At 26.6% G+C, this 115,343-nt stretch carries 121 protein-coding genes, 1 tRNA gene and 1 riboswitch (2 of these 123 cut by a window edge); of the genes, 66 read left to right on the forward strand and 56 right to left on the reverse strand.

Annotation, left to right across the window (positions count from 1 at the left end):
- Positions 1-592, forward strand: the 3' portion of a protein-coding gene (locus X275_RS06680; protein ID WP_442914812.1) for a glycerate kinase type-2 family protein. 662 nt of this gene lie to the left of the window's left edge; the window shows 592 of its 1,254 coding nt (coding positions 663-1,254); the start codon falls outside the window, past its left edge; it ends in the stop codon at positions 590-592.
- 27 nt (positions 593-619) lie between these two features.
- Here X275_RS06680 and glgB read toward each other — a convergent pair whose 3' ends face one another.
- From glgB to trpS, 5 genes are all read right to left on the reverse strand, one after another.
- Entirely contained in the window at positions 620-2,818 is a 2,199-nt protein-coding gene (gene glgB / locus X275_RS06685; RefSeq protein WP_047268110.1) for a 1,4-alpha-glucan branching protein GlgB, read from the reverse strand.
- 269 nt (positions 2,819-3,087) lie between these two features.
- Complete coding sequence (locus X275_RS06690) at positions 3,088-3,846, reverse strand: pseudouridine synthase (protein WP_231588293.1); 759 nt, start codon at positions 3,844-3,846, stop codon at positions 3,088-3,090.
- Positions 3,800-4,330 carry an SMC-Scp complex subunit ScpB gene (gene scpB / locus X275_RS06695; RefSeq protein WP_047268112.1) on the reverse strand — a complete coding sequence of 177 codons (531 nt, stop codon included), beginning with the start codon at positions 4,328-4,330 and terminating at the stop codon, positions 3,800-3,802. The genes X275_RS06690 and scpB overlap by 47 nt, the downstream gene beginning before the upstream one ends.
- Positions 4,320-4,997, reverse strand: a complete 678-nt coding sequence (locus tag X275_RS06700) for a segregation and condensation protein A (protein ID WP_047268113.1) — start codon at positions 4,995-4,997, stop codon at positions 4,320-4,322. Before X275_RS06700 ends, scpB begins: the two co-directional genes overlap by 11 nt.
- Before the next feature lie 5 nt (positions 4,998-5,002).
- Positions 5,003-5,980: a tryptophan--tRNA ligase gene (trpS, locus tag X275_RS06705; protein ID WP_047268114.1), complete on the reverse strand. Its 978-nt coding sequence runs from the start codon at positions 5,978-5,980 to the stop codon at positions 5,003-5,005.
- 94 nt (positions 5,981-6,074) lie between these two features.
- On the opposite strand from trpS, the gene X275_RS06710 reads away from it, so the two are divergent.
- Complete coding sequence (locus tag X275_RS06710) at positions 6,075-6,680, forward strand: DUF4897 domain-containing protein (protein ID WP_047268115.1); 606 nt, start codon at positions 6,075-6,077, stop codon at positions 6,678-6,680.
- 2 nt (positions 6,681-6,682) lie between these two features.
- Positions 6,683-7,357: a DUF6115 domain-containing protein gene (locus tag X275_RS06715; RefSeq protein WP_047268116.1), complete on the forward strand. Its 675-nt coding sequence runs from the start codon at positions 6,683-6,685 to the stop codon at positions 7,355-7,357.
- A 746-nt stretch (positions 7,358-8,103) separates the two neighbouring features.
- Here the strand turns inward: X275_RS06715 and X275_RS06720 are convergent.
- From X275_RS06720 to X275_RS06745, 7 genes are all read right to left on the reverse strand, one after another.
- Complete coding sequence (locus X275_RS06720; RefSeq protein WP_156168713.1) at positions 8,104-9,249, reverse strand: hypothetical protein; 1,146 nt, start codon at positions 9,247-9,249, stop codon at positions 8,104-8,106.
- A 4-nt stretch (positions 9,250-9,253) separates the two neighbouring features.
- Positions 9,254-10,177: a hypothetical protein gene (locus X275_RS06725; RefSeq protein ID WP_047268118.1), complete on the reverse strand. Its 924-nt coding sequence runs from the start codon at positions 10,175-10,177 to the stop codon at positions 9,254-9,256.
- 51 nt (positions 10,178-10,228) lie between these two features.
- Positions 10,229-10,723: a hypothetical protein gene (locus X275_RS06730; protein WP_047268119.1), complete on the reverse strand. Its 495-nt coding sequence runs from the start codon at positions 10,721-10,723 to the stop codon at positions 10,229-10,231.
- 601 nt (positions 10,724-11,324) lie between these two features.
- Positions 11,325-12,497: an iron-containing alcohol dehydrogenase gene (locus X275_RS06735; protein WP_047268120.1), complete on the reverse strand. Its 1,173-nt coding sequence runs from the start codon at positions 12,495-12,497 to the stop codon at positions 11,325-11,327.
- 119 nt (positions 12,498-12,616) lie between these two features.
- A complete protein-coding gene (locus X275_RS06740) occupies positions 12,617-13,504 on the reverse strand; it encodes a hypothetical protein (RefSeq protein ID WP_047268121.1) in 888 nt (295 codons plus the stop codon).
- A gap of 50 nt (positions 13,505-13,554) precedes the next feature.
- A complete protein-coding gene (locus X275_RS11525) occupies positions 13,555-13,656 on the reverse strand; it encodes a MetS family NSS transporter small subunit (RefSeq protein ID WP_156166120.1) in 102 nt (33 codons plus the stop codon).
- 12 nt (positions 13,657-13,668) lie between these two features.
- Positions 13,669-15,183 (reverse strand): sodium-dependent transporter, encoded by a 1,515-nt coding sequence (locus X275_RS06745; RefSeq protein ID WP_047268122.1) that lies wholly within the window; start codon positions 15,181-15,183, stop codon positions 13,669-13,671.
- A gap of 281 nt (positions 15,184-15,464) precedes the next feature.
- Between X275_RS06745 and X275_RS06750 the strand changes: the two genes are divergently transcribed.
- Together X275_RS06750 and X275_RS06755 are read left to right on the forward strand one after the other, a co-directional pair.
- On the forward strand, positions 15,465-15,734 hold the full coding sequence (locus X275_RS06750; RefSeq protein WP_052913705.1) for a LysO family transporter: 270 nt from the start codon (positions 15,465-15,467) through the stop codon (positions 15,732-15,734).
- A complete protein-coding gene (locus X275_RS06755; RefSeq protein ID WP_047268124.1) occupies positions 15,731-16,303 on the forward strand; it encodes a lysine exporter LysO family protein in 573 nt (190 codons plus the stop codon). Before X275_RS06750 ends, X275_RS06755 begins: the two co-directional genes overlap by 4 nt.
- 10 nt (positions 16,304-16,313) lie before the next feature.
- Here the strand turns inward: X275_RS06755 and X275_RS06760 are convergent, their stop codons facing one another.
- Genes X275_RS06760 through X275_RS06790 form a run of 7 tightly spaced genes read right to left on the reverse strand, consistent with a single transcriptional unit; the run spans position 16,314 to position 24,038 of the window.
- Positions 16,314-17,363 (reverse strand): galactokinase, encoded by a 1,050-nt coding sequence (locus X275_RS06760; RefSeq protein ID WP_047268125.1) that lies wholly within the window; start codon positions 17,361-17,363, stop codon positions 16,314-16,316.
- On the reverse strand, positions 17,360-18,319 hold the full coding sequence (gene galT, locus X275_RS06765; protein WP_047268126.1) for a galactose-1-phosphate uridylyltransferase: 960 nt from the start codon (positions 18,317-18,319) through the stop codon (positions 17,360-17,362). Before galT ends, X275_RS06760 begins: the two co-directional genes overlap by 4 nt.
- On the reverse strand, positions 18,312-19,958 hold the full coding sequence (locus X275_RS06770; protein WP_052913707.1) for a glycoside hydrolase family 36 protein: 1,647 nt from the start codon (positions 19,956-19,958) through the stop codon (positions 18,312-18,314). Before X275_RS06770 ends, galT begins: the two co-directional genes overlap by 8 nt.
- Before the next feature lie 8 nt (positions 19,959-19,966).
- Positions 19,967-20,785, reverse strand: coding sequence for a carbohydrate ABC transporter permease (locus X275_RS06775; RefSeq protein ID WP_047268127.1), 819 nt, complete (start codon positions 20,783-20,785; stop codon positions 19,967-19,969).
- The gene (locus tag X275_RS06780) at positions 20,782-21,711 is read right to left on the reverse strand and encodes a carbohydrate ABC transporter permease (protein ID WP_175419572.1); all 930 of its coding nucleotides are present in this window, start codon (positions 21,709-21,711) and stop codon (positions 20,782-20,784) included. The genes X275_RS06775 and X275_RS06780 overlap by 4 nt, the downstream gene beginning before the upstream one ends.
- A gap of 54 nt (positions 21,712-21,765) precedes the next feature.
- The gene (locus X275_RS06785) at positions 21,766-23,016 is read right to left on the reverse strand and encodes an ABC transporter substrate-binding protein (protein ID WP_047265253.1); all 1,251 of its coding nucleotides are present in this window, start codon (positions 23,014-23,016) and stop codon (positions 21,766-21,768) included.
- A gap of 26 nt (positions 23,017-23,042) precedes the next feature.
- Positions 23,043-24,038, reverse strand: a complete 996-nt coding sequence (locus tag X275_RS06790) for a LacI family DNA-binding transcriptional regulator (RefSeq protein ID WP_047265254.1) — start codon at positions 24,036-24,038, stop codon at positions 23,043-23,045.
- 239 nt (positions 24,039-24,277) lie between these two features.
- Between X275_RS06790 and X275_RS06795 the strand changes: the two genes are divergently transcribed.
- The gene (locus X275_RS06795; protein ID WP_047265255.1) at positions 24,278-24,958 is read left to right on the forward strand and encodes an AzlC family ABC transporter permease; all 681 of its coding nucleotides are present in this window, start codon (positions 24,278-24,280) and stop codon (positions 24,956-24,958) included.
- A 22-nt stretch (positions 24,959-24,980) separates the two neighbouring features.
- Positions 24,981-25,244 (forward strand): AzlD domain-containing protein, encoded by a 264-nt coding sequence (locus tag X275_RS11910; RefSeq protein ID WP_442914799.1) that lies wholly within the window; start codon positions 24,981-24,983, stop codon positions 25,242-25,244.
- A gap of 123 nt (positions 25,245-25,367) precedes the next feature.
- Here X275_RS11910 and X275_RS06805 read toward each other — a convergent pair whose 3' ends face one another.
- From X275_RS06805 to aglA, 3 genes are read right to left on the reverse strand one after another with little or no spacing between them, the layout of a single operon-like run.
- A complete protein-coding gene (locus X275_RS06805; RefSeq protein ID WP_047268128.1) occupies positions 25,368-27,566 on the reverse strand; it encodes a hypothetical protein in 2,199 nt (732 codons plus the stop codon).
- A 39-nt stretch (positions 27,567-27,605) separates the two neighbouring features.
- The gene (locus tag X275_RS06810; RefSeq protein ID WP_047268129.1) at positions 27,606-28,955 is read right to left on the reverse strand and encodes a hypothetical protein; all 1,350 of its coding nucleotides are present in this window, start codon (positions 28,953-28,955) and stop codon (positions 27,606-27,608) included.
- Positions 28,956-28,967: 12 nt separating this feature from the next.
- Positions 28,968-30,404 carry an alpha-glucosidase AglA gene (gene aglA / locus X275_RS06815; RefSeq protein WP_047265276.1) on the reverse strand — a complete coding sequence of 479 codons (1,437 nt, stop codon included), beginning with the start codon at positions 30,402-30,404 and terminating at the stop codon, positions 28,968-28,970.
- A 348-nt stretch (positions 30,405-30,752) separates the two neighbouring features.
- Between aglA and X275_RS06820 the strand changes: the two genes are divergently transcribed.
- The 5 genes from X275_RS06820 to X275_RS06840 are packed head-to-tail and all read left to right on the forward strand — an operon-like array spanning position 30,753 to position 35,588.
- Positions 30,753-31,742 carry a LacI family DNA-binding transcriptional regulator gene (locus X275_RS06820; RefSeq protein ID WP_047265277.1) on the forward strand — a complete coding sequence of 330 codons (990 nt, stop codon included), beginning with the start codon at positions 30,753-30,755 and terminating at the stop codon, positions 31,740-31,742.
- 2 nt (positions 31,743-31,744) lie between these two features.
- Entirely contained in the window at positions 31,745-32,995 is a 1,251-nt protein-coding gene (locus X275_RS06825; RefSeq protein WP_047268130.1) for an ABC transporter substrate-binding protein, read from the forward strand.
- Positions 32,996-32,999: 4 nt separating this feature from the next.
- On the forward strand, positions 33,000-33,878 hold the full coding sequence (locus X275_RS06830) for a carbohydrate ABC transporter permease (protein WP_047268131.1): 879 nt from the start codon (positions 33,000-33,002) through the stop codon (positions 33,876-33,878).
- The gene (locus tag X275_RS06835; protein ID WP_047268132.1) at positions 33,875-34,693 is read left to right on the forward strand and encodes a carbohydrate ABC transporter permease; all 819 of its coding nucleotides are present in this window, start codon (positions 33,875-33,877) and stop codon (positions 34,691-34,693) included. Before X275_RS06830 ends, X275_RS06835 begins: the two co-directional genes overlap by 4 nt.
- 10 nt (positions 34,694-34,703) lie before the next feature.
- On the forward strand, positions 34,704-35,588 hold the full coding sequence (locus X275_RS06840) for a glycoside hydrolase family 130 protein (RefSeq protein ID WP_047265281.1): 885 nt from the start codon (positions 34,704-34,706) through the stop codon (positions 35,586-35,588).
- Between the two features lie 20 nt (positions 35,589-35,608).
- Here X275_RS06840 and X275_RS06845 read toward each other — a convergent pair whose 3' ends face one another.
- The 12 genes from X275_RS06845 to X275_RS06905 all read right to left on the reverse strand — a co-directional run bounded on the left by X275_RS06845 (position 35,609) and on the right by X275_RS06905 (position 47,704).
- A complete protein-coding gene (locus X275_RS06845; RefSeq protein WP_047265282.1) occupies positions 35,609-35,974 on the reverse strand; it encodes a NifB/NifX family molybdenum-iron cluster-binding protein in 366 nt (121 codons plus the stop codon).
- 92 nt (positions 35,975-36,066) lie between these two features.
- Complete coding sequence (locus X275_RS06850; protein WP_047265283.1) at positions 36,067-36,624, reverse strand: riboflavin synthase; 558 nt, start codon at positions 36,622-36,624, stop codon at positions 36,067-36,069.
- On the reverse strand, positions 36,609-37,670 hold the full coding sequence (gene ribD / locus X275_RS06855) for a bifunctional diaminohydroxyphosphoribosylaminopyrimidine deaminase/5-amino-6-(5-phosphoribosylamino)uracil reductase RibD (protein ID WP_047268133.1): 1,062 nt from the start codon (positions 37,668-37,670) through the stop codon (positions 36,609-36,611). The genes X275_RS06850 and ribD overlap by 16 nt, the downstream gene beginning before the upstream one ends.
- A 4-nt stretch (positions 37,671-37,674) precedes the next feature.
- The gene (gene ribH, locus X275_RS06860; protein ID WP_047268134.1) at positions 37,675-38,139 is read right to left on the reverse strand and encodes a 6,7-dimethyl-8-ribityllumazine synthase; all 465 of its coding nucleotides are present in this window, start codon (positions 38,137-38,139) and stop codon (positions 37,675-37,677) included.
- Entirely contained in the window at positions 38,140-39,324 is a 1,185-nt protein-coding gene (locus X275_RS06865; RefSeq protein WP_047265286.1) for a bifunctional 3,4-dihydroxy-2-butanone-4-phosphate synthase/GTP cyclohydrolase II, read from the reverse strand. It abuts the gene before it with no gap.
- Between the two features lie 124 nt (positions 39,325-39,448).
- Positions 39,449-39,577: riboswitch (FMN riboswitch) on the reverse strand.
- Between the two features lie 43 nt (positions 39,578-39,620).
- Positions 39,621-41,852 (reverse strand): glycoside hydrolase family 65 protein, encoded by a 2,232-nt coding sequence (locus X275_RS06875; protein WP_047265288.1) that lies wholly within the window; start codon positions 41,850-41,852, stop codon positions 39,621-39,623.
- Positions 41,849-42,508, reverse strand: a complete 660-nt coding sequence (locus X275_RS06880; protein ID WP_047265289.1) for an HAD family hydrolase — start codon at positions 42,506-42,508, stop codon at positions 41,849-41,851. Before X275_RS06880 ends, X275_RS06875 begins: the two co-directional genes overlap by 4 nt.
- Before the next feature lie 10 nt (positions 42,509-42,518).
- Positions 42,519-43,406, reverse strand: a complete 888-nt coding sequence (locus tag X275_RS06885; protein WP_047265290.1) for a carbohydrate ABC transporter permease — start codon at positions 43,404-43,406, stop codon at positions 42,519-42,521.
- Positions 43,407-43,415: 9 nt separating this feature from the next.
- A complete protein-coding gene (locus X275_RS06890; RefSeq protein ID WP_052913141.1) occupies positions 43,416-44,573 on the reverse strand; it encodes a carbohydrate ABC transporter permease in 1,158 nt (385 codons plus the stop codon).
- A gap of 49 nt (positions 44,574-44,622) precedes the next feature.
- Positions 44,623-45,837: an ABC transporter substrate-binding protein gene (locus X275_RS06895; protein ID WP_047265291.1), complete on the reverse strand. Its 1,215-nt coding sequence runs from the start codon at positions 45,835-45,837 to the stop codon at positions 44,623-44,625.
- A 56-nt stretch (positions 45,838-45,893) separates the two neighbouring features.
- Complete coding sequence (locus tag X275_RS06900) at positions 45,894-46,862, reverse strand: LacI family DNA-binding transcriptional regulator (protein ID WP_047265292.1); 969 nt, start codon at positions 46,860-46,862, stop codon at positions 45,894-45,896.
- Between the two features lie 176 nt (positions 46,863-47,038).
- Positions 47,039-47,704, reverse strand: a complete 666-nt coding sequence (locus X275_RS06905) for a hypothetical protein (RefSeq protein ID WP_047268135.1) — start codon at positions 47,702-47,704, stop codon at positions 47,039-47,041.
- A 159-nt stretch (positions 47,705-47,863) separates the two neighbouring features.
- Between X275_RS06905 and X275_RS06910 the strand changes: the two genes are divergently transcribed.
- A complete protein-coding gene (locus tag X275_RS06910; RefSeq protein ID WP_047268136.1) occupies positions 47,864-49,003 on the forward strand; it encodes an MFS transporter in 1,140 nt (379 codons plus the stop codon).
- Positions 49,004-49,056: 53 nt separating this feature from the next.
- Positions 49,057-49,713, forward strand: a complete 657-nt coding sequence (locus X275_RS06915; RefSeq protein ID WP_047268137.1) for a hypothetical protein — start codon at positions 49,057-49,059, stop codon at positions 49,711-49,713.
- 57 nt (positions 49,714-49,770) lie between these two features.
- Here the strand turns inward: X275_RS06915 and X275_RS06920 are convergent, their stop codons facing one another.
- From X275_RS06920 to X275_RS06930, 3 genes are all read right to left on the reverse strand, one after another.
- Positions 49,771-50,925, reverse strand: coding sequence for a hypothetical protein (locus X275_RS06920; protein WP_047268138.1), 1,155 nt, complete (start codon positions 50,923-50,925; stop codon positions 49,771-49,773).
- A gap of 163 nt (positions 50,926-51,088) precedes the next feature.
- A complete protein-coding gene (gene tgt, locus X275_RS06925; protein ID WP_047268139.1) occupies positions 51,089-52,213 on the reverse strand; it encodes a tRNA guanosine(34) transglycosylase Tgt in 1,125 nt (374 codons plus the stop codon).
- Positions 52,206-52,829, reverse strand: a complete 624-nt coding sequence (locus tag X275_RS06930; protein ID WP_047268140.1) for a cyclodeaminase/cyclohydrolase family protein — start codon at positions 52,827-52,829, stop codon at positions 52,206-52,208. The genes tgt and X275_RS06930 overlap by 8 nt, the downstream gene beginning before the upstream one ends.
- A 124-nt stretch (positions 52,830-52,953) precedes the next feature.
- On the opposite strand from X275_RS06930, the gene X275_RS06935 reads away from it, so the two are divergent.
- From X275_RS06935 to X275_RS06980, 10 genes are read left to right on the forward strand one after another with little or no spacing between them, the layout of a single operon-like run.
- Positions 52,954-53,766 carry a purine-nucleoside phosphorylase gene (locus tag X275_RS06935; RefSeq protein WP_047268141.1) on the forward strand — a complete coding sequence of 271 codons (813 nt, stop codon included), beginning with the start codon at positions 52,954-52,956 and terminating at the stop codon, positions 53,764-53,766.
- A gap of 9 nt (positions 53,767-53,775) precedes the next feature.
- Positions 53,776-54,753 carry a DHH family phosphoesterase gene (locus X275_RS06940; RefSeq protein WP_084825133.1) on the forward strand — a complete coding sequence of 326 codons (978 nt, stop codon included), beginning with the start codon at positions 53,776-53,778 and terminating at the stop codon, positions 54,751-54,753.
- The gene (locus tag X275_RS06945) at positions 54,750-55,172 is read left to right on the forward strand and encodes a Na+/H+ antiporter subunit E (protein ID WP_047268142.1); all 423 of its coding nucleotides are present in this window, start codon (positions 54,750-54,752) and stop codon (positions 55,170-55,172) included. The genes X275_RS06940 and X275_RS06945 overlap by 4 nt, the downstream gene beginning before the upstream one ends.
- Positions 55,169-55,423 carry a monovalent cation/H+ antiporter complex subunit F gene (locus tag X275_RS06950; protein ID WP_047265306.1) on the forward strand — a complete coding sequence of 85 codons (255 nt, stop codon included), beginning with the start codon at positions 55,169-55,171 and terminating at the stop codon, positions 55,421-55,423. Before X275_RS06945 ends, X275_RS06950 begins: the two co-directional genes overlap by 4 nt.
- Positions 55,423-55,704: a monovalent cation/H(+) antiporter subunit G gene (locus X275_RS06955; RefSeq protein WP_047268143.1), complete on the forward strand. Its 282-nt coding sequence runs from the start codon at positions 55,423-55,425 to the stop codon at positions 55,702-55,704. Before X275_RS06950 ends, X275_RS06955 begins: the two co-directional genes overlap by 1 nt.
- Positions 55,697-56,446, forward strand: coding sequence for a hydrogenase subunit MbhD domain-containing protein (locus X275_RS06960; protein ID WP_047268144.1), 750 nt, complete (start codon positions 55,697-55,699; stop codon positions 56,444-56,446). The genes X275_RS06955 and X275_RS06960 overlap by 8 nt, the downstream gene beginning before the upstream one ends.
- Positions 56,443-57,126, forward strand: a complete 684-nt coding sequence (mbhE, locus tag X275_RS06965) for a hydrogen gas-evolving membrane-bound hydrogenase subunit E (protein ID WP_047268145.1) — start codon at positions 56,443-56,445, stop codon at positions 57,124-57,126. Before X275_RS06960 ends, mbhE begins: the two co-directional genes overlap by 4 nt.
- Positions 57,126-57,461 (forward strand): cation:proton antiporter subunit C, encoded by a 336-nt coding sequence (locus X275_RS06970; protein ID WP_047268146.1) that lies wholly within the window; start codon positions 57,126-57,128, stop codon positions 57,459-57,461. Before mbhE ends, X275_RS06970 begins: the two co-directional genes overlap by 1 nt.
- Positions 57,461-58,888 carry a proton-conducting transporter transmembrane domain-containing protein gene (locus X275_RS06975; protein WP_047268147.1) on the forward strand — a complete coding sequence of 476 codons (1,428 nt, stop codon included), beginning with the start codon at positions 57,461-57,463 and terminating at the stop codon, positions 58,886-58,888. The genes X275_RS06970 and X275_RS06975 overlap by 1 nt, the downstream gene beginning before the upstream one ends.
- A 33-nt stretch (positions 58,889-58,921) precedes the next feature.
- The gene (locus X275_RS06980) at positions 58,922-60,778 is read left to right on the forward strand and encodes a hypothetical protein (RefSeq protein ID WP_047268148.1); all 1,857 of its coding nucleotides are present in this window, start codon (positions 58,922-58,924) and stop codon (positions 60,776-60,778) included.
- 67 nt (positions 60,779-60,845) lie between these two features.
- On the opposite strand, the gene X275_RS06985 is transcribed toward X275_RS06980, so the two are convergent.
- The 5 genes from X275_RS06985 to X275_RS07005 all read right to left on the reverse strand — a co-directional run bounded on the left by X275_RS06985 (position 60,846) and on the right by X275_RS07005 (position 64,346).
- On the reverse strand, positions 60,846-61,232 hold the full coding sequence (locus X275_RS06985) for a hypothetical protein (RefSeq protein ID WP_047265313.1): 387 nt from the start codon (positions 61,230-61,232) through the stop codon (positions 60,846-60,848).
- A complete protein-coding gene (gene feoB / locus X275_RS06990; protein WP_047268149.1) occupies positions 61,229-63,178 on the reverse strand; it encodes a ferrous iron transport protein B in 1,950 nt (649 codons plus the stop codon). The genes X275_RS06985 and feoB overlap by 4 nt, the downstream gene beginning before the upstream one ends.
- Before the next feature lie 3 nt (positions 63,179-63,181).
- Positions 63,182-63,400 carry a hypothetical protein gene (locus X275_RS06995; protein WP_047268150.1) on the reverse strand — a complete coding sequence of 73 codons (219 nt, stop codon included), beginning with the start codon at positions 63,398-63,400 and terminating at the stop codon, positions 63,182-63,184.
- Between the two features lie 15 nt (positions 63,401-63,415).
- Positions 63,416-63,868, reverse strand: coding sequence for a ferrous iron transport protein A (locus tag X275_RS07000; RefSeq protein ID WP_047268151.1), 453 nt, complete (start codon positions 63,866-63,868; stop codon positions 63,416-63,418).
- A 181-nt stretch (positions 63,869-64,049) separates the two neighbouring features.
- Positions 64,050-64,346 carry a metal-sensing transcriptional repressor gene (locus tag X275_RS07005; protein ID WP_231588295.1) on the reverse strand — a complete coding sequence of 99 codons (297 nt, stop codon included), beginning with the start codon at positions 64,344-64,346 and terminating at the stop codon, positions 64,050-64,052.
- Positions 64,347-64,477: 131 nt separating this feature from the next.
- Between X275_RS07005 and X275_RS07010 the strand changes: the two genes are divergently transcribed.
- The 6 genes from X275_RS07010 to X275_RS11115 are packed head-to-tail and all read left to right on the forward strand — an operon-like array spanning position 64,478 to position 71,500.
- Positions 64,478-67,108, forward strand: a complete 2,631-nt coding sequence (locus X275_RS07010; RefSeq protein WP_047268152.1) for an O-antigen ligase family protein — start codon at positions 64,478-64,480, stop codon at positions 67,106-67,108.
- Positions 67,105-67,353, forward strand: coding sequence for a hypothetical protein (locus X275_RS07015; RefSeq protein WP_047265317.1), 249 nt, complete (start codon positions 67,105-67,107; stop codon positions 67,351-67,353). Before X275_RS07010 ends, X275_RS07015 begins: the two co-directional genes overlap by 4 nt.
- 1 nt (position 67,354) lies before the next feature.
- Positions 67,355-68,233: a DegV family protein gene (locus tag X275_RS07020; RefSeq protein WP_047268153.1), complete on the forward strand. Its 879-nt coding sequence runs from the start codon at positions 67,355-67,357 to the stop codon at positions 68,231-68,233.
- Positions 68,233-70,575, forward strand: a complete 2,343-nt coding sequence (gene recG / locus X275_RS07025) for an ATP-dependent DNA helicase RecG (RefSeq protein WP_047268154.1) — start codon at positions 68,233-68,235, stop codon at positions 70,573-70,575. Before X275_RS07020 ends, recG begins: the two co-directional genes overlap by 1 nt.
- 6 nt (positions 70,576-70,581) lie before the next feature.
- Entirely contained in the window at positions 70,582-71,130 is a 549-nt protein-coding gene (gene rsmD, locus X275_RS07030) for a 16S rRNA (guanine(966)-N(2))-methyltransferase RsmD (RefSeq protein ID WP_047268155.1), read from the forward strand.
- Position 71,131: 1 nt separating this feature from the next.
- Entirely contained in the window at positions 71,132-71,500 is a 369-nt protein-coding gene (locus X275_RS11115; RefSeq protein ID WP_052913146.1) for a late competence development ComFB family protein, read from the forward strand.
- Positions 71,501-71,518: 18 nt separating this feature from the next.
- On the opposite strand, the gene X275_RS07040 is transcribed toward X275_RS11115, so the two are convergent.
- Positions 71,519-72,067: a hypothetical protein gene (locus tag X275_RS07040; protein WP_052913710.1), complete on the reverse strand. Its 549-nt coding sequence runs from the start codon at positions 72,065-72,067 to the stop codon at positions 71,519-71,521.
- A 156-nt stretch (positions 72,068-72,223) separates the two neighbouring features.
- Here X275_RS07040 and X275_RS07045 point away from each other — a divergent pair, with 156 nt between their 5' ends.
- The 7 genes from X275_RS07045 (at position 72,224) to wecB (ending at position 80,146) form a co-directional block, all read left to right on the forward strand.
- Positions 72,224-74,254 carry a CBS domain-containing protein gene (locus X275_RS07045; protein ID WP_052913712.1) on the forward strand — a complete coding sequence of 677 codons (2,031 nt, stop codon included), beginning with the start codon at positions 72,224-72,226 and terminating at the stop codon, positions 74,252-74,254.
- Complete coding sequence (locus X275_RS07050; RefSeq protein WP_047268156.1) at positions 74,241-74,573, forward strand: hypothetical protein; 333 nt, start codon at positions 74,241-74,243, stop codon at positions 74,571-74,573. Before X275_RS07045 ends, X275_RS07050 begins: the two co-directional genes overlap by 14 nt.
- Positions 74,560-75,123: a DUF4416 family protein gene (locus tag X275_RS07055; RefSeq protein WP_047268157.1), complete on the forward strand. Its 564-nt coding sequence runs from the start codon at positions 74,560-74,562 to the stop codon at positions 75,121-75,123. The genes X275_RS07050 and X275_RS07055 overlap by 14 nt, the downstream gene beginning before the upstream one ends.
- A 1-nt stretch (position 75,124) precedes the next feature.
- On the forward strand, positions 75,125-76,477 hold the full coding sequence (locus X275_RS07060; protein ID WP_047268158.1) for a hypothetical protein: 1,353 nt from the start codon (positions 75,125-75,127) through the stop codon (positions 76,475-76,477).
- A 32-nt stretch (positions 76,478-76,509) separates the two neighbouring features.
- Positions 76,510-77,832, forward strand: a complete 1,323-nt coding sequence (locus X275_RS07065) for a hypothetical protein (RefSeq protein ID WP_047268159.1) — start codon at positions 76,510-76,512, stop codon at positions 77,830-77,832.
- 116 nt (positions 77,833-77,948) lie between these two features.
- Positions 77,949-78,944: an ERCC4 domain-containing protein gene (locus tag X275_RS07070; RefSeq protein WP_197072618.1), complete on the forward strand. Its 996-nt coding sequence runs from the start codon at positions 77,949-77,951 to the stop codon at positions 78,942-78,944.
- 83 nt (positions 78,945-79,027) lie between these two features.
- Positions 79,028-80,146, forward strand: coding sequence for a non-hydrolyzing UDP-N-acetylglucosamine 2-epimerase (gene wecB, locus X275_RS07075; protein ID WP_047268160.1), 1,119 nt, complete (start codon positions 79,028-79,030; stop codon positions 80,144-80,146).
- Between the two features lie 38 nt (positions 80,147-80,184).
- On the opposite strand, the gene X275_RS07080 is transcribed toward wecB, so the two are convergent.
- From X275_RS07080 to X275_RS07095, 4 genes are all read right to left on the reverse strand, one after another.
- Positions 80,185-82,800: a M1 family aminopeptidase gene (locus X275_RS07080; RefSeq protein ID WP_047268161.1), complete on the reverse strand. Its 2,616-nt coding sequence runs from the start codon at positions 82,798-82,800 to the stop codon at positions 80,185-80,187.
- Positions 82,800-83,726, reverse strand: coding sequence for a DUF4097 family beta strand repeat-containing protein (locus X275_RS07085; RefSeq protein WP_047268162.1), 927 nt, complete (start codon positions 83,724-83,726; stop codon positions 82,800-82,802). The genes X275_RS07080 and X275_RS07085 overlap by 1 nt, the downstream gene beginning before the upstream one ends.
- Positions 83,723-84,100, reverse strand: a complete 378-nt coding sequence (locus X275_RS07090) for a DUF2089 domain-containing protein (RefSeq protein ID WP_047265329.1) — start codon at positions 84,098-84,100, stop codon at positions 83,723-83,725. Before X275_RS07090 ends, X275_RS07085 begins: the two co-directional genes overlap by 4 nt.
- A 125-nt stretch (positions 84,101-84,225) precedes the next feature.
- A complete protein-coding gene (locus X275_RS07095; RefSeq protein WP_047268163.1) occupies positions 84,226-84,816 on the reverse strand; it encodes an isochorismatase family protein in 591 nt (196 codons plus the stop codon).
- 216 nt (positions 84,817-85,032) lie between these two features.
- Here X275_RS07095 and X275_RS07100 point away from each other — a divergent pair, with 216 nt between their 5' ends.
- The 13 genes from X275_RS07100 (at position 85,033) to X275_RS07160 (ending at position 95,174) form a co-directional block, all read left to right on the forward strand.
- Entirely contained in the window at positions 85,033-86,181 is a 1,149-nt protein-coding gene (locus X275_RS07100) for a pyridoxal-phosphate-dependent aminotransferase family protein (protein ID WP_047268164.1), read from the forward strand.
- A 1-nt stretch (position 86,182) separates the two neighbouring features.
- Complete coding sequence (locus X275_RS07105) at positions 86,183-87,112, forward strand: D-2-hydroxyacid dehydrogenase (protein WP_047268165.1); 930 nt, start codon at positions 86,183-86,185, stop codon at positions 87,110-87,112.
- A gap of 81 nt (positions 87,113-87,193) precedes the next feature.
- A complete protein-coding gene (locus X275_RS07110; protein ID WP_047265333.1) occupies positions 87,194-87,376 on the forward strand; it encodes a ferredoxin in 183 nt (60 codons plus the stop codon).
- A 179-nt stretch (positions 87,377-87,555) separates the two neighbouring features.
- On the forward strand, positions 87,556-88,380 hold the full coding sequence (gene minD, locus X275_RS07115) for a septum site-determining protein MinD (RefSeq protein WP_047268166.1): 825 nt from the start codon (positions 87,556-87,558) through the stop codon (positions 88,378-88,380).
- A 5-nt stretch (positions 88,381-88,385) separates the two neighbouring features.
- Positions 88,386-88,676 (forward strand): hypothetical protein, encoded by a 291-nt coding sequence (locus X275_RS07120; RefSeq protein WP_047268167.1) that lies wholly within the window; start codon positions 88,386-88,388, stop codon positions 88,674-88,676.
- 11 nt (positions 88,677-88,687) lie between these two features.
- A complete protein-coding gene (locus tag X275_RS07125) occupies positions 88,688-89,086 on the forward strand; it encodes a secondary thiamine-phosphate synthase enzyme YjbQ (protein ID WP_047268168.1) in 399 nt (132 codons plus the stop codon).
- 75 nt (positions 89,087-89,161) lie between these two features.
- Complete coding sequence (locus X275_RS07130; RefSeq protein ID WP_047268169.1) at positions 89,162-89,434, forward strand: hypothetical protein; 273 nt, start codon at positions 89,162-89,164, stop codon at positions 89,432-89,434.
- A 20-nt stretch (positions 89,435-89,454) separates the two neighbouring features.
- The gene (locus X275_RS07135) at positions 89,455-90,723 is read left to right on the forward strand and encodes a cyclic nucleotide-binding domain-containing protein (RefSeq protein WP_047268170.1); all 1,269 of its coding nucleotides are present in this window, start codon (positions 89,455-89,457) and stop codon (positions 90,721-90,723) included.
- Between the two features lie 11 nt (positions 90,724-90,734).
- Positions 90,735-91,739, forward strand: coding sequence for a glycosyltransferase family 4 protein (locus X275_RS07140; protein ID WP_047268171.1), 1,005 nt, complete (start codon positions 90,735-90,737; stop codon positions 91,737-91,739).
- Complete coding sequence (locus X275_RS07145; RefSeq protein WP_047268172.1) at positions 91,723-92,727, forward strand: lysylphosphatidylglycerol synthase transmembrane domain-containing protein; 1,005 nt, start codon at positions 91,723-91,725, stop codon at positions 92,725-92,727. Before X275_RS07140 ends, X275_RS07145 begins: the two co-directional genes overlap by 17 nt.
- Positions 92,728-92,754: 27 nt before the next feature.
- Positions 92,755-93,900: a glycosyltransferase gene (locus X275_RS07150; RefSeq protein WP_047268173.1), complete on the forward strand. Its 1,146-nt coding sequence runs from the start codon at positions 92,755-92,757 to the stop codon at positions 93,898-93,900.
- A 43-nt stretch (positions 93,901-93,943) separates the two neighbouring features.
- Positions 93,944-94,018: transfer RNA gene (locus X275_RS07155), tRNA-Val, on the forward strand.
- Between the two features lie 22 nt (positions 94,019-94,040).
- Positions 94,041-95,174: a glycosyltransferase gene (locus tag X275_RS07160; RefSeq protein ID WP_047268174.1), complete on the forward strand. Its 1,134-nt coding sequence runs from the start codon at positions 94,041-94,043 to the stop codon at positions 95,172-95,174.
- Positions 95,175-95,200: 26 nt separating this feature from the next.
- Here X275_RS07160 and X275_RS07165 read toward each other — a convergent pair whose 3' ends face one another.
- The 8 genes from X275_RS07165 to rpsF form a co-directional block, all read right to left on the reverse strand.
- Positions 95,201-95,713 carry a hypothetical protein gene (locus X275_RS07165; RefSeq protein ID WP_047268175.1) on the reverse strand — a complete coding sequence of 171 codons (513 nt, stop codon included), beginning with the start codon at positions 95,711-95,713 and terminating at the stop codon, positions 95,201-95,203.
- Between the two features lie 4 nt (positions 95,714-95,717).
- Positions 95,718-96,647, reverse strand: coding sequence for an SPFH domain-containing protein (locus X275_RS07170; RefSeq protein ID WP_047268176.1), 930 nt, complete (start codon positions 96,645-96,647; stop codon positions 95,718-95,720).
- Between the two features lie 14 nt (positions 96,648-96,661).
- On the reverse strand, positions 96,662-97,090 hold the full coding sequence (locus X275_RS07175; RefSeq protein ID WP_047268177.1) for an NfeD family protein: 429 nt from the start codon (positions 97,088-97,090) through the stop codon (positions 96,662-96,664).
- 26 nt (positions 97,091-97,116) lie between these two features.
- Complete coding sequence (locus X275_RS07180) at positions 97,117-97,947, reverse strand: MBL fold metallo-hydrolase (RefSeq protein ID WP_084825136.1); 831 nt, start codon at positions 97,945-97,947, stop codon at positions 97,117-97,119.
- Positions 97,948-97,974: 27 nt separating this feature from the next.
- On the reverse strand, positions 97,975-98,424 hold the full coding sequence (gene rplI / locus X275_RS07185) for a 50S ribosomal protein L9 (RefSeq protein WP_047268178.1): 450 nt from the start codon (positions 98,422-98,424) through the stop codon (positions 97,975-97,977).
- A gap of 87 nt (positions 98,425-98,511) precedes the next feature.
- Positions 98,512-98,739, reverse strand: a complete 228-nt coding sequence (rpsR, locus tag X275_RS07190) for a 30S ribosomal protein S18 (protein ID WP_047265092.1) — start codon at positions 98,737-98,739, stop codon at positions 98,512-98,514.
- A gap of 12 nt (positions 98,740-98,751) precedes the next feature.
- The gene (locus X275_RS07195; protein WP_047268179.1) at positions 98,752-99,258 is read right to left on the reverse strand and encodes a single-stranded DNA-binding protein; all 507 of its coding nucleotides are present in this window, start codon (positions 99,256-99,258) and stop codon (positions 98,752-98,754) included.
- Positions 99,259-99,271: 13 nt separating this feature from the next.
- Positions 99,272-99,658 carry a 30S ribosomal protein S6 gene (gene rpsF, locus X275_RS07200; protein WP_047268180.1) on the reverse strand — a complete coding sequence of 129 codons (387 nt, stop codon included), beginning with the start codon at positions 99,656-99,658 and terminating at the stop codon, positions 99,272-99,274.
- Positions 99,659-99,842: 184 nt separating this feature from the next.
- Here rpsF and X275_RS07205 point away from each other — a divergent pair, with 184 nt between their 5' ends.
- From X275_RS07205 to X275_RS07230, 6 genes are all read left to right on the forward strand, one after another.
- Positions 99,843-100,409, forward strand: a complete 567-nt coding sequence (locus X275_RS07205) for a 3'-5' exonuclease (protein ID WP_047268181.1) — start codon at positions 99,843-99,845, stop codon at positions 100,407-100,409.
- A gap of 1 nt (position 100,410) precedes the next feature.
- Positions 100,411-101,691, forward strand: a complete 1,281-nt coding sequence (locus X275_RS07210; RefSeq protein ID WP_047268182.1) for a PhoH family protein — start codon at positions 100,411-100,413, stop codon at positions 101,689-101,691.
- A gap of 68 nt (positions 101,692-101,759) precedes the next feature.
- On the forward strand, positions 101,760-102,005 hold the full coding sequence (locus X275_RS07215) for a DUF4911 domain-containing protein (protein WP_231580366.1): 246 nt from the start codon (positions 101,760-101,762) through the stop codon (positions 102,003-102,005).
- Positions 101,980-103,041, forward strand: coding sequence for a YqeG family HAD IIIA-type phosphatase (locus tag X275_RS07220; protein WP_047268184.1), 1,062 nt, complete (start codon positions 101,980-101,982; stop codon positions 103,039-103,041). The genes X275_RS07215 and X275_RS07220 overlap by 26 nt, the downstream gene beginning before the upstream one ends.
- A 43-nt stretch (positions 103,042-103,084) precedes the next feature.
- Positions 103,085-103,507, forward strand: a complete 423-nt coding sequence (locus tag X275_RS07225; protein WP_047268215.1) for a secondary thiamine-phosphate synthase enzyme YjbQ — start codon at positions 103,085-103,087, stop codon at positions 103,505-103,507.
- A 14-nt stretch (positions 103,508-103,521) separates the two neighbouring features.
- Positions 103,522-104,661, forward strand: a complete 1,140-nt coding sequence (locus X275_RS07230; protein ID WP_047268185.1) for a family 1 glycosylhydrolase — start codon at positions 103,522-103,524, stop codon at positions 104,659-104,661.
- A gap of 50 nt (positions 104,662-104,711) precedes the next feature.
- Here the strand turns inward: X275_RS07230 and X275_RS07235 are convergent, their stop codons facing one another.
- Positions 104,712-105,221, reverse strand: coding sequence for a ferritin (locus X275_RS07235; protein WP_047268186.1), 510 nt, complete (start codon positions 105,219-105,221; stop codon positions 104,712-104,714).
- 363 nt (positions 105,222-105,584) lie between these two features.
- Here X275_RS07235 and X275_RS07240 point away from each other — a divergent pair, with 363 nt between their 5' ends.
- The 10 genes from X275_RS07240 to X275_RS07285 form a co-directional block, all read left to right on the forward strand.
- On the forward strand, positions 105,585-106,361 hold the full coding sequence (locus tag X275_RS07240) for a transporter substrate-binding domain-containing protein (RefSeq protein ID WP_047268187.1): 777 nt from the start codon (positions 105,585-105,587) through the stop codon (positions 106,359-106,361).
- Positions 106,345-107,103, forward strand: coding sequence for an amino acid ABC transporter permease (locus X275_RS07245; RefSeq protein ID WP_047268188.1), 759 nt, complete (start codon positions 106,345-106,347; stop codon positions 107,101-107,103). The genes X275_RS07240 and X275_RS07245 overlap by 17 nt, the downstream gene beginning before the upstream one ends.
- Complete coding sequence (locus tag X275_RS07250; protein ID WP_047268189.1) at positions 107,100-107,795, forward strand: amino acid ABC transporter ATP-binding protein; 696 nt, start codon at positions 107,100-107,102, stop codon at positions 107,793-107,795. Before X275_RS07245 ends, X275_RS07250 begins: the two co-directional genes overlap by 4 nt.
- 508 nt (positions 107,796-108,303) lie before the next feature.
- Positions 108,304-109,425 (forward strand): citrate synthase/methylcitrate synthase, encoded by a 1,122-nt coding sequence (locus X275_RS07255; RefSeq protein WP_047268190.1) that lies wholly within the window; start codon positions 108,304-108,306, stop codon positions 109,423-109,425.
- On the forward strand, positions 109,425-110,675 hold the full coding sequence (locus X275_RS07260) for a 3-isopropylmalate dehydratase large subunit (RefSeq protein ID WP_047268191.1): 1,251 nt from the start codon (positions 109,425-109,427) through the stop codon (positions 110,673-110,675). The genes X275_RS07255 and X275_RS07260 overlap by 1 nt, the downstream gene beginning before the upstream one ends.
- Positions 110,672-111,172 carry a 3-isopropylmalate dehydratase small subunit gene (locus X275_RS07265; RefSeq protein WP_047265078.1) on the forward strand — a complete coding sequence of 167 codons (501 nt, stop codon included), beginning with the start codon at positions 110,672-110,674 and terminating at the stop codon, positions 111,170-111,172. Before X275_RS07260 ends, X275_RS07265 begins: the two co-directional genes overlap by 4 nt.
- A 4-nt stretch (positions 111,173-111,176) precedes the next feature.
- Positions 111,177-111,956, forward strand: a complete 780-nt coding sequence (gene proC, locus X275_RS07270) for a pyrroline-5-carboxylate reductase (RefSeq protein ID WP_047268192.1) — start codon at positions 111,177-111,179, stop codon at positions 111,954-111,956.
- Between the two features lie 9 nt (positions 111,957-111,965).
- A complete protein-coding gene (locus X275_RS07275; RefSeq protein WP_047268193.1) occupies positions 111,966-113,210 on the forward strand; it encodes a glutamate-5-semialdehyde dehydrogenase in 1,245 nt (414 codons plus the stop codon).
- 1 nt (position 113,211) lies between these two features.
- Complete coding sequence (proB, locus tag X275_RS07280) at positions 113,212-114,273, forward strand: glutamate 5-kinase (RefSeq protein ID WP_047268194.1); 1,062 nt, start codon at positions 113,212-113,214, stop codon at positions 114,271-114,273.
- Between the two features lie 34 nt (positions 114,274-114,307).
- Positions 114,308-115,343, forward strand: partial view of an NADP-dependent isocitrate dehydrogenase gene (locus tag X275_RS07285; protein WP_047268195.1) — the 5' portion only. 80 nt of this gene lie beyond the right edge of the window; 1,036 of the gene's 1,116 nt are visible here — the first part of the coding sequence; it begins with the start codon at positions 114,308-114,310; its stop codon lies off the right edge, out of view.

Raw genomic sequence — 115,343 nt, forward strand, 5'->3', positions numbered from 1 at the left:
TATAGTAGTAAATGATAAAATAAAAAAAGCACTTATAAAAGAAACACCGAAGAAAATAGATAATACAGAACATATTATAATTGGTAGTGTGAATGTAGCCTGTAATTCAGCAATAAAAAAATCAAAAGATATGGGATACAATACTTTATTATTAACAACTACATTAAATTGCGAAGCTAAAGAAGCTGGAAAGTTTTTTGCATCAATAGCAAAGGAAATTATTGATTCAAATGAACCCATAAAACCACCATGTGCGATTATCGCTGGCGGGGAAACAGTTGTAACTGTAAAAGGAAATGGATTAGGAGGAAGAAATCAAGAATTGTCGTATTCATTTGCTCTGGAAATAGAAGGAAAAAGAAATATTATATTTGCCTCAATTGGAACAGATGGAACAGATGGTCCAACTGATGCCGCTGGCGGAATTGTTAACGGAAATACGATAAAGAAAATTAAAGAAAAAGGATTAGATCCTCTAATTTTTCTTGAAAATAATGATACATATAATGGGTTAAATGAAGCTAATTCATTGTTGAAACTTGGCCCAACAGGGACAAATGTAAATGATATAATGATTTTATTAATTAAATAAGCCTTGCTTTTGCAAGGCTTATTTAATCTATTTTTTCTCCCATTTAAAATATATTCCAGCTAAAGGAGGTAAGGTTAAATTTATAGAATATTCTCTATTATGAAAAGGGATTTTTTCAGCATAAACTCCACCTTGATTTCCTACATTGCTTCCCCAGTAGATTTCAGAATCTGTATTTAGTATTTCTTTATAAAAACCATCTCTTGGAACACCTATGCGATAATTATATCTTATAACTGGAGTGAAATTGAATATGGCAATTATCATTTCTTCATGATTTTTTCCTTTTCTTATAAAGGAAATAACACTATTTTCTTTGTCGTTATAATCTATCCATTCGAATCCATCTGGTGAATGGTCTAATTCATATAATGCTGGATTATCTTGATATAAGTTATTTAAATCGGTTACTAATTGAAGTAATTTTTTATGTGAATCAAATTCCAATAAATTCCAATCTAAAGATTTTTTGCAATTCCATTCGTTAAATTGTCCAATATCATTTCCCATAAATAATAATTTTTTCCCTGGATGGGCAAACATATAAGAATAAAACAGTCTTAAATTAGCAAATTTTTGCCAGTAATCGCCAGGCATTTTATTTATCATAGAACCTTTTTCATGGACTACCTCGTCATGTGATAATACAAGAATGTAATTTTCTGCATAAGCATATACCATGGAAAATGTAAGATCATTATGATGGTATTTTCTATATAAAGGATCCTTACTTATATATCTTAAAGAATCGTTCATCCATCCCATATTCCATTTCATTGAAAATCCAAGACCGTTAAAATCAACGGGTTTTGTTACTCCAGGCCATGCTGTGGATTCTTCGGCTATAGTTAAAATTCCCGGAAAATATTGATGTGTAATTGTATTGAAATATTTTATGAATTCTATTGCTTCAAGATTTTCTCTTCCACCATATCTGTTAGGTACCCATTCGCCATCTTTTCTGCTAAAATCTAAATATAGCATTGAAGCAACAGCATCAACTCTTAAACCATCAATATGAAATTTATCCAGCCAGTATAATGCATTTGAAATTAAAAAGTTTTTTACTTCATTTCTACCATAATTAAAAATATATGTTCCCCAATCAGGGTGTTCACCAAGTCTTGGATCCATATGTTCATAAAGTGCTGTTCCATCAAATTTTCCGAGTCCATGAATATCTTTTGGAAAATGCCCAGGAACCCAGTCAAGAATAACTCCTATATTATTTTGATGCATATAATCTACAAAATACATAAAATCTTCAGGTTTTCCATGCCTGCTAGTAGGAGAAAAATATCCAGTTACCTGATATCCCCACGATTCATCTAAAGGGTGTTCTAAAACAGGTAAAATTTCAATATGAGTATAATTATGCTTTTTAACATATTCTGCTAATTCATGTGCTAATTTTTTATAATTTAGAAAATCATCTTCATTTTTCTTTTTCCATGACCCAAGATGTACTTCATATATAGAAATAGGTTGTTCAAACCAATTTGTTCTTTTTCGTCTTTCCAACCAGGCTTTATCTTTCCATTCATGCTTTTTGTGAAAATCATAAACGATAGAAGCATTTTTTGGTCTCATTTCAGTATAAAAAGCATAAGGGTCAGATTTTAAAAGTATATTGTTGTCTTTTGTCTTTATTTCAAATTTATATATATCCCCTTCCTGGACTAAAGGAATAAATATTTCCCATACACCGGATGATCCCAGGACTCTCATTTGATGAACTCTACCATCCCAATTATTGAAATTGCCAACAACACTAACTCTTTTAGCATTTGGGGCCCATACGGCAAAATAAGTACCTTTTGTCCCGTCAATTTTCATAGGATGAGCACCCAGTTTTTCATAAATTTTGTGATTGTTACCTTCATTAAAAAGATATAAATCATAGTCTGAAATAATTGGTAAGAAACTGTAAGGATCTCTTGAACGCCATACATTATCATTATTATCCTTATATTCAAATTCATATTTGAAAAAAGTTTTTCTTTTTAAAACCTTTTCAAATAAGCCATCAGGATGAATCTTTTCCATTTTGTATCTTCTTTTAGTTTTTGTATTTAGGTTTATTATTTCAATCGATTTAGCAAAAGGATGAAAAGTTCTAATAACCATTTCTTTTTCATTTAATTTGTGTATTCCCAATATTGAAAATGGATCGTGATGTTCAGCATTTACTATTTTTAATATTTCTTCATTTAACATTGTTCCCATGTCGTAACCACCCCCGCCTTATTTTTGTATAAAAAAAGGAGATTTTTTAACTTTATCGATTTTATTTAATTATAACACAAAAATTTTATCTGTCAAGAGGAATAAAAAAGGTAGAAGTTTAAATTATTCTCAAATTAAAAATGGTTCTTTCTAAAAATACTTGAAAAATTTTATTGAAATATTTATTATAATTTTGGTTTGATTAAAATAATTTGTTATTAATTGGTTTTATCAAGTGAAATTAGACAGAATATTAAAAAGCAGAAGCATTAGCTTCTGCTTTTCAAGTAATCCTTTAATTTTTTAATATCTTCTGAATTTAATTTTTTTATATCTCCAGGATTTTTAACCTCGCTAATATTCCATGGACCAAATTTAATTCTTTTTAATTTAATTACATTATATCCCAGAGCTTTAAACATTAATCTAATTTGCCTTTTTTTACCTTCATGTATGCTTAAAGTTATTTCTGAATATTTACCTTTTTTTTGAACCTTCTCAATGGTTGCAGGTTGAGTTTTATAGCCACCTTCAATTAAAATTCCATTTTCTAGAATTTTTAAATCCTTTTCTTTTATGTGTTTGTTTATTAAAACTTTATATGTTTTATAAATTTTTCTTTTTGGATGAAGAAGTAAGTTAGCAAGGTCTCCATCATTTGTGAGTAACATTAATCCAGAGGTATTATAATCCAATCTTCCTACATGAAAAACCTTTTCTTTAATTTTATTTTTTATTAAATCGGTTATTGTTTTTCTTCCTCTATCATCCTTCAATGCTGATAAATATCCAACAGGTTTATGAATTAAATAATAAACATAATTTTCCGCTTCTTCAATTTTATCTTTGACATGAATTTTTTTGTTATTTATTTCAATAACATCCTCTTCTACAACTTTGAACCATGGTTCTCGTATTATTTCACCATTTACTTTAACTTTTCCAGATATAATTAAATTTCCAATTTCTCTTCTTGAGCCTTCACCTATTTTTTGAAGAAACGTTTGAAGTTTTATCAATTTTAGCACCTCTTAATTTATTTATAGTTTTTTCCGGTAATAATTCAAAAAACATTTCAGAAAGAGCGTATAAATATCTATTTTTCGCATTTTCTTTTCTTTTTTTTATAATTAATCCCATTTCTAAAAGCTTTTTTATTTGATGATACGATGATTTTCCTCTTGATTTTTCTATTTCTGTAGTTGAAGAAGGCCCATTTAACAATAATATTGCCAATATTTCAAATTGTGATTCAGTAAGAGAAAAAACTCTTGGTTTTGGATTCAATATACTTTTTATTTCATTTTTTATTGTAAATCTATATTTACTCTCAAAATTTTCTAATTCTATACCATGTATTTCGGAATTATAATGTTCCCATATATCAATAAGTATAGAATTAATTTTTTCTTCTGGTTCATTTAATTTTTCAGATATTTCCTTTGAACTAAATCCAGAAGGTTTTGAAAAAAGCATTGCTTCAATTATTGGTATAAGGTGTTTATTTTTCATTTCCAGACACCTCTTCTGTATTTTTTATAAATTCATAATTATCCGTTATATAATGTAACCCATTTCTAACCAGCATTAAAGAGGCAAGAAAATATACAATAAATCGTAAGCGTTCATGATTTGCGATTACATATAGTTCCTTTATTGTGAATCTATCTTTGTTTTTTAACTCTTCTACGGCTTCTTCAACAGTAAAACTCTCTTTTAATATTTCCAATTTTTGTTGTATTTGTAGATAATCATACATATATAATTCCAGTTGTTTATGGATTTTATCTTTATCAAAACGTGAAGTTTTGATTTTTACTGATTTTTTCGTTGTATTTTTTCCAAAATCTTTTTGTAAAATTTGCATAGTTTCTTTTATTTTTTCATAATCTTCAATTATATTGTATAAAGTATTTCTTTCTCGTGTGAATTCTTTGTTTTCATCAGAACGTGGAAGTAGTTCTTTTGATTTTAATAATGTAAGATAAGATGCTATTCTCAGAAATTCGCCGATATCATCAAGATTATCATAATTTTTTTCAATATATTCATTGAATATACTGGCTATTTTTGATACAGATAATAATCTTACAGGGATTTTTTTATCTTTAATCAGTTGAACAAGCGTTTCAAAAGGACCTGAAAATATATCTAATTCAATGTTTAAATCGGAAAACATTTAAATCACCACCTGAGATTCATAGCCTCCCGCACTTCGGCAAGCGTTTTTTGGGCAATATTTGAAGCTTTTTTATTTCCTTCATGTATAACGTTTAAAACATCTTTATCTGATATTTTACTATATTTTTCCCATATAGGTTTTAATCTTTCTTCCATATTTTTTAGTAGTAATTTTTTACATTGAACACAACCAATATCGGCGGTTTTACAACCATTTGCTACCCAATTTAATTCTTGATTTTTATGCGTAAAAGCTTTATGATAATCCCATACTGGACATTTTTCTGGATTTCCAGGATCAGTTCTTCTCATTCTCGCTGGATCTGTCATCATTGGCATAATTTTCTTTTTTAAACTTTCTGAATTTTCATCTATCATTATAATATTCCCATAACTTTTTGACATTTTCCTTCCATCTGTTCCAGGAAGTTTAGGAATCCTTGTAACAAGTGGTTTTGGTTCCGGGAATATTTCTTTGTATAGATTATTAAATCGTCTTGCAATTTCACGGCTTAATTCAATGTGATATACCTGATCTTCACCTACAGGGACACCAGTTGCTTTATAAATCAGAATATCTGCAGTTTGCAATACAGGATAAGTTAAAAATCCTGCAGTTGAAAGATCTCTGTTTTCTAAATTTTCTTTTAAATCTTTGTATGTTGGAATTCTTTCCAATCTACTTACAGAAACTAACATATTAAATAATAAATATAGTTCAGCATGTTCTTTAATTGCAGATTGAACAAAAATAACAGACTTTTTTGGGTCTATATCAGCAGCTAAATATCCTCTAACTATATCAAGTGTTGATTGATATATAATGTGACTCTCTTCTTTATGAGTAGTTAAAGCGTGCCAGTCAGCAACGAAAAAGAATGTTTCATTACCTTCATCCTGCAATTTTTTCCAATCTTCCAAAACTAACACATGTCCAAGATGCAATTTTCCAGTTGCACGCATACCACTTAATATTCTCATACAACTCCTCCTTTTTCATGAATACTCCTTTAATTTTACCACATTTTGTGGTATTATATAATAAGAAAATATAAAATTTCAAGGAGGAATTCAAATGGCGGAAGGACAACAAAAGAGGAACTCATCTAATTTTATTATTTTTGCTTTAATATTCATAGTTGGTATAGGTATTTTTAATTATTTTATGGCTAAAAATGCAAGGATAGATTTTGATATAATTAACAATGATAATTATTATTACATTCAGGATAATGGAAATGTTATTATGTTATCAAAAGTAACGGTTCAGGCTAAAGATGAAAAATCATATAATAAGTTATTAGAAAGTTATAAAAAACCAGATTCTGAAAAAAGAAAGGTATATGAAGATTTCATTTCTAATTTGACAAAAAAAACTGGAAGAATGTTTGAATTAATCAGTGTTCAATCAACAGTATCGGTTAGTGATGGTTATAAAATTAATGTTATAGAAAAATCTGAAATTAAAGGATTTATTCAAAAAAAAGATAATAATAAATATGAATTTTCTTTAGATGATCAGAAAATAAATTTAAATAGTGCAACATTATATATATATAAACCGGAAAATTGGGATTTTATCAAAGTTATACCAAATCCAACAGAAATTACGGAAAATTACTTATTATGGAAAAATACAGGTGAAATAGAATTTCCTGAAGTGACATTAGAAAGGAAGTAAATATGGTAACATTAATAATTTTTATTTGGTTAATAATTTTGTCAGTCGTTTCTTTGATAAATTTATCGTTAATAATATCGTTATGGAGAAAATTTAATAATTTTTCTATTTCGATTGATTCATCAATTGAAGATCAATCTAATACTTTATTGGCAAGGTTTCAAAAAATAACTTCTTCGAGGTTACGAGCACTTGATAATAAAATAGAAATATTGGATCAGTTGATAAAAGATGCAGATGAAGCTTATATGAAATCATTTTCCATGCTTACGGATCTGGAAAAGAAGAATGATGAATTGATGAGAATTAAAGCTGTAGAAAGAATAAAAAAGGGAAAATCACATTTTTCGAGTTTGGATTCTAAAAAAGTAGAAATGCCAGATATTGAAGATAAAAAAAGAGTCAACGATGAATATTATAATCTTCAAAATACATTTAGAGAACCTTATACAGCACAAACAGATCAAATAGAAGAAAATATTGGAAACCAACAAAATGAAGAAATGTTGATAAAACAATTAGCCAAGAATAAGGAATTGAAAGAAAACTCATTAAAAGATAAAATTATAGAATATTATAATAGAGGAATGAGTATAAATGAAATAGCAAAAATGCTGGATAAAGGTTCTGGAGAGGTAAAATTAATAATAGATTTATACAATAGAAATACGTTGTAATAAAAAGAAATAAAAACAAGTGACGCTTTGCGTCAGCACATAGTATTAATTATTTTAATAGGACGTCTAAAAAGTCTAAAATGAAATGAAGGCTCGAAGATTGTCCTTAACACACCTACGGTGGGTTATTGGATTAAAAATTGGATTTTGATAAAAAAACCTTTGAGCTATTGCTCTCTTACAGCGGGTAATTGGAAAAAATAATTTTTATTATATAATTATAAATCCTTTTCCCTTAGATTTTTTATACCTAAAAAATCTAAGCGTAAATGGAAGCCGTCAAAATTACATGGATGTAATGCCACGAAACAATACACGATGTATTGTTTGAGCGACGGCTGAGAATGAATAATTTTAAGGATTAGCAATCGAGCTGCCTCAGTGAATTTGACTTTTTAGACGTTGTATTGTAAAATTTAAATAATAGAGTTATAATTTTTTTGTGATTATATATTTTTCTTTTTTTTAAATTAATTTTGAAAATACTCTTAAAAATGAAATTCAAATACGTATAATTTTTATTTTTAATATTTTTATACCTTTAACTTGCTTTTCAAAGAAAAGCTACAAAAGGTCTTTAAAGTATCTTACGCCTGATTTCGTTTTTTATCTTTTTAATGATAATTTTTTGACAAAGTCAAAAATGACTTTTGTTTTCTTATTTTATATGATTATTTTTGTGAAAAAATGAGTTTTTCTTATTTTTTGTGTAATTTTCGGGGATCAAGCCGACTATATCTCTAATTCTATTTATGATATATCTCATCTAAAATACCAATCTCTTTTGCTAATTTCAATGTGTTTTGAACGTATATCCCTCTTATTTGTATAAAATTTTCATATTTTTGTAGATGCTCTATCAAATTTTCTGTCGTTGCTGTTTCAAAATTTAGACTTTCTAATAATTTTTTTATTTCATTATATTTTTCTTGATAAAAGAAATATTTTTTATACATAATATCTATATTTTTTTTATAATAATATTCTTCTCTTTTTTCATTAAATTTTGGAGAGTTTAAACGATTTATTTCTTCTATATTTCCAAAACTAATATATATCGAAAGATTATAATCATTACTTTTAAGTGAATAATCAAAAGATAAATTTATTCCTGATAATCTAAATAAACTTAGTCGAATACCATAATCATATGTTTCAAAATTTGTGTCTAAATAGAAATTTACAACATTTGAAAAATTATTAATATACAACCTTTCAGCATTTAATTTATATTCCAATCTAGATATTTCAAGATTAAGAGATTCATTACTTATATTTGTATTTAAATTTATCCCTTTTAATATCTCCAGAAACTCTGGATCTTCACATAAATTTAAATATTTTATAGAAGTATCTATTCCTATCATATTCTTTAAATCTAATTCCATTTCTTCTATTGTAATTTTTTTAAAATATATTCTATTTTCCAATTCATTTATTATTTGAACATACTCCTCAGAATTTTCTTTCTTTTTTAAAATATCATTAACTTTTAAATATAGCTCAAGTAATTCTTTCTCATTATAAATCATAGAATACAAATTTAAAATTCGATATATAATCTCATTTTCTTTTTGTCTTTTACTCAAAGAAATATATTCTTTTTCAAGATTATATTTAAACACTTTTGAATTTTCTATAATAATTGAAGAAAGGGAAATAGTTGTTGATAAATTAATAAAATTATTATTAAGAGTTAAAGATATTTTAGGTTGAATAACCTCTTTCAATAAATTAACTGTATTTAAATTATTTAATTTATTATCTACTATTTTTATTTCATCTGAGTTATTTATTCCAGGCAAGACAATATTACCAAATACATATTCTTTTTCAAATCCAAATACAAAAGAGGTCAAAAAAATCATTATCAAAAAAGTTACTTTTTTCATCATATTATTCTCCTTTATAATCATAAATATTTACTAAAATACTTCCATCATTCAAACCAGTTAATCCAACAATATTTTCTGGTATATCATATATAACATCCTTTATATTCCACTTTTCGATATCAAATATCACTAATTTTTCATTACTATATATTGCAATATCCTTTTCGTTCAAAAAAGTTACGAAATATGGTTCATTCATTATTATTTCTGGATATAATTTGTCAAACTCTATTTTTTTTATCGTTTTATCTTTGCTGTTATAATATTCAATGTATATACCTTCTGTAAAAATCACATCTCCTTTTGTATTTACATCTAGTTTGGGATTTCCAATCACATTTTTTATCAAAGTATCTTTTTTACTCTTTATATCTAAAATATGAAGTTCAACATTACTGGTATTTTTATTTTCCAAGACATATACTAAAAAATTGTTACTGCGGTTTATATTATACAAATTTGGAGACGAAAGGTTTAAATATGTTTTTATTAAATTTAATTTTTTATCTGATATCATGTAATTGAAAATTTTCAACTCTATTTTTTCTTTGTTTTCATAATTATTGTAAAAAACAATAATTGAATCATTATTTATTGCAAATGGAAAGTTAGGTATATAAGAAGGAATTGGTAAATCTTCAATTTCAAAAGCTTTCCATTTATTTAGATTATTTAAGTTTGCAATATAAAATTTTCTTTTTCCTGTATTATCAAAGGCTAAAATAGTACCATCTTTGCCAATTTTTAAATTATCAATTTTAAAATAATTTCCCAATTCGAATAAATAAATGTATTTTAATTTATAATTTTCTATTTTTATTGTTTTAACAATGTTATTTGCGCTAGGAATTAAAATATTATAATCAGCAAATACTGAAATAAATATCATAAGTACAATAGATACTAATACATTTTTCTTTTTCATTTTTTCCTCCTATCTTAATTCACCCTAAATATCCTTTAGGGTGAATATGTATTATAATCCTTTTAATTCAGTTTTAGTAGTTTCACTAATTATTGTTTTATAAAATAATTTATATTCAGTTCTATCTGTAACTTCTATTTTGCCATCATCATAAATATTTATTGTTTCAATCCAATACTTATAATAGTACCTCGTATATGTTGTTTTTTTGTATAAATACCAACCATAATATGGTGGAATTGAAATATTATATGTTCTAGTTATTTTTATTACATCAGATTTTTTGGTCCCTAACCCTAATTTTCCTAAAATGCTAATATCAATTGACCAACTCCATGAATTTGTCAAACTTACAGAATAGGAAAAATTTTCTGATATTGAACTTCTATTTTCTTCTCCAGTTACATACTCCCATGCTGTTTCTCCCAACTTTGAACTGTTCAAATAGGAATAATGATATTCATCTTCACTACCTATAATAGTAGCAGCACTTAAGCTTGTTACAAATAACACAATTAATATGATGAAAATATACCACCTTTTCACTACCATCCCTCCAATACTTTTTGATTAATAAAACTGGCGCCAGCAGAAAATACTAATTTATTTATCATTTTATCAAAAAAAAAAAAAAAAAGTAAATAAACTCGTGGTAAAATTTCCGCAAATTTTATATTTCTAAAATTCAATAAATTTACAGTATTAATATATCATTTGATATATTAATATAGTTAATTTTTTGTTTTATATAGTTTAATAAAAACATGGATAAAGATGGATATTGAACAAATTTTTTACCTTAAAGTGATTATTGGCAGAAAAATTTATAATACCTTTAAATGGTAAAATAAAAATGTATTTGTCAAGTAAACAGTTGTTCTTTCTAAAAATTACTTGAAAATTTTTATTAAACTCTTCATTATTACACTATTTAAAACAAAAAGATTTATTATTTCTAGATATTTATTATAATTCAGATGATATAAATGTTGTATTTGTTTTTTATCAAGTAAAATTATAAAGAACCAAAAAGAAATAAAAACAACAGACGCTTTGCGTCAGCACATAGTATTAATTATTTTAATAATAAAGTAAGAAATTATATATAAAAAGTATAAAAAGAAATAAAAACAAGTGACGCAAAGCGTCACTTGTTTTTTAAAGCTATAGTATAAATTTCTCTAATTTCTTTTTCTTCTAATTTTTTCAATTTTCCCATAGGACTACTTTGAATAGCATTTTCTACCAATCTTTCAATATCCTTTTCTGTCGCTCCAATTTCCTTTAAAGATATTGGTTGTCCTATTCTTTTATACCATTCTTTTAACGCTTGAATACCTAAATTAGCATCTATAGCAGCATTTCCTGTGTCAATATTGAATATTTCTTTTGCGAATCTATCAAACTTCTCAATATATTCATTTTTTACGTATTCTAGCCATGCTGGAAATATTATAGCTAAACCTTCCCCATGAGCTATATCAAATAATGCAGATACTGAATGTTCTAAAGTATGACTTGCCCAATCTCCACCATTAGAACCCGCTCGTAATAATCCATTTAATGCTAAAGTTGCACTCCAGGCAAGATTTGAACGAGCATTATAGTCTTTAGGATTTTCTAATAAAATTTCTGTGTTTTTTATTACAGTTCTAATAATTCCTTCTGCAATTTGATCTTGAATTTCAGTATCTTTAGTTCCATCAAAATAATATTCCATTACATGACTTATTGCATCTACCGCACCATTAATGGTTTGTTTTTCTGGCAAAGAATATTGTGCTGTTGGATCTATAATGGATACTTTTGGATATAATTCTTTCGATGAAGTTGCCCATTTTTGTTTGGTTTCTTCTTTTGTTATTACAGAATTACCATTCATTTCAGAACCAGTAGCTGATAATGTTAAAACGCTAAATAAAGGCAAAGCTTTTTTTATGATATATTTTTTTGAATATGCATCCCATATATCACCATCATAATAAAAGCCACCAGCTATAGCTTTTGCAGAATCTATTACACTACCACCACCAACTGCAAGTATTCCATCAACATTGTGTTCTTTTGCGAATTTTATACCCTCATATACCTTAGATAATCTTGGATTAGGCTTTACTCCAGAAACTTCAATCCATTCAATATTATATTCTTTTAAAGAATTTATAACCTGATCATAAACACCGTTTCTTTTTATTGAACCACTTCCATAATGCAATAAAATTTTATTGAGACCAAATTTTTTAATTTCCTCGCCAATTTTGCTTATAGTATTTTCTCCAAAAATTATTTTTGTAGGATTATAAAAAACAAAATTTTTCATACAATCACCTCCATGTTTTATTCGTATAACTAATTATATTATATCACAAAATTTTATAATTTCTACATTTTTTGTAAGAAATAAAACGTTGGAGTTTGTAGAAATATAGTTGATAGTATTTAACTTTTTTGAATAGTCCAATTATTTAATATTATTCTAAAATTCCATTTTTTTTCTTCAAAAGGCTGAAAAGTGAGAAATTTTTGGTATTTTTTTGCAATTTCTAGAGAATCATAAAAACCATTGGATGGTTCTAAAGCACAATTAAACTGATTTTTGAAACCACATTCATTTTTCCATATACCTAAATAGGGAACTTCGGGGAATTCTATAGTATATAATAATTTGTTGTTATTTAGAGTTAAACCAGCAGATGTAACTTTATCTATTAAATAGAATTTTTCAGTATTTTTAGAGCTTTTTGGTAAAAATTTATTTAATCTATAATTATTGTATTCAGGGTAAGAACATATGTTTTCCACGTTACCAAGAAATTTGCTTTTATGTACATTTATAACTTTTTTAACGTTTAATATTATTTCGCTATTTTCATCGATAGCGATTAAACCGTGAAATGTCCAAAATCCTCTAAATATATTATTAGATAAATTTTTTACAGAATAAGCCAAAAAAATTTTATTTTTTTCTAAGTGGATTGTTCGTTTGAAAATATAATTAAATTTGGGGCTTATTACTTCACAATGAATATTATTATTTTTTTTATAACAGTTCCATGGAATAGACCATAATTCTCCATGATCTGGTAAAATTTCGCCGAAATATTCTTCAAATGGATATTTCCCTTTATCTACGTTTGGAAACATTTCATCGATTCCTGAAGTATCATAATTTTCAAAAGGATCTCCGTATTTAGGTAATTTATATTCAGTAGTTCTAAATAAAACTTCAAAACTCTGTGGTTTATAAAAAATAGAAGCAATTTTAGCTCCTAAATCAGGAAATAGTTTCAAACTAATAAAATTGTTTTCTAAACAGATAATCCTCACGATATCATCTCCGAAATTGAATAAAAGCGATGCGTAAAGCATCGCTTTTATTATTTTTTATTTGCTTTTGCTGCAATATTTAAAGACCATGCTAAACCACCAAATAATACAACTCCAGCAAAAATCATAAAGAATATAGCGCTTCCAGACATATTTTAGCCCCCTTATTCTTCTTCAATAGTAATTTTCGTCACTTTTTCACTATATTTATCATCTTTTGAAGGTAATTTTGAGAATATAAATGCTATTATTGGTACAATTAGGAAAATAATAAAGCCAACAGTTAGTGCCCATGATTCATAACCACCATATGGATTTTTAATTTCATCTGCTATATTTAACCCTAATATAGCAATTAATACAATAGGGATAATGTATTTTAAAGAAATATCAAACCATTTGCCAATTTTTATTTCAGATACTGAATTTATATATTCTCTCAGATTTTCTGCTCCTAATACCCAACCAATAATGATGGATTCTAAAATACCAACAACCAATAATGCGTATGTACCCATGAAATGATCTATAATATCTAACCAATACAAACCACCCTGAGTTGCAAATAAAAGACCAAAAATAAAGCCTAATATTGAGAATCCGATTAAAAATGATTTTTTATTAACTTTGAATTTATCTCCAGCAGCAGCTTCTATAGCTTCTACTAAAGAGAAGGCAGAATCAATTCCTAATGTTAATAACATTATGAAGAAAGCTAAACCTATAATCGATTGAACTATAACTCCACCGGGAATCAATGATATTGCCTGTGGATAAACAACAAATGCCAACCCAACTCCACCACTAACAACTTTGTCTACAGGTACGCTCATTTGTTGAGCCATATAACCTAAAACAGAGAATACAGCGATACCGGCTAAAAATGATGTAGCAGAATTACCAAGGGCAGTAATAATAGCATTATTTGCAACATCATTCTTTTTATCATTGTAACTTCCGTATGCTATCATAATACCAAATGCAACACTTAATGAGAAGAAAATTTGCCCAAAAGCATTAGCCCAAACTCTTGGATCGCCTAATTTTGAAAAGTTTGGTTCAAATAAGAAATTTAAACCTGTAGCTGCTCCTGGTAATGTAACGCCTCTAATTCCTAAAAGTAATAATAAAATTACTGGTAATGGAACTGTCCACATAACTGTTTTTCCAACAGATTCTGTACCTTTTCTTAATATTAAATATATCCATAACCATGAAATAAGAAGTCCGATAACAATAGGCCATCTCAATCCGCCGAGTTGCCCTGGGCCATCGGTTAATTTTAAGAAATCACCGAAAAAAAATCCCTTTGGATCATCTTTCCACGCAGTTCCTAATGAAAAATATAAATAGTTAAATATCCATGCCATAATTACATTATAATAAAAAGTAATTATAGCTCCAGTAATTACTGCCCACCAACCAATTGCTTCAGCACTTTTATTTATTTTCCCTAAAGCCTTTGGAGCACTACTTTGAAGGCCCTGACCTATTCCGAATTCAGCCATCAAAATTGGAATACCGGCTAAAAATAAAGCAACGAAATATGGAATATAAAAAGCTCCGCCACCATTTGAATAAGCCATGTAAGGGAATCTCCATGCATTACCTAATCCAGCAGCTGACCCGATGGCAGCTAAAACAAACGCCCACCTTGAACCCCACTTTTGTCTTGCCACAAAACCACTCCTTCCATATTAAAATAAAAAAAATAATATTGCATTTATATATATTTTATTACTATTTATAGTTTTAAATAACAAAAAGCATGAAAAATATTTCATATATGTTAATCAATTATATAATACCATAATTTGACTGTAAAGTCAATATCTGGCATAAAAAAAAGTGTTTTTATAGCAAGAAAAATTAACTTGACATAATATGAATTTTATGATATAATTATCATTGGCAACCTTGAAATTGGGTTGCCGTTTTTTCAATTTAAGGAGATGATATGATGCTATGGATAATATTAATATCTTTTTTGGTTGGTATGTTTTTAGGGATGAAAGGAAAGTTATTGTTTATAAAAAGATATAAACCAGTTACCTATATTACAGTTCTATTGTTATTTTTTATGGGGTTTGAAATAGGTTCAGATCAAGATTTAATATCAAAATTATCAGAAATAGGATATTTATCATTATATATAGCTTTATTTTCAATTGCTGGAAGTATGATTTTAACAACAATATATGAAAAATTTTTTAGGGGGAATAGTAAATGATTTTATTACTTAGTTCTGTTATTATGGGTATTTTAAGTGGATACTTTTTTAAATTTAGTATTCCAGGAAATTTAATAACTGTGTTATTAATGTTGCTTGTTTTTACTGTTGGTGTTGATATTGGATCTGAAGAAAATATTTTATTTAAAATAAAAAAGAGTTTGAAAACTATATTTATTCAATCATTTTTAATAATTGTTGGTAGCCTTTTTTTTGGAGGTTTAGTTTCTTTGTTTACTAATTTAACATTTAAAGAAGCAGCAGGTGCTTCAGCTGGTTTGGGATGGTATTCTTTATCTGGAATAATGATAAGTTCCTTACACTCCCCATTTTTGGGAGCCGTATCTTTTACTACAAATGTTATAAGAGAAGTGTTAGGGATTATTTTAATTCCGATTTATTCAAAATTTTCACAATTAGGAGCTATTTCTATAGGTGGTGCAACAACTATGGATACGTTACTGGGGGTAGTTTCTAAAAGTACCAATAAAGAAAATACATTAATAGGATTCGGACAAGGAGTAGTTTTATCAGTTGCGATACCTATACTTATCTCTTTAATTTTTTAGAATATATTATTTATTCAATTTTATCAACACCATTTGAACTTTCTACCTTAAAATAATGGAGTTTTATGTTAAATTTTTTTTCATATTGATAGGATAAATCATTAATATAGTATTCGATTTTATTCTTTTTAGAAAGAATCAAAACAGAACCGCCAAACCCCCCGCCAACAATTCGAGCTCCGCATATTTTATTTTTTAAATATTCAACGATAAAATCTATTTCTTCACAGGAGACTTCGTATAAATTTTTTAAACTTTCATGGGATTCAAATAAATATTCTCCTATAATTTCAATATTCCCCATTTTTAGAGCATCTACAGTTTTTAATACTCTATTATTTTCGTCAAGAATATGTTTTGCTCTTTTATATAAAATATTATCCAGAAAATATAGATCATCATATGACACATCTTTAAAAGTTTTTTTGTTTAATTTTTCAAGTACCAGATTACATTGCTTTTTTCTAATATTGTATTCTGTGTTTCCTAATTCATGTTTCACCCCGGAATTTATAATATAAAAATTATAATCTTTTAAATTTAAGGGGATATATTCATATTTTTTTGTGAATGTATCTATTAGTAAAGCATTTTTTTCTTTTGAGAGAGCAGAAGCATATTGATCCATAATACCGCAATTTAAACCAATATATTGATTTTCAACTTTCCATGAAATTTTTGCTATCTCTTCTTTTGTTAAATTTAAATTAAATATGTCATTAATGGCATATGCAGAAACAATTTCCAGAGCAGCAGAACTGGAAAGCCCTGCACCAATTGGTAATGTTGAATCAATATGAAATTTCATAGGAGGTATATCAGAATACTTTTTTTTGATTTCTAGTATAATACCAATAATATAATCTGCCCAAGTATTAGTTTTTCTTAATTCGTTTATGGATATTTCTTGATTTAAATTTTTTGAATGAAATAAAAATTTATCTGATTTTTTTATATCTAAAAAAATATATTTATTTATTGCAAAAGGTAATACATATCCATCATTATAATCAGTATGTTCTCCTATTATATTAATTCTTCCTGGAGCTTTATATTTCATTTTATCTCCACCTTTATATTTTTCAATTGTTCTGCCGCCTTTTCAGGATCAACAGGGTTTATAAAAGCCCATGTTCCACTTTCTACACTGGCAATCCATTTTATTAAATTCGGACCTCTCATTGGAGAGATAAATTCTACATGGAAATGAAAGAAATGTGTACTCTTGTTTATATTAAAAGGTTTTTGAAAAAACATCATCATATAAGGAAATGGAGTATCAAATAATTTATTATATTTATTTGTAATAACTTTTAGAACAAGGGCGAATTCTTTCTTTTCTTTGTTTGATAATTCATAAATTGTTTCAATATGTCTTTTTGGATAAATGTGTACTTCATATGGATAACGAGCGTAAAAAGGAACTAAGGCAATAAAATTTTCTGTGTCATATATGATTCTTTCATTTATTTTAATTTCTTCTTTGATAATTTCACATATAGTACAGGTTTTCTTTTCAACATACCATTTTTCCATGGATTGCATTTTTGCTTTTATTCTTGGAGGCAAAAAAGGAAATGCATATAATTGTCCGTGAGGGTGTGGCAAAGTAGCTCCAACTTCTTTCCCTTTGTTTTCAAAAATAAATATATATTTTATAAAGTCATATTTTGAAAGTGTTAAAGTTCTATCAGCCCACATATTTATTAATTTTTCAATTTGTTTTATTGACATTTTGGATAACTCAGAATTATGTTCTTTGGTATATACAATAACTTCACAAAAACCTTGAGATTTCTCTTTAATTAAAACTTTACTTTTATTTTCAATTTCCGGTGCATCTTTTTTTAATGCCGGAAATCTATTTTCAAAACTTACTAAATCATATTCAGCAGGTAACTCTAATACCCCAGGACAAATTGGGCAGCTATTTTCAGGAAGATTTGGCCTTTTTTGCCGTGAGGAGGATATCATTACCCATTCATCAGTAATGGGATTATATCTTCTTTCAAACATTATTATCACTCTTTTCGCTGTAATAATAGAATAATCTTTTATCATTTTTTAATTCTATAGTTTTTTCCAATTCTGGATATTCTATATCTGAAAAAATTTTATATTCAATATTGTTTAAATTTATCTTTATATTTATTCTTCCATAAAATGGTAAGTAAGATATTATTTCGTATTCGTTATTAATATTCATTAATCCTTTAACACTATATGTTCCATTTCTAAACTTTAAGGTTTTGAAATATATATCTTTTTTTAATTCTTTTGATAAATTATCACATTGTATAGTCATATTATTTAAAAAACTTGATACATAAGCATGCATTTCAACTATTTTACTATTTAATCCGGAGTTTTTTGTGTTTAATAATAAACAACCTGGATTATTCCACCACCATTTTTCATTCATGAAAAATTTAGAAATTGTATTTTTTAACGAATAAACATAGGGGGATACAAAGTCATAATCATCAATATTACAATGTGGCGATGTTCCTATTTCCATTCCATCTACATAATTAAATGAAGGCAATAAGGGAGCTTTACAGCCTAAAATAAAATTATCTTTTAAACTTTCTTTTATAATTTTCATACCAATATGATAGGCTTCAATAGGAGTAACATTTAAATATCTTTTTCCTGGAGTAGCTCCAGAGAATAAAAAATCAATTTTAAAATATTGTATTCCATTATTTTTTAAATACAAAAATGTTTTCTTGATATATTCTTGTGCATCAGGGTGAGTTGTATCTAAAGCGTATATTTTTTTGTTAAAATAAATATAAGCCACTTTTGGTAAATTATTTTCATCTTTTATTAACCATTCTTTGTGTTTTTTGAAAATTTCTGATGTCTCTGATATGCTAAATGGCGCTAACCATAAACCTGTAATATATCCGTATTTATTAATAGTTTTAGATATTTCGGAAATTTTTGGAAATGAATCTTTAGGTATCCAATCTCCAATATCTTTTTGCCATGAATCATCTAATTGAAAAACATCATATTTAAAATCTTTTGATAATTCAAGATTTTTTAAAATATTATTCCATTTAAATTTTTTTAAATATAAATATTTCGAGGACCATACAACAGGCTTCCATTTGGAAAATTTAATATTGTTTTCAGCTTTTACATAATCTGCATAAATTTCCAGAAGTTTTTCTAAAGGCATATTTTCTAAATAAATAAAGGATTCAATATTTGTAAAATCTTCAAAAATTTTATCAAAATAATCAAGATATCCGATAACTTCGTTGTTTTTAATAATGAAAAATGGGTGTGCAAATTTTGAAGTCAAAAATCCATATAAAGCATTTTTTTTACCTAAAAAATAATCAGAAACAATACTTTCCTTAATTAATTCTGAAAAGATATGATTACAACATTCTGACCTTTTCATATGAGATGTATAATATTTATCTGTATCAATAACTTTTGAACTTCCCGAACTTTGCCAGTTATTTATAAATAAAAATCTGTCGCCAATATCTCTAAAAATTTCAATTCGACCAGGTTTTCCCTTTATTTTTCCTCTAACAATAAATCCTTCGGGGATTTTTTCTATATAAAATCTAAGTATATAATTGTTATTTTTAATCTCTAAAAAATGATCGATATATTTTATATTAAATATATTCATAAAACCACCTATCCTTTTACTGACCCGGCTAAAAGACCTTTTATAAAATATTTTCCAAGTGCAATATATACAATAAGTGTTGGTAAGGCAGCAATTAAAGCACCTGCCATCTGTATGTTCCATTCAACAACCTGACTTCCTGCTAAGTTAACAAGAGCTACGGTTATAGGTTGCTTGGCAGGATTACTGGTAACTGTTACTGCAAATAGAAATTCATTCCATATATTTGTAAATTGCCAGATAGCAACGACAACAAAACCTGGTAGTGAGATTGGCAATAAAATTTTTGTATAAACATCATATAGGTTTGCACCATCAATAGAAGCGGCTTCTATTAATTCATCAGGGACTTCTTCATAATAATTTTTAAACATAAGTGTTGTGATTGGTATACCATAAATTACATGTATTATAATTAACGCAGGAATTGTGCCATATAGCCCAATTTTCTGAAAAAATTGTATTAAAGGAAATAAAACACTTTGATAAGGGATAAACATACCGAATAAGATAAGTGCAAAAATGAGATTTGAAAATTTAAATTTTAATTTAGAAAGAGCAAATCCATTTATAGACCCTAAAAAAGCTGATATAATTGTTGCCGGTATTGTTAAATAAAAACTATTTTTCATATTTGGAGCTAATTTCTTAAATGCACCAATAAATCCGTCAAAAGAAAAATGTTTTGGGAAATTCCACATAGTAGCGATGGAAATTTCACTTAATGGTTTAAAACTTGTTATTAAAGTGACATAAAATGGCGTAATAAAAAATAAAGATACTAATATCAATATTATATATGAAATAGATATTTTAATTTTTGTCATGAACTCACGCCCCTTCTAAGGGAATAATAAAGGTATGGAATAATAATTATTGCAACCATTAATAACATAATAACAGATATAGCAGAACCCATAGCATATTTATTAGATCTAAATGTCAATTCAAACATATAAATAGCTGGAACATCTGTGACATTATTTGGACCGCTACCTGTCATGGCATATATTAAATCGAAAATTTTTAAAGATACATGTCCTAGAACAATCATAGCACTTAATGTAATTGGTTTTAACAAAGGCATTTTTATTTTCCAGAATATATAATTTTCATTTGCTCCATCAACCCTTGCTGCTTCCAGTATTTCTTCTGGAATAGCTTTTAAACCTGCTAAATACATGGCCATAATATAACCGGACATTTGCCATATTGCTGCAATAATAACAGGTATTAAAGCAAAATTAAAGTGATAAATACTTTCGGAACTGGTATACCACAACCATTGCAAATTTTCTAATCCGAAAATTTTTAATAATAAATTTATTCCCTGCGGGTCTTTTGGAATATTTCCAGGAGCGAATATCCAGCTCCATACTGTTCCTGTAACAACAAAAGCTATAGCCATAGGAAATAAAAATAAATTTTGAAAAAATCTTGAACCTTTAATTCCTTTATCAATCATATTAGCCAGGAACAGTCCAAGACTTATGGAACCAAAAATAAAAAAGAGTGTAAAGTATAAAGTATTCCATAAATCTGTTTGAAAACGTTCATCCATAAAAATTCTTTGATAATTTCTAAATCCAACAAATTTATATATTCCCCTTAATAAACTACCAAAACTATTCCAATTGGAAAAAGACGTTCTTATTGTCAAAAAAATAAAATAATATACAAATATACCTATTAATATTAATGATGGAAGTATAATAAAAAAGCCAATTTTAGATTTTCTTCTTTGAATGCTCATATTTTCACCACCTTATTTTATAAAACCCGGTTCTAAGAACCGGGTTTTACATTATTACTCAGTTACATAACCTTCATCTTCAGCAGCCCACATTATATCTCTTAATGTATTGGAAATATTTTTCTTTACAAGGAATCTATTAAGAGCATCATTTAAACCTGTAACAAAACCTTCTGGAGCAGCAGACCCATGAATAATTGAAGGTACAACAGATACAGTAGCGAAATCATTCATTGACCATGTCAAATATACATCATATTTAGATTTATCTGCATCAATTCTTGCAGGGATAGATCCTTTTATAGGATTGAAAATATCCTGAGCTTCTTTTGTAGAGATGAATTTTAACCATTTTAATGCGTTTTCCCTATGAGGTGCATTTTTAGGTAACCCAAATGTATCAGAAATAAACATAAATGCATTAGATGTTCCAGGAAGAGCAAACCAACCAAAATCGACACCAGGAGTCCAACCTAAAGTTTTAAAATAACCTTCTTCCCAATCGCCCATTACATTAAATAAAGCTTTTCCTTCAAAAACCAGCCTTCCAGCATCCTGCCAGGTTAATGCAGAGTGATCTCTATTAAAGAAAGGTATTAATCTTTCTAAAAGAACAAGAGACATTTCCATTTCAGGCGAATTAAATGAAGTTTTTCCTTCAAATAATCCCTTATAACTTTCTGGACCATAAAGTGATAACATAATATTTTCAAATAAATGTGTTGTAGTCCATTTGTTTTTATCACCTAAAGCTAAAGGAATATATCCAGCAGCTTGAGCTCTTTTTAAAGCATCAAAAAATTCAGCCCATGTTGTTGGTTCCTTTGTTAATCCTAATTTTTTGAATATTTTTTTGTTATAAAATACTACATTCCCTCTATGTACATTTACGGGTATAGAATAAACTTCACCTTGATAGCTGACTATTTTCATAACATCTTTAGGGAACTTATCATATACTCCCCATTCTTTTAAATAATTTGTCAATGGTTCCATTAATCCAGGAATTACATAAGTATCAGTCAATTCCATACCAGCATGAACCTGGAAAGAATCTGGAGGATTTCCTCCAAGCATACGTGTTTTCAAAACGGCTTTTGCATTTGTTCCTGCACCACCAGCTACAGCGGCATTAATAATATTGATATCTGGATAATACTGATTAAATCTTGCAAATAAGGCCATTAAACCTTCTTCTTCACCACCACCAGTCCACCAACTGAAAATTTCCAAATCATTTGATGCAGCAAAAACACTAGATACAACTAATAAAAGTGCTAATATACCCAAAACAAACTTTTTCATAAATACACCCCCTGTTTTTAAGATATCTATGTAGTTTTCCTCTGTATTAATTCAACATCAAGAATTATTTTTTCCCCTTTTTTTGTTTTGTTATTTATTTTATTTAAAAGCATATGAAAAGATTTATAGCCTAATTCAAATTTTGGTATTCGAATGGTTGTTAAATCAATAATTGATGAATATATTATGTCATCGTATCCAACTATCTTTATGTCATCTGGTATATTGAAACCTTTTTCTCTTAAGGCTTTTAGAGCACCAAAAGCTAAAATATCATTGAAACAAAATATGGAATCAAAAAAGATTTTTTTATTTATAATTTCAATTGTTTTTTTATAAGCTGCATTTACATCTTCATCAATCTCAAAAATTAGCTTTTCATTTATTGTTAACTTAAATTCCTCAAAGGCTTTTTTATAACCCAAAAATCTAGAATAAGATACAAAATTATGATTTTTCACACTTAAAAAAATAATATTTTTCCCACCACTTTCGATAAGATGTTTTGTAGCAATATACCCTCCTTTTACATCATCTGCATAAATTTCATCAGCGTCAATACTTTCAAAATGATCGCCTAATATTACATAAGGTATTCCCAGTCGCATAATATCTTTAAATTTTCTATTTGCGCCTCTTACTGGACTTAGGATTATGCCATCTACTCTTTTTTCTGCCATTATTTTTAAAGCTTTTTTTTCAACATTATAATCTTTTTCAACATCCATTAAAATTAAACTATAATTATTTTCTTTTGTAGCTTTTTCTATTCCTTTTAAAACTTCAACAAAAAAAGGATTAGTTATATCTTTGAAAAGAACACCAATTGTTTTTGTTTTTTTATTGCGCAAAGAACTGGCAGTTACATTTTTAACATATCCTAACTCTTTTGCTATTTTTAATATATTTTTTTTTGTTTTTTCATTTATATCAGGTTTATTATTTAAAGCTCGTGAAACTGTATTTATAGAAACTCCTGCAATATTTGCAATATCTTTAATTGTAATTTCTTTTTTTTTCATATTTATCACCCCGAAAATTTATTACCCCAATTATCGGTAACGTTACCGATAACGTTACCGATAATATTAAAACATATTTAACATAGAAATCAAAAACAGATTATCCCTTATTAAACTTGATTATAATATAAGATAACTATTTATAGTTTTTTATTAATATAAATTAAACATTTTTAATTTATATTTCTTCCTGATTTAAATTATGGTATAATAAAAAAAATATTTAGGAGTCGTTTAACATGAAAGAATTTATTAGAGGATTAAAAGATGGAATTCCCATTTCTATAGGTTATATTACAATAGCAATTGCTTTTGGAATTTTAGTAAAGACATATAATTATCCACGATATGTTGGATGGCTTATGTCTTTAATGGTATTTGCCGGTGCTAGTCAATTTGTTGCAGTTGAAATGTTAAAAAATGCTTCTATTTTTGAAATTGTTATAACAACTTTTTTTCTTAATCTAAGACATATATTAATGTCTTCTACTATTGCTACAAAATCTGAAAAAAATAAATATTTCTATTTTCTTTCTTTGGGTATCACTGATGAAACATTTTCTATAGCTTATTTTAATAATAAAAATAGAATTACCTTTAATTACTTTTTTGGATTAATATCAATATCATATCTGGGTTGGAATTTTGGTACTTTAATAGGGTTATTATTTTCATCAACATTTAATACTACGCTAAAAAATAGTATGGGAATAGCATTATATGCAATGTTTTTGAGTATTTTAATTCCAAATATAAAAAAATCATATTATGAATTTTTAAGCGTTATAATTTCTATCATTATTTATATAATTGTAAGAAATTATCTTCCGAAATATTTTAGTATAATTATTGTATCTGTTATTATATCCTTTATCTTTGCATATTTTGAAAAACACATAGGGAATGATATTAATGAATAAATATATTATAACTATTATATTAATGAGTATTGTTACTTTGATTCCCAGAATTGTTCCTTTTTTTATTGCTGAGAAATTGACTTCTAATTCTTTTTTAAAAAAATTTTTTAAATATATCCCGTACACAATTTTAGGGATGTTAATTATTCCCGATATTTTTTATTCTACAGGAAATATTTTTTCTGGTATTATTGGTTTTATCACTGCACTTATACTATCTTTTTTAAACATGAATTCAATAATTGTAATATTTATCACCGTCTTAGTTGTTTATCTTATTCAATAATATTAATTAAATAATAAAAAAGCCTTTCAAAAATTCTGAAAGGCTTTTTTACTTTGATTTTTATATTATCCTAATGTTTTCCATTATGTCTTTTAATTATGTTATTTTACAAAATATTATGAATTAATTTTGTTTTATAGTAATAGCAAAAATATGCATGGTTGGTTTCTTGGGAAGATAAATATATTTGATTTTTTTATTCTTTAATAAAAACTTGTTTAAATAAATTTTAGGATTCAAATTTTCTTTTATACCAATACCATTATATCTATATTTTGTATCAATAACGATATTTTCATTAAAAATAGGTTGCTGGCACCAATCAGAAAAACTAAGTATTTCTTCTTGAAGTGTTCCATCAGTATATTCAATAATAAGTTTTGCTTGGTAATTTCCGTGATCAGATGATCCTAAAATATATAAAGTATTTCCAATTATATTTTTTAGTTCTAATTTTTGCCCAACTGCTATTAAATTATCTAAACCTTGGATTTTTATTTTAAATAGTATGTTGTTATATTTTAATATATTATTAGATAAATATTTTTCAATTTCCTCTGCAGGATATTTAGCACCGAAAACTCCATCTGGATTGTCAAAGTTTCCTTCTTTCCTTTCTGAAAATTCTACAATACCATTATTATTAAAAATATTATCTAAATTTGCAATATAATAGTTATCCTTCTTTATAAAATCTATTTTTATATTTAATAAGTCTTTTTTATATGAAATATCATCACTATTATATGAAATAATTCTATATTCATTATTTAAAATCTCAAAAAATTCATTTTTTACTTTAACAACAAATTTGAATTTTTTTGGAATAATCAATATTTGATCCAGATATAACGTTTCTTTAGGAGTTATCGAAATTGTTAATTTACCTTTTTCAAGTTCAATAGGAATAAAAATTTTATTATTTACTATTATTTTATTTTTACCGGAATATATTTTTATTTTTGAATCAGGAATTTTTCCTATTAAATATATATAATAGTTTCCTGAAATATTTATATATGTTTTCAAGGCTATTTTTTCATTGGTTTTAATCTGTATATTATTTGTATTTTCTAATTCAAATGAATAAATTCCATAATCCATTTTTTCAGCTTCTAAAAGCAAAGAATTTCCATTGTCTATAGTTTTTGAAAAATAAAATTTTTCAAAAGTTTTTGGTAATTCATTCAATCTTTCTAAAGAAATTAGATATGACACAGTTGATTCTGCACCAGCATTTTGATTAATATAAACAGAATGCATGCCATCGAATCCTTCTCCGTTTTTGCCGGTAAAAGGAGAGTTTAAATGGTTATTCCCATTATAAAAAGAACCAAATAAAAATGCTTTAACAGCATAAATATCTTCTTTTGTCACAAGATATAGTTTTGATAAAGTAGAAATTATTGTTTCTAACCCATAAGATAAATATGGATATTTTTTTATATAATCTTTTATTTCATATACAGGTCCAATTGAAAGTAGTAAATCATAAAAATCGACATATTTTTTTACAGAATTTAAATATTTTATATTTTTTGTAATTTTATAAACTTCAATGAGAGCCTCACCCTGTCTTGATCCCCATGTATGCCATAAATAACGATTATTATCAGAACTTTCGTTATAAGAGCCGCTAAAAGGTCCATTTGATATTTGTGTTTTTAATATTGAATCAGCTATGTTGATTATATAATTTAAGTCACTATTGTTTGGGTACTGATTATAGTAAGCGGATAATCCTAATAAAAAAATTGAAGACACATCGGAACTTTTATTTAATAAATAATTAGAATCCAGTTTTTTTAATAAAAAAGATTTGGCCTTTTTAGCAGAATTTATCAATTTTTTATTAAATAAATCATCAGGAAATACATTTATAGCATTACTCAAAGCCCAAAAAGCCCTTGCAGCCCACCAACTTCCTGATTTTTTACTTGTTATTCCATATTTGTTTATATTTCCATTTTTTAAAATGAAATTGTAGAAATCACCATCAAAATCTTGCATAGAGATGACAAAATTTAAAGCTTCTTTAGCTCTTTGATAATAAAAATCATTTTTATTTGTTTTGTAAAGATCTGTATAAAGTATAGCAACTCTTGCAACATCATCTACACAGGTAACGCCTTCACCGATAGCTTCTTTATGTACATATTTTTGACCATATTTATCGGCGTATATCCAATATCCAACTACATTTTTATCGTTTATCTTAAAGGTATCTCTTAAAAATTCGAGATGTGAGAAATTTAATTCAATTGAAAATAAATTTAAAGAGAAAAATACGATAAAAAAAAGAATTATGTATTTATTTTTCATATTCACCCTCCAAAAAAGGGCACGTTAAGTGCCCTTATATTATTTTTCGATTACATGAATTCCTTGAATTTCAGCAGAACGTTTTTCTAAAAAGTTAATAGCTTCTGTTGTATCACGAGATTGGAAAATAGAATAATACCTATTATACTTTACAACATCTCCAGCTTTAAATTTAGCCATCCAGTATTTTCCAACATTTTCTTCAGAATACGGTGGAAAAACACCTTTAGTTGCTTTATAATTATCCATTTCACCTGGTAACCATCTGAAAATACCATCTCTGAATTCTCTACTTTCATAGAACCAAAAATCATGGAAAACAAAGTCTTTTAAATTGGAATATACAACAGGTTTTTCTGGTAATATTTCTGCTGCACCAATTCCATATTTTGGTGAGAAATTAGCCCTCCAATTTTCCTCAGAAACAAAAGCATATGTTGCTCCCCACCATAAAGGTTTCATGGAATCAATAGCAGAAAATTCAATATATGGTTTTCCGTTTACGTATTTTATAGCATTTCTTTGTGACCAATAATCTAAAGGCGTTCCATTTATTTGTTCAGCCCATACCATTCTTCTAAATAATGGAAGAATATGTAAAGCGTTATCATCAACGCTTGTGATAGGTGATGTAGCCATGACCTGCAATTTCATTATGTCAACATAGTTTGTAAAAGAAAATGTATTTTCAACTAATACATCACCAGTTTTAAAAATATATGTTACCATATGTTGATTTAATCCTGGTAGCAATCGGGAATATAAATCAGAAATAACTGTTACTGCAATAGGACCAGCATCCAAAACTCTAACTTTTTCAATAGATAGGCCAGATGAAGTCATTTCTACATGTTTTCCTAATTTTCCATTGATATAGAAAGTGCTTCCAGACCAGCCAGCTATTCTTGCAGTTCCTAATTCGTTATATATATTTCCTTTTATATCTTTATATCTAACGAAGTTTGCCAAACCATATTTATTTATTTTTATATCAAAGTCTTTTGAAGTGATTAAATATTCATCGTTATTTTTTTCAATAGAAAAATAAGGATTGAAATTCATTAAATCCATATTTGAGTCATCTGAAATGATGATTTTAGCAGTTTTTTTAAACGTGAATAACAATACATCGTCAGAAGATATACGTTTGTTGCCGTCTATATCATCGATTTGATAAGGTAAATAATTTCCGTTTTCATCAACAACTCTGATAGAATACCAATTAGCTTCGAAATCTTCACCAACAATATCAAGCATTTTTGAAAAAGAAATTTTATAAGGTACTTCCATCCATGTCATTTGATTAGCACGTACTTCAATGACCTTTTCTTCTGCCATTACAAAAATAGTCAAAATAACAACTAAAGTCAAAAATACAAATTTTTTCATAATATACCCCCTTTAATATTTGTAATGTTCTTTCATTTTTTTATTTTCAGGAAGACAAATAATTTCTTTTAAAACATCTTTTACTTGTTCATAAGAATGAGTCCTTCTATCTCGAATTAAAAATTCTTCAAGAAGTTTAATATCACCAGTTAAAAATGCTTCAAGAGCCATCTCCATTCGTATCATTCTAGGATAAAGATAATAATATAAAATTCTTTTATTTAACTTAGGAAAAATTTTTTCAGGATGAATTCCATTTTTATTTACCTTAACTGGAACTTCAACAGCGACATTTTTGGGGATATTTTCAATAATGTTTGAGTTCATTATATTTAACACAAGGCGAACTTCCTTATTATTTACAATAGCATTTATAAAAGGAATATGTTGTTCTTTGCTTAAAGAATTTGGATTCAATATATTTTTCATTTCTTCTTTAAAATGCGATTGTAATTTATATCTTTTTAAAGAGATTTCTAATAATTTTGAAAAATCTTTTTCCGGATTTTCTGTAACTAACCTTGATAAGTATTTAATAGTTTTTGTTACTTCTTCAAGCATGTTTTGATACCATTTCCAGCCTAATTCTGAATCAGCACCACCCCAAGGTATACCATACCATTTTTTCTTATCTTCAAAAGTGTAATGATATTTCCAAGAACTATTCCTAACAGTATCACCAATTGGAAATAAACCATAAAAGTTATACATATCAATGGCTGCCGGACTCAACTGATCATTAAACGGATGTTCTGGATTATATTGGTAGTTTTCTTCTATCCATTTTTCCAATAAAGGATAAGCATTTTTCCCATTATATTCAAATTTATTTAACCATATAGCATGATTAAAGCCAGCGACTTGCCATGATACTTTATTTTTATCGATATTCAAATTTTTAATAATATCTTCAATACCATAGTGGCCATGGCATATCCCTATTATTTTTATAGAAGACTCTCTTGAAATTAGTGTAGTTATTTCAAAAACAGGATTAGCACCTTGTATTAACCAAGCATTGGGTGAAAATCTTTCCATAAGTTTTGCAACAGTAAGAGCAAAACTTAACTGGTTGTAGTTAGAGATTGTAAAATAATCAGAAACCATATTAAATTCTTGAGAATCAATACCTCTATAATACCCATATTTTTCACTAATACTTCTAACTTTTTCTAAATATTTGTGTCCACCAACCATTGCTGTATTAATGACAAAATCTGAATTTTTAATTGCTTCTTCTAAAATAGAAGTCTTTTTAAAATTAATAGATGCATTCAATTTATTAGCAATTTCATTTGCTAATAAATATATAGCATTTAATCTTTCTTCATCAATATCCATTAAAGTTATTTTACTATTTGACAACTCATTTGTTTTACATATATCACTTATAAGTTTCATTGAAAAAACAGCACTTCCAGCCCCGATTATACTAATATTCACACTCATAAAACTCACCTCAAAATGAAGATATCCGTATTTCTATTTTAGTTAAGCGCTTACACATTTGCATTATATAATATAAATTCATTTATTCAAAACATATTTTAAGCTGAATATTAGTTTTTAGAAGATATTATAATTAAAAATCGTTTATTACGATAGAATTTCTTTTATTTTTATAAATTATAAAAATAATAAAAAATTACAATGAAAAATTAGAATTCCTTTGATAATAATACGTAAGATACTATAAAAAACTATAATCAATATTAACTAGTCATTTTCAAATTTTTGTATTTTAATTATCTATGATATTATATTATTAGTTAAGCGCTTACACAACGAGGTGATAATATGGCAACAATAGAAGATGTTGCAAAGTTGGCTGGAACATCAATTGCAACAGTTTCTCGTGTATTAAACAATAAAGGAAAATTTTCAGAAAAAACAAAAATAAAGGTTTTAAAAGCTGTTGAAGAACTTAATTACAAACCTTCGAGTCAAGCAAAACATTTAGCAAAGGTAAAATATGGTTTTAAAATAGGAGTTTTAATTAGTAATAGAATAAAAAATATATTAGAAAAAAGAAAAAATGAATATGGTGAAATGGATTTTTATTCTACAGTGTTAAAAGGAATATACGATGGAGCAAAAGAAAATAAAGCTGAAATAAGATTAATGACTTTTGATGAATTTATAAATCAAAAAAAAATATGCGATGGTATACTGATTTTGGGTTCAGATAAAATTCCATTTGAGATTTTAGATTGCAAGATACATAAAGTTTTGATTGATAATTATATTATGGGTAAAAAAATAAATGCAATAATTTCAAATGGTTTTGATGGAGCATATTATGTTATAGATAAGATGATAAAAAGAGGGTATAAAAAAATTGTACATGTACACGGATCTTTAGAATTTTATGGTTTTAGGAGAAGGTTTGAAGGATATGAATTGGCAATGAAAAATAGTAATTTACTGCCTATAACTTATGAAGTTGCAGAAACTCAAAATTCTATAAATTATATTATAGATTTAATCTTATCAAAAAATCCAGAAATAATTTTCACATCAAATGATCCAATTGCTGTAATGATTATAAATATTTTGAAAAAAAAGAAAATTAGAATACCTGAGGACATACAAATAATAGGGTTTGATGATATTGTATTTTCCTCAACAGTTGAACCATCATTATCTACAGTAAAAGTTTTTAAGTATGAAATGGGAAATGTTGCATTGGAAAGAGTTATTGAACTTATTAATGGTAAAAATTTACATCCGTACGTAACTTCATTATTTACCGAATTTATAGAAAGAAAATCTACAAAGGGGGTTTGAAAATGAAAAAGTTATTATTCGTTTTATTCTTAACATTAATTATTATGTCATTTGCAAAAACAAAAATAGTATTTTGGACAGCGCCTAATCCTAATCAAGAAGCATATTGGAAAAAGTTAGTTTCAGAGTATGAAAAATTAAATCCGGATATAGATATAGAATGGACTACTATTCCAGCAGCTGGAAGCTCTGAAGAAGCAATTTTAAGTGCTATAGCTTCGGGAAGAACACCTGATATATGTACTAATATTTTTTCTGGTTTTGCAGCACAATTAATTGAATTAGATCAACTGGTTGAATTAAGTAAATTACCTGGTTTTGATGAGGTAGTTTCACAAAGAAAAATGAATGATATTATAAAAGGTTGGAAATTTATGGGTAAAAGTTATGTTTTACCTATATATTCAAATCCTATATTAATGTGGTGGCGAAAGGATATATTACAGGAATATGGATTTAAAAAACCTCCTAGAACGTATTCTGAAATTTATGAACTTTCAAAAAAATTTGTTGTTCCAAAAGAAAAATATACTATGAGAGTAGTTGCAGGGAGAAATTGGTGGGATAGATGGTTTGATTATATTACTTATTATTATGCTGCAAGTGAAGGAAAACCTTATATAGATTTAAAAAAGTATCGTGCAGTATATAATAACGACGCGGGGATAAAAGTAGCTAAGTTTTTTGAAACAATGTTTAAAAATAAATGGACAGCTGTTGATTTAGGTAATGCTCCTTTATATAACGGTGTGATAATTGGAAGTTTAAAAGGTCCATGGGAAATACCATATGCAGAAAATCAGTTCCCAGAAATAATAAAAAATATTACTATAACTCCACCAGTAGTTCCAGATAATTATCCAAATGACAAACCTATTTACACTTTTGCAGATACTAAAGGATTAGTTATATTTAAAAGTTCCAAACATCAAAAAGAAGCATGGGATTTTGTAAAATGGGTATATTCTAATCCGGAAAATGATAAATTATGGTTAGAAATGACAAAGATGCCACCTGCAAGGTCAGATTTGCTAAAGAATCCACTTTTTAAAGATTTTTTTGATAAAAATCCTTTAGCTGCTGAGTATGCAAAATATGTTGGATATGCAATACCTCCAGCTTTAATTTCGAAAACAGTAGATGTGCAGGATGAAATGACTTATAGTTTAATAGAACCTATTATGTATGGAAAAGCAAATGCAGAAGATGCTGTAAAAAATTCTGTGAAAAAAATTAATAGAATAATATGGTGATTATATGACAAAAAATATAAGAAAAAGAGAAGCCCGAAAGGGGCTTCTTATATCCTCAACATACCTTGTATATGCGGCTATTTTTTGGGGATATCCATTTGTATGGCTTGTAATTTTAGCTTTTTCCAGATGGCGATATGTAGGCTCCCCCAGATTTGCAGGTTTTAGAAATTTTTTAAGAGTATTATATGATCCTATATTCTGGAAAGCTTTTTTTAATGTATTAAATTTTTTAATGTATTATATTCCCATTGTATTAATTTTTTCTTTATTGTTTGCATTGGCTTTGAGTAAAATAAAATATGGGAAAACATTTGTAGCCTTATCCTTTTTAGTAGCAAATATATCTTCTGGTGTAGCTTATTCAATAATGTTTTCTAAATTGTTTGCTGAAAATGGTCCTTTAAATCAGATAATCTATAAATTATTCAATACAACTATTCCATGGTTTACAAGTCCTCAATTAGCAATGTTTTCCATTTCATTAATTGTTGTATGGAAATTTATAGGTTATTATGGTTTGATATTATATGCTGGTATAATAAGTATTCCAAACAATATATATGAAGCTGCAGAATTAGATGGAGCAAATAAATATGTTAAATTTTTTAAAATAACATTGCCACTGTTAAATCCCTCAATAGTTATGGTTTTAGTTTTTGCAATATCATTATCTTTTGGGATATTTACTGAACCATATATGATTACAGGTGGTGGTCCCATGAGAAGTACTTTAATGCCAATGATGGTAATGTATACATCAGCCTTTCAAAAGTTGGATCCAACATATGCAGCAACAATGTCTATATTTACTGCTATATTTAGTTTTGTCATTATCTGGATAACAAGAAAATTATTGGAAAGAGAAGTTGATATAGTATGAAAAAAATACGTGTTATAATTTTTCATATAATAATGTTTTCATTGTCATTATTATGGCTATATCCATATATCTGGCTATTTATGTCCTCTCTAAAGCCTTCAAATGAAATATATACAAGATTTTGGCCAACGCATTTTACATTAGAGCATTTTAAATTTATATTAGAAAGTGCAAAAAAAATGCAAAGACCTTTTATACGTGCGTTTTTTAATAGTTTGTTTATTTCATTAACTGTAACTATTTCTGTTGTGTTAACATCAGCAATAATTTCTTATGCATTAGCTAAGCTAAGATTTAGAGGTAGAGATAAAATATTTGATTTTCTAATTTTTCAAATGGTATTTCCCGGATTTATGTTTACTATTCCACTTTATATTTTGATAAGAAATTTAGGATTATTGAATACTTATTCTGCTCTTATATTACCAAGTTTAATGAGCGGATGGGGAATTTTTATGTTAACACAGAGTTATAGAAGTACTCCAAATGATTATATTGAGGCTGCAAAAATGGATGGCGCTACTGATTTATGGATAATTTTTAAAATAATGATGCCTTTAAATAAATCAGCACTTTCTATAATTTCATTATTTACATTTATAGGTATATGGGATAATTTTATGTGGCCATTAATTGTAATGAAGGATTATAATAAAATGCCATTGTCTGTTTTATTGGCAAGTTTTAATCATGAATATGGTGCATATATTGGTCCAATATTAGCAGGTTCTGTTATACAAACTATTCCTATGGTCATTCTGTTTTTAATATTTAGAAAATACTTCTTACAAGGAATTTCAATTACATTAAAGTGAGGTGTTTTAATTGGAACTAAAATTAAAAAGGCATCCATTAAATCCGTTATTTTCACCAAACCCAAATCATTTGTGGGAATCAAGATTTGTATTTAATCCAGCAGTAGTATATGACGGAGATTTGTTTCATATGCTATACAGAGCACAAGGTGAAGATATGGTATCAAGGATAGGATATGCTGTTAGTACAGATGGAATACATTTTAACAGAATGGAAAAACCCGTATTTGAACCTGAAGATATAAGTGAGATGTATGGTGTTGAAGATCCGAGGTTAACTTATATTGATGGGAAATATTATATGTGTTACACAGCATATTCACCCACTAATATAAGTGTTGCTTTAGCATCAACAACAAATTTCTTTAATTGGGAAAGATATGGAATTGTTTTGCCAGAATCTCCAAATAAAGATGCTGGAATTTTATCAGAGAAAATAAATGATAAATATGTAATGTTTCACAGATTGGAACCAGACATTTGGTTAGCTTTCTCAGATGATTTAGTTCATTGGGGTGATTATATAAGTATTGCTAAACCCAGAGAAGGTTATTGGGATGATTTAAAAATAGGTATAGCTGGGCCACCATTAAAAACAGAATACGGATGGTTGTTGCTTTATCATGGGGTTCAAAAAGCTCCACGAAATATTTATAGATTAGGATTTATGTTGTTAGATCTGGAAGATCCAACAAAAGTTTTAAAGAGAAGTGAAAAACCTATATTAGAGCCAGAAGAACCATGGGAAAAGTTTGGTGGAGTACCTATGGTAGTATTTTCTGATGCAATGGTAGAATATAATGATCAATATTATATTTATTACGGGGCTGCTGATAATTATATTGCATTAGCCACTATAACAAAAGAAGAAGTTTATAAATGGATTAAAGAATAAGGCCCATAATGGGCCTTATATTAATGATTATGAAATTTTTCTTTTACTTCATATTCTCTATCAAATAGCTTTTGTTCTTTTAAATCATTTATAATTTCTTCAACAGTTCCATCAGCACCTCTAATTACATGAATTCCGAGTTGTTCGAAAAATGTAATTGCTCTTCCTCCAATCCCTCTGGCTATAAGAAGACTAATACCTTCTTTATGCAAGTAATTTGGTATATCCCCAGGTCCATGTTCTTCTAAAGGATTTTTTATTATACTTAATTTGTACTCACCATTTTCCTTGAGAATAATAAAGGCAAAGTATGGTGCATGTCCAAAATGTTCGCTGATTTTAGAATTTTTTCCATCATCGTTTAATACAGGAATCGCTATTTTCATTATTTCCCTCCTTGACATATATGTTTTAAATATATATTTCAATTAATATTATAAACTGATTTTTTTATTTTTATATGAGAATAAAATAACAATTATATTTCAATTTCTTTTACATAACGAGCAATTATATCTATTTCATAATTAACAAATTCATTTATTTTCAAATATCGTAGGTTTGTATTTTTATATGTATGTTCTATTACCTGTATTTCAAACGAATCCAGATCTTTTTTTGCAATCGTTAAACTAATACCATTAATTGTAATAGCTCCTTTGTTAGCAATAGCCCATTTTTCTGTTGGGATTTTAAATTTCATCCAGTATGTATTTGAAGATTTTTTAATACCTAAAAATTTGATTATTCCATCAACATGCCCGGTAACAATATGCCCACCAAGAAAATCAGTTAATCGCAAAGCCCTTTCGAGATTAACTATTTTATTATTGTAATATTTTAAATTTGTTTTTATATATGTTTCCTCGCCTATTGAAAAATAAAGTTTATTATTATCAATTCTTTCTACAGTTAAGCAAACACCGTTAATAGCAATGCTTTCGCCTAATTGAACATCTTTAAAGGGATTATCTATAATAACTGATTTATTTGCAATGCGAATTTTTGCTAGTTGTTGTATTATTCCTGTAAACAAGGTATCAACTCCCAATATATATTATTATCAATTTTTTTACTTTTAACAGGTTTGAATTTTATAGAATCTTTTATATTATTAATTTTTAATTTATTGAAAGGAGAAATGCCGTTACCAATAATCTTAGGAGAATAAAAAACATGAATTTTATCGACAAGATTATTTTTTAAAAATAAGGATAGAATTGTCGCACCACCTTCAACTAAAATGCTGTCTATTCCTTTTTCATATAAAATATTCAATATCTTATTTATATTTGTTTCATTTATTATCTCCGTATTTTTATGTTTTGGAGCAACTTTAAGAATAGAAAAAATTATATTTTCTCCTTTTTCAGTAAAAATATTTAAATTTTTATTATAAAAAATTCCTTCTTTATCTAAAATAATTCTTATCGGTTTTCTTCCGTTTTTTATTCTGCAGGTTAATTTTGGATTATCATATATTAATGTATTGGCTCCAACCAAAATTGCTGAATAATAATTCCGCAATTTATGAACTAATTTTCTTGATTTTTCATTGGATATCCATTTTGAATCAAAATTTTTCGAAGCGATAAAGCCATCCATAGTCATTGCGAATTTTAGGGCAATAAAAGGCCTTTTTTTATTAACGTAAGTAATAAAAATCTCATTTAATTCTTTTATTTCATTTTCTAAAATACTGAATTTTACATTTATTCCATTTTCTTTTAAAATTTTTACTCCATTTCCGTTGACTAATGGATTAGGATCTAACATCCCTATATAAACTTCTTTGAAGCCTTCTTTTGCCAATCTGTTTGCACAAGGTGGGGTTTTTCCAAAATGAGAACATGGTTCTAAAGTTACATACATTGTAGCTCCTTTTATATCAATCTTTTTTTCTTTAGCATTATCAATAGCTACAATTTCCGCATGTCTTCCACCATAGTATTCATGATAACCTTTTGATATAACTTTTCCATTTTTTACTATAATAGCTCCAACTAAAGGATTTGGGTTTACTTTTCCAATTCCTTTTTTAGCCTCTTTTATTGCTAATTTCATAAAATATTCATGATTCATAAAATCACTCTTTCAAGATTTTATTCAGATTAGCCATTTCTAATGCTGCCATTGCAGCTTCAAATCCCTTATTTCCTGCTTTAGCACCTGATCTATCTATGCTTTGTTCAAGCGTTTCTGAGGTTACTATTCCAAAAGTAATTGGTACATCAGACATCAAATTCAATTGAGCAATTCCTTTTGAAACTTCATTAGATACAACTTCAAAATGATATGTTTCACCTCTAATTACCACACCTAAAGCTATAATTGCATCGTAATTCTTTTTTATTAATTTTTTTACTACAAAAGGAATTTCAAAAGCACCTGGAACTTTAAAAATATCGATATTATTTTCTTCTACATTATGCCTTTTTAAAGCGTCCAGAGATCCATCTAATAATTTTTCAGAGAAAAATGAATTGAATCTTGAAACTACAATGCCAAATTTCAAATTCTTTCCATCAAAGATTCCTTCTATAACCTTCATTTATATTTCCTCCTTTATTTTAATTTTATGATTCATTTTTAACTTTTTAATTTTTAAGTAAAACTTGTTTTCTGGAGTAATTTCTCCAATATGCGTATCCATATTTTTTACATTAATTCCGTATTTTTTTAATTGTTTAACTTTATCTGGATTATTTGTCATTAAAATAATATTTTTAATATTTAATGATTTTAATATTTGAGCAGCTATAGCATAATCTCTATTATCGGCTGGCATTCCAATTTTTAAATTAGCTTCTACTGTATCCAAACCATTATCTTGTAATTTATATGCTTTTATTTTATTAGTAATACCAATATCTCTTCCTTCCTGTCTTAAATATATTATTAATCCACTACCTATATTATTTATTTTTTGCATGGCTAAATGTAATTGGCTACCACAATCGCATTTTTTTGAATTTAATACGTCGCCAGTTACACATTCTGAATGAATTCTAACTAATAAAGGGTTATTATTTAAATTGCCTTTATATATTGCAAAATGTTCTTTTTTATCAAAATTATTTTCAAAACCAATAATTTTAAAGTTTCCAAATTTTGTAGGTAGTTTGGCTTCTGTAATAGGTTTAACATATAAGTTGTTTTTTACTGTTTCAATAACTATATCTTCTACAGAAATTATAGGTATTTTGAATTTTTTAGATAATGATTTTATGTAATTAAAGTTATGGGAGTTTCCATTTTCATCTAAAATTTCGATTAAAGCTGCGAAAGGTTTAAATCCTAATAGTTTCATTAATTCAACGGAACTTTCAGTATGTCCTTTTCTTTTATTAATACCGATGCTTCCTAAAAGTTGAACATGACCAGGATATTTATAGTCATTTATAGTAGTGTTTTCTGTAATAGATTTTATAGTCTTTGCACGCTCATATGAAGAAATTCCTGTTACATTTTTTTTATGATCAATAGTTATGAAATAATTTGTATTTAATGCATCCATATTGTTAGATGGAAGTTTAAAAAAACCTTTTTGGATAAGATAAATTTCTTCAGCTGCTAAGCATAATAATCCCTTTCCTTGAGATACCATGAAATTAATAATATCGCTATTTGCTAATTCTGCTGGAAAAATAAAGTCAGCTTCTATTTCTTTTTTTTCATCCCAAATAATTATTGGTTTGCTTGATTCGAAAGTTTTAATTATATTTTTTTTATCCATAAATTCTCCTCCCAATAACAAAATTGCCCTGGATTTCTCCAGGGCATGATTTTTTATTACTATTGGCATATATATCAATAGAGATATCACTGTAATATACAAATAATAAATCTAAGTATATGCCTTTGTTCTCCTCCCATCCAGACTTTAACTGTCGGCTCTGGAATTTCACCAGATCAACCTTAATAGCATTTATTAAGGCTCGCGGGCTTTCACCGCCGGTCGGGAATTTCACCCTGCCCCGGAGAATATTCACTTCTTATGGATTATATCATATAATTATGAAAAAAACAACCTCATGTGAGGTTGTTTAATGTTGCAGTAAGGGAGGGCAGTTCTTTTATATCAAATGAATTTTGGGTGATTTTAATATTTAATAATTTGTTTTTATAAATAATGTTAAATTCTAGACTTTTCCAATGTTCAGGTATCCAGGGATTAAAAGTAATTTGTTCCTTATTATCAATATACATTCCACCAAACCCATAAATTATAGATTGCCAGGTTCCACCAGCGCTTGCAGCATGTAATCCAAAGGCTGTATTTCCTTGATTATTTTCCAAATCGACTAAAGCTGTTCTCATAAAATATTCATAGGCTTTAGAGTGATTACCTATTGCCAATCCCATTATTGCATACATACTGGGGCTTAAAGAGGATTTATGCATGGTTCTTTTTTCATAATATTCAAAATTTACCTTTTTTGTTTCAAAATCAAAATCTTCTGGTAACAAATGCATTAGCATTAGAACATCAGCTTGCTTAATTAACTGGTATTTATTTAAATTAGATAAATCGATACCTTCAGGCCATTCTGGCATATTTTTCTCATTGTATTTACTAATTGTGAAATCTTCAAGTTTAAAATAATTTTCGAATTGTTCAATTAAGTGAGAAGATTTATTCCATGGAATATATAATTTTTCAGCTACATCTTTCCATATTCTTAACTCACTGTTTGTCAAATTTATTTTTTTTATTATTTTTAAATAATTTTCTGGAAATTTTTGTTTTAGTATATTTAAATATTCAAAAGCTTTTTCTATATTCCATTTAGCCAAATAATTCGTGTAAAAATTATTATTAACATGTTCGTGAAATTCATCTGGCCCAATAACATTATTAATTTCATATCTATCTTTTTCATTATTATATTCAGCTCTTGAAGCCCAAAATCTTGCTGTCTCAAAAAAAATTTCTGCACCATAATTTACAAAAAATTCCCAATCATCAGTAGCTCTAAGATATTCTCTTATTGCGTAAGCAATGTCAGCTGTTATATGATATTCTATATCACCAGTCCATATTCGCACTTTGTTCCCATAATAATCCTCACCCCATTTTGGAGTCTCTTCCTGTCCGTTATCAGCAGATTCCCATGGATATTGGGCACCTCTATATCCATTTTTCAAGGCATTTTCTCTTGCTTTATCAAGAGTGTGATATCTATACATTAAAAATGATTTGGCTGCTTTTGGATATTCATATATATAAAATGGGAGCATGTATATTTCAGTGTCCCAAAAAACATGACCTTTATACCCTTCACCGTGCAATCCTTTAGCTCCAATACTAACCAATTCATCTTCAGGATTTGCGAGAGAAAGTAACGAAAAAATATTGTATCGTAAGGATTTATCAGCCTTTTCATCACCAACAATTTTTATATCAGCAATTTTCCATAATTCTTTAAATTTTTCATAATGATTTTTAAGTAGATTTTCAAAACCAATTTTTTTTGCTTTATTAATTTCTTTAATATTTTTATTAAATAAATCATTATGTCTTTTGGAGTCCAAAATGCTTGTATAAATGTTTATAGTATGACTTTCACCAACTTTTAAGTCAATATCAATAGATTGAGAAATAAAGTCGATGAAATTTCTTGAAGTTTTTGTAAAAGTGCTTTTTGTTTCTATGGTTGATAATATTCCAATTTTATTTTTTTCGTCTTTTGTCCATGCTTCTACATATATATAATCCTCTGATAAGATATGATTGTTTAGATAGTAGTGCTTCACGCGGTCTTTAGGGTGTTTTGTTGAATTATAAGTTCTACCATCGATAAATGTTTCTATTGTTATTCTGTCGCTAAAATTTTCTGAAGTTATAGTATAAGTCATTAAAGCTAAATTTTTTTTATCCATACTTAAAAATCTGTAACCTTCAATTTTCATTATTCTTCCTTTTTTATCTTTTAATCTCATTTTTTTGTATAAAATTCCTTGTTTCATATCCAGTATCCTTTTAAATTCTAATATATTGCACTCAAATGGATTTAAATATTCATATTTTATATAAAGTCTTAATCCCCAGAAATAAGGGAAATTAACTAATTCCTTGACAGATGCTTCTGATTTATCAAAAATACCTGCAACATAAGTTCCAGGAGTTTCATTATAAAATAGATCTTCGTAAGTGCCTCTAACACCCAAGTAACCATTAGACAGTGTAAAAATAGTTTCTTTTACAGGAGAAATTTCAAAAATATTTTCTTCAAGTAGCCATTTTTTTTCAGATAAAATCATATTTTTGCCTCCTGTAATAAAATATTTAGTTTTTCAATATTTAATTCATTTAATGATTTTACAACTAGATTTGCATGTGACAATTCTATTTCATTCCCATGTCGGGCTATTCCAATAGTAACCATTCCAGCATTTATTCCAGCATTTATTCCTTCAATAGCATCTTCAATTACTATGCAATTTTGAAATTTAGTATTTAATCTTTTAGAAGCTATTAAAAAAATTTCCGGATCAGGTTTTCCGTGTTTAAAATCATATCCTGTTATAACATCATCAAATAAATTATAAATATTTAATGACTGTAAAATTTTTTTTGTATTTTTACTTGAAGAGGCAACGGCGATTTTTATAGAATTTTTCTTTAATAAGTTTATTAAATATAAAGCATCATCAAATATTTTTGGCGGATGATTTTCAATGAGATTTAAAAAATATTTTTGTTTTTCTTCGGCCATACTATTTAAAACTTCATCATTTTCATTTGATGCAATTGATGCTATACCTTTTATTCTCGGTTTTCCATCGACCTTTTCTTTGTAAATATTAAAGTTGAATTCATATCCATGATTTTTAAACATTTTTTCCCATGCTTTGTAATGTAAAGGAACTGTATCTGTAATTACACCATCCATATCAAAGATAACAGCTTCTAACATATTATTCCTCCTAACCTTTTATTGCAGCTGCTTTTCCTGATTCTACAAATTGATTTTGGAAAGATAAAAAGATAATTATCATAGGTATTGTCATTAAAATAGATGCTGCCATCATATATTGCCAAAAAGTATAATAAGATGTTTTGAAAAAGTTTAATCCCATAGTTAATGTATACATCGTTTTATCAGAGGTAATTATTAGTGGCCACATAAAATCGTTCCAGGCGCCTAAAAAAGTATAAATTGCAAGTGCAGTCATAGCAGGTTTGGCATTTGGCAATACTATAGTAAAAAATGTTTTAATAATTCCTGCTCCATCAATTCTTGCAGCTTCTTCTAATTCTCTTGGAAAATTTAAAAAAAATTGCCTCATTAAAAATAATCCAAATACACCTGTTAATTTAGGTAATATTAAACCTGTATAGGTGTTTACCAGGCCAAATTTAACCATTAAATTATATTGAGGAATCATTACAACCTGAAAGGGCACCATCATTGTTGCCAGAAATAAAGAAAACCAGAAATTTTTTAGTGGAAATTTTAAACGCGCAAAAGCATATCCTCCAAGAGTATCTAAAATTAAGTGACCAAATGTCAAAGCAACAGCGTAAAAAATAGTATTTAATATCCATCGACTATATAAAGGGACTACTTCAAAAATTTTTTTATAATTTTCAAATGTAGCATTAGTTCCGAATACTTGAGGCGGAATTTTAAAAAGATTTATTTTTGGAGGCCATTGCATAATATCAATACCAAATCTTTCACCGGTATCTGGATTTATTCCGTTTAAAGGGGTTATAGAAATTAAAAATGCCCAAAAAAAAGGAAATAAAGAAATTAAAGCGTATATTATTAATACAGTGTAGGAGATAATTTTTGCATATTTATAACTCATAATTTCACCTCAATATTCTTCTCGAATGAACTTTCTCTGTAAGAAAGTTATTGTTAAAATAATTGAAAATAATATTAATGCCAATGCAGAAGCATAACCCATATTTCCATATTCAAATGCATTTTTATAAATATAATAAGATATAGTTATATTTCTCATGTTTTTTATCAAAAAATAGATTTGATCAAAAACTTGCATCGTTCCAATTGTTCCCATTATCATTACAAATAATATTTGTGGGCGCAACATGGGAATAGTTATTTTCCAAAAAATTTTAGATGAGGAAGCGCCGTCAATTCTTGCGGCCTCATATATTGAGACAGGGATATCCTGTAAACCAGCTAAAAAAGTAATCATAAAATAACCTGCAGTGGTCCAGATATTCATAACCATAATAGCTGGTAATGCTGTATTTGGATTTTCCAACCATGCAATAGGCTGAAATCCGAATAAAGACAAAAATCTATTTAAAATTCCCGGACGCGAATATAACATCCAGAAAATCATTGATATCGCAGCTGAAGAAGTAATTGATGGTATGAAAAATGTTGCTTTGAAAAATTTTACACCTTTTATTTTAGAATTTGCTGCTACGGCTAAAACTATTGCTAATAATGTTTGAACTGGAACAACTATAATAGAATAAAAAAAAGCATTAAATAAAGATATTTTAAAATATTGGTCTTTGAACATACGTTTAAAATTTTCAAAACCCAAAAAATTTGGAATATATTTTTTAAACGAAGATGCACCTTTATCCAGATAAATAGACATGAATTGAGAAATTTTCATTTCTTTATTTAACTTACCAGAAATAAAGTCATTTAATAACTTATTAGTATTAAAATATTTTTTTATTATTTCTTCTTTTTTTTCATCCAAATTTATTCCAACGTCAGATTTTATATATGTCATCAAATCAAAATTATTTTTAATTTCATTAATATTTTTTATCTCATTTTGGAACATTCCTAAATGAAATTCTAAAGTTTCCTGGGGATTAAATAGAACTTCCAAATTTCTTGCATTTAATGGATTGTAATCAGTAAAGCTATAATAAAATGCTGCAAATATCGGATATATTGTAAAAATTATTATTGATAGAATAATAGGCGAAGCAAATAAATAACCGATTAAAGCTTCTTTTGTTTTCCATTGAACTTTCATAATAAATATCACCATCCTTTAAATTTAAAGGGGGATATCCCCCTTTAAATCATTGACCACTAATCCATTGAGGATAATTCTTTTTAATCTGATTTAGAGCCTCATCTAATGTTATTTTATTGTAGAATAAATCTTTTAATCTAGAATTAATTTGATCATTAGCAACAGAAAAAATCCCTGTAGGTGTTGGAACACTCCATGGATGAGCATATTCTGCACCTTTATAAAAAGGTATTTTCATAGGGTCTGTATCTTTAGAAGCTAAATCTTTTCTGGATGCAAGAACACCAGCTTTTTCAACAAAAATTTCTTGACCTCTTGTAACCAGAAATTTTAGTACTTCCCATGCTTCTTTTTTATGTTTTGATTCTTTATTTATAGACCATGAAACTGTATAAACCATAGTTGATTTTTTTATTAATGAAGGCATTTCAACAATACCCATTTTTTTATATACATCAGGGTAAGATCCCTTTAAGAATCCCAATGTCCATGGTCCCGACATTCCCATAGCAACTTTTTCTTTTCCCAATGCTTCTCCAATCCAACCTGCTCCAACAGCTTGTGGCTCAAAAGCAACACCGTACTTTGTTACAAGGTCAATATAAAACTTGATTCCAAATCTGGAAGAAGGTTCATTTAGAGTAGTATTTAAATTTTCGTCTACCAATCTACCATTAGCCCCTAAAATAAAAGGAATAACTCTGTTAAAATCTGCAGCTAAAACTAAAGGTGTTTTAAAACCTTTTCTTTTTAACTGTAAAGCTTTATCCAATAAATCAAACCATGTATCATTATTAGTAGGATATGATACCCCATATTTATCAAAAATTTCTTTGTTAAAGTATAGAGCTAAAGTTGAGAAATCTTTTGCAATACCATAAATTCTGTTATTGAATTTAAATGCATCAACTAATGTAGAGAAATAATCATTTAAATCAAACTTGTCTTTTTTTATATATAAGTCTAACGGTAATAAAACGTTTTTGGAAGCAAATTCTTGAAAAAAGTAAACATCAACATAAAAAATATCAGGAGCAGTTCCGGCAGATAAACGTGTCTTTAAAGTTTCCAAATAATTTCCAGGAATTGGTTCCCAAACTACCTGGATATTGCTATGTGTTGAATTGAATTCTTTAACCCCCGCCTTAATAGCTGCTTCTTCATCAGGATTTCCAGGCCATCCTGAAATTTTAATAGTTGTTACTGCAAATAACGATGATACAATGAAAAATACCAATAATAAAGATAATACCTTTTTCATGAAAAAACCTCCTTTTAAAGTAATGAAATCGATTACATTTTTTTATAAACTAAAGTTCATTTTAAGAACCTTAGTGTACTTTCCCTTTTTGATATTTCAACAGGAATAATAATACTTTTCACTTCTTTTCTTAAAGATAAATCATGAAGCATTTTTGCTGCGTTATATCCTACTTTATATATATTTTGATTAATAGAAGTAATTTTTAATATTTTTGATGATGGTAAGTCATCAAATCCGATTAAAGGTAAATAATATTTTTTTTCATTCATATAATCATATACACCATAAGCCATTAAATCAGAACCACAAAAGATACCATCAAAATTTTTAAAATTTGCTTTTTTTATTATTTCATAACCAGATTTTCTGCTGAAATCACCGTATATTATATCGATATTCACATCAAAGTCTTTTTTCGCTTTTAATACTCCGTTTAAACGTTGATAAGTTACGGCTGGCCCTAAGTTACCGCTAATGTATAAGATATTTTTGCATCCAACTTCTTTTAAATGTTTAATTCCTAAGTATCCACCTAATTCATTATCTGGATCAACAAAATGAAAATTATTTTTATTGTTGCGTCCTATTACAACGAAAGGAAATTTAATTGAATTAAAAAACTCAACTCTTTCATCATCATCTTCTAAATCTGTTATAAAAAAACCACCTACTAAATTGCTTCTAATTAATTTTTTATACTGATCAATACAATGTTTATCAGAATGAGAATCAACAATTAATTTTAAACTATTATGAAAAAAATACTCTAAAATACCATTTAAAAAAGGATTAGTATATGAATCATTTTTTGGCATTTCTGTTCTCAACATTAATATGCCAAATAAATTTGATGATCTTTTTCTTAATGATTTTGCACTGTAATCTGGTTCATAACCATATTTTTTTATAACTTTTAGTACCTTCATTTTTGTTTCTTCTCTAACTTTTTGAGAATTATTTATTACTCTTGAAACTGTTGCTACAGAAACTCCAGCCAAAGAAGCTATGTCTTTTATGTTCATATTATCACCTCGTATGTAATCGATTACATAAATATTATAACAAAAAAATAATAAAATCCAAATCACCATATTTTATATTTGTTGGTTATGACAAATAATTAAATTTTATTAGCAATAATTAATTAAAAAAATTTAAAAAAAACTAAAAAAAACACCCTTCAAGGGTGTTTTTTTAATTACTTTACAGGTGTGTTTTTAAATGCTTCTTCTAAAACTTTATTTAGATTTTCATAAAATTCTTTTCCCTGTTCTCCCAATTGTTCGATTAAGTAAGATTGCTGTTGTAATAATGAAAATGCGGTTTTTGGATTATATATTAACACAGAATGATATTCTATTCTTCCTGCTTTCATCACATAATATTTTGCAACAACTTCGGCGCCAGTTTGAATAGTTTTTGCAAAATTCGAACTAACATTTTTAAATACATTATTAGTTACAGATATTACCTTATTATTGTCTGTTCCTGTAGTTGTATTTTGTAATACACCCTGAGCTCTTTGTTGAAAATCAGTTACAACAGAATTTAAATATCTTGATAATTGTTCTCGTGCATCCTGTTCTGCTTGATTATACATGACTGATCCCATACCTGGGGCGCCTTCTGAAATCCCATCAAAATATAAAAGAAATCCTTCTTTTTTAAGTTGTTTTAATTCAGGTCCTTTACCGGCTTTTTTAAATTCAATAACGGCCTCTTTAGGAATTTCTGCAATTTTTACGCCATCAATATCAAGCGGTTTAAAAGGATATGTTAAAGTGTGATATAAAAAAATACCTCCAAGTAGTAAAGCTAATACTCCTAATCCCACTCCAGTCCATAATACAATGTTGTTATCCATAAAATCCCCTCCTTCAAAAATTTTATTTATTATGTTAATTGTTCACCATTAAATTATATCATAAATAATGTGAAATACAATTGAATTTATTGATTTTTTAAAAAAAATGATATATAATAATTCGTAAAGCTAAATAAATTCGAATTGTGAGGTGTTGATGTGGAAAAAAGTTTAAAAAGATATTTAATTTTTAATTCTATTCCGGCATTTTCCTTTATTATAATATTGATTTCACCCATGTTTGCTAATAAAATTGGATTAAATATATATGAAACTAGTTTAATATTTTCTATAGTGTATGGAGTTCAAGCCATATTAACTTTTATATTAGGGCATTATTTTGAGAAGAAATCTCCAAATTATGGATTAGCTTTTGGAAGACTATTATTTGCCTTTGGAAGTGCATTGTTATCTTTTGCATATAACCCCTATACATATTTAATAGCTCAGATTATAATAGGAAGTATAGATATTTTTTGGCCACTTGTGAGCATGTATGAAAGAGCTATTATTCCACCGGATAAAAGAAATACTTTTTATTTTTTGTTACCATTGATTTCAGAAAGTGTAAAAATAATTTTATTTATACCATTAATACTATTTATGAAACCAGATGAGACTTCTATAATATTTTATAAAAGTGTGTTTTTAACAGTGTCTATTTTAAATATAATATATGCGATAGCTATTTTGAAATTATTACCTTATGTTAAAAGCGGGAGTGATTTACACAAAGAACATGTTCATATACACAAACCAAATTTAAGAAAGTATATCACGGTTTTGTTAAATCAGATAATATTTTTTGCAAATTTTGGTTTTGGGAGTTATTTAATAATATCATATTATGTGAAAGAGAACCTGAATGGTGATGCAAAAATAATGTTAATATATGAAGTTGTTTTTTCAGTGACTGTTGTATCTTCGTTTATATGGAAAAAGTATATAAAGTATAATGTAGAAAATACGTTAATTTTTGGTACATTTATAATGTCTTTATTTTATTTGCTATTATTATTTAAAGGTTGGATGTTTTTTTATATATCACATGTTTTTTTGGGAATAGGATTTATATTATGGATTTCATCTAAAGAACCATTAAAACAGGAATATGCACCTATTAATTTTGGGAGATATGAGGGATTTTTCAATGGTATTCAGTTGTTTTCAAAAATATTTACGCCAATTCTTGCTGGTTATATAGCTTATAAATTTTCGTATGAAATTGTTTTTTTAATATCTTTTATTGTATTATTTTTAAATTCTATAATAACATATGTAGGATTAAAAGAAGCATAATGCTTCTTTTTTATTTTTTATAAAAAGAGTATAATAATAATGGAGGGGATAATATGAAAAAAATATTTTTTAATTTTTTTGTATTGTTTTTTGTTGTATTAACGTTTTCTCAAAATATAAGTTTTAAAAATTTTAATACATATTATATCGAACATAAGATAGGATGGAATTTTGATATTTCTTATGATGGATCAATTTTATATTATTTAGAATTTAAAAATGAAGAAATACAAACAGATATGACTTTTATTACAGAATATAAGGACGTATTGATTTCCGGAGAAAAAAAAGGATATATATATTATTTAAAAGTTGTTGCTAAGAATATTGATAGAAATATTTTAGGTGAAAGCAAAATAGCAACTTTAGTGGTTTTTGATAATGAAGAAGAACCATTAAGGATTATAGGTGCAAAGGTTGTTAAAACAGAAGAAAAAAAGTACATACACTTTGTTTTAAGAAATGTTTCGAGTAAAACTATTAGAGAATTTAAAATGCGTTATTGGGGTATTGATTATTCAGGAAAAGCAGTTAGAATTAATAGAAAAAGTTATTTAAAATATGAAGAAAAAAATATTGAAATAAAGCCTTTTGATTTTTATAATGTTGATATTGAAATTCAAGATGCAGAGTTACTTAGATTTGTTAAAGGAAAAATCTGGGAAATAATTTTTGATGATGATTCAGAATGGAAAAGAATAATAGAATAAACAAAAACAGTCTCTTGCTTTTTGCAAGAGACTGTTTTAAATAGGGTTTAAAATGGTTCATAATATGCGTAATAGATCAATATACTCTTTTTGTTTTTTCTTATACTCTTCGAATCTATTTATTTTAGAATGTTCGTCAAAATAATCAAAAATATTTTTTTCTAATATTGTAACATCATATTTAGACTTTAACTCCAAAAGTATTTTTTTAACTTTCGACTTAAAATCTTCGTACCCTATCATTTCATATAGGTATATCGAATATTTTTTCAAATCTTCAAATTCAAGTTTATTCTGCCCCTTAATCATCAACCACTCTAAAATAAATCTTTTTAAATTTTTTTCAACATAAAAAATAAAATTTTTACTTGGAACATATGGTGGTTCATGAATAATAGTAATATCCTTTTCCGGGCTATAATATGTTTTAAATATAGGATCTTTTGGCTTTATTCCAACATACTCATATCCATTTTCATATATTAATCGTGATGCTAATAATAATGCAAAATCTTCTCCACGAGGTATTTCTAAAGGGTAAAACATTTTTTGAGCAAATTCTTTTCGTATTATCATATTACCACCAAATCCAAATATAGCTTCTTTTAAATCATTAGTTTTAGATAATCTAATAATATCTTTATCCATAGATTCATTTTTTCTCCAACTTTTTAAAATATCTTTTCCTAAAATTCTTATTGTTCCATTTTTTTCATAGGGAGCAGTTATTAAATATTTATCAGGGTTTTTTGTCAAAATTTCTTTAGCTTTTATAATATAATTTTTTCTTAATAATTCATCATCATCTATTTGTATAATAATATCTTCATTATTCATAGTAGGGAATATAAAACCAAGATTCCTTATTTCAGAATATCCTTTTGTTGAAAAGAAATTTGAGTTGTATTTTTCTCTGTACTTTTTTATGTCTGTATTTGTATATAAATAATATTTAAATTTCAATTTTTTTAATATTTTTTCTGTTTTTTCTTTGATTTCATTATCGTGAGAAGTATTTTCATGTGCTGCTATTGAAAAAATATAAACATTTAATTCATCATTTTCATCTATATTTAAATTATTAATGCTTTTTATTGTTTTATACAATGTATTTTTTTGTTCAAATTCATTTAATGGTGTTGGATGATCAAAGTTATCTACAAGATTTTCATTTACTCTTATATAAGTATTTATAACGATAGCAAATTTCATATCTATCCTTCTTTCTATATAATTTTATATAAAAAAATTTCCCTACAAAAAGAGCGAAGAAATATAAATATGCAAATTTTTTATAATCAAATAATTTCTCAAATTTCAAAATTTAATAAACAAAAAAAACTTAATTACGAAACCCTTTAAGGGCTTCGTAATATTAATAAACATTATTTGGATTTGATAAAAATTCCTCTTTAAATTGTATAAACCTATCATCTTCTATGGCTTTTCTTACTTCTTTCACGAAATTAATTAAAAATCTTAAGTTATGTATACTCAATAAAATCTTTCCTAGTATTTCGTCCTTTCTAATTAAGTGATGAATATATCCTCGTGTGTGATTTTGGCAAGCATAACAATCACACTTATTATCAATTGGATCTGTTGAATATTTCCATTTTCCAGCTTTTAAGTTCACTTTTCCTTCCCAAGTCATTGCAGTTCCATGTCTTCCCATTCTTGTTGGCAATACACAATCAAACATATCCATACCATTTTCAACTGACATTAATATTATTAAAGGTGTTCCAATTCCCATTATATATCTCGGTTTATTTTCTGGTAATTTTGGACCAGAATGTTTTAAAATCCTTTCTGTTTCAGAATAGTGTTCTCCTACAGATAATCCTCCTAATGCGAATCCATCAAAATCCAAAGAGGTAATTTGTTTTATACTTTTCTCTCTTAAATCTTCATGGAATCCTCCTTGGACAATTCCAAATAATGCTTGATCTTTTTTTGTGTGAGCTTGAAATGAGCGTTTTGCCCATTCAAAAGTTCTATCAACAGATTCTTCAACATATTTTCTTTCTGCTCCTGCCTCAACACACTCATCAAATGCCATAGCAATATTTGAACCAATTGTCATTTGAATTTCCATTGAAAGTTCTGGTGTCATCATTATCTTTGAACCATCAAGTGGAGATCTGAATAAAACTCCTTTATCAGAAATTTTTCTGTCTTTTAAAGAAAAAACCTGAAATCCCCCACTATCAGTTAATATTGGTCTATCCCAATTCATGAAATTATGAAGGCCTCCAACATTTCTTAGAACATCTAATCCTGGCCTTAAAAATAAATGAAATGCATTTCCAAGAATAATTTCTGCTTCTATATCTTTTAAATCAGAATTCTTTAATGTTTTTACTGTTCCGTTAGTTCCTACTGGCATAAAAACTGGTGTTTCAATTATTCCGTTTTTTGTATATATTCTTCCTCTCCTAGCATTTGAATTTTTATCTTTATGCAATAGTTCATATTTTAAAGGGCTATCTTCAAACATTAAATATCCTCCTGTAATTATGATTTTTTTCTTCACTTAAATTTCTTATTTTACTTATTAAATTATCTGTTTCAACAATAAATTCTTTAATTTCTTCTTTAAAAGATTCTTTATAATCATTATCTTTTAAATAATTCAAATTATCTTTTACAAGTGTTAATCCGGATTGCATAGTAGCCCATGCATAATATCCAGTTATAATAGCATCCGATAATAAATTTTGATTTCCATATTTTGCAATATTATATGCATTGTTAAGTATTGTATAAGCGCATTTTGCAATATTATATGCAGTTTCTATACTATGTTTAGTTGCATTTGCTATGTCATCTTTATTTTTGCTTTTGACGGCATTTTTAAAATTTTGATATGCTTTTACATCGTCATCTGCTAATTCTAATAGCCTTTCTTTGCATATAAGGAAATTTTCTAATGCTTCTTCAATAATTTTTTCATAATCTTCTAAACCTTTTTTCTTAATGGAATATCTTGAAACCATTCCTCCAAGTGAAGAAGCTAAAGCACCACATACTGCAGCTAAAGCACCGCCTCCTGGAGTTGGAGTTTTGGAATCTAATTCATTTATAAATTCTATTATTTTTTTCTCTTTTATCATATTTTTCACCTCCTCGAAATCTTTTTCATGTATTAATTATATCAGATAATTTTTAAAATAGTAAATTTAAGATAATTTTGTGATAAAATCTAAGTAAAGAGAAATGTGCAAAGGAGGAATTTAAATGTATGCTAAAATTAAAGAGGCGGCAGAATATATTAATTCTAAAACGGATATTAAACCGTTATTAGGTCTTATTTTAGGGTCTGGTCTTGGATATATAGCGGATGAGATAGAAGATCCGATTGTTATTGATTACAAAAATATTCCATATTTTCCACGATCCACTGTTGTTGGACATGCCGGGCAAATGGTTATTGGTATGTTGGAAGGGAAACCAGTTGTTGCTTTAAAAGGGAGATTTCATGCATATGAGGGACATAGTTTAAAGAAATTAATATTTCCAATTTATGTTTTTAAAGAGTTGGGAGTAGATGGTTTGATTTTAACAAATGCAGCTGGTGGAGTAAATAGAACATTAAATCCAGGAGATATAGTAGCAAATATTGATTTTATTAACTTTGCGATGAAAAATCCATTAATTGGTCCAAATATTGAAGAATTTGGTCCGAGATTTCCTTCAATGGTATCACCAATAGATAAAAAATGGTTAAAGAAAATTAAGTATAAAGCGGAGGAAAAGAGGATAAAGATTGAAGAAGGTACGTATTGTTGGATGTTAGGGCCTTCGTATGAAACACCTGCGGAAATTAAAATGCTGGAAAAATTTGAAGGAGATTTAGTTGGTATGTCAACAATGCCAGAAATAATAGCCGCTAATCATTGCGGTATAAGAGCTGTAGCTTTTTCAGCAGTAACTAATATGGCTGCAGGTATATTGCCTCAGCCACTTAATCACAAAGAGGTTATGGAGGTTGCTGAAAGAATAAAACATAAATTTGCAAAAGTTGTAAAAATAGCGATAAAAACATTTTGAGGTGATAGAATGATTAGAACAATAGAAGCTATAATAGGTGAAATAAATAAAGTGAAAAATATTATAGTTGTTGGTCATATTATGCCAGATGGAGACGATATAAGTTCTGTTTTGTCTTTAACTATGGGATTGGAAAAGTTAAATAAAAATGTTCGAGCAGTAATTGATGACCATATTCCAGGTTATCTTGAAGAATTTCCTTTTGTAAAAGATAAAATAAAATCATATGATTGTATTAATAAATTTCCAGCTGAATTAATAATTTCTGTTGATGCATCATCACCGGATAGAATTGGCAGAGTGTATGAGCATTTTAAATATGCTAGAAGTATAGTTATAGACCATCATGCAACTAATACATATTTTGGAAATATAAATTGGGTCGATACTTATGGAGCAACTGCTCAAATGATTTTAAGATTAAATAAGATGTTAGAAATTGAATATGATAAGGATATATCTACGGTTAATCTTTTAGGAATTGCAACTGATACTGGCTTTTTTAGATATTCCAATACTGATGCAACAGTGTTTGAAGATGTTGCCTGGCTTGTTGGAAAAGGTGGAGATATTGGGTTAATAAGCAATATGATTTTAGAAAATAAACCATTGGAAAATTTAAAATTATATAAAGATTTTCTTGACGTTATGAAATTAGAAAAAGATAATACAATTGTGTATTCTCATATTACTCTTGATATGTTGAGTAAATACAATATTTTGCCTAAAGATGCCCCTTCATTTGTTGGAGAATTAAGAGCGATTAAAGGTGTTGAAGTTGCCGTTACATTTTTAGAAGCAGAAAAGAATGTTTATCACGTAAGTATGAGGTCGAAAAATTGGTTTGATGTTTCAAAAGTAGCGGTGCATTTTGGCGGTGGAGGTCATCCAAGAGCTGCAGGATTTAGTAAAGAAACACATGACCTTGAAAAATTGGAAAAAGAAGTTATAGAAACTATAAAAATTTTGATGGAGAGTTATAAATGATATACTTGTTTATTATGTTTTTATGGTTAGGTTTTATAGGAGTATTAAATGATATGACAATTTTTTTAGGGATAATAATATCAATTTTAGTAGTAAAAATTTCAGAATTTTTTTTAAAATCTGAAATTTATGGTTTTGTTGAACTTTTTATTTCTGCGATAGGTAGAATTTTAGATATGTATAAGATGACCTTTAAATCTTTAAAATATTTAGTCAAAAAAAGTTATTGTGGATTAGTTCCGATTAATGTTGAAAATAAGACTGATTCAGAAAAAGCCGCAATAGCAAATTGTATTACATTGACACCAGGAACTATGTTTATTTTAGAAGAAAATAATCAACTTATTATACATAAATTTGATGAAACTCCAGTAGAGGCACATTCTTATGAGGATGTTTGGAAGGGTGAATTATTTTGATATATTTAATATTGGATTTATTGGTAATTGTATCCCTGGTTTTAATGATTGTTAAATTAATTCTCGGTCCTACTGCCTGGGACCGAGTTTTGGCATTTTCTTCTATGTCTTCAAAAATTTCTATTATTTCTTTAATATATGCTATAAATAAAGGTTTTTTTGTTATGATAGATATTATTATAATTTTTTTAGTTTTAAACTTATGGGGAGTAGTTATTATTTCTCGTTTTTTAGAAAGAGGGAGAAAGTGATGTTTGCTAACACTCTTCTTGTTTTAGGTGGAATTTTGATATTTTTAGGAAGTATAGGTATGTTAACCCAAAAGGATTTATATACCAGAATACAATTTGGCGGTATAGCTGATACTGTAGGTACATTTACTGTTTTAATTGGATTGGCATTAAAAACACAAAATGAGATATTCAGATTTATTATAATAGGATTATTGGTTTTATTAATAGGGCCGGTTTTATCACATGCAATTGCTCATAGTGCAGCATATAATAAAATAAGGGTGAAAGACAATGAGTGAAATTATAGAAAGTATTTTCTTGATTTCTGCAGTAATATTAACAATTCTGATGTTTTTTGTAAAAAGATATATTAATGCTATTTTAATATATGCAGCTTTTGGAACAATATTATCAGGAATATTTTTTATTTTTAATGCACCAGATGTCGCAGCGGTTCAAATGACGATAGGATCGGCATTTATAATTTTTGTTTATATTATTGCTGTAAAAACAAGATCAAAAATAAAAGTTGGTTATATTGAAATACCGTATTTATTTGAAAAGCAGGGTAAAAAATTAAAAGGTTTTGAAAAAGAATTATTGGATATTTTTTCGGAAAACTCTTTTTTTGAAATTGATTATATACCAATAGAAAAGGAAAAGATTAATTATTATATTTATAAAGACGAATTTGATATTATTGTTGGGGGGATAATAATTGAAAATAAAAAAAATGGTGATTTTTTATATTCTAAAGAATATTTACCAACAAAATTATTTAAATATGATGGTGTAATAGATAAAGAGTTTGAATGTGTTATTTTAAATAGGACAAAGAAGCAGAAAATTATAGATTATTTACGTTTGAAAGAATATTTTAGAAACAATTCTTATTTGAAAACGGAAGAATTTATAAGTACAGGGTATGTGTTGATTTTTTCTAAAAATAATAAAGCTTTAAGAGATGATTTTAACAGATTTTTAAAAACCTTTTTGAAATCGAAAGAATATGAAACTATAATCCGGAGGAATATAGGATGAAAAAAATAATAATTTCATTAATAGCAATATTAATTCTTTTTTTTATTTTATATGAAGAGACGCCGAGAGAATTTGTAAAAAATCCTAACTATAATATTAATATTTTATCAGAAAATGGATCTTTAAACATGGTATCTGCTATTGTATTAGATTATAGATTTTATGATACTTTTTTTGAAATTTTAGTTTTTACAGTAACAATAATTGGAATATCTTATTTTATGAAATTTTTTCAACCGGCTAAAACGCAATTTTCTGAACCATCTGTTGTTTTAAAGGTATTTGCTCCAGTGATGTTTCCAATTACTCTATTATTGGGGTTTTATAATACATTAACAGGACATTTATATCCTGGTGGTGGTTTTAATTCTGGGATTATACTTGGAACGGGAGTCCTTTCTTTGACACTTATAAAAAAATATGAAGATATAGAAGATATATTTGAAAAATCAAAAATAGAAGAAATCAAAGTTTTAATGCCTTTATTTATAATAGTGTATGGAGTGGTAGGAAAAATATTTTTCGGAGAGTATTTTATCAATTTTTTTCCAAAATTTCAACCAGGTAGTATTTTTAGTGGTGGAAGTGCCATTATGCTGAATTCGTTTATAGCTTTTGAAGTTTTTGGAGGTTCATGGACCATTCTTTATCAATTTATAAAGCACAGGGGGTTGCTTTAATGAGGATATATTTTATATATGCTTATATAGTTTTGTTTTTGGGACTATTAGGTATAATTATAAAAAAGGATTTAATAATGAAATTATTTTTTTTGAGTATATTTCAATCAGGAGTTTTATTATTCTTTATTTTTCTGGGATATGATGAAAATATTCCTATTATAATGTCTAATATTATACTTAAAAATGCTGATCCATTGATACACTCATTTTTGTTAACTGTAATTGTTATAGGCTTTGCAACAATATCACTATCTTTAGTATATATAATGATTTTAGCAGAAAATTTCAAAACTCATAATGTAGATATAATTGAAGAGGAGTTAGAAAAATAATGGCAATATTATTAATAATATTTCCTATTTCTTTGGGAATTTTAGCTTATCTTTTTAAAGAGCATCATAAGAAGATTGGATATATTACTTATATAATTTTATTAACCTTAAATACATATTTAACTTTTTTTGGTAAAGAAGAAAGAATATTTCCAGGTGGATGGAATCGATTAAAAGGAATAGAAATATATTTTCCAAAAGAAATGTATGTAGTAGCCTTCTTTTTTAATATTATGATGTTTATTATTTATTGGCGTTCTGCACGAAGACATAACAATATTTTTACCGCTTTGTGGTTGATAATAAATGGAACATTAATAGGAATTTTAACTTCTGAGGATTTTTTTAATACATATGTTCATCTTGAGCTGATATCAATATCTTCATTTTTATTAATTGGAATTGGAAGGACTGAAAAAAGAATTTGGGCAAGTTTAAAATACATGTTTTTAAGCTATATTGGTTTAAGCTTTTATCTTTTAGGAGTAGGATTAATTTATGCGAAAACTGGAAGTTTAAATTTGCATATAGCATTTTCTAAAGAACCTAACCCGTTAGCGGTATCTTTTATTATTACTGGTTTATTGGTAAAAAGTGGTATGTTATTTTTATCAGCATGGCTTCCTATTGTATATTCAGAATCATCTTCTGAGGTTTCGGCAATTTTATCTGGTTATATATCACCTATTGGAACCTATGTTTTGTATTCTTTTTCCTTATATGAAGGTTTTTATAATGAAGCAAAAGGAATTTTCCTTATATATGGTTTTATATCATTAATATTGGGTGGAATTTTGGCCTTTTTTGAAAATGATTCGAAAAGAATATTGGCCTATTCCACAATTTCTCAAATGGGATTAGCAATAATAATTATTGCTGTAAAAAAAGAATTATTTATTTTATTTTTTATATTACAAATGTTGTATAAGGCTTTAGCTTTTTATAATATTGGTCGAATTTATGAGAAAACAAAATGTAGAGATATATATTTATTAAAAAATATAAAAGGTTACAATACAAATAAGATATTGGCAATGCTTAGTGTTTTCGGATTATCCGGGATTTTTCCAGCGCATACATTTTTTATTAAAGAAAGTATTGAATTGCAAGGAGGGCTTAAAACTTTATTGTATATTTCGGCATTTATAACAGCTTCTTATTCAATTAAATTAATAGCCTCATTAAAATTAACTAAAAAGTTCTATTATTTTAGTCTTTTAATTACAACTCTGCCAATACTTAATTTTTTATCATTACATTTTAGTTTAAAAGATATGAGTATTTCAATATCGGCATTTGTAACAGCATTAATTCTTTCAAGAATAAAGACAAAACCAATATTGGTTAAGCTTAATTATCTTGAAAATGCATTAATCTTACAGATTTTTTCTATAATAATAGGGTATTATATAATAAAAGTAATATAAAAATATTGAGATAAAAATGAGAGGAGGAGGTTTATGAAAAAAGTCGTAATTTCTTTACTGTTTATTATTTTTTTCTATTCTTTTTCGTTTGCTGCGTTAATGAAATCTGTTGATGGTAATACTGTTAAAGTAGAGGTTTTAGAAATAAAAGATGGAAATATCAAGGTAAAACTTTTTAATCAAATATATACAGTTCAGGAAAGTAATGTATTGTATATATCTTTTGATGAAAAAACCACAGCTGATTATGGAATTATTATAGATGATAAAGTCTTTTCTGGTAAACTGACATCATATGCATCAACAACTGCAAACATTCAGATGAATATAGGTGAATTTATATTAAATGATGTTTCTAAATTGAAGTTTGTTAATTTTGCCAATTCTGAAGTTCCAGATATAAAATGGTTTAGAGAAAAACAACCTCAAAATTTTGATATAACATTAGGTGATGATTATACAGAAATAAAAGGTAATATTTTTGAAGCAAAAGAAAATCAATTGTTTTTAAATATACCTATTTTGGGGCAGGGTGTATTGGATTTGAGTGTAATAAAAAGCATTTCATATCCAAAGTATGATTTTAAAGAACCATATATTCTAAAATTATATAATGGTTATGAATTTAAATATGTAAATTTTTTGAAAAAGGTTAATGACTATTATTTCTTTGATTTAGGGTATGGTACATTAAGTTTGTTTAATTCATCAATTTTTGGCTTTTCTGGTGGTATGAAGACTCCGACTACTAAATATACATATTTTATATTAAAAAATGGAATGAAATTTTTTGGAGATATTACTGGTAGTGACGAAGAAAACTTAAATGTTACAAGTATATTTGGAGAACATAAAATATCAAAAAGTTCCGTTTTAACATATGCTAAAATACCTGATGAAAAAATAATGCTTGTCGTTTCTAAAGACGAGATTTTATATGGAAATTATGAACGTGAGAATAGAAAAATATCTTTAAATCCAGAAAATATTGGTAAAATAGATATTATATTAGTTAATTCTAATAAAGAAAAAGAAAGTATTGTAAGTACTCCAATGAAAAATTGGGAATTGAAAACAAATGTAATAAATAAATCTCTGGCTTTGAGTAAATATAATTTATTAGCTTATGGAAATGACAAAATGGTGATGATAGTTTCTGCAGTAAATAATGAAGGTTTTGGTAATTATAACCATGATTCAAAGGTTACAGCATTATCGTTTGATGATGAAAGTCAATTACTGTATTCAGGAGATGAAAAGGGGATATTGAATGTTTATAATTTAATTACTAAAAAAATTGATTATATGTTTGATTTTAAAAGTAAAATTACATATTTAATATCAAAAAATAATATATTATATGTAGCTCTCGAAAACGGGAAATTATATACAATTACAGGGGTTGAAAGTAAATTATTGATTGATATGAATGATGAGATAACGAGAGTAAGTGTGAATGATAGAGCAATATATATATCTATGAAAAATGGAAAAATTTCAAAAATTGATAAATTTAACGGAAAAACAATTTGGAATATGAAATTTGATAATTCTATAACAGATATTTTATTATTAAAAAATGATAAATATTTAGTAGCAGCACAATATAATGGGAAAATATCAATTTTAAATATCGAAAATGGAAATGTTTTAACCTCATTTCAATCATTTGAAGGTGTATATAGTATTTTACCATCTTTATTGAAAAATTATTTTATAGTATCAGGAAAAAATGGAGAAATAGAAGTATGGAATAGTATAAATTTAAATAAAGTTTCAAAATTTAATATTGGAAAAGATATAATTTATACGTTATTAGATTCAACAGGTGATGTTATATTCTTATTAAAAAATAATTCTGTTGTATCTATGAAAATATTTGAATATTAAAAAGTGTTTATAAAAAGTGTTTAAATATAAAAATGGCTGAATTATCAGCCATTTTTATATTAATAAATTATTTATTATACCCTTCTTTTTTTAAAAAATTAGTTTCTTTGTAAAGTACATATAGCATTAAAAAGGAGAATAAGTATATTGAAATTTTAAAATCAGGGATATCATTACCGCTCGTATAAACTGCAAGCCATCCAAAAATATATTTTAATAGTTCATATGTACCAATTAACAAGGATATAATTCCACTAACTATAATATGAGCAGAGAAATGATACCAGACGTTTTTTATATCCTCCCATAATCCAATAAAAGCAATAAGTGATACTATGATATAAGATACAAATATGAAATTATCATATTTAAAATTAATTATAGCCATAAATATGGATAAAATTCCAATAAAAATTAAAATATTTTTCTTAAAATTATTTTTTTTATTTTTCATAGGAATATTCCTCCTATCACATAAACTATATTGGCTATTATATAAGCTACAATTAATGTATAAATTAATTCAAAGAAAACCCATTTCCAACCATTAGTTTCTTGTTTTATTACACTTAATGTAGCAAAACATGGAATGTAAGCTAAAACAAAGAAAATTAGAGCTAATGCTGACTGAGGAGATAATATTGTTTGCAATGCATAATTCATACCCTCTTCACCAACATTTAAAATAGTCATATAAGAAGAAGCTACAACTTCCTTTGCAACTGCTCCAAAAATCAAAGAAATATTTGTTTGCCAATTCCATCCAAGATTTTGAGTTATGGGTTCAAAAAATTTTCCCAGATAAGCAGCATAAGAATTTGCAATATCATTATTGTTTGGAAAATAAGATAAAAGCCATATAAAAATAGTTGCTATTAATATAATCCCTCCAGCCTTCTCTAAGAAATGCTTTCCTCTATTCCAGGAATATAAGATTAAATTTCTAAAAGTAGGCATTCTAAACCTTGGTAACTCTATTGTAAAGGGAACATCTTCTCCTTTTATGAAAAATATTTGAAGTATCTTTGCAGATAATAATACTAAAATTATACTTGATATGTATACGAAAAGTAATATAGTAGCAGCGTTTTTTTCAAAAAAGGCACTTATTAATAATATATAAACAGGTAATCTTGCAGAACAGGAGGCAAAAGGTATACTTAATATTAAAGCCATTCTTTCCTTTTTATTGGCTATAGTTTTTGTTGACATTATTGCAGGAACACTACATCCAAACCCAAGTATAATAGACATGAAAGAACGACCACTGAGACCAAATTTTCTAACTAATTTATCAACTAAAAAAGCTGCTCTGGGTAAATACCCTGATTCTTCTAAAAAACCCATAAAAAAGAATAATACAAATAATTGAGGAACAAAAATTAAAACGCCACCTACTCCCCCTATTATTCCATCAACAATTAATGAATTTAACCATGGTATAGGAATTTTTCCATTTATTGAATTTCCTAAATTGCTAAATAATATATCAATCAAATCTGAAAGAGGGCTGGCAATATTAAAGGTTAACGAAAAAACAAAATATAAAGCAACGATATATATTAATAGTCCTAATATTTTATGTGTCATTACATGGTCAAGAATATCTCTCATTGCCCAGTTTCTACCTTGTTCAATCACAGAACTTTTTATAACAGTTGAAATAAACTTAAATTTCCAATCCATATATTCAGATTTTAATTTATTAATATCAAACTTTGAATTTATTTCCTTAATCAATTCTTCCGGATAATATAAATTTTTATTTCCAAATTCTAAATAATATATTGATAGCCACCTTTTGTCATATGATTTTAAAAAATCAAATTTTTCTAATTCTTTCGAAAAAAAATTTATAAAAGAATTTATTGAATTTGTATATGCAAATTTTTTTAGTGGAATATTTTTATTTTCTGCTGTTTTATGAATGGCTTCTAATAGTTGATCTATCCCAATATTTTTTTTTGCAGAGGTTAAAACAACAGGTATATTTAGAGTTTTTTCAATAAAAGAGGGATTTATAACTTTGCCTTTTGAATATGCTTCATCAATAGAATTAATTGCTAAAATTACAGGAAGATTCATTTCTAAAATTTGTATTAAAAGATACATAGATCTTTCTAAATTAAGAGAGTCAGCAACGACGACAACTGCATCTGGAGATTCATTTATCAAATAATCTCTTGCAACCTTTTCATCATCGCTTTGAGCAGATAAAGTATAGATTCCAGGTAAATCTACAAGTTTAAAATGATGATTTTTATATTTAAATGAACCAACTTTTTTTTCAACAGTTACTCCAGGCCAATTTGCAATATATTGTCTACTTCCAGTTATAATGTTAAATATAGAGGTTTTACCAACATTTGGATTTCCGATTATAGCAATTTCAAAAGTCATGTTTTACCCTCCACAATTTTTTTTATCACAAAATTTATTTATTGGACAATCACTGCATTTTAAATTTAATGAATCAAATGTATTTATTTTTATGCCGCTAGATATTAAAAAGGGGAATAAAATTTCCAACTCTTGATTATTTAAATTGAATTTCCTTTTAATTTCATCTATAGAAATATTTTCGTTTGTGTTTTTCAAAAATGTTAGAACTTGATCTATCATATGCTCACCACTCTTTTATTCTTTTTTTAAAAGAATTTTTTTTGCACGACCTTTACCAAAGATTATTTGTTTTCCATTTATGGTTATTGTTACTTTACCACGATGATTATTAAGTACATTAATTTGCTTTCCAACATATAAATTTAAACTTTCCATATCCTTTTTGAAAAAGATTCCGCCTTTAATGAAAAAAATTTCATATTGTCCAGGTGAAGCTTCATCTAAAGAAAATATTTCATTTGTAACTTCTACAAAAATTTTTTGAGCTTCATTTTTCCTTATCATGATTTTATTATCATCTATTTTAAATACCATTGGATCGCCAAAAGGAGATTCGTGTATATATATTATTTTTTTTCCAGGGATTAAACCCATGGCGATAAATCTTTCTTTAACATTTTCATCAAATTCCAATCTTACAATTATGCCATCCATTCCTATTTTTAAACTACTTAATGGTATAATCACATTAGTTTCCTCCTGAAATAAGTGATATTTTTCGTTTATATTATATCCGATTTCTGTTAAAATCTTACAGCACGAAATAAAATAGAGAATTACTTAATTCTATATATAAAATAAATCTAAACTTTTAATATAAAATAATTAACAACAATAAATTAAAAAATTAAATATATATTATTATATTTTACAAAGTTTTATTTATATACTCTATAACATCTTCTAATTCTTTTAATTTTATTTCTATTTCTTTTGAATTATCCGAATATGCAGCTTCTCTTACACAAGTTTCGAGATGTTCTTTTAAAATTTGTGAATTAGCTTTTTTTAATAAAGATATAGAAGCCAAAATTTGTTTTGATATATCAATACAATATCTGTTATCTTCTATCATCTTTATAACAGCTTCAACCTGTCCTCTCGCAGTTTTTAATACATTTAAAGTTTTTTTGTGTTTCATATGATGATGTGTATATTTATCCATTTTTTCTCCTCCCTGCTCTATATTTTCTTCTCATATATAATTATATACTATTTTTATTTATTTTGTGTGTTGCCAAATAAAAAATTTGTGGTATGATATTATAGAAAGAAAAAATTCGAGGGAGGGTGAATATGAAAGAATTATCAAAATATCCTAAAGACATAATTGCAATGGGACTATTTTTTTTGTTATTACCTTTTTTAATGGTTCCAAATTGGGTATACGAGTATTCAACACAGAAGCATCTTGTTTTTTCATTATTCTTCACAATAATGTTTTTTATTTATTACTATAAAATTCAAAAAGAAAAATATGAAATAGAATATTCATTAAATCATGTATATTTTTCTTTATTTGGTATAGCGACTTTGTTTTCTTTAATAAGTGTTATTATTCAGAATAAATATTATTTTAGATATTCATTTGAAGTATCATTATATACTTTAATTATTGTTTTTGTTTCTTATATATTAACTAATAGATTTGGGAAAGATTATAAATATATTGAGGATGCTTTGTTTATTTTTTTAATTACAGGATTTATAATTGGATTTGATGGTCTTCTAAATAAATTTTTTGGATTTGACATCTTTTTTGGTAAATATGGTGATCCATCTCAAAGAATTACTTTAAGAACAACAATTGGAAATCCAAATTTTGTATCCGATTATATGGGGCAAATGATACCAATAGGTATATATTTTGCATTATCTAGAAATTCTGATATATTAAAAAAAATTTTTTCCATAATATCTGTTTTTATAATGTTCTGGGTATTATTATTTGCACAGACACGTTCAATTTATTTATCTTTTTTTCTGGGAATGATGATTTTTGCAATTTTTTTTACTCTTAGTATTTTAAAAAATAAAGATGAAGAAAAAGTTAAATATATAACATCTAAGCGATTCATCGTACCTTTGCTGTCAGTTTTTTTGTCAATATTATTTTTGTTTATAATGTTTAACATTCCTTCACCATTTAATAAAAGTGGAGAAGTGGTAGCATCAAAAAGAATTGGGGCAATGGCATCAGTATCTTCATGGGATGAAAGAACCTTATCCTGGTTAGCTGCTGTTGAACAATGGCAGGATAAAAATCATATAGAAAATAGATTTATAGGTGGGGGAATAGCTACTTACCCTGTTTATGCTGTTAGATATATGGCAGATATTCAGTCAAGAGATCCTGAAAAATTTTACTATGCTTGGAATAATTTTAAAAGAGCTCATAATGATTATCTACAGGTTTTAGGTGAAACAGGTCTTTTTGGATTTATACCAATAATTTTGTTATTATTCGGGTTAATAACAGTTTTTATGAAAAGAGTTTTTAAAATAGAAGACTTTGACAAAATTTTATTATTTAATTTATTTGCGTGGAGTTTAACTATAGTTGCAATACATTCATTTACAGAATTTCCAATGCATCTTCATCCAAATATAATGTCTGCATTATTCATTACATCGGTGGCACTTTCCAGGCAATTTGGAGAAACAAGAAAAATAAGAATTTCAAAACAAGGATTGAAAGTTTTATTATTAGTTTTTTTTGTTATAGGTATAATTGTATCTTATTTAAAAATTCAGTCAACAGCAGCTGAGGTTTATTTTAAAATAGGAAATACTGAATATATGAAAATTGATGCATATGAAAATGTAGTAAAAAAACAAATACCAGATGTTTTAAGACAAATAGATAAAAAGATACAGGAATATAAAAGTTATAAAGTTACAAATCCTTTGGATTTACAAAAAATATCAATGGAAATAAAAAATTTAGAGGAGCAAAAACAAAAATATATATCTGCTAAAACAGAGTATGAAAATAAGGCTTTTGAGTCATATAAAAAGGCTAAAAAATACTTTTTGAAATCATTAAAATCAAATTCTGCTTTTGGAAAATCTGGATTTTATCTGGCCCAATTATTAGCTAAAGCTCCATATAGATTAATGGAAATAGATTATAATAATCTTGAAAAATATATGAGAATGGAAACTCCAGATTATAATTTTATATTAAATAAATTTGAAGGATCAATAGATTTAATGCCATTTAATAGATATCAAATAAGGGATACTATAATGAAACTCTATGAGTTGTTAAAGGATAATAATAATAAACAATTATTACAGGCTTTAGCTTATATTCAGATAGTACAAGATGAAATTGATCAATTAGAAAGCGATTATACATCTTTTAATGAAAAAAATGCATATAGGTTAATTGCTAAATTAAATGTTTTAATATTTCAAAATTTAAGCAATATAGAAAAATTTTTTAAGACAGAAGAAGATATTGTTGAAGAAATAAATAGATTAAAAGAAAAGTATTATAATGATTTTATTCATTGGTATAATAAAACTATTGAAATATTACCGGGAGGCTGGAATAGATTCCCGGAATGGGAAGATGTATATACTGAGTACATGAGAATAATGTTTAATTTTAATCAATACTTGGGATATGAAACAGTTGTAGACAATATAATAAAGATATCAAAAAAGGAAGGAAAAGCTGATTATTATATGGCAAAGAAATTTAGAGGAATACCAGATAATTCATTTAAATTTTTTGAAGATTTATATTTTTATTTAAAATCAAATAAAAAGGAAGATTTGGCTTTAAAATTATCAAAAGCTGTATCCAAAAATTATGAAAATGTATATAGTTTTTATGTGGAATATCTAAAAAAATATCCTGATTATAGATATAAAAGTAGAGTAGAAAATTTCATAAAAACATATGAATTTTTAAAATGAGAATAGCAATAATTTTATTAACCATAGTTATTATTTTAAATTCTATAACATTTTATTTTTATTTAAAAATAAAAAATATCGAATCAGTTAATTCACAGTATTCGATATATGATGTGTATATGAAGACAAGATTTTATGATAAACTTATAATATTTATGTTAAACCATAATAATATTCAAGAAGTAGAATTAAATGGACTTATATTTAAGAGAGAAGGAAATAAAATTATTGTTAAGGAGGAATAAAATGAAAAGAGCTATAATCATAGATTCTGGATGTTCCCCAACGCAAGAATGGATAAAAAAATATAATTTGAAATTTATGGGGATGAAAGTATATGTTGACGGCGGAGAATATACTGATGGAATAAGTTTAAATCATGACAAATTTTATGATTTAGTAAAAAATGCTAAAGAAATTCATACTGCACAACCATCTTTAAAAGAAATAATGAACATCTATGAAAAATTAATGGAAGAGGGATACGAAGAAATAGTTGATATACATTTTTCATCTAAAATGTCTGGATTATATAATACTGCGCAAATGGCAAGAAATATGCTTGCTAATATTAATCTTAAAATTATTGATACTAAAATGGTATCAATAGGAGCATCTTTGGTAGCAAGAAGAATTGTTGAATTATTAGTAGATGAAAAAATTCCTTCTGAAAAAATTGAAGATTTAATACCAAAAATTATTAATAACACTTTTATGGAATTTTCAGTTCCAACTCTAAAATATCTTATAAAAAATGGAAGAATAGGAAAAGCAGCAGGTATGGCTGGTACACTATTGAAAATTTTGCCTGTATTAACAGTTGAGGATGGGGAAATAACCCCTTTAACAAAAGTAAGAGGAATAAATAAAGTTTTCAAAGTGATGGCTGATAATGCCTTTGAATTTATAAAAGAAAGACCATATAATATAAAAATTTATAAAGTGCATGGATTTGAGTCAAATTTAGAACAGGAAAATAAAGTTTTTAATATGTTTATGGAAAAATTTGAAAAATTAAATTATAAATATGAATTAATTGAGGGGAGAATCTGGCCAACAGTTGCATGTCATAGTGGTCCAGAGGTTTTTGGATTGGGTGTTTATGGGGAGGAAAATCCTTTATAATGTTTCTTGAGGATTTTTTTAAAGAACTCGAAAAATACTTAAAAAGAGGATTGAATAAAGAAATTTCGTGGAATACTTTTTTCCCGGAAATATACAGATTTTGTGAAAATAATATAAATATTATAGAAAAAGAAAAGGGCCTAAAAGAGAAAATAGGCTCATTTTTAGCATATTACAAACCCATAAATAAATTATCAGAAGAGAGAAGAATTAGAAGAATAAAAGAAGGGTTTAATTTAATTGAAAAATTAAAGAATATATATTTAATTGATACTCCTGCTGCTCTTCATAAAGAATTGCCATTGAAAACAGATATCAAATTTATAAAAGGAGTAGGGAAAAAAAGAGCTACGTTAATGAGAGAATTAGGGATTAATAATATTGAAGATACGTTTTATTTTTTTCCAAGAGAATATGAAGACAGAAGAGAAATAAAGAGTATATTAGATTGTTACCATGGACAAAATTGTTTAATTGTTGGAAATATAGTAAATTATGAAGAAAAAAAAGTTGGAACATTAAGAATACTTTCTTATGTTTTAGAAGATAAAAATAATTCTATTATAATATTAACGTGGTTTAATCAAGAATATATAAAAAAATTTTTAAATATAGGAATGAAAGTTGCAGTTTATGGTACGCTAGAGATTGATTTTGGAAGAAAACAGATGAAAAACCCTGATTTTCAAGTTATAACTTCTATTGATGAAATAAAAACGGGAATCATGCCAATATACCCGTTAAAAAAAGGATTATATCAAAATACTATGAGAAATATTTTTTCAGAAACTATTCAATATGCTAATAATGTGAAAGAGTTTATACCTGAAAAATTATTAAAAAAATATAAATTTTTAAATTTTCCATCAAGAATAAAGGGAATACATTTTCCAAAAAGTTTTTATCATCTCAAAAAAGCAAAAGATACACTTAGATATGAAGAAATATTTTTATTTGAATTATCAGTATTAATTCAAAAACTAAAAATCCAATTAAAGAAAGGTTTTTCAAAAAAAATAAATGGTGAATTATCAAAAAAATTTATGGAATCCTTACCATTTAAATTGACCAATTCACAAATTAAGGTTTTTGAAGAGATTAGAGAAGATATGAAAAAAGATGTGCCTATGAACCGACTACTTCAGGGAGATGTTGGTTCTGGAAAAACTGTAGTGTCTGAATTAGCTTTGATTGATAATTTTGAAAGTGGATTTCAAGGAGCAGTAATGGTTCCAACATCGGTTTTGGCTAAACAACAGTATAAAAGGTTAAAAAAGGATTTTGAAAAGTTTGGAATTAATGTGGAAATACTATTGGGAGAAACAAAAAAATCTAAAAAAATAGAAATAAAAGAAAATTTGATAAAGAATAAAATAGATATATTAATAGGCACCCATGCTTTAATACAGGATGATGTAGAATTTAAAAAATTGGGGTTAGTCGTAATAGATGAACAACACAGGTTTGGAGTGAAGCAGAGATTGGCTTTGATAAGCAAAGGTAAAATGCCAGATATTTTATTCATGACAGCAACTCCAATTCCCCGAACTCTGGCAATGACATTATATGGTGATCTGGATGTTTCTATAATTACTGAAATGCCTGCGGGAAGAAAAAAGATAAAAACATTATTACTAAAAGAAAACAAAGTAAATGAAATTTATAAATTTATAGATAAAGAATTAGAGTCAGGAAATCAAGCTTTTTTCGTATATCCTTTAATTGATGAATCTGAAGTAATGGAATTGAAAGCTGCTACTGAAATGTATGATATATTGAAAGAGAGATTTAGAGAATATGGAGTTGGATTGTTACATGGAAAAATGACACCTCTGGAAAAAAATGATATTATGGAGAAATTTATAAATAAAGAATTTAGAATATTAGTATCAACCACTGTAATAGAAGTGGGAATGGATATACCAGATGCAACAATTATGGTAATTGAACATGCTGATAGATTTGGTTTATCTCAATTACATCAATTAAGAGGTAGAGTGGGAAGAAGCAAAAAACAGGCATATTGTTTTTTGATTATGAGTCAAAATGTATCTGCTGAGACAAAAGAAAAACTGAGATTATTTGCTAATACAACGAATGGTTTTGAAGTGTCGGAGATTGATTTAAAATGGAGAGGACCTGGAAAATTTTTTGGGACAGAACAACACGGATTACCAGATTTTAGATTTTTAGACATATTGAAAGATACAGAATTAATAGAAAAAGCAAGAAAGGATGCATTAGAAATATTAAAAGAAGATCCTGAACTAAAAAAATATAAAACTCTAAAATATGAAATATATAGACGTTATGGGAAAAAATTAAGGATGCTGGAGGCATAAATAAAGATGTTGTCAATAGAAAATGGAATATTAAAAGGTAGAAAAATAAATATTGTTCCTGACAAAAGAACAAGATATACTCCTGCGAATGTAAGAAGAGCTTTAATGAATATAATAGATGTAAAAGATATGAATACACTGGAGATATTTGGAGGATCTGGGGTAGTTTCTTTTGAATTTATTAGTTCTGGAGCTGAAAAAGTAACTATAATTGAAACATCACGAAAAGCATGTTCGACCATAATAAAGAATTCGAAAATTTTAAAAATAAATAATAAACTAAAATTAATATGTTCAGATTTTCGAAAAGCTTTGAAAAAGTTAACAGAAAAATACGATCTAATATTTTTAGATCCACCATTTCAAATGGGAATTGCAGATGAAGCTCTGGAAAAAATAAGTGAAAATAAATATATATATAATGAAAACACATTAATAATAGTAGAACATTCTAAAAGGGAAAAGTTGAAAAAAACATATGGTGATTTAATATTGGATAAGGAGTATAATTATGGTGATATAAAAATATCTATTTACATAAAGGAAGGTGGATGATATGATTATAGAAAAATACCATATTTTTAATGTTTTAGAGCATTTAGTTGAAGATATAACCAATGAAATGTTTAGCATGCCAAATGTTGATATGTGTATTTGTGATCGTTGTAGGGCAGATGTTATAGCTTTAGCTCTAAACCATTTACACCCTAAATACGTAGTTACAGAAAAAGGAAGGATATTTTCTGAACTTGAAACATATACATTTCAAATAAGAGCAGAAGTTTTATCAGAAGTTTTAAAAGCAATGGAAAAGGTAAAAGAAAGACCATCGCACCCAAAAGAAGAATCAATCTACAAAGAAAAACTCATAGATTTAGATAAATTAGAAGAACATTTTAATAATTTGCAAAAAAAGAATGATTAAGAATTACAGAAAAAATAATTAAAAATAAGCTGTAAAAATCATTCCGAGGATTTCATCATTTTGATTTGAAATAGCATTACCCAGCTTTAACATTAATAACTTATTTTCAAGTGTTTTTATTTTATTTTCCAATTCTGATTTTATATCAGGGTCGGTTTCTGTTTTTATATAATTTTTAAGATTATTGATTAATTCTTCCAGCCTTTTTATCTTATCATCCTTTTTATTATCTAATTTATTTGGATTATTTTCGATTATATTATCGTCATTTTTTGGACTATTGTCCATTTTGTTTTTATATGCAATCATTACCTGTGTTTTTCCAGCAACGGCGGCGAGGAAAGCACCTCTTTTTTGAATATCAAGAGATATTTTGCTGTATATGACATATCCTCCGTTTTGAATGGCTTCTTTTTTAAATGCCATTAAATTGCCAGTTTCTTGAGATAAAACACGTATAATACTCATTGAAGCAGGAGCTCCCGAGGCTATTCCCGGTTCTCCTGGGTCTAATTTATAACCAAGTATGGGATTAATATTATCAGGATTAATTTTCATATTTATCATTTTTACCACTCCTGAGAAATTATAACCATATTTTACACTTAGATTTTTTATTTTGCATTTAAAGATAAAAATTTTAATGTTCTTTTTTTAATCATATTATTTAGATGTTGAAAAGATTAAAAATGTTCTAATAAAAAATAAAAAGTGAGTGATTGTATGGATATACCACAAATTTTGGAAAAAAACATAAAAAAAATAAAAATAGGCTATTTAAAAGTAAATTTTACATATATAGAAAATAAAATCATAGAAATAAAAAAGTATGGAAGAATATTGCATGAAAAATATCCATCAGATATTCTAATAGTACTTGAACTTTCTGAAATAATAAAAGCATATATATTTTTTTATACTTTTGAATGTGATATAAATATATTTAAAAAATTCAATCCTGAAGTAAAAAATAATATGATAGTATTTGATTTGAAAGAAAAGAGTATGGATAAAGCTTTTGATATAATAATCAATGAAATTAGAGAAAACTATATTCCTGCTATTAAAGCCAGAGATATAATGTCCTCACCAGTAAGGACTGTTTTATCAAATGAAGCTATTGAAAAAGTATATAGAATAATGATTCAAACAGGACACAATGGTTTACCTGTAATTGAAAAAAATGAATTAATAGGTATAATAACCAAAAAAGATATTGAAAAAGCTATAAATCATGGACTATCTAAATTTCCTGTAAAGGAAATAATAACGAAAAATGTTGTATCAGTTTTGCCTGAAACACCAATTGAAGAAATAAGATATAAAATGCTTGAAAATGGAATAGGACGATTATTAGTTATAGATAAGAATAATATGTTAATGGGAATAATAACAAGGTCTGATTTGATTAAAGGAAAAGTATTTCATAAATCAAAGCCTAATATAATTATTGAATATAATGAAGAAGTTCATAAATATAATATATTAAAGAAGATGCTAAAATATATTCCTTCAAAATATATGAATCTTTTAAGGTTATTAGGTGCATATGGAAGTGAATTGAATATGCCAGTTTATGTTGTTGGTGGATTTGTCAGGGATTTGTTATTGGGTAAAAAGAATTTTGATATAGATATAGTGGTCGAAGGCGATGGATTAAAATACTCAAAATATGCATCAAAAAATTTAAGGGCAACATTTGTTGAACATAGTGAATTTCATACAGGTTCATTGTTTTTTAAGGATGGATTTAGAATAGATATTGCTACAGCCAGAACTGAGTATTATGAAAAACCAGCAGATTTGCCAAAAGTAGAATTAAGTACAATTAAAAAAGATTTATATAGAAGAGATTTTTCAATAAATGCTATGGCTATAAAATTAAATAGTGAAGAATTTGGTGTTTTACTTGATTTTTTTGGATGCAAGAAAGATTTAGATAAAGGTATTATTAGGGTATTATATAACTTAAGTTTTATAGAAGATCCAACAAGAATTTTAAGGGCTATAAGATTTAAAAATCGTTTTAATTTTATAATTGAAAATAGAACATATGAATTACTAAAAACCACAGTAGAAAACAATTATATTGAAAAAGTTACTGGAATGAGATTAAGAGAAGAATTTGAAAAAATTTTAAATGAAAGGAATATAATAGATTCTCTCAAAGAAATGGGGAGATTAGAAATATTAGATCATCTATTTTTATATACAAAATACAATGAAAAAAAAATAAAAATTTTTAAAAGAGTATTAATTTTCTACAATTGGTTAAAAGAAAATGCATTGCAATATATAAAAAGCGTAAAAATTTTTCATTTATTTTTATATTCTTATCTTATTAATGAAAGTAATGATGCAAAATCATATGTATTTAATCGTTATGGATTACCAAAAAAGTTTATTAATAATATAGAAAAATTTGAAAAACTACAAAAAGAACTAAAAAAAATAAATCCAGATTCATTATTCTCAGATTTTTATAAATTAACAGATTCATTTGATAATGAATTGTTAATTGTTTTGTCGGGATATATTGATTTACAAACAACAGAAAAATATAAAAAGTTTCTATTAAAGATAAAAGATTTCAAATTAAACATTACAGGAAATGATATAATAAAATTAGGCATAAAGGGTAAAAAAGTTGGGGAAATTTTGAATAAAATAAAAATGTATAAACTGGATGATAATATCAATGATGAAAAAGATTTTTTGTTAAAATTAGTGGAGGATTGGAATGAATCAGTATAGAATTTATATATTAATTGCATCAATTTTAATATTGATATCTTCGTTTTTCATAATTAACATATTAAATAATTCTTCAGATTTAATAATGGTAGCATCTACAAAAAAGTTACCTATAGAAATCGAAAATAAAAGTAATGAAGTTATTTTTATCAACGGAGAAAAACTTAAACCCCAGAATAAAAGGAATATAAATCTTGGAAAAAATGAAAAAATAATAATTACAAATAATTCCGGAACGGTTATAATAAAGACTTTTGAAAAAATATATAAAGTGAAATTAAAATCTTTTGAGGTGGTGATTGAAAATGGGGAAAATTAAAGATATAGATAGGGTGAATTATGTAATACATTTTTTTTCAGCAGGAGATACGGATTATTGGTTATATCATGAAAATGTATTGGAAAAATTAAAAAAACATTTTGGTGAAATAGATTATATTTCTGATGAATTAGATTTTCAAAAATATACATATTATTATAATCTGGAAATGGGGCAAAATGTAAAGATAAAAGCCAGGATGATAAGTTTTAAAAACTTATATTCGCCTGGATTTTTAGCAGATGCTAAAACAATAACTAATTCTATAGAATTAGAGTATGCTTTTGATGGAAAAAGAAAAATTAATCTTGATATAGGATATATTCACCATATGCAATTTGTCCTTGCCAGTACAAAACCATGGGGTAATAGAATTTATTTATCAAAAGGAATATATGCAGAAATAACATTAATGTATGTATATGATCAGTGGAAAGCATTTGACCATTCCTATCAGAACTTTAAAGATAAAGAATATCAGAATATTTTAACTGAAATTAGAAATATATATTTAAATAAAAGAAAAAAATGGTTATCGGGGAGAAAATAATATGAAAAATAAATTATTTTTTCTATTATTTATAATAATAACAGTTTATAATTTTTCATCAGCAAAATTATTATTTCCAGATTCAATAGACTTTTATTATCAACGTTCGAAAAATATAAATTCCGGTATATTATATACCGGAATTCCTTTGTTTTTTATTGAAGATAACAATTATAAATCTAATATATTATTTGAATTTCCGTTTGGTTTCGAAAAAAGATTGGAAAATAATGTGCTATTTAATGGTGGAGGATATTATACCTTAGAAAAAGATAAGATTTTTTTTAGTGATCTATACAATGAATTTTATTCATGGATGAATTTTGGTTTTGAATTTTATCATAATGATAATCTATATGCAAGATTTATAGTTGATTTCAAAGAAGGAAATAGTGCATATTTTAAATATAAAAACTTGACTTTTTTGGATATATATAACAATTTTGAATTAATTAAAAGAGATACACTAGATACGCCGTCGTTGAGCTATTTAAGCTTAAAAAATAATAACTGGAGTTTTATTTTAGGAAGAACCAGAATATCTCTTGGACCATTAAAAAATTCATTAATTCTTTCAGATGCAACAAAATATTATGAAAATATAAACTACAAATACAGATTTAAAGGAATAACATTCAATACAATATTAATTTCAATGCAACCAATGCTAACTGAAGAAGAATATGAAAAACAATTTTCTACAGATGCAACTGATGCTTTTAGAGAAATATTAACAAATAGAGTAGATTTTAATTTTGATAAAATAAATATAGGAGTAACATCTTTGAATTTGTATGGAGGATCAAAATCTTTAATAGATGCAAAAAATGGATTAATATCTATAGATGCATTATTGCAATATAAAAATTTCAGATTATACGTTCAGGATACTTACAATACATTTAAAGATAAAAATAGCTATGGTTATGGTGCGGAAATATTATTTAAAATACACAAAGATACATACTTTTCAATGTTATATGAAAATTATTTTGTTGATAATGGAATATATGAAGATGAGATTCCATATAACAGATTATATAATCGTTCATTGGAAATAATAAACGAACCTGGAGCAAGATATTTTTACGATTATCCACTTGGATTTAAATATGATGAAAATTCCAAAGTTCAAAGTTTTCAAACATATATATCAAATAGAAATTTTTTGATGTTGTATGAACAGGATTCTGGAATTTCCTTTGGTAATGATTTCTTTAATGAAAAAATTAAAATGTATATCAGATTCTTCAATAATATAAATGTGGAACTTAAATATATAAATTTAAGATACGATAAGCAGAAATTTGAAAACTATTCAGTGTTTTTAATAATTCCTATTAAAATTCAATGATAATATTGAACGTTTTATGGAAGAGGTGAATTATGAAAAAGTATTTGTTTGTGTTAATATTTTTAATGTTAATGTCGACAGTTTTTCCTTTTTATTTTGAAAATGATATAGAATATAAAATATTTATATATGATAAACTTTTAAATGGAGAAGTTTTAGAAACCTCCATAACTCCATATCCAGATAAATCAAAAAACGAAATAAAAATAAATATTCCATATTATTATACTAATAAATATGAATTAATACCGCTATTTCAAATAAAAAATAAAGACTATTCGTTTAAATTTTCTTTTACAACTAATTATCAGCTAAATTTTCAGATATATTTTGGGAAAAAAATAAATTCTTTCTGGTTTATAATTGGAAGATATAAAACAGATTGGTCATTATTAGAAAGAGGCGTGTTTTTATCAGACTCTTTACCATATGTTGATGGAATAACAGGTGGATTTACCACAGATTTTCTTTTTGGAGATATGGGCATATACTTTGGAGCATATGCTTTTAATTCTTATTTGACAGACGAAGAAAAAGAAATACAAAAGATGCAGATAGATGGAAATTCTGATAGAAGAAGTATAAATATGGGATATTATGAACCATATAAAACACTATTAATTCATAGATTAGACTTAAGACCAACAGATTTTTTAAGAATATCTTTCAATGAATTAAATTTAATAGGTGGAAAGTTTCCGGACTTAGTTGACCTGAATTTTATGAATGTTCTTCATAACACATATGGTGAAGGTTATTCAAACGCGATGTTGGCAATAGATGGTGAAATTATTCCTTTAAAAGGGATTAAATTATACGGTGAAATAGCAATGGATGATTTTGTTGTACCTCTTACAGAATCCGGTGCTGAAGATTATAAACCAACAGCTTTTGCATGGGGATATGGATTTCAATATGTATTTAAAGTATTTAATGGTTATTTAAATACAAAAATAGAAGATTATAAGATATATTCATGGATGTATAATAGATGGCAGGAGTTATTAAAATTTACGGGGCGATATATAGAAAATAATAAAATATATGATATTCCAATGGGTTATGATTATGGAAGTGGAATAGAAAGTCAATTATTTTCCATAGAATATATAAAAAATAAATTTAATATAAAACTTATATTTGAAAAAGTGGTTCAAGGTGAAATAAATTTGAGTACATCTTATTTTGATAAAACGTTAAAAGGAAATATTGAAACGTGGGAAGGACCTTATGGGAATATAAATGAGATTTATTATACAACATTAGATCTCAAATTAAATAATCTTTTGTTTAATATGAAACTCAGTAATTCTAATATAATTGAATATATGATAAATTATGAAATATCTTTTTAAAATATAAATAAAAATCATATAGTCCGCTGCAAGCGAGCTATAGCTCAAAAGTTTTTTTAATTAAAATCAAAAATTTTTAAACCAATACCCGCGGTAGCGTGTAAGTAGGTGAGAAAATGAATAAAAAAACTTTTTTTATATTAGAAAAAATAGAAAATAAAAGATTCCCATATAGATTAACCATTATTCAGGGGAACAAGATACTTTTATCTTTAAGAGTACAGGAAAAATGGCCGGGTCAAAAAGGGCATATTTTCTGTGTACGTGAAAAAGAAAATTTTATTTTAAAAAAAGAAAATATAATAGAAAAAGTTCCAATATTATATTTAAAACGTCTTGGGAAAAGGTTGGTAATGGCCCTTGATAGAGAAATGAGAAAAAGATGTGATTTTTTATTTTTAAAGAAAAAGTATAAAACGAAAGAAGGTGAATATGAGCAAATTTTCTGGAGAACAGAGCAGGGATTAAAACAAAACAAACCAAAAGTGAAACTAACAACATATTATCACGATACATTGAATATTATTATAGATTCAAATGAAAGATATCCGTGGAAATTTCCAAAAGCTATTATTTCAAAAAGAAAATTGCCAATAGGAGATTACGCCCTTGAAGATAACGGGGAAATATTAGGAGTAGTTGAAAGGAAAACTTTTGAAAATGTTATACATGAATTTTCGCAAATGGCAAATTTTCATCAACATTTAGTTAATTTAAAAGCTTATAAAAATTCTGCACTTGTAATTGAAGAAAATTATTCTGATTTTTTAAATGAAAATAAAATTAAGTATTATAGTTCATCTTATATGTTAAAAGCAATAGCGGAACTTTATGCATATCATAGCGATCTTACTATTGTGTTTGCGGGTAATAGAAAATTAGCTAATGAATGGACATATAGATATTTTGAAGCATTAAAATCACATAAAGAGGATGTTCCTCATTTTAAAATTGCAGAGATTATGGAAGATTATAAACCTTCACAAAAAAAGGAAGATATATATCTTGAAATAAAAAATAAAATAAAAAATGAATTTCCAGAATCATTTAAATTTTCATATTTGAAAAAAAATTTGATAATGTATCAGAGCACAAACTTAGAAAAATATTAAATCAATTAAGAGAAGAAGGATTAGTTTATCTTGAAAGAAAAGGAAATAAAAGTTTATGGAAAAAATGCAAAGGAGAGTGAATTATGAAAGTAGGATTGATTTTTGGAACAAGGCCAGAAGCAATAAAAATGGCTCCAGTTTATCATACATTGCGAAAATATGGAATTGATGCAAAAATAATAGCTACTGCTCAACACAGAGAAATGCTTGATCAGGTTTTAGAATTATTTGAAATAATACCTGATTATGATTTAAATGTTATGACTCATAGACAAACATTATCAGAATTGACAGGAAATTTAATAAATAAAATGGATTATGTTTTTAAGAACGAAAAATTTGATTATATCCTTGTTCAAGGAGATACCACATCTACGTTTATTGGAGCTTTAATATCTTTTTATTATAAGATTCCAGTTGGTCATGTTGAAGCAGGATTGAGGACGGATAATATATATAACCCATTTCCGGAAGAGATAAATAGAAGACTCACCGGTGTAATAAGTTCATTGCACTTTCCACCAACGCAAAAATCAAAGGAAAACCTATTGAAAGAGGGAATTCGTGAAGAAAAAATATATATAACAGGAAATACGGTAATAGATGCGTTATTATGGGTAATAGAAAAGAATAAAAATAAGATAGATAATATATTAGAAAAATATCAATTAAACAAGAAAAAATATATATTAATGACCATGCATAGAAGAGAAAATTGGGGAGAACCAATGAGTAATGTTATGAATGCGATAAAAGAATTTTTGTTAAAAAATGAAGATATATATTTAGTATTTCCTGTGCATTTAAATCCTGCTGTAAGAGATGTTGTATTTCCGATATTAAAAGGCGTAGAAAATGCAATCTTAATAGATCCAGTGGAATATCTTGAATTTACAGCTTTAATGTCCGGTTCGTATTTTATAATGACAGATTCTGGTGGAATACAGGAAGAAGCACCGGCGCTTGGAAAACCTACATTAGTTTTAAGGGAAACCACAGAAAGACCGGAAGCAATTTCAGCAGGTACTGCAAAATTAATAGGAACAGATAAAGAAAAAGTTTTAGAATGCATGAATAGATTAATATTCGATGAATCTTTTTATCTAAATATGTCAAAAGCAAAGAATCCATTTGGTGATGGAAGAGCGTCGATGAGAATAGCAAAAATATTATTAAATGAAAAAATAGATGAATTTAAATAGGATAAATAATAGCCAATCCATATGGATTGGCTATTATTTTATTTAACAATATTTCTTATGGTTGTATTTAAATATGTAGTAAAAGAAAATGTAAAAGCATTTGAGTTTTTAGAAGGTAAATTGTAGTAATTAAATTCAAAGTTAATAGGGATAATTTCATCTGTTATAAAATAAATTTTTGGTGACATTACAAAAGATAAACCATATAAATTTTCTGAATCTATTCTTTTATAAAATGCATTTAAGGAATAATTTATATTTCCAATAGAAAATAAATTGTAGATATTTGTTCTATTTTCAATTAGAATAGAAGAATTAAATATTTCCAGATTAGAACCATAAATTTCTTTTGCATAATCTTTGAAAGTTAATAATAAATTTTCTGAATCTTTTGTTAAAGGTATTTTATCATAAAGCGGATTAAATAATTTACTATCAGCATATTTAAATTCAAAACTCAATGAATTAAAAAATGGAAAATAGTTATCAAAAAAATATGCACCATTTAGTATATAAGCATTATTATAAAAATTGTTATTATTTATAAAATAATAACTTCCTGAAATATGAATTCCGAGATTATAAAGGTTTGAATAGACTATAGTTGGGCTAATATAAAAGTTATCAAAATCATATAAATTTCCTTTTAATATGATTTGTGATGTAGAAAAAATAGATTTTGAAAAGCTACCAATATCAATTTTTTCAGGTATAGAATATGATATTTCTCCATATAAATTTTGAAATGATGTATATAAACTTTTTGAATATCCTAAATTTAAAGTTGTCCATGGATTTGGTTTAAAATCAAAATTTGAAGAAATACCCGAATCTGTTAATATTAATTTTTGTGTTTCTTCTGAATAATTTACGGAATAGAAGCTACCTATTCCTAAACTATAGTAAGGATATTTTTCAAAAGATAAAAACATATGAGTTCTATTTGATAAATCGTCGCTTTTTGTTTTGATTTTTATTTTGTAAGCATCATATTTTGAAACATTCTGTGTTCCAAAAGAATCAATAAGAATAGGATAATGATTATTATGCCTTTCAACATCAAATGTATGCATATCAGGGTCTATATCAATTGAAATAATATCTTTTTTTTCAAATTCAACATTTTTTATAGTGGTAAAAATCTTTGTTGCATTTTTTGTAACAACTCTGATTTTTGTTGGTATTTTCATATTATTTAAATCAACAATGATTTTATCATTTTTTTGTTTTATAAAAGCATCAAATTTTTTTGGATTTTTAAAAAGGTCATATAGAATATCTTTACTTATATTTTTTGATAGAAATGCAATAAACTCATCTTCATTGACAGTCTTTTCTTTATATGTCATATAATACTCTGAGAGAATTTTTATAAAATTTTTTCTACCTAGATAATCTTCTATTGAAAATAAAGCTCTTTTACCTTTATTATAATATATATAGGATGAAAAATTTCCTGGAATTTTGTCAGCATCATCTGCGATAGCATTTTCAATGTTATAATAACCTATGGAAAAGATGGCATTTTGATCTAATTCTGAGAAATTTTTCGGTAGTATTTCAGAAAAAGTATCGGTTAATATATCTGGTAAATATGAATTGTATAATCTGTCATCACCATATTTTTCATACATCGAAATATGTGCAGAATAATCTGCTAAAGACTCACTCATGAAGTTATTTTTAATAAAATCAACTCCAACACCAATACCAAACCACATATGAGCTAATTCATGAGAAACAACATAAAAAGTTAAAGGTTCCAATAATCCCGGTAAAACTAGATCAGCCGTGGTAAAAAATCCATCACCTAACAAGAACATACCATCTGCAGCCATTCCATAAATTCCTGGATATGGATCTTGAAATACATTTATAGTGGAATATTTTAATTTTCCAAAATTTTTTGTATGTATTTCTAAAGCCTTTATTATATGTGTAGCCATTATAGCGGCTCTTTGTTCTTGACCTTTTCTAAACCATATATTTATTTTATAATTTTTACTGTTTAAAGTAAAATTCGTATATATTTTTTTATTAACAAATACAAGTGGCATTGAAACATATTTCCCTTCAGAATAATAAATGCCATTTTTAAATTTTCCAGAAATAACAGGGTAAAAATTAGAATTGTTATTTATTTTTAATGAAATAGTGTGATGTGGTAATGCATAATCAGAATTTTCACCTATTAATACAGGATACCATCCAAATCTCCATATAAATATATCATCAAATGCTACATTATCAGGGAAATTTTTTGAAAGAAAGTAAGTTTTAAATTTTATTATAATAGTTTTTTCATCAGTATTTACATTTAATATAGCATTTTTTATCTGATAATTTCTGAATTTCTTTGATTTATAATTCACAATAGAGTAATCTAAATAGTTTCTATTTTTATCCGTTACTTCTAATATTTCTATTTTTGTTTTTTTATAATCTTCAAACAAAGCATTTAAATAGGGATTTTCATGACTTTCAAGATTTGGAAATAATGCGAAATATGGCTTTTCTGTATTTTCTAAATCTACTCTTAATTTCCCTAAAATAGCCTTTTCCTTTTCTAATAATTTTACTTCAACATAATAATTAGCTGAGAATATAAATATATTTAAAAACATAAATATAGAGAAAAATAAAAATTTTTTCATTATATCCCTCCAATATTTTCATTTAGAAAAATTTCGGCATCTTTTTCTGTATAGCCTATATTTTTTAATAATTCCAATGCGAAATCTTTACTTATTTTTTCAGCTTTATATAACTCTAAAATTTTTCTTTCTTCTGCAGTGAGTAATTCATTAGTGGATAATTTATTTTCATTTTCTTTCGTATTCTTATTTGAAAAGTTATCCTGCTTACTAATTTGCTCTTTTAATTTAATTATTAAATCACCACTTACACCTTTAAAATCGATAAATCTTGAAGGAATATTATGGGAATTAATATCAAATTTTAAAGGGATATTGGAATGGATTTTGCCTGAAGGAGAAGCGCCTTTTTTTATAAAAACTATATCATTTCCAGAGATATAGATTTCCGTATCTCCAGAAACGGTTTTAATAAAAACGTTTTTAAATTTACTATCAAGATAATCTATATTACAATCTCCGGAAACATTTTTGATATCAACAGAATAAAAAATAGAATTAGAAGAACTTAAATCACCGCTTGTACTAAAAAATTCTAAATATTTTATTTTTGAATTATATATATTAATGTCTCCAGAAACAGTTTTTACTTTAAATTTTTCAAGTTCTAACTTATTTAATGATATATCACCGCTTACATTATTAATGTCAAAGCTAAAAATATTTTTATCCACTCTTAAATTAGCATTACCAGAAAATCCTGAATTAAATGAAAAACCAAATATTTTTGTTAGAAAAGAATCAGATTTTTGTTTAAAATTTAAATGCCATATTCCGTTTTTCACATAATTTTCTATTTCTATATTTTCTGGGAAATTATCATATTCAAAAAAAGTCTCTTTCCCTGTTGATATATCTAAATCTATTCCAACACCATTAAAACAGATTCCTTCAACTTTAGTTTCTGGAGTTAAAATGCCATTCATTTTTCCACCTTCCCCCCTCGTAAAATTTCTTTTGCTTCCTCAGGAGTTAATTCTCCTTTTTCAATTTTTTCTAATATTTTTAAAGTATTTATTTTAGGCTTCTCTTCTGCAAATCCCATAGCTCTAACAACTCCTTCTAAACGGGCTTTAGCAGTTGGATATGATATGCCTATTTCTTTTTGTACATCAGAAAGATTGCCTCTATTTTTAATAAAAATTTTTAAAAAATATAATTGTTCATCAGAAAGTTTAGCAAAATCATCTAAATAAAAACTTCCTCTAATAGTAACATCACACTCAGGACATTTAAATTCCGATATAACCAACTCTCCACCACAAACTGGACAATGTGTTAATCGATTATTTTTTTTCATATTTTCACCTTCCTCGGCAAAATTTTATTGTAATTAAATAATACCACTTAACTTCAAAAAAGTCAAGTGGTATTTTTATTATTTTAATAATCACTTTATAATATTTTATTTTAAACAACTAAAAATCAAATAATTTTTACTTTATCATTTAATTTTTCTGATTTCAATATGTCTTTCATTGATTTCTTGTTAACTGATTTTATAAAATCATTTATGACTAAAATATCAAATTCTTTATTTATAGCTGTTTTTATAGTTTCTAGTACACAAACATCTCCGGCTAAACCAAAAATTATTAATTTTTTAATTTTATTTTTATTTAAATATTCTTCTAATCCATTGTCGTTTTTTGATTTAAAATCTTCAAAAAAAGCAGAATAGCTATCAGTATTTTTGGTAATTCCTTTTTTTACAATAAAATCATATGTTTTTATAAAAAGTTTATTTCCGTATGTTCCTTTTACACAGTGTGGTGGCCATGTTTGAAAAGAACTATGATTTTCTGGATGATCATCTTTGCTTGTAATAATTAAATATCCAGATTTTTTAGCGCTTTCTAAAAAATCATTGATAGATTTAATCCAAATTTCATTTGTTCCATCAACTGGAAGTTCTTTTGGACACCTTAATGTAAATCCATTCTGACAATCAACACATAATATAGCACTATTTTCTGAAGTAAAATTTAATTTTTCTATTTTGGATAAAATTTCCATTTTCCCACCTCCATAATATGATTTGATTTTATATTAAATATTATACTATAATAATAAAATTAAGAAAAACATAAATATAATGAAAAATTTTTCATTTTTTGAAGAATTTTGAATTTTTTTAACTTTTGAGAGGTTTTTAAAAAAATAAATAAGTATGGTATAATCATTGAGAGAATATCAAATATAGGATACCAAAATTTCAAGGGAGGTTTAAACATGGCAAAGATGATAAGAAAAAATTATTTATTAGCCCCAGGTCCAACACCTGTTCCTATTGATCTGCTTTTAGAAGGAGCTAAAGATACAATACATCATAGAACTCCACAATATTTAGAAATTCAAAAAATTGCTTTAGAAGGGGCTAAATATATTTTTAGAACAGAAAATCCCGTATTTATATTATCTTCTTCAGGTACGGGGGCAATGGAAACAGCAGTTGCCAATACTTTAAATCCAGGAGATAAAGCTATTGTTGTTGTAGCAGGTAAATTTGGAGAAAGATGGTTGGAAATTTGTAATGCTTATGGTATTGAACCAATAGTTGTAGATTTAGAGTGGGGAGATTATGTTAGACCTGAAACAATAAAAGAATTATTGGATGAAAATCCTGATACAAAAGTTGTATTTACAACATTAAGTGAAACATCGACAGGTACAGTTCATCCGGTAAAGGAAATAGCTGAAATAGTAAAAAATAAAGACACTATTATTGCAGTTGATGCTATTAGTGGAATGTTAGCTCAGCCATTAGAAATGGATTCTTGGGGGTTAGATATTGTAGTAACAGGTGTTCAAAAAGGTTTTATGATGCCTCCTGGAATAGCTTTAATTAGCGTAAGTGAAAAAGCATGGAAGATTATTGATGAAAATAAAAATCATCACTATTATTTTGATTTAAAAGCATATAAGAAAAAATATCCTGATTCACCGTATACACCACCTGTTAATTTAGTATATCAACTGGCAAAATCTGTTCAAATGATTGAAGAAGAAGGTATTGAAAATGTTTGGGAAAGACATAGAATAATGGCAGATGCTACAAGAGCAGCTGTGCAGGCAATGGGATTAGAATTATTTGCAAAAAATCCAGGCAATGTATTAACCTCAATAAAAGTTCCTGAAAATATTGATGGTGGGAAAATATTAAAATATTTAAGAGATGAAGAAGGAGTAACATTTGCTGGTGGTCAGGCTCATTTGAAAGGAAAAATAATAAGAATAGCTCACTTAGGATATATGTCAAAGTATGATGTGATTGTTGGGATTAGTGCATTGGAAATGGCATTGAAAAAATTTGGATTTGATGTTGAATTGGGTTCAGGTGTAAGAGCGGCTCAAGAAGTCTTTATGAAAGAAGGTGTATAATATGTGGATACATATTAACGATCCTTTAGCAGAAGAGGCAACAACGAAGTTAAAAGACCTATTACCTGAAGTAAAAATAACAATAGAACATTTTGATGCTGAAGAATTAAAAGAAAAGGTTAAGGATTTTGATGTTTTAGTAGTTAGGAGCGCAACGAAGGTTACAAAAGATATTATAGAAAATGGGAAAAATTTGAAATTAATAGCAAGGGCTGGTATGGGTTTGGATAATGTAGATCTTGAAGCTGCAAAAGAAAAAAATATAAAGGTTATAAATACACCAGGAGCAAATTCTTTATCGGTTGCCGAATTGGTTGTTGGATATATGTTATCTATTTATCGACATATAGTTACTGGAACAGTTTCTTTAAGAGAAAAAAGATGGGAAAAGAAAACATTAAAAGGGGTTGAATTAACAGGAAAAACTCTTGGTATTGTAGGTTTTGGACATATTGGAAAATTAGTAAGAAAATTAGTCACAGGTTTTGATATGAAAGTTCTTGTTTTTGATGTTTTTGAGATACCAGAAGAAATTCAAAAAGAGCATAATGTAAAGCAAGTATCAATGGAAGAATTATTGAAAAATGCTGATGTTATAACTTTACATGTTCCTTTAAATGAAAAAACAAGACATTTGATTTCAGACAAAGAATTTGAAGTGATGAAAAATAATGTTATTATTATAAATGCTGCAAGAGGCGGTGTAGTAGACGAAGAGGCATTATTAAAATATCTGGAAAATGGTAAAGTGTTGGGAGCGGGTTTAGATGTTTTTGAAACAGAACCACCAGTTTCAGAAGTTCAGATGAAATTACTAAATCACCCAATGGTTGTGGCAACACCACATATTGGCGCAACAACTAAGGAAGCACAGCGAAGGGTTGGATTAGAATTAGTAGATAAAATAGTTGAAATAGTAAAAAATATGTAATTTGTTAAATTCTTTTAATATATAATGCTGAATTTTGAGTTATAATAGGAATGGTTATTTTAATAAATGGAGGTGTTAAGGGTGAAAGTATTTGTGGATCAAGATGCATGTATTGGATGTGGAGTATGTGAAAATTTATGTCCAGATGTATTTAAAATTAACGATGAAGGAAAAGCTGAAGTTTTAACAGCAGAAACAGATTTACCTTGCGCACAAGATGCAGCAGATTCCTGTCCAACACAGGCTATTTCAATTGAAGAATAACATAGAGGTCGGTCATTGAGACCGACCTTTTTTTTTCTTACCTAAAAAATAATTTGAAAAACAAAATAAACTAAAAACCAAAAAAAACAATTCTTTAATTGGTTTTTTAATTTTGATATTTAAAAAAAATGTTGTATAATATGTAATGAAATTTAAATACAGTTTTGGAGGGGGCATTTATGAAAAAAAGTAAAGTTATTGTAATCACCTCTGGAAAGGGGGGAGTAGGGAAAACTACTATTTCTGCAAATATTGGAGCATCATTAGCTTTAATGGGGTATGATGTTTGTTTAATTGATGCTGATATAGGACTTAAAAACCTGGATTTAGTTTTAGGACTTGAAAATAGAATAGTTTATACTATATTAGATGTAATAAAAGGTGGAAAATCTCCACTGGAAGCGGTTGTAAAACATAAGCAAATAAAGAAATTAAATTTATTGGCGTCATCTCAAATAGCAAATAAGGATATGATATCTCCGGAGGATATGAAATTTATTATCAGTGAGCTTTCAAAACACTTTGATTATGTTATTGTGGATTCTCCAGCTGGTATAGAAAGAGGATTTAAAAATGCAGTAGTAGCAGCTCAACATGCGATAGTAGTTACTACTCCTGAATTAACTGCAATAAGTGATGCAGATAGAGTTATCGGTTTATTAGAAAATGAAAAATTTCAAGAAGACAATATATCATTAATAGTTAATAGAATAAAATTACATATGATAAATAAAAATGAGATGCTTTCTCCTGAAGATATAAGAACAGGATTAGCAGTTGAATTATTAGGAGTTGTTCCTGATAGTGAAGAAATAATTATTGCTACAAATAAAGGGATTCCAATTACACTTGAAGATAATTCAAAAATTTCAAATATATTTATGAACATTGCTCAAAGAATTGCTGGAAAGGAAAATCCAATAGAAAATGATTTCGCGCTTTTAAAAGATGATTCTAAAAAAGGATTCATGAGATTTTTTCAAAAGATGTTTGGTGGCAGGTGATTTGAATGGGTTGGTTTAATTTTGGTAAAAAGAAAGCCAGCAGAGATGTTGCACTGAAGAGAATGCAAAATTTAGTTGGTAACAGAAGAGAAAAAATATCAACCCTTTCATCAAGGAATATGGGAAGTGTTGCTATTGCTGAAAGATATAATTTTAATATTAACGCAAATGAAGTTTCAAAAATGATTAGAGATTATGTTAAGAAAAAAACCAAAATAGATGGTAAAAATGTTAAAGTTCATATAAGCAAAGATGAAAATGGTTATACAATAGTAACTAATATATTTTTCAAATGAGGGGTGGAGAAATGCTGGAAAAATTTTCTATCAATACCTCAAGAAGAGCTGAATTAATAGATATTACACACATTATTCGTGATTTTGTGAAGAAAAGTAAAATAAATGAAGGAATAGCTGTGATTTTTGTACCTCATACAACGGCGGGGATAACTATTAATGAAAATGCAGACCCTTCGGTGAAGAAAGATATGGATTTGTTTTTGAATAAGTTGATACCTTCTGAAGATTATTTTACACATATGGAAGGCAACTCTGATTCTCATATAAAATCAACATTAGTAGGACCATCATTAAGTGTAATAATTGAAAATAATAATATATTATTAGGAACATGGCAGGGAATATATTTTTATGAATTTGATGGGCCAAGGCACAGAAGCTTTTATATTAAAATAATTAAAGGCTAAGCGGGAATTCCCGCTTTTTTTAATTGAATTGATTTTCTTAATTTATTGAGGTATAATTTAATATGGGGTGGGCATATGGAAAAAATAAAATTCATAGAGGAAAAAGTGATTCAAGAAGAAAATGAATATCCTATAGGATTAATAGTATTAAAAAAAGGTGATTTATTATGTCAATCATATTTTTGTGATTATCGGAAAATATACATAAATAAAGGTATATTTTCAGAAGAATTTTTATTTCAATTAAAAAACAATGAATTTTTAAAAAATATAAATGAGTTTTTTTCTAAAATTATTTCTTATAAAATAGCTACATTAAGGCCAGATGGGATATTGCATTTTAGATAAATAAAATTGGAAGTGATTATATGAAAGAAATTTTATATGCTCCTGAAATAATACTTGTTAATGAGGGAGAAATAGTTAATGAATTAATATTATTAAAAGAAGGAAAATTAGAAACATTTTCCACTTTTTGTAACTATTCTTCAATAGAAAATAATGGAATATTTGGTGCTGAAATTATAATTCCTGGCACCAAATCTTTTGAAACAATAAGAATTATTGAAAATAGTAGAGTTGTTTTAATTGAAAAGGAATTATCAGAAAAATTTTTACTTTCTAACTCAAATTTAATTATTCATTTAATAAAAAAATATATTTTGAAGATTATAGCTTTAAACAATAAAATTTATGGAGCATTTAAGAGTAATAAAGAGAATATAGTAGATAAAAATCTTACAAAATCAGAATTATCAAAAAAATATTTAAAAATAACAAGAAGAAAGATATTTCATCATATTAATGACGAACAATTTCAAATATATATTAAAGCAAGAAAGTTATTTAATAGTGGCAAGATAAAAGAATCTTTAAATGAATTCAAAAGAGTACAATATAGAAGGTTTGACATATATTTTCAAGCTGAAATAGAAATATGGAAATATTTATGTATGATTTTAATATCTCCAGATAAAAAATATTATTTAGAAAAAACATTAAAAGAAAAATATCCGTTTATTAGAGAATTATTTTCTTTTATGGTTTTTGAAAGTATCATAACAAATTCTCCATTAACAAAACCTCTTATTACATATTTAAAAAGTGGTTATTTAATTCCATCAAATACTGTATTGTTTTACGAAGGAGAAGAAGGAGATTGGGCTTTTATGATATTAACAGGAAATGTAAGGATTTCTAAGTTTAATTATAATAACGAAAAATTGTTGGCGATTTTATCAAATGAAGAAGTAGTAGGAGAAATAGCATGTTTTAAAGATATTCAAAGAACCGCAACGGTATTTACTTCTACTCCTTTACAATTAATAATTATTGAAAAAAATAATCTGGATGAGTTGGTTCTCTCGAACCCTGGGTTTGGATTGAAAATATTGAAAAATTTGATAAAACGTTTAGATTTTGAAAGATATTTCCTTTCTCCATTATCTTTTGAAGAAAAGTTAAACTTTATGATAAAAAAATATGGTAAAAATACATTGAATAAATCTCAGTTGAAAATAGAAGAGATTAGGGAATTGTTTAGAATTTCTGATAAAAAAGACAATGAATTAATAGAATATTTATTTAAATCTAATATTGCAACATTAAGAGCAGATGGTACTTTAAAGTTTTTATAGGAGGGAATAATTTGAAAATATTATTATATTCTGAAAGTAAAAGCTTATTTAAAAAATCAGGTGTTGGTAAAGCATTAGAACATCAGATTGAAGCATTAAAATTAGCTGGGGTTGAATTTACTTTAAATCCTAAAGATTACTATGATATAGCTCATATTAACACTATAGGTCCTTTAAGTGAGAGAATATTAGATGAGTCAAAAAAAAATAAAAAAGTGGTAATAGTTCACACACACACAACTTATGAAGATTTTAAGAATAGCTTTATGTTTAGCAATCTTTTTGCACCTTTTATAAAAAAAAGACTTATTAAGATGTATTCAAAAGCAGATTTATTAATTTCACCGTCAGAATATACAAAAGAATTAATTTTATCTTATGGAATAAAAAACAAAGTTATGGTTGTTTCAAACGGTGTTGATATAAAGAAATTTAATTGTAAAAATTATAATGGTGAAAAGTTTAGAAAATATTTTAATATAAAGAAACCATTAATAATATCGGTGGGATTACCTTTTGAAAGAAAAGGAATTTTAGATTTTCATAGATTAGCTAAGACACTTCCACAATATGATTTTGTATGGTTGGGAGCTAAAATGAATATAATTCCTAAAAAAATAAGAAAGATATTAAAACAAGAATTAAAAAATTTAAAATTTCCAGGATATGTGGAGGAGGAATTATTATTAGCAGCTTTTTGTGAAGCTAAGCTTTTTTTATTTCCAAGTTATGAAGAAAATGAAGGTATTGTTGTATTAGAAGCATTAGCTTCACAAACACCTTTAATAATAAGAGATATTCCAGTATATAAAAATTGGTTGATTCATAAAAAAAATTGTTTAAAATCAAGGACTTTTGATGATTTTATAAAAAATATAGATCTGATAATAAATAAAAAGATAGATGTGAAAGCAATGATAGATAATGGAAGAAAAGTTGCGATTGAAAGAGATTTAAAAAATATTGGAATTAAATTGAAAAAAATATATGGTGATATTTATGAAAAAAGAGTATAAGAATGCAATAGGAGTTATTTCCTCTATTATTATAGGGATATTTGTTATAGTATTTATTGAAAATTTTTATAAAACAAATATTTTGAAAGAAATACAAAGAATAAATTTAAATGATATTATTATAGTTTTTTTTATATATTTTATGGGATACATAGTTGATTCTATTAGATATTCAATAATTATAAAGCAATTTGGAGGAAAAATAAATTTTTTTTCCTTATTTTATAACAATGTAATGGGATTATTTTTTTCTTCAATAACACCTTTTGCAGCTGGAGGACAGCCATATCAAATTTATCATTTAAATAAACATGGGTTGGATATAGAACATTCTACTAATATAGTTGTTTCCCGATTCATTACAGCAATGTTTTTGAATTTGATAATAGCTTTTATATCTTATAAAAAAGTTATAAGTTCTCTTAATGGTACAGGTGTTGAATCGGCATTAATTAATCTGGGGCTATTTATTTCTTCATTAATAACTATTATAATTTTGGTGGTTTTTATAAACTCTGATATTATAATGCAAATCTTAAACTTTTTAAAATTTAAAAAAATTAATAAACTGAAAAATAAATATATAAAATGGTCAAATAATTTGAAAAAAAGTATAGCCTTTCTCTGGAATGAAAAAACACACATAATGTTTTTAGATATTTTTTTAAACTTGTTTGTTTTATCTTTACAGGCTTATTCTCTTTTTTATTTATTTGTAAAATATGCGAATTTGAGTAATAATATTGATAATTTTTTTATTGTATTTGGTAGTATGATGTTATTGAACATGGTGGTATACTATATACCTACACCTGGTGCCAGTGGAACAATCGAAGCATCATATCAGTTAATTTTCTCTTCCATATTAAAAATTCAAAACGGAGTATTTTTAGCTATAATAGGGTGGAGATTTGCAACATATTATATGCAAATAATATTAGGAATTATGATGCGAGTTTTTGTTAAAGCGTTTTTAAAAGATGTCTGATAAAATTGAATATAAGGAGTGGAATAAATGAATATAGGAATATTTTCAGATGTGTATTTTCCACAAAAAAATGGAGTTTCAACAGCGGTTAAATTATATAAAGAAGAAATGGAAAAATTGGGACATAATGTATATTTATTTGTACCAAGGTATTCAAGAAGTCATAAAAGGAATGAAAAGAATGTATTTGAATTTCCTGCTATAAAATTTTTATTTGAAAAAGAGCAAAGAATTGCATTGCCTATATCTACAGATATTTTTAAAATTAAGGATTTAAATTTAGATATAATACATTCTCAGGACCCCTTTTCTATGGGGATTTTTGCGGAATTTTTGTCAAAATTATTGAAGATAAAACATGTAGGTACACATCATACGATGTATGAATATTATAGAAATTATTTACCTTTAATTATTAGACCAACGTTAAAACAAACTCAAAGAATGATAAAAAATTGGTGTTTAAAATTGGATAAAGTCATATCTCCGACAAAAAATATAAAAGATCTTCTTGTTAGCTACGGAGTACCAGATGATCATATTATTGTAATTCCAACTGGGATAGACACAAAAAAATTTAATGAAGAAGTAAAGTGGAATATCAGGGAAGAATTTGGTATTTTGCCAGAAGAAAAAATATTATTATTTGTTGGAAGATTAGGGCCAGAAAAGAATATAGATTTTTTAATAAGAGTATTTCACAAGGTGTTTCATGAAGAAAGAAATATAAGATTTGTTATTATTGGAGACGGTATAGAGAGAAATAAATTAGAAGAATTAGTTATAGATTTAGATTTACATGAAAATGTAATATTTGCTGGAGGGCAACCAAGAGAAAAAGTATTAGATGCATATAAGCAGGCAGAATTATTTATTTTTGCTTCATATACAGAAACACAGGGACTTGTGGTATTAGAATCAATGGCAGCTGGAACTCCAGTTGTTGCTTTAGGGAAAATGGGAGTATATGATCTTTTAAATCATGAAAATGCTGGTGGCATTATGCTAACCGAATTAAATGAAGATGAATTTGTCCATGAAATTTTAAATGTAATTAGAAATAAGGAATTATACAATATATTGTCTAAAAATGCGATAAATTTTGTAAATGAGAATTATTCAATAGAAGTTTCTGTAAAAAAAATAATAGAAGTATATAAGAATCTTCTATAATATTGACAAAAAATAATTTTTATGATAAAATATCTCAGGTAGTGGGTGCTTAGCTCAGTGGGAGAGCGCTTCCTTGACGCGGAAGAGGTCGCAGGTTCAATCCCTGCAGCACCCACCATTTTTTATTGAGGAGAGAAAAAATGGATATTTTATTTTTTTCTATAGTTTTTTCAATGATATTTCAATTAATGGGTAAATATTTAAATCTATATAGAACTTTTATTAGTAAAAAAAATATTTTAAACACAGTTGGTAATAATTTAAAAATATCTATCATTATACCTACTTTTAACGAAGAAAAAGTTATAAAAAAAAATATTGAAAGTCTTGAAAAAAATACGTATAAAAATTTTGAAATTATAGTATTAGATGATAATTCTAAAGATAGTACGTATAAAATACTTCAAGAATTAGAGAAAAAATATAGTAATTTGAAAATTTTTAAAAAAATAGGGAAAAAGGGAAAACCGCAGTCTATTAATGAGGCATATAAATATATATCTGGAGATATCGTATTATTTTTAGATGCGGATACAATTGTAGATGAAGATTTTTTAGAAGAACATGTAAAATATTTTTATAATAATAAAATAAATATGATATATGTGGATTTTGAAGCATATAATCATAAAGAAAAAATAATATATGATTATCAGGAAATATATTTTGAATTCAGCAGAAATATTTTATATTCAAATTTGTTTTCAAAAGCTGTTTTTATGGGAAATGGTGTTTTTATAAGGAAAGTAATATTGGATAAAGTTCTCCCACTTGACGAAGAAACGTTAGTGGATGATGTTCATCTGGCAATAAAGTTAAATCAAATGAAAATTAATCAAATTTTTGTTATATCTCCAAAAACAAAAATACAATATGTAACTAATTTTAAAGATTTATTTTATCAACATAAAAGATGGTATATTGGCGGTATTGAAGAACTAATAAAAGCATTAAAATATAAAGATTTTAATATTATATTTATAAATATATTGGTAGGAATGTTATTATTTTTTCCTCTAATATCAATTTTGGTATTTTTAAAAAATATAAAATTAGGTTTTTATTTATTAAAAAATTTTATTGTAATTATATGGGGAATAAGTTTAGGAAGTGCATTTTTATCATTTAAAAAAAATAATAATATTATTAGACTTATCATCAATATTTTTATCACAACACCATTTATGCTTATTTTCGAATACATAGTTTTATTAAATTCATTTTTAAACCTATTTAAAAAAGAAAAAAAATGGTATAAAGTGGAAAGGGAATAATAAAAAACGGCCAGATTTGGCCGTTTTTATGTTCTTGAAATTTTTCCAAAATTAGTAGCTTTTACTATCCCTGCTCCTATTAAAAATATTAAAACATATAAAAACTCATCGAAGTTATTTTTGAAATTAAGCCAAAATGGAATTTTATTCACCAATAAAACCAGCGCTATAGAAAAGGAAAAACCTTCTAAACCACGTAATAAAATCCTTTTCATTAAAAATTTATAAAAATATGTTTCTCTTGTATAGCCAAATGAAAGAATCATTGATCTAAATCTGCTATCAAATTTATCCTTTGCAGTCAAATAGGATCTTACATAAAATAAAATCAAAATTATAAATAGCAAAAAATTGGCAAATTTTATATATTCTATGCTTAATATTTTCACAAATAGTATCAATGCTATGAAATTATAAATATTCATTAGTTCAAATATATAAGGGAATTTTTTATTTGTAATAATATAATATTGAGCTATAAAAAATGCTAAAAAAGAAGCTATAAAACATTCAAATATCAAATACCAAAGATAAAACATTAAATTATTTCTCCTTCCTTTCATTCTTATCAATCATATCTTCTTTAATAGATTTTGCTTCAACTAAAGTTGCTACAGATCCTAAAACGCCTATAATATCATATGGAATAAACATTTTTGATGCCTTTCCATTTGCCATTTCTTTTAAGGCTTCTAAATATTTAACTCTTAATAAATCCTGAGTAGGTTTTCCTTCATGAATTGCATTAAACACATTGATAATTGCATGAGCTTGACCTTCTGCTTCAACCTCGTATTTATACTTCTGAGCTTCTGCTACCCTTTTAACAGATTCTGCTTGTCCCTCAGCTTTTAAAATAGCAGATCTTTTATCCCCTTCAGCTCTTAAAATGGCGGCCTGTTTATATCCTTCGGCTTCTAAAATAGATGCCCTTTTCATTCTTTCAGCTTTCATCTGCTTGCTCATAGCCTCCATTATATCATTAGGAGGATCTATTTTTTTTATCTCTACTCTTGTAACCTTTACTCCCCATTTATCTGTTGCTTCATCTAATACTTCTCTTAATTTTGTGTTAATCATTTCTCTTGAAGTTAATGTTTGATCAAGTTCTAATTCTCCGATTACATTTCTTAAATTTGTTTGGGCTAATTTTATAGCAGCAATTTCGAAATTACTTACATTATATATAACTCTAAAAGCTTCTGTTACTTCATAATAGATCACTGCATCAACAGTAACAATAACATTATCTTTGGTAATAACTTCCTGCGGTGGAACATCTATTACTCTTTCTCTCATATCTACTTTGATCATTCTATCTAAAAATGGAATAATAAATTGTAGTCCTGACTGAGCTTCTCTATGAAATTTACCTAATCTTTCAATTAACCCTTTTTCATATGGCCTAATAATTTTTAAACTTGTAGCTGCTAAGAAAATCACAAAAATAGTAATAATTCCCACTAAATACATAGTTTCCCCCCTCTTTACAGTATTTTCTTTACAATTAACATATTTGATTCTCTCTTTAATACTATCACTTTATCTCCTTTTTTTACTTCACCTTCTTCAGAGTATGCGCTCCATTGTTCACTAAAGACTTTAACTATTCCAGAATTATTTTTGTCAAAATCAGAAAGAGCCAGTCCAGTTTTTCCTATTAATTCATCTAAATGAAAATTTTTATTTTGCAAAGGATTGATCCACTTTTTTACAATTTTTCTTGAAAATAACCATAATATAGTAGAAAATATTATGAATATAACTGAGTTAATTATTTTGTTTGAAATGAATAGTCCGAAAATGGCGGTAATAAATGAACTTAAACCAAACCAAAAGAAGAAAAAAGTTGGTGTGATAATTTCAAGCACAATGAATATTATTCCTAATATTATCCAGAATTGCCATTCAACCATAATCCCTCCCCCTTTTTTGTGTGAAATTATATAATAGAAATTTCTTCTGGATGAACTATAAAAACTTTAATATCTTTAAACTCTTCAGATAATTCTGTTTTAACTTTATTTATTAATCTATTATATCTGCTAGAAACGTGGTATAATATAACTCTTTTTGGGTGTATGAAATTCAGTAATTCTTTTATTTCATTTAAAGATGTATGATTTCTAATTTTTCTATCTGACTCTTTTATAAAAGTACATTCATGAACTAAAGTATCTGAATCACCAATAATATCTGGTGAAATAGGCAAAGAATCCCCACTAATTGTTAAAATTTTTTTTATGTAATTTCCCAGTATATGATCTTTTCCGAATTTATCTATTAATTCCTTTATATTTTCCCCGCTTAAATTGGAATAAATGGATTTTAATTTTTTTCTTTTTTCTAATATTTGAAAACCTAATGATTTTTCTCCGGGTGTATGGCGTGTTTTAAAAGCTTTTAAAAATCTATTATTTTTTAGTTCTACAACATCTCCATGTTCTAAAGGTTTTGTGATTAGTTTAAATCGTAGATATTTATTCATACTTTTTATGAAATTTAAATATTCTTCAATATTTTTTGAGCCTTTTGGATAATATATTTCAAGATTTTTTTCACGGCTTCCCATTGCATTATTACGGGTATTTATGAATCCCCATAAACCGGCTATATGATCAACATGAGAATGTGAAATAAAAATTTTTTCTATGCTATAAATCTTGTTTCCCAATGATGCGCTTATACCTTCTCCGACATCGAATAACAATCTATCTGGTTTATAGTAAATCCATGTGCTGTATAAAGCTTTTGAACGAATTATAAATTCCAAAATATTCACCATCCATTATTTAAATCATTATTCTAAAGGTTCAACCTTTAATTTTATATCTCCTTTAACTCCTTCAGGTAATTTAATTTTCAAAGTATATAAACCAATTTCTTTAATATTAACTTTTTCAGTGAACCATCTTTTATCAAAATCTATATTTGTAGATTCTTTTATTAATTTTGCTATATCATTCGCAGTAATAGAACCAAACAATTTACCATTAGAACCGGATTTTATCTTGATTTTATAAACTCTTTCCTGTAACTGCTTTAATAATTTTTCGTTTTTTTCTTTCCTTTTTTGTTTTACTTCATTTTTTATTTCCTGAATTTTTTTAACGTGTTTTATTTCTCCTTCTTTAGCTTCAACGGCTAATTTTCGAGGAATTAAATAGTTTCTACCATAGCCATCAGAAACTTTTACAATCTCACCTTTTTTACCAACTTTAGCAACATCTTTTAATAACATAACTTTCATTTTATCAACCTCCAATTTCCTCTAATTGTAAGTATATCATAAATTTTTTAAATTTTTTAATAGAAAAAAAGGAGGCTATGCCTCCTATTAATCATTTATGAAAGGTAATAATGCCATTTGCCTTGCCCTTTTTATCGCGGTTTTAACCATTCTCTGGTGTTTAGAGCAATTACCGTTTAATCTTTTAGGAATAATCTTTCCTTTCTCGTTTATAAAATCTTTTAATAAATCTGTATTTTTATAATCTATATATTCAACTTTCATTGAACACAATTTACATTTTTTTACTCTTCTTGGTCTTCTATTAAATGCCACTATATTCACCTCCTAAAAATTTGGTGGGGTATCATCATCCATACTATCATCATCGATAGGAAAAAATTCAGGAAATTTCTCATCTGAGAATTCTCCGATATCATCAGAAACTTCATCAATAGTCGGCTCAATCACTTCTATTTTTGAATTGTTCTCAAAATTATCTGTTATATAAGCATCTCTACTGGCTTTTGATTCCATAAATTGTATATTTGTTGCTGAAACTTCTGTTCTTTCTCTATAATTATTGTTTTGGTCTCTCCAGCTATTAACCCTTAAAGCACCTTCAACAAGGATCAAAACCCCTTTTTTTAAATAATTTTCAGCAAATTCAGCTTTTTTCCCAAATACAACAATTCTGATAAAATCAGTCTTTTGACCATTAAAATCGTTATTCCAATTCGGACGGTCAACAGCTAAAGTAAAATTAGCAACTTTATCACCTGAAGTAGTCATACGTACTTCCGGATCACGAGTTAATCGACCAACTAATATAACCCTATTAAATGAATAACTCATAATTTCATCCCTATCATTCTTCAGAGTTTACTGGTTCTTCAACAACAACTTCTTTATTTTCTTCGGCTTTTTTCTGTTTGATTTTTTCAGCTTTTTCTAAATCTTCTCTTCTAAAAACTTGCCATCTGAAAGTGTTCTGGCTGTTAATTCTAAACAAGCCATCCAATACATTAACTTTGTCAGGAGTAGCCTTAAATATTCCCCAAGTATAATCTCCTTCTGTATATCCTTGATGGGTTCTATAAGCTAATTTTCTCATACCCCATCTTTCCCAATGTTGAATTTCTCCACCTACTTTTTCTTCAATCCAGTTTTTAACCTTTTCAATTTCGTTGTTTCTGTTTTCTTCAGATAATTCTGGAGAAACAATAAACATCACTTCATAAATCCTTTCCTTCATTACTACACCTCCTCGGACAATTTTGGCCCCTAAATAAGAGCGGAATTTTCACTATAGTATTATACCAGAAAAATAGATTATCTGAAAAAAATTAACCTAATGTTATTCAAATTAATAACTATTTGAAACTAAAATTGAATCTTTTGAAAAATTATGCTATACTTAAAATGTAGGAGGTATTAATATGTATAATCTTGAAACACAAGTTTTTGTTTCATTTGATCTGGAAACTACTGGGTTAAAACCAGATTTAGGAGACAGAATTATCGAAATAGCAGCTATTCCTATATATAATGGTAAAATAAAAAGGAAATATGAGTTTCATACATTAGTTAATCCTAAAATAAAAATACCTGTCGAAGGTTCTCAATTTCATAAATTAAATAATAAAGATATAGAAAACGCACCAACAATTATGGAAATTTTTCCTAAATTTAAAGAGTATATTTCAAATACAGTACTTGTATCACATAATGCGAAAATGGATATGTTATTTTTAGACGTAGCTGCTAAAGAAAGTGGAATATTACCAGTTGAAAATTATTATATAGATACATTAGAAATAGCCAAAGCATTATTAGAAAAAGGTCCATACTCATTAGAATCTTTATCAAAAAGGTTTCATATTTATATAGGTAAATCTCATAGGGCATATGAAGATGCATTAATGACAGCAAAACTGTTTTTAGTTTTTATTAATAATTTTGGTTTAAAAAGTTTAGGGGATTTTATAAAAAAATGGAGGGGATAATATGGTAAAAAATTATGTATTAGACACTAATGTTTTAATTCATGATCCAAAAGCAATGTTTAATTTTGAAGACAATAATGTCATTATACCATTTCCAGTAATAGAGGAAATAGATAATCTTAAAACACGTGGTGAGCGAACAGGTGCTGCAGCGAGAGAAGTTAATAGAATTTTAGACAATTTAAGAAAAGAAGGTAGTTTGCAGAAAGGAATAAAATTAGAAAATGGTGGAATGCTAAAAATAACAACTTTAGAAGAAAATGGAATAAAAATCCCTCATTATTTAGGAAAAAAAATGGATGATTGGATATTATTATATGCACTGAAGTTAAAAAAAGAAAGTAATATACCGACTTATTTGGTTACTAAAGATTTAAATTTAAGAATAAAAGCTGAAGCTCTTGGGATTGAAGCACAGGATTATTTGACAGATCGTATTGAATACAAAAATTATTTTACAGGATTTGTTGAACTTAAAGTTGATAAAAAAATTATTGAAAAAGAAAAGATTAATTATAATTTATTAAATTTAAATGAAAAACCATATCCAAATACGTATTTTGATTTAAATGATGGAAATTATTACAGATATTCAGAAAAAGAGAAAGCTTTAATAAAATTGGATATATCATATTTTACAGAAATATTTGGAATTAATCCAAGAAATAGAGAACAAATATTTGCATTTGATGCATTATTTAATGATGAAATACCCTTGGTAACTCTTGTTGGTAGTGCGGGGACAGGTAAGACATTGCTTGCATTAGCAATAGGGCTTAGCAAAGTTTTAGATGAAAAAAAATATAAAAAATTATTAGTATCAAAACCAATAGTTCCAGTTGGAAAAGATATTGGCTATTTGCCAGGTTCTGTCCAAGAAAAAATGAGACCCTGGTTACAACCTATATATGATAATTTAGATTTTTTATTTCAGGGAAAAGGAAAAAAACCTGATGAATATTTAGAAAAAAGAGAAATATTAGAAATAGAAGTATTATCTTATATAAGAGGAAGATCCATTCCAGAACAATATATGATAATAGATGAGGCGCAAAATCTCACACCGCATGAAATAAAAACAATTATAACAAGAGTTGGGGAAAATACAAAAATAATATTAACTGGAGATCCTTTTCAAATAGATAATCCTTATTTGGGTTTTTCATCCAATGGTTTAATTTATGTTTCTTCTAAATTTAAAAATTCAGATTTAGCAGCGCATATATATTTGTTAAAAGGTGAGAGATCAGAGTTAGCAACTAAAGCCGCAGAGCTTTTGTAAAAAATATGTAAGATATATAATGTAAAATATAAAAACAAAAAATGTTTTACATATTTGGAGGTGCTGAAGTGAAAACAGATGTGAAAGAATATGATATATATGTAAAAGTAAAACGAGAAGATATACATTTAGTTACATATTTGCTTGAATCAGTTGATAATTTAATGAATGTGAGAAATGTAATTGAAAATAATCTAATGAAAATAATAAGTCCAAAGGATACATTGGATGAATCTTTGAAATTAATAAATTCATTAAAAGAAATGGCAGATTTGGAGGTTGTAAGGGTTGAACCCAACAACGGAGAAGTTTAAAAAAAATATTTATAATATTATACCAGTTCCATACGAACATCATCCAACTATTTTTGATATAGATTATTTGAAATTAAAAAAATTAGGATTTAATACTTTGCTATTTGATTATGATTTTACATTAGCCCCATGGAAACAGCCTATAGATAATAAGACAGTTGATCTTTTTAAAAAATTATATGAAATGGGATTTAAAATTGCAGTTGTATCTAATGGACCAGAAAAAAGAATCAAAAATGTAAAAGAAAAAATGAGAGAAAAAGTTAAAATATATTGGAAAATGAAAAAACCATTTTCCGAAAAAATAAAAAAAGTATTGGAAGATTTAGATTCTCGTCCAAAAAATACTGTTTTAATAGGGGATCTGTTTTTTACAGATATTTTGGTAGGAAATAAAAATGGATTATATACAATATTAGTTAATCCATACACTTATGAAATAGATTCCTTTTATAAAAAAATAGCTGCAATAGTCTCGAAATCTTTATACTTCATTTTTTTCTATACATTTGGATGGTTGTTTAGAGTTATGGATTTAGCTGTCCCTAATGAATTTGCTGAAACTATTTTTGATATAGATTACAAAAAATTAAAGCAAAAGGATTATAAATTATTAATATTCGATTTTGATAATACTTTAACTACATGGCGCTCTGAAAAATTACCAGATGATATTATTGAATTATTTGGCGAATTGTCTAAAGATTTTAAAATCATGATAGCATCAAATGGTAAAGAATATAGATTTGATAATATAAAAAAGCAGTTAGAAATGTATAACATAAAAGTTATGGGTTATTCGTTAAAACCGCTTCCCTTTAGGATAAAGAAAAGAGTTCAAGAATTTAATATTGAATCGACACATGTAGTTTTAATAGGTGATCAGCTATTTACAGATATTATTGCTGGTAATAAAAATGGTTTTTACACGATAAAAGTAGAACCAATATCTTCAAGAGAAAGGTTTTTTACTAAAATTTTGAGATTTTTTGAAAAGATAAGTATAAAAACAATGCGAGAAAAACCAAAATTTTAGGAGGGGGAGAATGTCAATAGATAAAGAAGTATACGGTAGCAAGATGAAAAGTGTAACGAAATATTTATGGTTTAATACTGAAAAAAGTATTGATATAATATATTTAACAGATGAAGTAAAAAAGTTTGTTAGTGAGTCTAATATTATAGATGGGTATGTTCTTGTTTCGGCTATGCATTTAACAGCTGCTGTGTATATAAATGATTATGAGTCAGGATTAATTGAAGATATAAAAGAATGGCTGGAAAAGTTAGCGCCACAGAATTATCCTTATAAACATCATAGAACTGGAGAAATAAATGGACATGCGCATTTAAAAAATCTAATAATGCACCATCAGGTTATAGTTCCAATTACGGATGGAGAATTGGATCTTGGTCCATGGCAGGAAATTTTTTATGCAGAATTTGATGGTAAAAGACGAAAAAGGGTTATATTAAAAGCATTTGGGATAATAAAATCATAAAATGGGTGATTAAAGTGGAAAGCAATATTACTTTTCCTAAAGGATTTTTGTGGGGGAATACAATTTCTTCATATCAAATTGAAAAAATGAATGATAAAACTAATTGGGATTTATGGCAAAAGAAAGGCCATATAAGAGATGGGACTAGTTTATCTATTTTAAATAATATGAATATAAATTTATTTAATGAAATATTAGAGGTCTCAAAAGTTGCCGGATATAACTCTCTCTCTTTTTCTTTTGAATGGGCAAAAATATATCCTGAAATGAATTTTATTAATTATAAAAAGCTTGAAAGTTATAAAAATTTTATTATAAAATTGAAAAAAAATAAAATTGAACCTATCGTTATTTTAAATTATTACACATTACCAATATGGTTTGAAGAAAAAGGCGGGTTTAGTAAAGAAAAAAACTTTAAATTTTTTATTGAATATGTTGAAAATATATTAAACTATATAGGGGATATAGTCGATTACTATATAACTTTTTTTGAACCTGATAAATATATAAAAAAGACATTTGAAGAAAAAAGTTTTCCGCATTCAAAAAATAATGACACAGAAAAAAAAGATAAAATTATAAAAAATTTTTATGATTTACATAAAGATATATATTTTTTAATAAAGAAAAAGAATAAATATTCTAAAATCTCTTTTACAAAAAATATTACATATGATGAGTTCGATTTTAGAAAAAATAATTTATTGAAATACTTGGATTTTATATCTATTAGTTATGATGGAAATAGTGTTTATGATACTTCTAAACCAGTTCAAAAAGATGATATTGGAAAGAATATAAATTCAGATGTAATTTTAGAATATTTATTGAAAATAAAATCTTTAGATAAACCTATTCTAATATTATCAACAGGGATTGCTGATGAAAATGATATATACAGAGCGACTTTTTTAATTAAAATATTAACTAATATATATAAAGCATTAAGAAAAGATGTAAAAGTTTTTGGATTTCATCATAAAACAATTTTTGATTTATTTGAATGGGAATATGGTTTTTCTGCTAAATATGGATTATATGAACTTGATTATGAAAATTCTAAAATTCATATAAGATCAAGTGGAAAAATATATTCTAATATTATCAATAATAATGGAATCCCGTCTTATTTGGAAAAATATACTCAATAAAAGTATTATTAAAAATAATAAAAGCAGGCTTTAGCCTGCTTTTATTATTTTTAATTTTCACTTGGAATTTGGAAAGTTCTTGAAGATAATTCTCTATCTAACATAAATAATGCATTAGGATTATTTTTTATTAGCTCTAATTTAGCAATTATTTCTTCATCATTAGCTTCTTCTTCGACCTGTTCGTCTATGTACCATTGTAAGAAATTAAATGTGGCTCTATCATGCTCTTTTTCAGCTAAATCCACAAGGTCATTGATGCATTTAGTAATATGTTTTTCATGCTCTAAAGTTTCTTTAAAAACATCAAGGGGTGAATTCCATTCGTGTTTTGGTTTTTGTATCTCAAAAAGTTCTACACTTCCACCTCTTTCCAATAAATATCTATACATTTTCATAGCATGAAAAGTCTCTTCTTGATATTGAACGTTCATCCAGTTAGCAAAACCTTTTAAACCTTTCCTTTCAAAATATGCAGCCATGGATAAATATAAATAAGCGGAGAACAGTTCTTCATTTATTTGCTTATTTAAAGCTTCTTCCATATTTTTTGATATCATAAAATCCCCTCCTTGTAATTTTTGTTATATTATAATTATACCATTTTTATATTAAGAAAGCAAAATCACGTTTAAGTTAATAGAATGTTAATAATACAAACTTAGTTGACATGAAAAGTATTTTATGATATAATTGTAAAAATTTAGATTGTGAAAAAACAGGAGGAAATAGTATGAAAAATTTATATACAATAATTAATAGCAATTCAAATATAATATTAAGACATCATTCAAGGTGTGGCCTCGTGCTGACACCTTGAGTTGTCGTATTTGCTCAAGGAAAATCAGAGGCCACACCATATAAGGTGTGGCTTTTTTTTATATAAAATCAAATCAAATATTTTTTTAGAGGAGGGAGATATTATGAAAAAGTTAGTTGTATTATTATTCGTTATTATGAGTATTATGAGCGTTTTTGGAGGGAAAATTGAAGAAATACAAAAACGAGGTGTTTTATTAGTTGGTCAGGATCCAGCATATGCTCCGTTTTATGGGGTTAATACAAAAGGTGAAAGAATTGGATATGAAGTGGAATTAGCAAAAATGATGGCAGAAGTATTAGGAGTAAAAGTTAAATTTGTTATTACAAATTGGGATGGAATAATACCAGCATTATTGGCTGACAAATTTGATTTTATATTGGCCGGGATGACAATAACTCCAGAAAGAGCTTTGAAAGTAAACTTTACAATTCCATATTATGAAACTGGACAGATAATATTTTATAATAGTGAGAAATATCCAGATGGAATAACAAAAGAAGATTTAGAAAAAATGGAGAAAAAAGCTAAAATAGCAGTTCAATTAGGTACTACAGGAGAATTTACAGCTAAAAAATTATTCCCTAAAGCACAGATTTTGACTTTTGAAACAGTTGATGCTGCAGCTTATCAGATAATTACCAAAAAAGCAGATGTATTGATTTTTGATGAATTATATTATGGTTCTATTTCAAAAAAATATCCTGCAATAAAAACAACTAAAAATTTATTAAATAAAGAAAACCTTGGGATAGCTATAAAAAAAGAAAATATAGATTTGTTATTATGGTTAAATACATTTATTGAATGTAAAAAAACAGATGGAACATTGGAACAATTAAAACAAAAATGGATGGTTGATTATGATTGGAGTGAATAGATTGAAAAAAAATTATATACAAAAAATAATAGCATATATTGTATTAATATTCATACTATCAAGTTTTTATATTGAAATGTCAAAAAATTATCCTTTTAATTGGCAACGTGTACCTTTTAAATATATGAATTTATATATAGATGGTTTTTTCATGACATTAAAAATATCTTTATTATCAATACTATTTGCGCTGATTATTGGTATTATATTTGGAGTAATGAAAACATCTAAATATCAAATTTTAAAAGAATTTGCCAATACATATACCACAGTTTTTAGAAATATACCATTATTAGTAATAATTTTGATTATATATTATGGTGTAGGATCTATGATTGAGATTAATGCTATGATTGGTGCAATTGTATCACTTTCTCTTTTTGAAGGTGCATACATATCAGAAATAATAAGAGGAGGAATAGAAGCTGTAGATAAAGGCCAAATTGAAGCAGCAAAAACGATAGGACTAAACACATTTTATATTTATGTTGATATACTTTTACCTCAGGCATTTAGAACAACATTACCAGCTTTAACAGGACAATTTATCAGTCTTGTAAAAGATAGCTCACTTGCTTCTGTAATAGCATTACAGGAATTGACAATGGTTGGACGCCAAATTGCAACATCATCATTTGCATCTTTTGAATCTTATATAACCGTAGCAATATTCTATTTTACAATAACGGCACTATTACAAGTTTTAGGAAAATATTTTGAAAGGAGGTATGCAATATTATGATTGAAATAAAAAAATTGAAAAAAAATTTTGGAGAATTAGAAGTTTTAAAGGGTGTAGATATGAAAGTTACAAAAGGAGAAGTGTTGGTGATAATGGGACCCTCAGGGTCTGGTAAATCAACGTTATTGAGATGTATTGCTGGATTAGAAGAATACCATGAAGGAATAATAATATTAGAAGAAAAAAATATTTTTGATTATACAAGGAAAAACTTAGTTCAAAAAATTGGATTTGTGTTTCAACAACATAATCTTTTCCCACATTTAAAAATAATAGATAATATAGCTTTAGGATTAATAAGAACAAAAAAAATGCAAAAAGAAGAAGCTTATGAAAAAGCTATTAAAGTTTTAGAAAAAGTACATTTAAAAGATAAAGTATATAATTTTCCTGGGCAATTATCTGGAGGGCAACAACAAAGAGCTGGAATAGCCAGAGCTTTAGCTATGGAACCAGAAATAATTTTATTTGATGAACCAACTTCATCTCTTGATCCTGGCTTAGTTTCTGAAGTAAAAGAAACGATGGTTGAACTTGCTAATTCAGGGACTACTATGATTGTTGTAACTCATGAGGTTGATTTTGCAAAAAAAGCAGGAGATAGAATTGTTTTTATGAAAGATGGAAAAATATTAGAAAACATGGATCCAGATGCTTTTTTTAAAACCGAATTAAAATATGAAATAGCTTAATAAAGGATGCCATAGTGTTTGATGATTTATATTTTGGAACAATGGAAGAATTAAAACAGAAATGGATATATAATTATGATTGGAGTAAATAATTAAAAAATAATTAAATTTTATTTACTATAATATAATTGTAAAAAAGGGCTTGACTTTTAATAATAAATATGTTAAAATCAATTAAAGTTATCTGTGCCGTTAAAAGCCAATAGGAGGAAATTAAAATGTTTGTAATTAATTATTCTGCCTTAAATTTAATAAATACATTAAATAATCAACCCGAACCTAAGGTGTGGCCTTTGCGGCACCTTAAGCTCGGCGTATAATTTTTTTTACTTAAGGTAATCAAAGGCCACACTTTTTTAGAAGTGTGGCCTTTTTTTATTCTTTTTTTCTAATATCAAAAGATAAAAATGAATAGAATTATAATCTATTTTAATAAAGAAAATTAAACAATTAAAGACATCATTTTTTACAATAATATAAAATTTTTCAATATTGAGGAGGTGAAAAAATGGATGTTAATTTTGATGTGAAACATGGATTAGAAGGTGTTGCCGTAGCGATAAGCTCTATCTCATATATTGATGGAGAAAAAGGGAAACTTGTTTATAGAGGGTTTGAAATTGAGGATTTGGTTGAAAATTCTAATTTCGAAGAAACATCTTATTTAATATGGTTTGGGTCTCTTCCAAATGAAAATGAACTTGATTTTATAAAATCAATGTTATCTAAAAAAAGAGAGTTACCTAAAAAAATTGTAAAAATGATGAAAGAATTACCCAAAAATGCACATCCTATGGATGTTTTGAGGAGTGCGGTGTCTTTATTAGGTATATATTCTGAAAAAACAAATTCATCCTTAGAAAATGCAATAAATTTAACAGCTAAAATACCTACAATCATTGCGTATTGGTATAGGATAAAAAATGAGATGAAATTAATTCCGCCAAGAGAAGATTTAAACCATTCTGAAAATTTTTTGTATATGATGTTTGGTGAAGTTTCAGAAAAATCTGAAATTTTTGATAAAGCTTTAATTTTACACACAGAACAGGGGATGAATGCTTCTACCTTTGCATCAACAGTAACAGCATCGACTCTATCAGATTTGTATTCTATTATAACAACAGCAATAGGGGCATTGAAAGGGCCTTTGCATGGGGGTGCAAATGAAAGAGTTTTAAAAATGTTTGAAGAAATAAAAAGTATTGACAATGTTGAGAATTATATTGATTCTTTAATTTTAAAAGGCGAAAAAATTATGGGGTTTGGTCATAGAATATATAAAACATATGACCCACGCGCAAAAATATTAAAAAATTGGATAAAAAATTTGTTTATAAATGAAAGGATTGAATATTTTGAAATAGCTTTAAAGGTTGAAGAATATGTAATAAAAAAATTTAAAAATAAAAAAATATTTCCAAATGTAGATTTTTATTCAGGCATTCTCTATAATTATTTTAGAATTCCTTCGGAATTTTTTACAACAATATTTGCCATGGCAAGAATAGTAGGCTGGACCGCTCATGCAATGGAATATAAAAAAAATAATAGAATATTTAGACCACGGTCAATTTATAAAGGACCAAAAGGGTTAAAGTATAGAGAAGTGAAAGGAGTTGAAATTTAATGGGTAAAACTATAGTTGAAAAAATCTTAAGCCAACATGCTGGAAAAGATGTTTTTCCGGGAGAAATAATTGTTTCGAATGTTGATCTGGCTTTTGTACAGGATGGGACAGGTCCATTAACTGTTGATCAGTTTAATTATTTGAATTTTAAAGATATAGAAAGTAAATCTCTGATTTTTATAGATCATGCTTCACCAAGTCCAAGAAAGGAACTGTCCAATACTCATAGTAAGTTGAGAAATTTCTGTAAAAAAACTTCTGCGAATATATATGATATAGGAGAAGGGATTTCTCACCAAATAGTAGCTGAAAAATATGCTAAACCAGGTGATGTAATTGTAGGGGCTGATTCACATACATGTACTGCAGGAGCTTTGGGAGCTTTTGCTACAGGTATGGGATCTACTGATATAGCTCTGGCATATGGTTTAGGAAAAGTATGGTTAAAAGTCCCAGGAACATTTAAAATAATTTTAAAAGGTAAATTGCCTTTTGGAGTTTATGCGAAAGATATAATTTTATTTTTAATTGGAATGATTGGCGCTGATGGAGCAACTTATAAGGCATTAGAATTTAGTGGAGATGGTATAAAAAATCTTTCCATGGAATCGAGACTTACAATATCAAATATGGCAGTGGAAGCTGGAGCCAAGGTGGGAATATTTCCCACTGATGAAAAAACTAAGGAGTATTTAAAAATAAATGGTAGGGAAAATGATTATAAAGAAATAAGAGCAGATGATGATGCAAATTATGAAAAAATTATAGAAATTGATTTATCTAATATAGAACCGCAAGTAGCATTTCCACATACCGTTGATAATACGAGAAATATATCAGAAGCAGTAGGAGTAAAAATAGATCAAGTATACATAGGAACATGTACAAATGGTAGAATAGAAGATTTAAGAGTAGCAGCATCTATATTGAAAGGAAGAAAAAAAGCATCAGATATAAGGTTAATAATTGCTCCTGCTTCAAAAGAAGTTTATTTGCAAGCCTTGAAGGAAGGTTTGATTAATATATTTTTAGAAGCTGATGCGACAGTATTACCTCCAGGTTGTGGTCCGTGTGTAGGAGTACATGCAGGAGTTCCTGCTGATGGGGAAAAGGTATTATCAACTCAAAATAGAAATTTTCATGGAAGAGCAGGAAATCCAAATTCGGAAATTTATCTTTCTTCTCCAGCAGTTGCTGCTGCAAGTGCGATTACTGGATATATTACAGATCCAAGGGAGGTTTTAAAATGAAATTAAAAGGTAAAGTTTGGAAATTTGGAGATAATATATCAACAGATCATATAGCTCCAGGTAGATATTTTCATTTAAGATCAAATCTTAATGAATTTTCAAAACATGTTTTAGAAGATGCTCGAAAAGATTTTGCTGATAAAGTAAATAAAGGGGATATTATTGTTGGAGGTAAAAACTTTGGGTTAGGTTCTTCAAGAGAACATGCGCCAAGGATTATTAAATTATCAGGGGTATCATGTATAATTGCGGAATCTTTTGCCAGAATTTTTTATAGAAATTCTATAAATATCGGGTTACCTGTTATAGAATTAAAAGAAGCAAATGAGATTAATGAAGGTGATATCCTCGAAATAGATACAGAAAAAGGCATAATAAAAAATATTACTCAAAAAAAAGAATATACATTTATACCATTTCCGGAATTTATGAATAAAATAATTAAAATAGGGGGTATTGATGAATACGTAAAGAAATATGGGGATTATGGAGTGTGATATTATGAATGTTGGGATTATTGGTGTTGGAAATATAGGAAGTATGATTTTAGAAGCATTATATAATAAGGAATATGAATTTAATATAATAAATAGAACAAGATCAAAATTAAAAAAGTATGAAAAGCTTGAGAATGTACATATTTGTAAATCAATAGAAGAGGTATATGAGAAATCAAAGTTTATATTTGTTGCTGTAAAGCCACAACATATTGATAAAGTGTTTAAAGAATTATCTGAACTTGAGGAAAAAGAAAATTATATTATAAGTACAGCGGCAGGAAAAGAATTAGAAGAAGTTATAGAAAAAACTCATAAAAATAATGTGATAAGAATTATGCCGACTATAATTTCTAAAATCGGCAAAGGAGTTACAGCTGTTGCTTTCAATAAAACTATTGATAAAAATATAAAAAAGGATATTATAGATTTAATGAAACCACTTGGAAAAGTAATAGAATTAGAAGAAGAAAAATTTGATGCGTTTACTATTTTAAATAGTAGTGGTCCGGCATTTGTTTCTTTTATACTTGAAAGTTTTATAGAAGGGGCTATAAATATTGGCTTACATGCGGAGACAGCTAAAGAAATAGTTTTAAAAACATTTGAAGGATCTATAAAATTTTTGGAAAAAGAAAACATTGAATTAGCAGAATTAAAATATAAAGTTTCTTCGCCAGGTGGTGTAACAATAAAAGGATTATATGAATTAGAGCAAAAAGGTGTTAAAGGTGCAATTATGAAGTCTATATACGAATCATATTTGAAAAGCAAAAGTTTGTGAGGTGATAATATGAGTGAATTAATAAGTAAAGCAAAGAAAATAAAAAAAGCAACTGACATATTAAAAACACTAACTACAAAAGAAAAAAATCATGCAATATTGAAAATTTCAGAAGAAATAGAAAAAAACAGTGAATTCATATTAAAAGAAAATAAAAAGGATGTAAAACTTGCTGAAGAAAAAGGTTTAAAAAAAGCATTAATTGATAGATTGGAATTAAACGAAAAAAGAATAAATGGGATGATTGAAGCATGTAAAACAGTTGTTAACTTAAAAGATCCTGTTGGAGAAATTTATGATTCATTTTTAAGGGAAGATGGTCTAAGAATAAGCAAGGTTAGAGTACCAATAGGTGTTGTTGGAATAATTTATGAATCAAGGCCAAATGTTACACTGGAAGCTACAATATTGGCATTAAAGTCAGGTAACACAGTATTATTAAGAGGTGGATCTGATGCAATAAATTCGAATAAAGCTATAGTAAAAGCAATAAAAGAGGGACTAAGAAAATCCAATCTCCCGGAAACAGCTATAGAAATAATAGAAAATACTGATAGAAGACTTGTCGATGAAATGCTTAAATTAAATGAATATATAGATTTAATCATTCCACGTGGCGGAAAAGGTTTAATTGATTTTGTTGTAAAAAACTCCACAGTTCCTGTTTTAGAAACTGGTGTTGGAATATGTCATATATATGTAGATGAATCTGCAAATATAGAGAGATCCGTAAAAATCATTGATAATGCCAAAACACAAAGACCTGGAACATGTAATACTGTTGAAACGGTATTGATACATAAAAATATTTCTAAAAAAATATTACCAGAGTTAAAAAGTGCTTTAGAAAGAAAAAGCGTTGAAATTAGGGGTTGCGAAAAAACTGTTGATATTATAAATGTTAAAAATGCAACAGAAGAAGATTGGGCTACAGAATATCTTGATTTAATATTGTCAATAAAAATAGTAGAAAACTTTAATGAAGCAATTGAACATATAAAAAAATATTCCACAGGACATTCAGAATCAATATTGACAGAAAATTACTTTAATGCTATGAAATTTATAGAGCAAATAGATTCTGCAGCTGTTTATGTAAACGCCTCTACGAGATTTACAGATGGAGGAGAATTTGGAATGGGTGCAGAAATGGGGATAAGCACTCAAAAAATGCATGCAAGAGGGCCTGTTGGTTTAAAAGAGTTAACTACTTATAAATATATAATATTTGGAAATTATAATGTGAGGGAGTAATATGGACAAAATTGTTATAAAAATAGGTAGTAATCTACTTATAAAAGATAATCAGATAAATAAAAATTTTATTATAAAGTTAAGTTCAATTATTTCAAATCTTGTAGATAACGGAAAAAAAGTTGTAATTGTTTCTTCTGGTGCAAATGCAGCAGGACTAAAATATCTTAATTTACATCCATTAAAAGGATTATCACAAAAACAGGCTTTATGCGCAATTGGACAAGTACAATTAATGAAGATATATGAACAGGCATTTGATTTTTATGATAAAAAGGTTGCCCAAATTTTACTTACTAGAGATGATTTTTCCAATAGACAAAGATTTTTAAATCTTAAAAATACACTTATAGGTTTGAACCAGTTAAAAATAATTCCTATTATAAATGAAAATGACACAATATCGATAGAAGAAATAAAATTTGGAGATAATGATTTACTTTCAGCCTACTTTGCAATTGGGTGGGGAGCAGATGGTTTAATAATTTTAACTTCAGTTGATGGAATATATGATGAAACAGGTTTTATTATAAAAGAGTATGAAGAAAACAAAAAAATAATGAATTTGAAAAAGACTACTTTAGGAACAGGTGGAATAGATTCAAAGATTTTTGCAGGGAAAATGGCATCAGCATCTGGTATCAAAGCGTGTATTTGTAATGGAAATAATCTGAAAAATATTAATGAATTTATAGAAAATAAAAATCCAGGAACAATTTTTTTACCTGATAAAAAAATGAAAAATAAAAAAGCATGGATAGCTTATTTAAGCGATAGTAAGGGTAAGATTTATATTAATGAGGGTGCTAATAAAGCAATATTAAAAAGAAAAAGTTTATTGCCAATAGGAATAAATAAAATAGAAGGAGAATTTATAAAAGGCGATGCAGTAGATGTATATTATAATTCAAAATTAATAGCAAAAGGATTAACCAATTATTCTAAAGATGAAACTGAAATTATAAAAGGGAAAAAAAGTGAAGAAATCTTAAAAAATTTCGATTATAAAGAATTTATACATGCAGATAATCTTGTTCTAATCAATCATTTTTTGGATAAATAAAAAAATTTTTTATTATATATAGGGAGTTGAGAAAATGGAAAATAAAATTATTTTATATATAAAAGGAGATGGAATAGGACCTTACGTAATGGATGCTGCCATGAAAGTATGGAATGCAGCCGTAAATCGTATATACAGAGATAAAAAAAGAATAATTTGGAAGGAAATATATGCTGGAAAAAAAGCATTGGAAAAATATGGGGATATTCTACCACTTGAAACTTTAGAACTTTTTAAAAAATATAAAATTGGTATAAAAGGACCATTAGAAACACCAGTTGGTAGTGGATATAGAAGCTTAAATGTGGCATTAAGACAAAAGTTGGACTTATATGCATGTATAAGACCTGTAAAATATATAAAAGGAATAGATGCTCCTGTAAAAAATCCGGAAAAGGTTGATATTATAATATTTAGAGAAAATACAGAAGATGTATATGCAGGAATAGAATGGAAAGAAAATTCTGAAGAATCAAATAAAATAATAAATTTTTTAAAAAGTAATTTTAATATATCTCTGAAAAAAACAGCGATAGGTATTAAACCTATTAGTGAATTTAAGACGAAAAGATTAATGAAAAAAGCAATAGAATATGCTATAAAATATAATAGAAAAAAGATAACCATAGTGCATAAAGGGAATATAATGAAATATACAGAAGGCGCTTTTAGAAACTGGTGTTATGAAGTTTCAAAAGATTATAGTTTAGAATTAGAAAAACATCAAATAGAGATAAACGACATTATAGCAGATAATATGTTTCAACAATTATTATTAAATCCAGAAAATTTTGATATATTAATAACTCCAAATTTAAATGGAGATTATTTATCAGATGCAGCAGCAGCTCAAGTGGGAGGGATAGGGATTATTCCAGGATCTAATATAGGAGATGATATAGCTTTATTTGAACCAACACATGGTACTGCTCCAGGAATAAAGAACCCTGAAATGGCAAACCCCACATCTCTGATATTATCTGGCGCTATGATGTTCGAATATATAAACTTTACACAGGTGGCAGAATTAATAAGAAAATCTCTTAAAAAAACAGTATTAGAAGGATTTG

The organism is Marinitoga sp. 1197, from assembly GCF_001021165.1.
GTDB lineage: Bacteria > Thermotogota > Thermotogae > Petrotogales > Petrotogaceae > Marinitoga.

What these genes read in the sequence shown, in the direction of transcription:
- glgB (WP_047268110.1), bottom strand. Translation starts at nt 2,818, where the DNA reads ATGGGAACAATGTTAAATGAAGAAATATTAAAAATAGTAAATGCTGAA.
- scpB (WP_047268112.1), bottom strand. Translation starts at nt 4,330, where the DNA reads ATGAAAAATAAACACCTTATACCAATAATTGAAGCAATGCTTTTTTCA.
- X275_RS06700 (WP_047268113.1), bottom strand. Translation starts at nt 4,997, where the DNA reads ATGTTTTCCGATTTAAACATTGAATTAGATATATTTTCAGGTCCTTTT.
- trpS (WP_047268114.1), bottom strand. Translation starts at nt 5,980, where the DNA reads ATGAGAATATTAAGTGGTATGCGTGCAACTGGAAAATTGCATCTTGGA.
- X275_RS06710 (WP_047268115.1), top strand. Translation starts at nt 6,075, where the DNA reads ATGGCGGAAGGACAACAAAAGAGGAACTCATCTAATTTTATTATTTTT.
- X275_RS06715 (WP_047268116.1), top strand. Translation starts at nt 6,683, where the DNA reads ATGGTAACATTAATAATTTTTATTTGGTTAATAATTTTGTCAGTCGTT.
- X275_RS06720 (WP_156168713.1), bottom strand. Translation starts at nt 9,249, where the DNA reads ATGAAAAAAGTAACTTTTTTGATAATGATTTTTTTGACCTCTTTTGTA.
- X275_RS06725 (WP_047268118.1), bottom strand. Translation starts at nt 10,177, where the DNA reads ATGAAAAAGAAAAATGTATTAGTATCTATTGTACTTATGATATTTATT.
- X275_RS06735 (WP_047268120.1), bottom strand. Translation starts at nt 12,497, where the DNA reads ATGAAAAATTTTGTTTTTTATAATCCTACAAAAATAATTTTTGGAGAA.
- X275_RS11525 (WP_156166120.1), bottom strand. Translation starts at nt 13,656, where the DNA reads ATGTCTGGAAGCGCTATATTCTTTATGATTTTTGCTGGAGTTGTATTA.
- X275_RS06750 (WP_052913705.1), top strand. Translation starts at nt 15,465, where the DNA reads ATGCTATGGATAATATTAATATCTTTTTTGGTTGGTATGTTTTTAGGG.
- X275_RS06755 (WP_047268124.1), top strand. Translation starts at nt 15,731, where the DNA reads ATGATTTTATTACTTAGTTCTGTTATTATGGGTATTTTAAGTGGATAC.
- X275_RS06760 (WP_047268125.1), bottom strand. Translation starts at nt 17,363, where the DNA reads ATGAAATATAAAGCTCCAGGAAGAATTAATATAATAGGAGAACATACT.
- galT (WP_047268126.1), bottom strand. Translation starts at nt 18,319, where the DNA reads ATGTTTGAAAGAAGATATAATCCCATTACTGATGAATGGGTAATGATA.
- X275_RS06770 (WP_052913707.1), bottom strand. Translation starts at nt 19,958, where the DNA reads ATGAATATATTTAATATAAAATATATCGATCATTTTTTAGAGATTAAA.
- X275_RS06775 (WP_047268127.1), bottom strand. Translation starts at nt 20,785, where the DNA reads ATGACAAAAATTAAAATATCTATTTCATATATAATATTGATATTAGTA.
- X275_RS06780 (WP_175419572.1), bottom strand. Translation starts at nt 21,711, where the DNA reads ATGAGCATTCAAAGAAGAAAATCTAAAATTGGCTTTTTTATTATACTT.
- X275_RS06785 (WP_047265253.1), bottom strand. Translation starts at nt 23,016, where the DNA reads ATGAAAAAGTTTGTTTTGGGTATATTAGCACTTTTATTAGTTGTATCT.
- X275_RS06790 (WP_047265254.1), bottom strand. Translation starts at nt 24,038, where the DNA reads ATGAAAAAAAAAGAAATTACAATTAAAGATATTGCAAATATTGCAGGA.
- X275_RS06795 (WP_047265255.1), top strand. Translation starts at nt 24,278, where the DNA reads ATGAAAGAATTTATTAGAGGATTAAAAGATGGAATTCCCATTTCTATA.
- X275_RS11910 (WP_442914799.1), top strand. Translation starts at nt 24,981, where the DNA reads ATGAGTATTGTTACTTTGATTCCCAGAATTGTTCCTTTTTTTATTGCT.
- X275_RS06805 (WP_047268128.1), bottom strand. Translation starts at nt 27,566, where the DNA reads ATGAAAAATAAATACATAATTCTTTTTTTTATCGTATTTTTCTCTTTA.
- X275_RS06810 (WP_047268129.1), bottom strand. Translation starts at nt 28,955, where the DNA reads ATGAAAAAATTTGTATTTTTGACTTTAGTTGTTATTTTGACTATTTTT.
- aglA (WP_047265276.1), bottom strand. Translation starts at nt 30,404, where the DNA reads ATGAGTGTGAATATTAGTATAATCGGGGCTGGAAGTGCTGTTTTTTCA.
- X275_RS06820 (WP_047265277.1), top strand. Translation starts at nt 30,753, where the DNA reads ATGGCAACAATAGAAGATGTTGCAAAGTTGGCTGGAACATCAATTGCA.
- X275_RS06825 (WP_047268130.1), top strand. Translation starts at nt 31,745, where the DNA reads ATGAAAAAGTTATTATTCGTTTTATTCTTAACATTAATTATTATGTCA.
- X275_RS06830 (WP_047268131.1), top strand. Translation starts at nt 33,000, where the DNA reads ATGACAAAAAATATAAGAAAAAGAGAAGCCCGAAAGGGGCTTCTTATA.
- X275_RS06835 (WP_047268132.1), top strand. Translation starts at nt 33,875, where the DNA reads ATGAAAAAAATACGTGTTATAATTTTTCATATAATAATGTTTTCATTG.
- X275_RS06845 (WP_047265282.1), bottom strand. Translation starts at nt 35,974, where the DNA reads ATGAAAATAGCGATTCCTGTATTAAACGATGATGGAAAAAATTCTAAA.
- ribD (WP_047268133.1), bottom strand. Translation starts at nt 37,670, where the DNA reads ATGAATCATGAATATTTTATGAAATTAGCAATAAAAGAGGCTAAAAAA.
- ribH (WP_047268134.1), bottom strand. Translation starts at nt 38,139, where the DNA reads ATGAAGGTTATAGAAGGAATCTTTGATGGAAAGAATTTGAAATTTGGC.
- X275_RS06865 (WP_047265286.1), bottom strand. Translation starts at nt 39,324, where the DNA reads ATGGATAAAAAAAATATAATTAAAACTTTCGAATCAAGCAAACCAATA.
- X275_RS06875 (WP_047265288.1), bottom strand. Translation starts at nt 41,852, where the DNA reads ATGATTTTATCTGAAAAAAAATGGCTACTTGAAGAAAATATTTTTGAA.
- X275_RS06880 (WP_047265289.1), bottom strand. Translation starts at nt 42,508, where the DNA reads ATGTTAGAAGCTGTTATCTTTGATATGGATGGTGTAATTACAGATACA.
- X275_RS06885 (WP_047265290.1), bottom strand. Translation starts at nt 43,406, where the DNA reads ATGAGTTATAAATATGCAAAAATTATCTCCTACACTGTATTAATAATA.
- X275_RS06890 (WP_052913141.1), bottom strand. Translation starts at nt 44,573, where the DNA reads ATGAAAGTTCAATGGAAAACAAAAGAAGCTTTAATCGGTTATTTATTT.
- X275_RS06895 (WP_047265291.1), bottom strand. Translation starts at nt 45,837, where the DNA reads ATGAAAAAGGTATTATCTTTATTATTGGTATTTTTCATTGTATCATCG.
- X275_RS06900 (WP_047265292.1), bottom strand. Translation starts at nt 46,862, where the DNA reads ATGAACATAAAAGACATAGCTTCTTTGGCTGGAGTTTCTGTAGCAACA.
- X275_RS06905 (WP_047268135.1), bottom strand. Translation starts at nt 47,704, where the DNA reads ATGGATAACAACATTGTATTATGGACTGGAGTGGGATTAGGAGTATTA.
- X275_RS06915 (WP_047268137.1), top strand. Translation starts at nt 49,057, where the DNA reads ATGAAAAAAATATTTTTTAATTTTTTTGTATTGTTTTTTGTTGTATTA.
- X275_RS06920 (WP_047268138.1), bottom strand. Translation starts at nt 50,925, where the DNA reads ATGAAATTTGCTATCGTTATAAATACTTATATAAGAGTAAATGAAAAT.
- tgt (WP_047268139.1), bottom strand. Translation starts at nt 52,213, where the DNA reads ATGTTTGAAGATAGCCCTTTAAAATATGAACTATTGCATAAAGATAAA.
- X275_RS06930 (WP_047268140.1), bottom strand. Translation starts at nt 52,829, where the DNA reads ATGATAAAAGAGAAAAAAATAATAGAATTTATAAATGAATTAGATTCC.
- X275_RS06935 (WP_047268141.1), top strand. Translation starts at nt 52,954, where the DNA reads ATGTATGCTAAAATTAAAGAGGCGGCAGAATATATTAATTCTAAAACG.
- X275_RS06940 (WP_084825133.1), top strand. Translation starts at nt 53,776, where the DNA reads ATGATTAGAACAATAGAAGCTATAATAGGTGAAATAAATAAAGTGAAA.
- X275_RS06945 (WP_047268142.1), top strand. Translation starts at nt 54,750, where the DNA reads ATGATATACTTGTTTATTATGTTTTTATGGTTAGGTTTTATAGGAGTA.
- X275_RS06955 (WP_047268143.1), top strand. Translation starts at nt 55,423, where the DNA reads ATGTTTGCTAACACTCTTCTTGTTTTAGGTGGAATTTTGATATTTTTA.
- X275_RS06960 (WP_047268144.1), top strand. Translation starts at nt 55,697, where the DNA reads ATGAGTGAAATTATAGAAAGTATTTTCTTGATTTCTGCAGTAATATTA.
- mbhE (WP_047268145.1), top strand. Translation starts at nt 56,443, where the DNA reads ATGAAAAAAATAATAATTTCATTAATAGCAATATTAATTCTTTTTTTT.
- X275_RS06970 (WP_047268146.1), top strand. Translation starts at nt 57,126, where the DNA reads ATGAGGATATATTTTATATATGCTTATATAGTTTTGTTTTTGGGACTA.
- X275_RS06975 (WP_047268147.1), top strand. Translation starts at nt 57,461, where the DNA reads ATGGCAATATTATTAATAATATTTCCTATTTCTTTGGGAATTTTAGCT.
- X275_RS06980 (WP_047268148.1), top strand. Translation starts at nt 58,922, where the DNA reads ATGAAAAAAGTCGTAATTTCTTTACTGTTTATTATTTTTTTCTATTCT.
- X275_RS06985 (WP_047265313.1), bottom strand. Translation starts at nt 61,232, where the DNA reads ATGAAAAATAAAAAAAATAATTTTAAGAAAAATATTTTAATTTTTATT.
- feoB (WP_047268149.1), bottom strand. Translation starts at nt 63,178, where the DNA reads ATGACTTTTGAAATTGCTATAATCGGAAATCCAAATGTTGGTAAAACC.
- X275_RS06995 (WP_047268150.1), bottom strand. Translation starts at nt 63,400, where the DNA reads ATGATAGATCAAGTTCTAACATTTTTGAAAAACACAAACGAAAATATT.
- X275_RS07005 (WP_231588295.1), bottom strand. Translation starts at nt 64,346, where the DNA reads ATGGATAAATATACACATCATCATATGAAACACAAAAAAACTTTAAAT.
- X275_RS07010 (WP_047268152.1), top strand. Translation starts at nt 64,478, where the DNA reads ATGAAAGAATTATCAAAATATCCTAAAGACATAATTGCAATGGGACTA.
- X275_RS07015 (WP_047265317.1), top strand. Translation starts at nt 67,105, where the DNA reads ATGAGAATAGCAATAATTTTATTAACCATAGTTATTATTTTAAATTCT.
- X275_RS07020 (WP_047268153.1), top strand. Translation starts at nt 67,355, where the DNA reads ATGAAAAGAGCTATAATCATAGATTCTGGATGTTCCCCAACGCAAGAA.
- recG (WP_047268154.1), top strand. Translation starts at nt 68,233, where the DNA reads ATGTTTCTTGAGGATTTTTTTAAAGAACTCGAAAAATACTTAAAAAGA.
- rsmD (WP_047268155.1), top strand. Translation starts at nt 70,582, where the DNA reads ATGTTGTCAATAGAAAATGGAATATTAAAAGGTAGAAAAATAAATATT.
- X275_RS11115 (WP_052913146.1), top strand. Translation starts at nt 71,132, where the DNA reads ATGATTATAGAAAAATACCATATTTTTAATGTTTTAGAGCATTTAGTT.
- X275_RS07040 (WP_052913710.1), bottom strand. Translation starts at nt 72,067, where the DNA reads ATGATAAATATGAAAATTAATCCTGATAATATTAATCCCATACTTGGT.
- X275_RS07045 (WP_052913712.1), top strand. Translation starts at nt 72,224, where the DNA reads ATGGATATACCACAAATTTTGGAAAAAAACATAAAAAAAATAAAAATA.
- X275_RS07050 (WP_047268156.1), top strand. Translation starts at nt 74,241, where the DNA reads ATGAATCAGTATAGAATTTATATATTAATTGCATCAATTTTAATATTG.
- X275_RS07055 (WP_047268157.1), top strand. Translation starts at nt 74,560, where the DNA reads ATGGGGAAAATTAAAGATATAGATAGGGTGAATTATGTAATACATTTT.
- X275_RS07060 (WP_047268158.1), top strand. Translation starts at nt 75,125, where the DNA reads ATGAAAAATAAATTATTTTTTCTATTATTTATAATAATAACAGTTTAT.
- X275_RS07065 (WP_047268159.1), top strand. Translation starts at nt 76,510, where the DNA reads ATGAAAAAGTATTTGTTTGTGTTAATATTTTTAATGTTAATGTCGACA.
- X275_RS07070 (WP_197072618.1), top strand. Translation starts at nt 77,949, where the DNA reads ATGAATAAAAAAACTTTTTTTATATTAGAAAAAATAGAAAATAAAAGA.
- wecB (WP_047268160.1), top strand. Translation starts at nt 79,028, where the DNA reads ATGAAAGTAGGATTGATTTTTGGAACAAGGCCAGAAGCAATAAAAATG.
- X275_RS07080 (WP_047268161.1), bottom strand. Translation starts at nt 82,800, where the DNA reads ATGAAAAAATTTTTATTTTTCTCTATATTTATGTTTTTAAATATATTT.
- X275_RS07085 (WP_047268162.1), bottom strand. Translation starts at nt 83,726, where the DNA reads ATGAATGGCATTTTAACTCCAGAAACTAAAGTTGAAGGAATCTGTTTT.
- X275_RS07090 (WP_047265329.1), bottom strand. Translation starts at nt 84,100, where the DNA reads ATGAAAAAAAATAATCGATTAACACATTGTCCAGTTTGTGGTGGAGAG.
- X275_RS07095 (WP_047268163.1), bottom strand. Translation starts at nt 84,816, where the DNA reads ATGGAAATTTTATCCAAAATAGAAAAATTAAATTTTACTTCAGAAAAT.
- X275_RS07100 (WP_047268164.1), top strand. Translation starts at nt 85,033, where the DNA reads ATGGCAAAGATGATAAGAAAAAATTATTTATTAGCCCCAGGTCCAACA.
- X275_RS07105 (WP_047268165.1), top strand. Translation starts at nt 86,183, where the DNA reads ATGTGGATACATATTAACGATCCTTTAGCAGAAGAGGCAACAACGAAG.
- minD (WP_047268166.1), top strand. Translation starts at nt 87,556, where the DNA reads ATGAAAAAAAGTAAAGTTATTGTAATCACCTCTGGAAAGGGGGGAGTA.
- X275_RS07120 (WP_047268167.1), top strand. Translation starts at nt 88,386, where the DNA reads ATGGGTTGGTTTAATTTTGGTAAAAAGAAAGCCAGCAGAGATGTTGCA.
- X275_RS07125 (WP_047268168.1), top strand. Translation starts at nt 88,688, where the DNA reads ATGCTGGAAAAATTTTCTATCAATACCTCAAGAAGAGCTGAATTAATA.
- X275_RS07130 (WP_047268169.1), top strand. Translation starts at nt 89,162, where the DNA reads ATGGAAAAAATAAAATTCATAGAGGAAAAAGTGATTCAAGAAGAAAAT.
- X275_RS07135 (WP_047268170.1), top strand. Translation starts at nt 89,455, where the DNA reads ATGAAAGAAATTTTATATGCTCCTGAAATAATACTTGTTAATGAGGGA.
- X275_RS07145 (WP_047268172.1), top strand. Translation starts at nt 91,723, where the DNA reads ATGAAAAAAGAGTATAAGAATGCAATAGGAGTTATTTCCTCTATTATT.
- X275_RS07150 (WP_047268173.1), top strand. Translation starts at nt 92,755, where the DNA reads ATGAATATAGGAATATTTTCAGATGTGTATTTTCCACAAAAAAATGGA.
- X275_RS07160 (WP_047268174.1), top strand. Translation starts at nt 94,041, where the DNA reads ATGGATATTTTATTTTTTTCTATAGTTTTTTCAATGATATTTCAATTA.
- X275_RS07165 (WP_047268175.1), bottom strand. Translation starts at nt 95,713, where the DNA reads ATGTTTTATCTTTGGTATTTGATATTTGAATGTTTTATAGCTTCTTTT.
- X275_RS07170 (WP_047268176.1), bottom strand. Translation starts at nt 96,647, where the DNA reads ATGTATTTAGTGGGAATTATTACTATTTTTGTGATTTTCTTAGCAGCT.
- X275_RS07175 (WP_047268177.1), bottom strand. Translation starts at nt 97,090, where the DNA reads ATGGTTGAATGGCAATTCTGGATAATATTAGGAATAATATTCATTGTG.
- rplI (WP_047268178.1), bottom strand. Translation starts at nt 98,424, where the DNA reads ATGAAAGTTATGTTATTAAAAGATGTTGCTAAAGTTGGTAAAAAAGGT.
- X275_RS07195 (WP_047268179.1), bottom strand. Translation starts at nt 99,258, where the DNA reads ATGAGTTATTCATTTAATAGGGTTATATTAGTTGGTCGATTAACTCGT.
- rpsF (WP_047268180.1), bottom strand. Translation starts at nt 99,658, where the DNA reads ATGAAGGAAAGGATTTATGAAGTGATGTTTATTGTTTCTCCAGAATTA.
- X275_RS07205 (WP_047268181.1), top strand. Translation starts at nt 99,843, where the DNA reads ATGTATAATCTTGAAACACAAGTTTTTGTTTCATTTGATCTGGAAACT.
- X275_RS07210 (WP_047268182.1), top strand. Translation starts at nt 100,411, where the DNA reads ATGGTAAAAAATTATGTATTAGACACTAATGTTTTAATTCATGATCCA.
- X275_RS07225 (WP_047268215.1), top strand. Translation starts at nt 103,085, where the DNA reads ATGAAAAGTGTAACGAAATATTTATGGTTTAATACTGAAAAAAGTATT.
- X275_RS07235 (WP_047268186.1), bottom strand. Translation starts at nt 105,221, where the DNA reads ATGATATCAAAAAATATGGAAGAAGCTTTAAATAAGCAAATAAATGAA.
- X275_RS07240 (WP_047268187.1), top strand. Translation starts at nt 105,585, where the DNA reads ATGAAAAAGTTAGTTGTATTATTATTCGTTATTATGAGTATTATGAGC.
- X275_RS07245 (WP_047268188.1), top strand. Translation starts at nt 106,345, where the DNA reads ATGATTGGAGTGAATAGATTGAAAAAAAATTATATACAAAAAATAATA.
- X275_RS07250 (WP_047268189.1), top strand. Translation starts at nt 107,100, where the DNA reads ATGATTGAAATAAAAAAATTGAAAAAAAATTTTGGAGAATTAGAAGTT.
- X275_RS07255 (WP_047268190.1), top strand. Translation starts at nt 108,304, where the DNA reads ATGGATGTTAATTTTGATGTGAAACATGGATTAGAAGGTGTTGCCGTA.
- X275_RS07260 (WP_047268191.1), top strand. Translation starts at nt 109,425, where the DNA reads ATGGGTAAAACTATAGTTGAAAAAATCTTAAGCCAACATGCTGGAAAA.
- X275_RS07265 (WP_047265078.1), top strand. Translation starts at nt 110,672, where the DNA reads ATGAAATTAAAAGGTAAAGTTTGGAAATTTGGAGATAATATATCAACA.
- proC (WP_047268192.1), top strand. Translation starts at nt 111,177, where the DNA reads ATGAATGTTGGGATTATTGGTGTTGGAAATATAGGAAGTATGATTTTA.
- X275_RS07275 (WP_047268193.1), top strand. Translation starts at nt 111,966, where the DNA reads ATGAGTGAATTAATAAGTAAAGCAAAGAAAATAAAAAAAGCAACTGAC.
- proB (WP_047268194.1), top strand. Translation starts at nt 113,212, where the DNA reads ATGGACAAAATTGTTATAAAAATAGGTAGTAATCTACTTATAAAAGAT.